Origin of the sequence: Arcanobacterium wilhelmae (assembly GCF_029632765.1) — a bacterium.
In the GTDB taxonomy this organism is placed as follows: Bacteria; Actinomycetota; Actinomycetes; order Actinomycetales; family Actinomycetaceae; genus Arcanobacterium; species Arcanobacterium wilhelmae.
Window position 1 is genome coordinate 1,150,160 of record NZ_CP121247.1, and the last position, 113,758, is coordinate 1,263,917.

Genomic DNA, 113,758 nt, shown 5'->3' on the forward strand with positions numbered 1-113,758 from the left:
AGACGCGATGGCCACCGGCTCGCTGATCCGGCGTCTGACCTTCGAAGATTCCACCATCGCACTCTTCCAGGGCACCGTTGCGAAGAACGCACCTGTGGACGGCCGTGCCGTTCACGAGATCGAGTTGCCACTCGGTAGCCGCATCTCCTCGATCGTCCGCTCGGGAATCACCGTGGCACCCGAGCCCGATATTGCGGTGCTCTCAGGGGACATCATCCTCGTTGAGATCGACGAATCGACCAGCGGAGCAACAGCACAGGTCGCCGCCTTTATCGGGCAAAAATAGATCGCTTAGTTGGTGGACGCGGCTGGAGTCTCATCCGGTGTACCGGCGTCACTCACAGCCGGCAAATCGTGCACAAGCATCCATGAGAGCCACACAAGAACAGCAAACAACGGAAACCCCATCAGGAGCTTTGCCACGCCGAGCGCCGACGTCGCCCCCGCAAGATACAACGGAACCTGGACCGCCATCCGGATCCCGAAGAGAGCCGTAAACAACGCCGTCACCTGCGTATAGCGACGTCGGGTGACATCCGGGCGCGCCCACCAGCCTGTCAACTCTCCACGAAACGCGCCAATTAAAAAACCAGCGAGCGGGCGACGAACGAGTAGGGAGACAGCGAACGCAAGGAAATACGCCGCGTTCGTCAGCAAACCCCACAGGAAGAAGTTCGACGCTTCTCCTGTATGCCACGTCAGCGCAGCAGAAATCGCTGCCGCACAAAAACCGCCCACCGCTGGTGCGATAGGGATCCGCGTCAGCGCACGCACAGCGATGAAAAGTACAGCCAATGCGAGCGACAACCACAACGCAATATTGACGCCCCACACAAGGTAGGCGATCAGGAAAACCAACGTGGGGAGCGAGGATTCGACAATGCCTCTGACACCGCCGACGGCCTCGAGCGCATCGAAATCGTCACCGAACATCGCACTCACTGCGCCACGGGTTTCGCTCATGATTCCTCCGCCAGGATCGTATACGTCGGGTTAAACAAGGTGGGTGCGCCAGCTACTGTCACAAGATTGCCACGGACGTTGAGTTCTTGACCAATATCGATCGCGCTCAAATGACGCCTCGACATGAAAACCATCCGGAGCACCGCCGTGCCCACCTGGAGCGAGACCACCACATTCGGCGCGTCCGATGCGCCCGGATAAGTCACAGAAATGACGCTCCCGCGCACGTTAATGCGCCGCTTTGCCATAGGCTAGCTTTCGACTGGCTGGAGGCTGGCCTGAATCTGCTCCGGAATCTGCAAAGCGAGAAGCTCACGGGGCGGATGCGGCTCTGAGCCACGGCGAACAGCCACGCGATCGAGGATCTGAAGAATGTGTGCGGCCGCCGCATCGTCAGCACCGGCACGACCGTACAGTGTTGCTCGGAGAAGCCAACGGTGGCCGTCGATTCCAAGGAAGCGGTGAGGCGCCGTGCCGCCCTCGACCGGCATCTGTGCACGCAGTTCCTTGCCATAGGTGCCATCAACTTCCACCGACGATCCACCCTGGGCGGCGATCGACGTGCGCATATCGAGACGAACCTCGTCCCAAATGCCGCGCGACTTCGGAGCAGCGAACGCCTGCAACTGCAGCGCCGACCCGTCAAGAACATAGACGACTCCGACTACGGTGGTTCGATCTTCGTTGAGGGTGAGCTGAAGCTGGGCGCCAGGGACCGCAGGAATCAGGAGCGAACCGGCGTCGAGGAGTTCGCCAGGTTCGGAGATTTCAGCCGCGTCGTACGGGCCGTGGGCGGCCTTCTTCGGCTTTTCCTCAGCCGCCGGTGCGGGCGCGCTCGTTTCCTTCTTCTTGCGTGAAAACCAACTCATCTGCTGTGCCTTTCGTTCTTTCCTTGCCCTACAGTACCGCAACGGCCCGCCAACTGGCGGGCCGGAGCGATGTCAGGCTGCACACTCGAGGCAGACCGGAAGGCCGTTTTCCTCGTAGGCAAGCTGCGAGCGGTGGTGAACAAGGAAGCACTGGCTACACGTGAATTCGTCGTCCTGAGCAGGAATCACGGCAACCGAAAGCTCGACGTTCGACAGATCCGCTCCGGGGAGCTCAAAGCCCTCCGCCGCTTCGTTCTCGTCTTCGTCCACGGTGCCCGACTGCTGGTCGGAGTGCGCTTTCAAAGCCTCCAGAGAATCTTCCTTGATCTCCTCATCTTGCTTGCGTGGCGCATCGTAATCTGTGGCCATCGTGACCTCCTTCAATTTCCTTGTCGCGGTACTGCTGAGCGTGCCTCAGCCTGTCCCGGAGGCGCCATGCGGCGCCTGTTTGTTCCCGCTGTTTTTACCAGATTTTTACGCGTTTGTGAAGTCCAATTATGCGGTGAGCTATTTTCTGCATTCGACCTGGGTGAACACACCGCCGCAAAAATGGGTATTTACCGCCGTTTCGTGGCACTCTTGATACTGGAGATTTGGGAGGAATACATGATCGATCTTGAGCTGTTGGGTTTGGTTCCAGACGGCGACGCACTGAGTTTAAACGACGCCGACGGCAACCGCTACCGCCTACCGATTACGTCCGAGTTGCGTGCGGCGCTCCGAAAGGACGTGCGCGCAAGCGCCGAAGAACCACCCCGCCCGATCACTCCGAAGGAAATCCAGGCGCATTTCCGCGCAGGATTGTCGGTCGCTGAGGTTTCTGAGCTAACGGCGATCCCGCCGGCCGATCTGGACGGCCTGGCGCGTCCGATCCTCGCTGAACGCCAGTACACTGCACTCCAAGCCCGACGCTGGATGTTAAGCAAGGAAGCCGGCTCGATGAGCCTGGAGGAGCTCGTCGGCTCGCGCCTTGCCGCCCGAGGCGTTGATGCTCATTCGATCGAGTGGGATTCGTACCGCAAGAACAATGAGCGCATGCTTGTTGCTGAGTTTGTCATCGGCGAGAAGCAGCACCTCGCCCAGTGGCGGATCGATATGCAGGCTCACACTGTGACCGCCACGAACGACGAAGCCGCCTGGCTCACGGAAACGCAGATCCCTACCCCAGTTTCTCCGTGGCGTCCGCTCAATACGCCCGACATGAGCGAGAACACCGCATCCCTCGAGGCGCGTCGTGCTCGCCATGCGCTTGAGGCGGCCGAAAGCCCGGCCAGCCCGGACAGTGCCCTCTCCCCCGAAACTCCCCATGCTGGGGCGTCGATCGATGAAATGCTTGAATCGCTTGATTCGCAGCGTGGTGTTGCACAGCCGATGCCCGAGTTTGATGGCGCCCATCGGGCAGATTCCGACGTCGACGGCGCTACCGACGCCACGATTATCGAGTTCCCCGGGAATACTGCACATGCCGAACAGGAGTCAGCCGCAAGCGCCGATGACGAACCCGCCGAGGAAGCAAATTCTGCCGAGGAACCGAGCGAAACCCAGGCTGAAATCCCGAATATCCCGCCGTCACCGGAGCCGTCTCACAAGGAGTCGAAGAAACGCAAGGGGCGCCCGTCGATGCCGTCGTGGGACGAGATCGTGTTCGGCTATTCGAAAGACAGCTAGACAGCTAGAGAGCTAGAGATCGAGCGTTTGAGGCGACAGCTCCGAGGCATGCGCCGTCGCGGCAGTCATGCCACGCATGTGGTGATAACGGCATAGCACCTCGTATGCGACGGTGGCGCCGCCGGTATCGCCGACCACCACCTGCTCGCCCTCGGTCACCATCACGCCGTTCACGGTACGGGCGTTGTGCGTGGCTCGCTTCCCGCACCAGCACAACGCCTCCACCTGAAGGCGTTCGATACGGTCTGCGAGTTCCATCATGCGCTGGGAGCCTTCGAACAGCCTCGCGCGGAAGTCCGTGGTGATGCCGAATCCGTACACGTTGATCCCGATCTCGTCGACGATACGCGCGAGCTGATCGACCTGCGGGCGGCTGTAAAACTGCACTTCGTCGCAGATCAGCCAGTCGACGCGGCCTTTCTGACGGGCGGCCGCAACCTCTTTCCAAAAGTCGGTGGTGGGTTCAACCTCGACGGCATCCTCGATCAGTCCGATACGCGAGGAAAGCTTGCCGCGTCCTGCACGATCGTTCATCGTGAAGATGATCCCCGCAAGGTCGCGTTGGCGGAAGTTGTAGGCGGTCTGCAAGGCGAGAGTGGATTTTCCACAGTCCATCGTGCCCGAGAAAAAGACCAGCTCAGCCATCATGCCACCTCCATGATTAGGGGAACATACATTTCGTCGTCGGTGAGAGAGCCATGAACACCGATCAGGTCGATCGCCGACGATGGTTGCGTGGTGGAATCTACCACGACGCAGGTGCCTTTCATGAACACCAACACGTCTGGCAGGCGCTCGACGACGTGTGGAAGTACAGGCCCCATGATTCCCGACGCCGCCACCTGAGCTTTCGTGTAAACGGTTGCTTTGTCGCCAAGGAACTCTCGCCAGCGCTGGGCGACGTCGTCAGGGACCTTCGTGTGAAGGTGAAGGGCACGCGGTTCGCCTGCGATCACCTCGACGCCGGTGCGCAGCTCACGGTGGGCAGCGATGTCGATCCGCTCGGACACGTCGATCATTCCGTGATCGGCGGTGAGAACGACGAGGGTGTCTGTGGGGACGCTCGCGAGCAGTTGCCGGATCCCTGCGTCGACTGTTTCGAGGGCACCGATCCACGCGTGAGAATTCCAGCCGTCTCGATGGCCAGCCTTGTCCACGTGTTCCCAGTAGAGATAGACGACGTCGGCGCTGCCGCGCAGCGCACGGGCAGCGGCCTCGACACGCTGGTCGAGAGTCTTTGCTCCGATCGCCTGAGCTCCGCGCAGGAACGTGCGCGAGAAGCCCGAGCCAATGAACTTCTTCGCCTGGACAACACGCACCGCGCTGGCACGATCACCGAGGCGCTCAAAGAGCGTGGGCTGGGATTGCCAGAGTTCGGGTTTGGGAAGATGCTCCCCCTTCCACGACACGAGCGAAAACACCTCACCCGTTGCGGGATTGCGCATCGAGTATCCGAGCATCGCAGTTTCGCCTGGCTCTTTGCCCGTACCGATCGCTGCGAGAGCGGCGGCCGTCGTCGAGGGAGCCACGGTTGTGATTGCGCGATCCACGCCGATTGCGCGCAACGTGGGGGCATGCCCTCGCCTCGCTTGTAACTGGAGCGCACCCAGGCCGTCCACAACCACAAAGCACAACTTGCGCGCGGAGGGAAAACCTAACGCACCGGCGTCGGCGGCTCCCGAAACACCGTAACCGACGGCGTCGAGTGCGCCAGCCAGTGCGGCCGTCACCTCGCTCACCGGCCACCACCAAGAGCGGCCTCAACCTCACCCATGAACGCGAGAGTCGGCGCAAAATACTCTCCGTCGGAAAACCGTTCCGTGAAAATCTGGAAATCGTCGTTCGTGAGCATCCCGATAAACCCGTGATCGAGCGTGCACTGAGGATCCTCGCACATGCTCGGCAAAATCTCGGTGGACCAGGACCCTCCCCAGCGCAACCGCAAGACTGCGGAGTTAAGCTGGCCGAAATCATCGCCGTCCACTTCACGACGGCGAATCACGTGATGTTCACGCACCTGATCCAGGCTGATCACCTGAATATCGGAAACCAGCTCACCCTTCGCTGTGAAATCGTGGGAAATATCCGAAAACAGCACGACAAGCCGGGTGGCTGTCAAAACGAAGACGACGGCGCGTTCGTAGACAGCGTCGTCGTCGAAAGCCGTTTCGGGACGCGCAAAATAGGCACGTACTTCCTCGTTGCCCACTGCCAACGCGACATCATCGACGAGAGCGGCCCCGTGCGGGCCGGCTAGACGCATGGCACGAGCAACTTCGGAAAAATCAATCATGCTTCTATTCTTTCACCTCGGCCCGCCGTGTGCGAGGTTGAGCGAGGTATGCCACCCGTGGCGTTCCCCCTACTCTCACCCAAAAACCACGATAATAGTGGAATGGCTGAAATGACGGAACATATTGTCGATATCGACGTCTCGCAAGAGATGCGCACCTCGTTCTTAGAGTATTCGTACTCTGTGATCTACGCGCGCGCCCTGCCCGATGCGCGCGATGGCCTCAAGCCCGTCCAACGCCGCATCCTGTTCCAGATGAACCAGATGGGCTTGCGCCCGGATCGTGGGCACGTGAAGTCCTCGCGCGTCATCGGCGACGTTATGGGCCGCCTTCACCCGCACGGCGATTCAGCAATTTACGATGCCATGGTGCGCATGGCCCAACCGTTCACGATGCGCTTGCCGCTGGTGGACGGGCACGGAAATTTCGGTTCTCTCGACGACGGCCCCGCGGCCGCCCGCTACACCGAGGCCCGCATGGCCCCAGCGGCACTGGCAATGACGGCCTCGCTGGATGAAGACGTCGTGGATATGGTTCCGAATTACGACAACACCCTCCTTCAGCCTGAGGTGTTGCCGGCCGCGATCCCCAACCTTCTGGTCAACGGTTCCTCCGGTATCGCCGTTGGCATGGCCACCAACATGGCACCCCACAACCTCAATGAAGTGATCGCGGGCGCCCAGCATTTGCTCAATCATCCAGATGCGACGCTCGACGAGCTCATGAAGTTCATTCCCGGCCCGGATCTGCCTGAAGGTGGGCGAATCGTGGGATTGGATGGCATTCGCCAGGCATACGAAACGGGCCGCGGAATTTTCCGCACCCGTGCCACCGCACACATCGAGAACATTACCGCACGCAAGAAGGGCATCGTGTTCTCGGAGTTGCCTTACCTCGTGGGCCCAGAAAAAGTGATCGAGAAAATCAAGGACGGGGTGCAAAACAAGAAACTCACCGGTATCGCGGACGTGCAAAACCTCACCGATCGCCACCACGGCATGCGCCTCGTGGTGGAGGTGAAAGCGTCCACGTCGCCGGAAGAGGTGCTCGCGGCGCTCTACCAGCACACGCCGCTCGAAGAGTCCTTTGGTATCAACAATGTGGCGCTGGTGGACGGTGAGCCACGCACGCTCGGCCTTCGCGAGCTCCTGCAGGTCTTTATCGATCACCGTATTTCTGTGACGCGCCGCCGTTCACAGTTCCGCCTCAACAAGGCCCTCGAGCGCTTGCACCTTGTTGAAGGCCTGCTCATCGCAATCCTCGATATCGACGAGGTAATCCAGTTAATCCGTTCCTCGGAGGATTCTGCCACGGCGAAGACCCGCCTGATGGAGGTATTCGACCTTTCAGAGCCTCAAGCCGAGTACATCCTCGAGTTGCGCCTGCGCAGGCTCACGAAGTTCTCTCAGATCGAGCTCGAGGCGGAGCGCGATGAACTCAACAAGACGATCGAGGAGCTTCGCGAGATTCTCGGCTCGGAAGTTGCTCTCAAGGCGCTGATTACCCGTGAGATGAGCGAGGTTGCCCGCGAGTACGGCACGCCGCGTCGCACGATTCTGCTCGAGTCGGATGCCTCCTCCGCAGCGGGCGGGAAACCGAAAAAGCTCGCAGACGATCCGGCCTGGGTTCTGCTGTCGACGTCGGGGCGCGTGGCGCGTGTAGAAGGCGAGGAACCAATTTCGCGCATGGGGAACGCCACCCATGGCGCGCTCACCAGTGAGGTTCTGACCTCGAACCTGGCCGAAGTCGGCGTTGTTAGTTCCGGCGGCACAGTGGCGCGCCTGCGCGTTGGCGACATCCCTGCCCTGCCCCGCACCGAGAACGCCCCATCACTCGAGGCAGGCGCTCCGATCGACGAGATCGTCCTTCTGCCGCCGAGCGAAACGGTGGTCGGCTTGATTTCCCTCGACCCCGACGTCGTCGTCGCTGTCGCCACGGAGCAAGGAAAGGTCAAGCGCACGAACGCCGCCGACGCCGCTGCCGCCGGCTCACTCATCACCCTCCTCGACGACGATGTGGTAATTGGCGTTGCGCAGGCGCCAGACAACCACGATCTAGCTCTCGTCACGTCGGATGCGCAACTGCTGCGTTTCTCAGCGGCAGATGTGCGCCCGCAGGGCCATGCCGGGCGTGGTATCGCTGGAATGAGAGTATCCGATGGCGCTCGCGTGATTGCCCTCGGATCCTTACCTTCCAACGATCTCGCCGCTCACGTTGTGGCAACCATCTCGGGATCCTCCGATGCGCTCCCTGGAACTGTCGCAGGACACGTGAAAGTAACTCCACTCGATCGTTACCCGGCGAAGGGCAGGGCCACGGGCGGCGTGCGCACGCACCGATTCCTGCGCGGAGAAAACGTCTTGCAGCTTGCATGGATCGGCCCGATGCCAGCGCGCGCGGTCGATTCGCGTGGCAAGTCCGTCCCACTCCCCGAGGTCGATGAGCGGCGAGACGGTTCCGGTGAGCCCGCTGCGCGTGCAATCGTCGCGATCGGGTGAGAGGGTGGCGCGCATCATCGGTGCGCCGCCCGCAACAGCTCACACATGCACACGCCGACAGTGGCGGACCAGTGTGCTACTGCGCGGAGAACCGCCGATCCCACGCGCGCTGTGCCGCGACCGGCGAAAACCCCAGCTGAATGAACGAATCGTAAACCGGCGAGTCCGCATCTAGATCGAGGCTCATCGCACCAATCCCCTCAGATGCAAACCCCTCTTGAGCGGCGGCGAGGAGACGTGCACCCACGCGCCGCCTCTGCCACTCGGGTTCTACCACAAGCTCCTCAACCAGCGCCTCCGGCGCAGCCCATCCCTCGACTCGCGAAGCGAGCAGGTATCCCACCAGCCGGGGCCGATCGGAGAACTCGTCCACAGCCCCGAAACGCCACCTCAGCCCCGCGCTCTCCCACGCTCCGGCGTCGTTGAAAACTGCTCGGCGTAGACGCGCCACGTCCTCTTCCATCGCCGAATCCAGGTCGGCAATCCGGAGGTACGCTCCTGCAAGTTCTGGCGCTTCGCCCACTCCAACAAGCTTTCGCATCGAGACGATCGATTCCCTGGGATGAAAAGCAAAACTCCGCAGGAGGGATTCTAAATCTGTGTTTGCGCGATCCACATACATGCGCATCATCCACGCCGATAAGCCGCATTCGCTCGCGATCTCGCTACTTGCCTCAATCGAATGCCGAACCACGTGCTCACCGATGCCCCTGCGTCGAAAATCTGGATGCACAGCGCCGCTCATCGTCATCTGTGGCGATGACGGATCGTGGAACCTCACCATCGAAAACGCGACCAAGGTGGGCCCTGCAAAAAAACCTTGAATACGATGTGCAGCTCCAGGAGAAAAATACTCCTGCACCTCGACACCCGTGGTGCGAAGTTGCGAGCGTTCCGCCGCTTCGCATGCCGTGATCAGTTTCGTCAGCGCGGCGGAATCGGCCAACGTGAGGGCACGTTGCGCGATCATATCTCGATCGAATACCTAATCAAGGTGCCATCAGGGCTGAAACCATCAGCAAGGAGAGAATCAACAATCGGATCATCGTCTCCTGCCAGAATTCGAAGCTCCGTAAAGCGCGACGCAACCAGCCCGACGTGCGCAGCGAACATGTGCCGCGCCACGAGCTCCGGCGCCCCCTCGCGCACGCCGCGGGCACGAACAAGACCCGCTCCCCGTCGGCCTTCCTCCAACAGATCGTAGGCAACCACGCCTCGAGAATCCGCGATCACAATCGACGCATCCGCATTGATCATTCCGATCAGGAGCCGCCAATCCTCATCGCCGGCTGGCTTCAAGAACGACGAACGCGACGTTGTCGAATTATTCATCTCCTGGAGTTGCGCCAAATCTTTCGCTGCCAAGGGACGCGCCTGAAAACCTTCGGCGCGCAACGTATCAAGCGCTTCCCGGCCGACCTGCGCCAACTGCGAAACGTTCGCAAGATAAAACGTTCGCGCCTCCGCGGGGGTGAATCCGCCGGCAGCCAGCAGACGCCGCAACTCTGAGTTCTCGCCCTCTGCAAGCGAATCAATCTGGATCCCGGTCGCACCGGGAACTGTCATTGCAAGCTGGCGCGCGCGGCCATCCTGCCAGTCGAGAACTGCGCGCCCTACGCCTTTCTGACGCCAGTTTCGGGAAATAACGCCCTCCACCTGAGCCCGAACGATCGGGGTGTTCAAGTGATTGACGATCACCGACGCGAACGCCTGCATCACTCCTTCAGAATCGAAACCAGCGATCACATCAGAATATTCGGGCAGGACGTTCATCCGTGCAAGCCGTGCAAGCCGTGCAAGCATCATCGGTTCACACCGGATGTGGTTCACACCGGTCGTTGCTTGAGCTGCCAAAGCTAGCATGCGCTCAAGATCCGAAACCTGGGCACGGCGCCACGTCAACCCCAAATGTGGGGGCGGAAACTCCACTCCCCCCTCTACAGGGTCAGACCACTGTGCCACTGTTCCTCCTGTCCATTCGGTGTGACTGTCACGAAACATATTCTTCCAGGATTTTCTCAGGCGTCAATTTGATCGCGCGAAATCTGATCGGCACTCTCCACGATAAACTCCTTGCGAGGAGCCACTTCGGAGCCCATTAATAGCTCGAAAGTACTCTCCGCGTATCGCAGAGCCTCAATATCGGCCATCGAGATCCGGCGAAGCGTACGATGAGCTGGATCCATCGTCGTCTCGGCAAGCTGATCAGCATCCATCTCTCCGAGCCCCTTGTAGCGCTGGATCGGCTCCTTGTAGGTGCGGCCCGACTTCTTGAGCTTCGCGAGCTCGCGGGCAAGATCAGCATCCGAATACGTGTAAATATATTCGCCCTTGCGGCGCCCAGAACCGGCCACCTCGATCCTGTGAAGTGGCGGAACGGCAGCATAAACACGACCCGCCTCGACCAACGGGCGCATGTAGCGGAAGAAGAGCGTGAGTAGCAAGGTACGGATGTGCGCGCCGTCGACGTCGGCGTCTGTCATGAAAATGATCTTGCCGTAGCGAGCGGAGTCGATATCGAACGTTCGGCCGGATCCTGCGCCGACCACTTGGATGATCGACGAAACTTCAGCATTCTTCAAAATATCCGCAGGCGACGCCTTTTGGACATTGAGAATCTTGCCTCGGATTGGGAGCAGGGCCTGGAACTCAGAGTTTCGCGCGAGCTTCGCGGTTCCAAGAGCCGAATCTCCCTCCACGATGAACAGTTCGGAACGGGAGACATCCTCCGTGCGACAGTCCGCAAGCTTCGCCGGCAACGTTGACGATTCAAGAGCGTTCTTGCGCCGCGAGATCTCTTTTTGTGTTCGTGCAGCCACGCGCGCACGCATCTCGGCAACGATCTTCTCTGCTAGGCGCATCGTCTCGGTTTTCTGATCGCGCTTGTTCGACGAAAGGACTGTGCTGAGCTGCGTATCGACCACCTTCGACACGATCGAGCGGATCGGAGCGGTTCCCAGGATCTCCTTTGTTTGCCCTTCGAACTGCGGTTCCGGGAAGTGGACCGAAATGACGGCAGTGAGCCCGGCGAGGATATCCTCTTTCTCGATCTTTGGTTCGCGGGCTGAGAGTTTGAGCTGGCGCGATTTCGAATCGATCACCGAGCGGAGGGCCTTGACGATTCCCGCTTCGAAGCCCGCGAGGTGTGTTCCGCCCTTCGGGGTGGCGATGATGTTGACAAACGATTCCTCAGTTGTTTCGTAGCCGCTCCCCCAGCGAAGCGCGACATCGACCTGGCAGGTGCGCTCCACATCCTTCGGAGCGAGGTGGCCCGTTTTCGGATCGAGAGCCTGAACGGTTTCTGTGAACGTTCCTTCGCCGGTGAGATGCATCGTATCGGTGATCGCCGGATCGGAGGCGAGGAAATCAACGAAATCCACGACACCGCCGTCGTACTGGAACGTTTCCTCAACGGTGTCGGCCCCGTCCAGGCCACGCGCGTCTACCACGTGCATCGTGAGCCCAGGAACGAGGAACGCCTTCTCGCGCACGCGCTCGATCAGCTCCGGGTACGAAAAGTGTGCGGAGTCCGGGAAAATCTGAGGATCTGACCAGTAGCGGACCCGGGTGCCCGTGTCTTTCTTTGTGGCTTTCCCGACGACACGCAACTCAGAGGAATCCTCAAACGGAGTAAATGGTGAATCCGGGGAAGCACCTTTCGAATCGTCAAAGACGCCGGGCTCACCGCGACGGAACGACATTGTCCAAATCTTCCCGTCGCGTTTGACCCACACGTCCAGACGCGAGGAGAGCGCGTTGACAACCGAAGCGCCAACACCATGCAAGCCGCCCGACGACGCATACGAACCGCCACCGAATTTTCCACCTGCGTGAAGCTTCGTGTATACGACCTCGACTCCAGAGGCCCCCGTACCTGGCACTTCATCGACGGGGATACCACGGCCGTCGTCGCTGACGTCGATCGAACCGTCTGCAAGAAGGTGGACATTGATCTCGTGCGCATAGCCTTCAAGCGCTTCGTCGACGCCGTTGTCGATAATCTCCCAGGCACAGTGCATCAGGCCCCGCGAATCCGTGGAGCCGATGTACATTCCTGGACGCTTCCGAACCGCCTCGAGCCCCTCGAGAACGGAAAGATGACGCGCATTGTATTCGTTGTTTTGTGGCACCTGAGCAGTTTAGCGCGAAACAGTGTGCTAGCGGCGCATGCGCGCCGTAAAAGAACGTTGCGGCCGTACCCGAAAGTACAGCCGCAACGTTAAGCCCATTCGCTCGCGTTACCGTGCGATTCGCTCGCGCTCATCAACGATTGAGATCGCCAGCTCGTCGATCTTACTCTTGTGCTCCGCCGCGTGATGAGCGCAGAACAGCAATTCGCCAAACGGCATCGTCACTCTCACGTATGCCTGGGCGCCGCATGCGTCGCACCGATCAGCGGTGGTCAAAGTCGGTTTCAAAGTCTCTTCCATCGTATTCACACCAACATCAAAGCACGGACCGTGCAAAAAATTCCAAACCACCTCATTTCTTTCGCCGCTGGCGGAGAATGACAGCCCAGGAGAGACAGACTTCATCTCCAGATCACTGGCGCATTCTCTTTGAGTGAGCGGTGAAACACGCTAGCCTAAAAGCGTGAATTCTTTTGCAGTGGTGGATTGTGAGACAACTGGACTCGACCGCGAATCGGATCGCATCGTCGAAATTGGCGTGGTCCTGCTCTCCCCCACGTTCGGGGAGGAAATCCGCTTCGAGACCCTCGTCAATCCGCAGCGCCCCCTCGCAGCTTCAGAAATCCACGGATTGCGTGCCGCCGACGTCGCCCATGCTCCGACATTCGCCGCGATCGCCCCTCGCTTGATTGAGTTACTGAGCAGGCGCGTGATCGTTGCCCATAATTTTCCCTTTGATCAGGAGTTCATCAACCGCGCATTTTCCCGTGCTGGGTATGCCGAACATATCCCCAACGAGTGCGCAGTGGATACTCTTGACCAATCGCGCATCTATCTCCCTGACGGCTCACACTCACTGGTAGGGGTCGCACAACGCCTCGGTCTTCCCGAGCGCGCACACCACCATGCGCTCTCTGACGCGCTCACGGCAGCCGACATTCTCCGAGCGTTTGCGTTGATGGAGGCGCGCGGAGAACGCTACACCGAGCATGCGCACGGCCGCCACGGCGAGGTGACGCCCGCTCAGTGGGAGCGAGCCACGCCGTGGCGGCCGTAAAAGCAGAGCTTAATCGAGGTAGTCGCGGAGCACCTGCGAGCGCGACGGGTGACGAAGCTTCGACATCGTCTTCGACTCGATCTGACGGATTCGCTCACGCGTGACTCCGTAGACCTTGCCGATCTCGTCGAGGGTCTTCGGCTGGCCGTCCGTCAATCCGAAACGCATCGAGACAACGCCGGCCTCGCGCTCCGAAAGCGTATCGAGGACCTGATGGAGCTGTTCCTGAAGAAGAGTGAAGCCCACGGCGTCGGCAGGAACCACAGCCTCAGAATCTTCAATCAGATCGCCGAACTCGCTGTCACCATCTTCGCCGAGCGGGGTGTGAAGCGAAATCGGCTCGCGGCCGTACTTTTGAACCTCGACGACCTTCTCTTCAGTCATGTCGAGTTCCTTCGCCAGTTCCTCCGTGGTGGGTTCGCGGCCAAGATCCTGGAGCATCTGGCGCTGAACGCGTGCAAGCTTGTTGATCACTTCAACCATGTGCACCGGGATACGAATGGTTCGAGCTTGGTCCGCCATGGCGCGCGTAATTGCCTGGCGAATCCACCACGTGGCATAGGTGGAGAACTTGAAGCCCTTCGTGTAATCGAACTTTTCGACTGCACGCACGAGACCCAGATTGCCTTCCTGAATAAGATCGAGGAAGAGCATTCCACGCCCCGTGTAACGCTTCGCCAGCGACACCACGAGACGCAGATTCGCCTCGAGCAGGTGGTTCTTCGCAGCATGCCCGTCACGGGAGATAATCTCGAGTTCACGGCGATACTTGCGATCGTCGATCTCTGTGGTCTCAAGGATGTGCTGGGCGAGCATGCCCGCCTCGATGCGCTTGGCGAGCTCGACCTCCTCCTCTGCGTTGAGCAGAGCAACCTTTCCGATCTGCTTGAGGTAGTCCTTGACCGGATCCGCCGTCGCGCCGGCGACATGCACCCGCTGGGCGGGCTCGTCAGTGTCGTCGGAATCCTTGACGACGAAGGAGCCTTTGGTGGAAGGAGCCGGTTCGGATTCGTTTTCCTCCGAATCGTCGTCGGAATCCTCATCCTCGGAATCATCGTCGGCTGATTCTTCGTCGTTATCCTCGTCGGCTGATTCTTCGTCCAGATCGTCGAGATTCTCATCCTCGAGCTCAGTAGGCTCGTCGGGAGTGGATTCCTCGAAGTCGTCTTCCTCCTCATCCGATTCAGGAGTGACAACCTCAGTTTCCTTCGCCTTCGCACCCTTCTTGGTGGTCGATGCGCTCTTCTTCGCAGTGCCCGACTCGTCCTTCTTCAGCGCCGCTTTCTTCGTCGCTGGCTTCTTCTCCGAGGCCTCTGAGGCAACCTGGGGAGCAGATTTCTTCGTGGCCGGCTTCTTCGTGGCCGGCTCCTTCACCGCGTCATCACTCGCGGCCTTCTTTGCGGTGGCCTTCTTCGGCACAGATTTCTTCGTAGCCGACTTCTTCACCGCGTCATCGCTCGCGGCCTTCTTTGCGGTGGCCTTCTTGGGTGCAGTTGCGGTTTTCGACGTCGAAGCCGCCGCCTTCGCCGACGTGGTCTTCCGAGAAGAAGATTTCTTGGCGGGCGTCGATGCCTCCTCGGACGCCGAAGAGGAACGGTTTGTAGAGGAAGCGGAAGTTGCCACGCGTAGCCTTTCACGAGATGATCACTGCTGGCTGAGCATATATTGCCCGGCTCACCATTATAGCGTGTCGCGGCGTGTTTTTATTCCTCCCCCACCGTTGGACGTTCTCGGGAGGGCTCGTGCACCTGGACTTCATGCCCATGAGTGGCAATGGGAGTGTTCCTACTCACTCGCGAACGATGAGTACATCACATGGAACTTCGAGCAGTAACTGTTGGATCTGCTTGCCCAGGTGAAGACGCCCATGCTGTGGCTTGGTCGCGATCGCTACAACGATCACGTCTCGTGGCCCACCTGCCATGTGAAGCAGAATATCCACGATATCTGTTTCTTCCAGGCGCGCATCGAACTTATAGGGCACGTCCTGCGAATCGAGCACGCCGGAAAGCTGATCGATTTCCGCATCGATATCAGCCTGCGAAAACTCTCCAAGCGGGCGCCGCATCACCACAGTGATCGGTTCATTCATTGCGTGTGAGAGCACCACGCCTTTCGCGAGCGCAGGGCTGTTTGTGTTTCGTGGTTCAACTGGAACAATGATCGGCACGGCGGCTCCTCACTCTGAAAAATGCGTCCTCCCTAGTGAAGATACCGATTTCTTACACTAAATGAAACTTTTCACGCGATTTCATTTGCATCACACTCCCTGTGTTCGCATTGCTTCCCCTTCGGCCTCGTCCAACCGTTCTTCAGCGCTGATCACCCATGGCGGCGGCAATACTGCCGAGTATGCACGATGCAAAAGAGCGGCCAATGGATACTGAGGATCGGATTCCCACGCAAGATCGGAATAGAGCGCCCCGCGCCTTCCATCCCCACTCCACCACGCAAGGTAAGCAAGCATCGCATATGGCCGCGCATCGTCGTCGCCGCTGTATCGTGCAAGCATTGTCAGCAGATGGCTGAGTAACGTTATTCGCTCGAGAGGCGGTCGCTGCTCGCTGAGCTCGCGCAGGCGTTCCCGCGTCGCCTGACGCCCAAGGACACTCACGCGCTCCACGCTTGGATCCAACGCCCACAACAGGATCGCATCACGCTGATAAGGATTCGTGAGATAGGCGAGCAAACGTGCCCACACCCAGACAGTGTCGCGATGAATGCTCGGTAACAGACCGTAAGGGTTGGCAGGAGTGCTTTCGATGTGCGCAAGGGCGGCATCCCATTCTTCAGCGAAGTTCGTCCGTCCTTTTGCCACGTAGTTCCGGTAGCGAATAAGGATTTTCTCACGGCGCTCGCAGTCGAAACGCGCAAGATTCTCCGCCGCGAGCAACGGCACTTCCCAGAACCCACTGTAGAGAGTGTCGAAGCCTTCCTCTTTTTCGAGTTCATGGAAGGGGAAACTGAAATCGCTCCCGCGGGAGTTGTACCATGCATGAAGTTGCGTGACGTCGGCGTAATCAGTGTAGAGAAGCGCAACGTTCACATGGTCCAGGCTCTCCAAGCAACTCGTGGTTTCCAAAAGTGCCTTCTCGGTGTGGGACATCGTGTTCCTGTCAAACGGCTGATTGCCGTACCAAACCATCGCCACATGATCCGCCTTCATATCGTTCGCAAAAGCGCGAATCGCCTTGGTGAATTTTTCGCCGATCTCGCCGCGGGTCAGATCCCAGAGCAACACAGGACCGATCGCAGTATCGAGAAACACGCCCGGTTGACAGTTGAGCGCCACGATACCGATGGCTTGGCGTGGCCGATAGCCGAGCATGTGCGGGAGAAGAAGAATTGTTCGTTCAATCGATAGAATATCCATGCGCCTATTCCACGCGAATTGCGCACTGTCTCGCGCTGGTGCACCGCCCTCTGTGGAAACTGTTGGCACGAGCGAAAAATGTGGAAAACTTTCTCCTCGGCTACCCTTGCCTTATGAACCAAACTTTTGCGTCCGACGTCACGAACCGCATCAACGAGCTGCTGTCTTCCGTGCGTTTTTCGCACCATCTGAGCCGGGAATTCGTCGAACCGGTGCGCGAGCTCGCCCAGGGCGGCAAGCGCACCCGCGCTCTGTTTGTTGCCGCGGGGTGGGAGGCCGCCGGCGGCGAAGACCCGTTGCCGTTGCACGCCGGAACCGCAGTCGAGCTCTACCAGCTCTCCGCACTCGTTCACGACGATCTCATCGATCACGCCACCACACGCCGCGGAACGGATGCATCACACGTGGGATTTGCAAAAATTCATGCGCGCGAATCCATGAGAGGCATCGCGGATGAATTCGGCACCGCCGCAACCATCGTGCTGGGCGATTATCTTCTCAGCCTCGCAATGGAGGAAATGGCTGTGGCAGAGGCCGTTTCCGACGAAGCTCGAAGCGCCGGAATGCGCTTGTTCGCCACAATGACCGCCGAAACGGCGTTCGGCCAATACCTCGATATCCGCGCCGAAAACGTTCCCCTCTCGCCAGACGTCGAGGAGGCGACCGACTCCGCACTCGCAGTTCTCCTGCACAAGTCGGCGCGGTATTCCGTTGAGTCGCCGCTCCTCCTCGGAGCGACGCTGCGCGGCGCCGATCACGCCACGCTCACGGCACTATCGAAGGTTGGGCTTCCTCTTGGGGAGGCTTTCCAACTTCGCGACGACGATCTGGGGATTTTCGGCAAGCCGGAGCTCACGGGGAAGCCTGTCGGGAGCGACTGGAGCGAGGGGAAGCGGACTGTTCTCCTTGCGCTCACGCGCGCGGGACTCGATGTCAGCAACCTTGCCAACGCCGACGCACTGCTTGGATCCCCTCTGGACGCTCAGCAAGCCCGGCGCGTTCAGGAGCTGGTGGAAAAATCGGGAGCTCGAGAACTCCACGAACGCATGATCACCCGACGCGAGGACGCGGCGCTCGAGGCCGCAGAGCATATCGATACCCCGATCCTCCACTCGCTGATCTACCAGTTAATCGGACGCGATTCGTGAAAACTCCTACACCTGGAGAAGTGCGAGCCTGCGCACCGCATGGGTGTTTCCTGCGCCGAGCGCTTCGAGTGGAGTAGCGCCGAGCTCGTCAGCGTATTCAAGGAGCCAGTCCATCTTCTCCTGATTCGTGAAGGCGAGATCAGAAAGGACAGTCAGCGTTCCCTTGAGCGCCGGAATAGGCTCACACGTGTCTCCGCTGTGGCGAAGCTCTCCAATGTGAATCATCCAGGCGTTATTGTCGCCTCGGCGCACAGCCAGGAGCGCCCCTTCATCCAACATTGAGCGGACTTCGCGCTGTTTGACGCCAATCAGTTCGGCAACCTCTGGAACGGACAACCACGTTTCCTCAGAAAATTGTTCAGTCACAGGCGCAACATAGCGCACTTTTTTCAAAATCGCAGTAGCGACACGCCACAATTTCCACTACAGTCACATCCTGAACGTTATTTAACTTTTATCAATTGTTTCACATTTGTAACATTCGACGAGCCGAGTACGGCTCGACAGGAGGAACAATGGCACGCACGCTCGCCTCGGCACTCGCGCTCGCAACCACGGCCGCGGCCTTCACGCCCACCGCCGCTTCCGCGGTCACGGGAACGTCCGCGCTCACACTCGCACCGACGTCGCCGGCTACACTCCAAATCAACTACCAAGTCAAGAAGGGCGATTCCTTCTGGGCAATCGGCCACCGATTCGGCGTGCCGATGCGCGAGGTCGCGGCCGCTAATGGTCTGAAACTCACCGACGTCATCCACCCAGGCCAGCTTCTCGTCATCCCCGCGGCGCAACCGCGCACCGCCGCCGCAAAGCCAGCGCCAGCGCCTGCTGCGAAGGTTCCAGCGAAGAAGGCAAAGCCAGCCACTGCGCCAGCACCGCGTTCGGCGGCAAAGTCGGGCGTCTACACGGTCCGCGCAGGCGACACTCTCTCCGCCATCGCACGCTCGAACAACACCACCGTTTCCGCCCTCGCCTCGCTCAATAAGATCGCCAACCCGTCGCGGATCTACGTCGGCCAGCGCATCGTGCTGTCCGCGCCGACGGCGACCGCGCCAACAACGAAGGCGGCACCGGCCTCGAAGGCTACACCTGCAGCGAAGAAGACAGCAACGAAACAACTCGTGACCAACAACTTCCCGGGCTACACGTACGCCAGCGCCACCGTTGCGGCGGCGAACGCAAACAAGAACGCCCTCGTCGCCCGCTCCCACCCCTCGCGCGCACAGGTCCAGGCGATGGTCGCTGCCACAGCACGCGCCATGGGCGTCAACCCGCGTCTTGCGCTCGCCCACGCCTACAACGAATCCGGATTCGATGCTTCCGCAGTGTCCCCCGCAAACGCGATCGGAGTGATGCAGGTGATCCCCTCCTCCGGGAAATGGGCAGAGAGCCTAGTCGGTCGCAAGCTCAACCTGCTCGACGTACAGGACAACATCACCGCTGGCGTCGCAATCATCCGCTACCTCCAGACCCACGCAAGCTCACTGGAGCAAGGCATCGCAGGCTACTACCAAGGCCTGGGCGGGGTACGCAAGTACGGAATGTACCCCGATACCAAGGTCTACGTGGCAAAGATCAAAGCTTCAATGAAGAAGTTCTAAACCATGAGTGCGGCGCGGGAACTGCCCGCGCCGCACTCATGTGCGATTGCTCAAACCACGCCCACCCAAATATTCGGTAGGCTAGGCGTGTGAATTCTTCAGACCCACTCATCGGCTCGGCGATCGACGGCCGCTACTACCTCACAGCGCGTATCGCTCGCGGTGGCACGGCCACTGTGTACCGTGCACGTGATTCACGCCTAGATCGCGACGTTGCTCTGAAGATCATCCATCCCCACCTGGCCGAGGATCCCTCGTTTGTTGAACGATTCATCCGCGAGGCTCGCTCTGCCGCTTCACTCTCCTCGCCACATATCGTCTCCGTTTACGATCAAGGCATCGCGCGTGTGGGCGGAGCGGACCGCGCCTACCTCGTCATGGAACTCATGAGCGGGCCGAACCTGCGCACCGAACTCAACTCTCACGGCTCGCTTCCCATCGGCGCAGCCCTCGCCATCACGCGTCAAGTCCTGCGCGCACTGGCCGTTGCTCATGCGAAGAACGTGATCCACCGTGACGTCAAACCAGAAAATATCCTGCTTGAATCATCCATCGACACGTCGGCTGTGATGTCGGCGCCGAAGGTCAACGCGAAAGTCGCCGACTTCGGTCTCGCGCGAGCCGCATCGGATCCGCGCGGAACCTCCACCGGCACTCTCCTCGGCACCGTCGCCTACGTGCCGCCAGAACTCGTCACGCACGCAACAGCGTCCCCGACGTCGGATATCTATTCCACCGGCATCATGCTCTATGAACTGATCGCAGGCGCATTGCCGTTTGAAGGCGAAACCGCCATCCAGATTGCGTTCTCGCACGTCAACACACCCATGCCACGGCTGACGGAGCTCGCGCAGTGGATGCCGCCGGTATCGACTCCCTCATCGCTTTGTTTACCTCGAAAGATCCTGCCAAGCGCCCTGCAACCGCGTCGGCGGCGATCGACGCACTCGACGACGTCGCCGCCTCCGTCCCTGACGAACTACGGTTTCGGCGCATTCCGGTGTTCCCCAGCGCACAGCCCGTCGCCCCGGCAGCAACAGCGGTTCTCGAGCGCTCTGAGGCCCCCACAGCACCGTCGCACAACCCGCCGTCGCAGGCCACGATCGCACTCCCCCAAGTTTCGCGTGGGCCCGTCCAGCCCACGGCTCGCCTCGACGTCGGCACGGGCACTACCACTGAACTTCGCCAGGCGCGTCCAGCCACACGCAAGCGCCGGTGGCCCGCCGTCGTCGTCCTTCTCATCCTCCTCGCCGCCGCCGCAACCGGCGCCTGGTGGTATTTCACCAAGGGGCCCGGGCTTCGAATTGAAGTGCCTGCCGTCGCCGGGGAAACAACAGTCTCTGCAGAAAAGTCAATACTCCATGCACAGTTGCAGTCGAAAATAGAATCTGCGTACTCCGATACCGTCGCCAAAGATACTGTCATCGGCACCGATCCGGAGGCTGGAACAAAAATCCACCCCTCGCGTGTGGTCACCATCATTGTCTCGCGCGGTATCGAACAGGTGGAAGTCCCCGACGTCGTCGGGAAGAAATCCGAGGACGCACAAAACGCCCTTACCGAGGGCCGCCTCTCGCCCGAGATCGCGGAAGAGTATTCCGAGGACGTCCCCGCGGGCGAGGTCATTACTCAGAAGCCTGCTGCGGGGAACCACATCAACCACGACTCCACAGTCACCATCACCGTCTCGAAAGGCCGCCAACCCATCGAGATCCGCGACTACACTGGCTCCTCAGGCGAGGTCGCATCGGGTGAGCTCAGGGCCCTCGGATTTGCCGTGGACGTGAAGGGAACATTCTCAGACACCGTCCCCGAAGGTGAAGTGATCTCACAAAAGCCCGCCTCAGGCACCGGCTACAAGGGCGACACCATCACGCTTACCGTGTCTAAGGGGCCCGAACTTGTCGAAGTTCCCTCCGTCTTCGGCAAGCAGAAAGACAACGCGGTCAAGGAACTTGAAAAAGCCGGCTTCAAAATAAAGGTTGAAGTGGACGCCCTGTGGGGCGAAGTGTTCGGCACAGTTCGAGCTCAAAGCCCCGCCGCCGGCGAAAAAGTGAAGAAGGGAAGCACCATCACGATCAATGTCGTGTAATCCCGCGCTCATATGAAGCGCGCGCTCGCACCACCAGACGAGCGAGCCAGCTACCCCGAACTAGGCTCCGGTTCCGCCGTGGGGTGATATTTTCAGCAACGATCGCGCAGGATCTGCGCCACCTCGAAAGCCAGTTCAAGCGCCTGCTCGTGATTGAGTCGCGGATCGACGAGAGTCTCGTATCGTTGCGGCAGATGCTCTTCAAGGATTTCGTTCGAACCGCCCAGCACCTCGGTGACGTCGTCGCCAGTAAGCTCGATATGAATTCCGCCCGGCACAGTGCCTGCGGCGCGGTGCACGTCGAAAAAGCCTGCAATCTCCGCGAGCACGTCGGCCATCCGGCGGGTCTTGAAGCCATTCGCGTAGAACGTGTTCCCGTGCATCGGATCGCAAATCCACGTCACTGGCCGCCCATCGCTCCTCACAGCCTCCACGATCGCAGGCAACAGGTGACGGACGTTGCCAGCTCCCATCCGGGTGATGAACGTGAGCCGGCCGGGAACGCCGTCAGGATTGAGACGATCGATCAGGCGCAAACACTCACCGGGCGTAGCATTGGGGCCAATTTTCACTCCGATCGGATTTGCCACCTGAGACAGTAGCTCCACGTGCGCGCCTTCCGGATCGCGGGTGCGCTCGCCGATCCACAAGAAGTGGGCGGACGTATCGTAGAGCCGGTCCGACAGTGCATCGGGACGGATCAGCGCATCCTCGTAATCCAGCAGTAGCGCCTCATGGGAAGAGTAAAAATTCACGGTTGTGAGTGGATGTGCCTGCGCACCAGCAGCCGAAATAAATCGCAGAGCACGATCAATTTCCTCTGCCATCTCGTTGTACCGCTCGTAGGCCGCATTGCGGGCGAAACCGCGGTTCCATTCATGGACGAGGTTGACGTCGGCGAAGCCGCCATGTGAAAGCGCTCGAATAAGGTTGAGTGACGCTGCGGACCGCGAATACATCGTCAGTAACCGGCCCGGGTCTGGCATGCGTGCCTCGGCAGTAAACTCGTACCCGTTCACAGCATCGCCGAAGTACGACGGGAGCGCAACGCCGTGGCGAACTTCCGTGGCATGCGTGCGGGGCTTGGCATACTGACCGGCAATGCGGCCGATCTTCACGACAGGAACGGAGGCCGAATACGTGAGCACAATCGCCATCTGGAGGATTGTCCGCACCTTCGCGCGAATCGGCTCTTCTCCCGAGGTAGCGAAGGATTCTGCACAGTCACCGCCTTGGAGCACGAACGCTCGGCCTTCGCCTGCGGCGGCCAACTGGCTCATCAGAGCGTCCGCCTCTGGAGCAAAAATCAGTGGCGGGAGTTCACGAATCTGTTCGATCACAGCGCGCAGACGCGCCGGATCACGATACGCCGGCTGGTGAAGCGCGGGCTTCGCCTTCCAGGATGGGATTGATTCGTTCACACCGATATCTTAATCGGAGACGGCCAGCCACGTGCGCCAACGCGTTGTCCGTTTCCTCACGACGCCGGTGGGAAGCCTTGCGCACCGGCGTCGACAGCCCCGTCCAACCGTGTCGGGAAACTTGTGCCGACGTCGAGAACCTTGCAGGCCGAATGTGCGAGAAACACGGAGGGCGGCCACTTGCGCGACCGCCCTCCTTACGTCAGCAACTGATTACTTCGCCGACCACGCCTGGCCGATCTCGCCCATCAGCTCACCGAACCACTCCTGGTTCGTGTTGAACGGCTTGTGGCCTGCGATGCGCGGGAACGCGATCACCGAAAGCTCGTCGTTGTTCTCCTCATCCTGGCCAACAACGCCCGGCGTTCGAGCAAATGCGGCCTTCACAGCGAGCTCCGCAACCTCGCGGATCAGCTTCAGATCCGCCTCGTTCGAGGCTGCCGAACGCGAGAAGTACCCCGACTTCTGCACCATGACCTTCTCCGCGCCAATCTGCTGGGAGAACTTCTTGGCGAACCACTGGCCCGGGTTGATCGTGTCGAGCTTGACGTGGCCGAACGCGTCGCGCTCCGGCTCTTCTCCATCCTCAACCATCTCTTCGATGATTTCAGCAACGCCGGCCCCCTCCGAGAGGAAGATGTTCACGTTGCCCTGCTCGTCCATGATCTTACGAAGGCGCGAGGCCTCAACGTCGAGATCGAAACCGATCTCTGGCAGGTAGAGGGCGTGCACGTCCCACCGCTCAGCCGACAGGCCAGCCTCAGGCAGCCACTGCTGCTCCTTGACCCACTGGTGGTAGTTCGCGGTGGCCTGGGCTGCGAGGTAGCCACAGTTGCGGCCCATGATCTCGTGAATGATAAGCATGCGCGGGTTCGAGCGGTGCTCGCCAATAATGTTCTGAGCGAACTTGGAGGCCTCGTCCGCGGCGGTCCATGCACCGAGCGACTGCTTGATCGGCACGATGTCGTTATCGATCGTCTTCGGCAAGCCAACCACCGTCAAGTCGTAGTTGTTCTCCTTGAGGTAGGCGGCCAGATCGGCTGCAGCAGTGTTCGTATCGTCGCCACCGATGGTGTGGAGCACGTCCACGCCGTCCTTCTGGAGCTGCTTGGCGGCAACCTCGAGCGGAAGTTCGCCTTCCTTGACGAGGCCGCGATCGATGCAGTCTTGAACGTTGGTGAGCTTCACGCGCGAGTTGCCGATCGGCGAACCGCCGAAACGGGTCAGGACTTCAGCGTTCTTGCGAACCTCATCGCCGAACACCACGTACTGGCCCTTGAGCAGGCCGTAGTAACCGTACTGGTAGGCGATGATTTCGACTTCCGGGGCCTCGCGGGTGTAGATCTCGACGAGATCGCCGATGGCGGTCGAAAGGCAGGGGGCAAAGCCTCCGGCAGTGAGCAGGGCAACGCGACGAACAGACATCGGTTTCCTTCCATACTTGAGAACAGTAATGCGGCTCCATTCTATCCGGTGTTAGTGTGAAACCCATGAGCAAGGAATGGGATGCGGACGCCGAGTGGCGCAAGGCACAAGAGGAGATAGCCCGCGGTGGGAGTTCAGTCCCACGCGAACCGTCGGGCGAAGCTCGCGCTGTGGCAGGCAGTGGCCCGCGCGATTGGCGTCCACCCGAAATCGACGAGCCTGAAACTTTCGATCGAGACGTCTTAGAGCGCCCCAGCGAGCGCTTCTCGCCGACGTCGGTAGCGCTTTTCGTTGTCGCAGCAGTTGCGTTCGTCGTCGCTTTCCTCGGGCTGTTCGGCGTGATTGGCGGCGAAATTGCGGGCACAGCTGGCGCAGCGGGTTTCGTTGCACTGGTAGCCGCGATCTGGTTTTCGCTTCCCGCCCACCGCGATTTCGATGACGACGGTGCCCGAGTCTAGATGATCTGCGTTTCGTGTCATACCTCTGAACTAGCGTGGGCTGCATGAACAACGACTCACGCCCTGGCGGGCGCCTCGATCTTGCCTCGCGTGTGGCGCACCGTAAGGGCCAACGCCACTCAGATCAGCAGCTCACGTTCGACGGTCTCGGCCCCGAGCTCATCGACGTCACCTTCGTCGTGGTCGATTTGGAAACCATTGGCGCAAAGGCCGGCGCCAACTCGATCACCGAGATCGGTGCGGTGAAGGTGCGAGGCGGCGAGGTGATTAGCGATTTTTCCACGCTCGTGAACCCGCGCGCCGTAATCCCTCCGTTCATTACCGCGCTCACGGGCATCTCGCAGGCGATGGTCGCCACTGCGCCTGGCATCGAGGAGGCCCTCCCGGCGTTCTTCGCCTTCGTCGGTTCGCGCACGGATACCGTGCTCGTTGCGCACAACGCACGCTTCGACGTCGGGCAGCTGCGCGGTGCAGCGGAGGCGATCGGCTACCCGTTCCCGAAAATCGCCACTGCGGATACTCTCGCACTCGCACGCAAAGCGTTCACAAAAGACGAGGTTCGCAACTACAAGCTCTCCACGCTCGCAGCCTTCATCGGAGCCGAAACTTCACCCACGCATCGCGCTCTCGACGACGCACGGGCGACTGTCGATCTGCTCCACGCGATCCTAGCTCGACTCGGAGGTCTCGGGGTCACACATCTCGCCGATCTCGCAACTGCCGCCGATCCAGTCCCTGCGAAGCGTCGAGCCAAGGCCCACCTCGCCGATGGTCTTCCACGTTCCCCAGGCGTGTACAAATTTATCGGCCCGGGAGGCGACGTCTTGTACGTCGGCACCTCACGCAACGTCTACTCACGCGTTCGTAGCTATTTCACCGCGGCTGAGAAGCGCAAGCGGATCGCCGAGATGGTCGATATTGCAGTGGGTGTCGAAGCGATTGCGACAGCCACCGTGCTTGAAGCGAACGTGCTCGAGGTTCGGCTCATCGATGAACTCGACCCGCCATATAACCGGCGATCGAAACGTTCCCAGAGCAGGCCATGGGTGATGCTGACTGAAGAGCCTCATCCGCGGCTGAAAGTTGCCAGGAAGATTACGTTAGAACAAGCCGCCCTGGCCCTTGGCCCATTTGGCGGTGAGCGCGCGGCGCGGGCCACAATTGACGTTCTCAACGACGCCACCGGGTTACGCTCGTGCACATTGAAGATTCCTGCTGATGGCGGCCTCCTCCCCTGCCACCTTGCAGAACTGGGAAAGTGTACGGCGCCATGCATCGCCGGCGATCACCAAACGGAACAGCGTGAACAGGTATGCGAGGCGCTCAGCGGCGCGATCCAGCCGGTGACGGCTATGGCGCTCGAGCGGGTTGATGTGCTTGCTGGCTCTGGCCGTTTCGAGCAGGCGGCAGAATATCGCGATCGCATCTTCTCGCTTGTGCGCGGCGGGCGTTCACGCGAGCAGCTCGTGCCGGTGCTTGCGGCGCGTCGAATCTGCGCGGCCCACCGCGTGCGCGGCGGGTGGGAGATCATTGTTACCGACTACGGCCGCTTGCGTGGAAGCGTGTTTGCTCCCGATTCTGGATCGCCTCGCGCGGCTGCTCAGGCCCTCATGGAGAGAATCGAACCTCTTGAGGCTCCTCAGCACGCAACAGCTCACGCACCCCTCGACGAAACGCAACTCATCGCCCGGTGGCTGTGGCAGGAAGGGACCCGTCTGATCGAGGTTGATTCAGATACGCCGTTAGCCATGCGGCCCGACGGCGCAACATCGATCATCCTGCCTGAACGCGACGACGGGCCAGATTTGGGCTGAGACGCATAGAAAAATGTGTGGGGCACATCGATTGATGCGCCCCACACATGAGTTCACAGAATTCAGGCGTTGACCTTCGCCTCGACAATACTCCTGACCGCCTGCGCGAGATCGCGTGGGTTCGACGGATACTCGAGAATCACCTCTGGCTTTGCAACGCGAGCCAGCCAGCGATCCTGCGGGCGAGCAACGAGAATGATGTATGGCATGTGCTCATCGATCTCATCACGGACTGTTTTTCCCACACCAATGCCACCGAGCTTGCCGGCCTCAGCATCAAGGATCAGGAGATCGAACGATCCCTCTTCGACCTTGAGGATTGCGCCTTCGTGAGTGGCCGCTTCAGTCCATTCGATTGAGTGCTCGCCGACTTTCCGGCCGACAGAGCGAATGACATCCTCACGCGTGTGCAGATTGTCAGAGTAAACAAGGATGCGAACAGACGCCATCGAAAGAACCTCCATGAATGTAGACTTTGCCATTCTAACGCCTTTTTGCCACACGGTGTGGATAAAAACCGTTGCGAAATGTGGGGAGAGCGGGAAACTTCCGCTCTCCCCACACGCTCAGTGAACAGCGACAATATCAATGATGAAGGCCTGAGCCTTCGCATTCGGATTGTTTGGATCGACCATCACGAAAAAGACTCGTGAACCAGCCCGAATACCCTTGAGCGGATCGAGACCGTTGCCCGAGGCAAACGTCGTCGCCTGGGCGCCGCCCTGGTCGTAAGACGAAACCGAGGTCGCCTTCGGATCCCAGTTCACTGCCGCAGACTGATAGTAAAAGGTTTTACCGTCGTCGATCTTCGGACCCGAGCCCTCCGCGATCACGATCGCCTCAGACTTCTCTGGAACCGCTTGCCCATCCTTGACCTTCAGATCCGTCACTGGCTTGCCCAGATCGCCCTTGTACGTGACAGGAAGATCCTTAAGCTTGCCCGTGTCCTTCGCCTTCGGATCACCAGACGAATCCTTGCCGAAGCCATCCACCAGCTCGATGTAGAAGGCGATCGTATCGCCCTTCTTGATGCCAGCCTGATCGTTACCCTCGGCGTATCCAAGCTCAGAGGGAATCGACACAATCAGCTTCGAGCCAACCTTCTGGCCAGAAAGGCCCTGGGTCCAGCCCGGAATGACCCCCTGAAGAGAGAAGGCTGCGGGAGCGCCACGAGAGAACGACGAATCGAACGGCGTATCGTTGCCCCAGACCTGGCCGACATAGTGAGCTACAACAGTATCGGTAGGCTCGAGTACACGCCCCTTGCCTTCCTCCAGCACCAAAACCTTCAGACCAGATGGAGCGTCAGACTTCGGGAAAGCGAGCTTCGTTGTTTTGGCCGAACCGGTCACCGTTGGCATTGTTGCGGCGTCGGGGTTCGTGTCGGGCTTGACCGCGGGAGCGGCGCTCGATGCCGGTGCAGATGCGGATCCCTCCGACGAAGGTTTTGACGAGCCGCAGGCTGCCAGACTCAGCGACAGCGCTCCAGCGAGGACGAGAGCAGCGAATTTACGCAATGTATTCTCCTTTGGCACAGTGCAACCCCGCTATGCGGGGTTGCACTCGTTAAACTCAGTGGAACGATTCACCACAGGCGCAGGAGCCCACGGCGTTCGGGTTGTCGATCGTGAAGCCCTGACGCTCGATCGTGTCGGCGAAATCGATCGTCGCCCCATCGAGGTACGGCACGGACATCTTGTCCACAACAACTTCCACACCGCCGAAATCGCGAATCGCATCGCCATCGAGCGTGCGCTCGTCGAAGTAGAGCTGATACATCAGACCCGAGCAACCACCCGGCTGCACGGCAACGCGCAGACGAAGATCATCGCGGCCCTCCTGGGCGAGGAGCGACTTCACCTTCTGTGCGGCTCCCTCGGTGAGAGCGACGTTGTGAGTCGCTTCGATCGTTTCAGTCATGCCTTTCCTCCTACTGTCTAGGTCTTATGCTCAACTACCCTATGCCCCGCGGCGGGAACTTTCTAGTCCCAACCCCAGGTTCGTGCCACACGACTCACTTGCTCGTCGAGCAAGATGGGGATCATAGCGAGGGCGTCAATGGGGGTTTCTTCTTCAGCGTAAGCATCTTCACGAAGTTCGTATGCCCCGTTCAGCCCGAGCCGAGGCAGTTCCCCCTTGCGCAGGCCGGCGCGGTCGAAGATTACGACAACGGGCGCAGCTTCCTGTGAGGCAAGCTCGACACAGGTTTGGACCCCAGAGGGGACGTCCACTCCGATCGTATCGCCGACGTAAACAACCAGATCGTACGGCTCATCTCCGAGACCCTGCCCGCGGCGGGTGAGGAACGAACCGAGAGGCCGCACTTGCGCCCCGAGCAGGTCGAACATGAGTCCGAGCCCGCCGCCGACGCCGGAGTATGCGCTAGTTGTACTCGGTTGTGATCCAGCGAGGAGAGATTTGCGAGAAATCTGTGCCTGCGCCGCTTCGAGCGCGTGCGCGATCTCGCCGATTTCACGCTCTGCCTCGAGCGCGGCCCTCGAGCCGAGTTTGGGTTCCCAATGGCGCGCGACGCCGGAGAGCCCGGTGAGCGCCATCGCGGACGGGTACGTGAGGATCATACGCACGCCCGCAAGACGACGTCGGGCGGTGAGCAAGGCCAGCGACAGCTCGTTGGGATCCGTCGAGACTGGCTGGCCTGCGAGATGGGCAAGCATGCCCAGGCCGACGTCGGTGTGCCGCATGAGCGTGGGCACGTGCACGTGGATCTGGTGGGCGCCAGACATCACAAGATGATCAAGATCGGCGCCGAGAAAATCGCTGCTCCCGCGAGGGTCCGATTCCCCGCTCCACGTCAAAGAGTTGGCCAGATCGATCGTCCACTCGTTGCGCCCTGACCACCAGATCCGGCGCGGTTCGTCGCCCAACTGAAGGGACGAGAGTTCAGGGTTGATGTACTCCATGACCTCGTCGAGCCCGGTGCCAACATGCGCCACGACGTCGCCTTCCGCGATCGGCGCGATCTGAACGTCGTCGTGCGGACGCACGGAAAACCAGGCACGCTGAGCGCGCCCGGCGACGGCCACAGGGCCGATGCCGCCGAGCGCGCTCGCGACCAGCAAAATCCTCACTTGCCGAGCCTACTCAGCAACAGCGCCTCAGCGACGATGGCGTTACGCCAATCGCCTAAGTGAAGCGACTCGTTCGCCGAATGCGCACGCGTATCTGGATCTTCCACGCCAGTGACCAAAATATCCGCATTCGGGAACTCCGCCTTCAACGTGGAAATGAAGGGGATGGAGCCACCCAGGCCGATATCAACGCTCTCGTGTCCGAACGCCTCGGCGAGTACTTCGTGGGCGAGCTGCTGAACCGGGGTATCTTCCCCAGCAATGAAGCCAGGCCCAGCCTCGAGAACGCGTGCGGTCACGTGCGCTCCAAACGGCGCGTGCGAGACCAAGTGATCGACAAGCGCCTGGGCGGCTTCCGCTGGATCCTGGGCCGGCGGGACACGCAACGAAATGTGGGCGCGCGTACGCGGAGAAATCGTGTTCGACGAGATTTCCGTGGGGGTCACGTCCATTCCGATGACGGCGATCGCAGGCTTCGTCCAAATGCGACCAGCGAGCGAACCCGAACCGGCGAACTGGACACCGTCCAAAATGCCCGTATCTGCTCGAAGATCCACTTCCGGGTAATCGACGGTTGCAGTGTCTTCCTGCAACAAACCCTCGACCGCAACGTTGCCTTCCTCATCGTGAAGCGTGGCGATGAGGCGAGCCATCAACGTGACGGAATCCAAGATCGGTCCGCCGTACATGCCCGAGTGAAGGGCGTGATCGAGAACCTCAAGGTCCACTTCCACCTCAGTCACGCCGCGGAGGGACGTGGTGAGCGAGGGAATGCCGACTTTCCAGTTACCGGAATCGGCAACAACGATCACGTCCGCCGCGAGGCGATCCTTGTACGTGTGGAGGAATTCGTCGAATGTGGGCGAGCCGACCTCTTCCTCTCCTTCGATGAACACGCGGATTCCGACGCCGGGATCGGCGTTCTCGATCGCTGCAACATGGAGCATGACGCCCGCTTTGTCATCTGCGGCGCCACGGCCGTACAAGCGATCACCCTTGCGCACAGCAGTAAACGGATCGTCCTGATCCCACGCAGCATAATCGCCGGTGGGCTGAACGTCGTGGTGCCCGTAGAGCAAGATGGTGGGACGGCCAGGCTCAGCCTCGCGCGAGGCAAGAATCGCCGGACGGCCCTGCTTCCCGTTTGCTTCAAGCTCGATAATCTCGGTTTCAAGGCCCAGAGCCTCGAATTTCGCGGCAATCCATGTTGCGCTTTCACGCATGTGAGCCTGATCGAAGGAGAGTTGGGAAACGGATGGGATCGCCACATGCTCAGTTAATGCCTCGATGTAGTGTTCCATCTTGTCGTCAATACGTTTTGCGATTTCATTCATGCCCTTAAGCCTATCGCGCCTCACGCAATGTTGCGTAAAATGGTCAGGCACGTGATCGAGTTTGACAAAGGAAGACGAGTGTTCGGAAAGAAGCAAAACGAGCCGGCTGAAGAAGTACACACACCACAGGCAACGCTGCCGAAGGGATACACGCCGTCCAAGGGAGCACCCACTCCCCGTCGAAAGGATCAGGTTCGTCGTCGTCAGCGCCCGCTCGTCCAGGATCGGACCTCGCTCACGAAAGAGGAGCGCAAGGCGCGCCGCGCCGAAGATCGCGCACGCGCCGACGAGGCCTACCACCGCGAACAGGAAGCGATGCGCACCGGCGATGAGCGCCACATGCCCGCGCGTTTCCAAGGCGCCTGGCGCCGATTCGGTCGCGATTACATCGACGCATCTGGCCCGTGGGGTGCATTCTTCATTCCGCTGGCGTTCCTCTTGCTCCCCACAATTTTCTTTCAGGCGCAATTCCCGCGCGTGGGAACGCTTACCACAATCGGTATCTATCTCATCCTGATCGTCATGGGTATCCAGGGCGCCATCGTGGCGCGCCGTGCTCAGATTCTCGCTGGCCACCGCTACGGTTTCGAGCATGTCAAGCGAGGCTACTTCTCTCAGATGTTCGGCCGCACCTTCTATCTGCGCCGCTGGCGTATGCCGGCTGCCCAGGTTGCTCGCGGTGAGTTCCCCAAGGGCTCGTCGAAGGAAGATCTAGCAGCTGCGAAGGCCGCCTACAAGGAGTGGAAGAAGAACTAGTTCCCTCGAGCAGCAACACGGGCTGGATCCGACCATGCAAGCCAGCCGAGCGCAAAAATCGTGCCGATGGCCGGGAGGAAAAAATACTCCTTTCCGGCCATTTGCCATGGATTCACCGCTGAAAAGGCTGCGGGGGCTACGACGCCGATGAGGGAGCCGAGCACATTCAGGCTCCAGCTCACCCACGCGATGCGGCGCATTTTTCGCCCATTGTGAATCAACCCTGCGGTCCCCAGCACCCACGCGATAGCGGCAAGCAGGGTTGTCACGGCACCGCCGACGTCGCCGGCGACAAACTGCGCAGTCGCTGCGAGGACGGCTCGCCATGCGAAAATTGTGCTCGCGACCGCAAGAAGAATCATGAGTGCGATCGGCCACCCCCACGAGCGTGTGCGGGTGTCTGTGAGTTGCGGCGAACCTGGTGCTTTATTCATCGCACCATTTATACCATTGCGCGCGCCTGGCTTAGGATAGATGCGTGACTACTTTGACTGTTTCCAATATTTTGTCCGCGCCCACCGCACCCACAATCGTGGGTCTCGTGGGCGATCCGCTGACGGTGGCATCAAACCTTTCCGATGCCACCACGATCGAGGCTCTTGCCGCAGCATTCACGCTGGTGGGCGCTTCCACCTCTCTCGGTTCGACCACCACGCTCGTGCACAACGGCGCCGTGGTGATCGGCGTCGGCCTGGGTGACGACGCTGGCCACGAGGAACTCCGCCAGGCTGCGGGCGCGGGCGTCCGCGCTGCCGCAGGCCTGGGCGAAGCACACGTCGCCCTTGCCCATGAGGCCGCGATCGACCTCGAGGCGATTGTGGAGGGCTCACTCTTCGCCGCCTACGATTTCACCACCTATCACACACCGAAGAAGCCCGCGGTCGAAACGATCACTGTTCACTCCCCTATCACCGAGGACGTGGATGTGATTGTTGAGCATGCCACCGTGCTTCGCGATTCGATCGCACGCGTTCGCGATCTCGTCAACACCGCACCAAACCATCTCAACCCCGAAAACTTCTCCCTCCTTGCGAAGGACGAGGCTGAAAAGGTTGGCCTGTCCGTCAAGATTTACGAGGGCCAAGAACTCGTTGACGAGAAGCTCAACGGTCTGATCGCTGTTGGCAAGGGCGCCGAGCACGGCCCGCGCCTGGTGCGTGTGGAGTGGAACCCGGAAGGAGCAAAGGGCTACACCGCACTCGTCGGGAAGGGCATCACCTACGATTCGGGCGGCTATTCGCTCAAGCCCTCCACCTCGATGGTGACGATGAAGACCGATATGACCGGCTCGGCAACGATTCTTCAGACGGTCATCGCTGCCGCGCGCCTGGGTATTCAGCGCCGCGTCGTGGCGTGGATGTGCCTTGCGGAGAACATGGTGTCGGCTACCTCGTCGCGCCCAGATGATGTGATCACCTACCGCAACGGCACAACTGTGGAGATCAACAACACGGATGCTGAGGGCCGCGTTGTCATGGCTGATGGCCTCATCATGGCGACCGAAGAAAAGCCGGACGAAGTGATCGATATCGCCACGCTCACGGGCGCCCAGATCATCGCGCTCGGCAACCGCTACTGCGGCGTCATGGGCACCGAGTCTATTCGGGACGACGTCGTCGCCGCTGCCGACATGGTAGGCGAGCTCGCCTGGCCGATGCCGCTACCGAAGGAACTGCGAAAGAGCCTGGATTCGCCGGTTGCCGACATGCGCAACTCGGGATCGCGTCCGGGCGGCATGCTCGTTGCCGGCCTGTACTTGAAGGAATTCGTGGGCGATACCCCATGGGCTCATATCGATATCGCAGGCCCGTCCTTCAACCAGGATTCAGCCTGGGGCTACACGCCGAAGAACGCAACCGGCGTGATGGTGCGCACCCTCGTCGGATTCCTTGAGGAAAAGGCGAGCGAGTAAGCCTCGCGTTTCGCATACTAATAGAGCCGGGCCCGACGTCGTCGGGCCCGGCTCTTTTCAAAAAACGTTAATTACGTAACGAAATCAGCCCCTTAAGAAGCGCGCATCGTCGGCTCAGCCATGGAAGAATGGGACTAAAGTGCTGGAAGAGGTCCGGCATCCACTTTCTGACTTCGAGGGAGAGGTTTGTGACTACTCAGGAATACGACATCGTTATTCTCGGTGCAGGATCCGGCGGTTACGCCGCGGCACTTCGCGCCGGACAGCTCGGGCTCAAGGTCGCGCTGATCGAGGGAGACAAGGTTGGTGGCACCTGCCTTCACCGTGGTTGTATCCCCACGAAGGCCCTTCTGCACGTTGCGGAAGTTGCCGACGAAATGCGCGAAGGCTCCAACATCGGCGTGATGGGCAACTTTGATCACATCGATATGTCAGCCGTGAACTCCTACAAGAACGGCGTGATCGAGAAGATGTACAAGGGCCTCACGGGCCTCGTGGCTTCGCGCAACGTCGAGACCATCTCTGGCTGGGGTCGCCTCGTGGCCAAGGATACCGTGGAGGTCAACGGCCAGCAGATCAAGGGCAAGAACATCATCCTCGCCTCGGGCTCGTTCTCCAAGACCATCGGCCAGACGATCACGAACCGTGTGATCACCTCCGAGCAGGCCCTGAACATGGACGTTGTGCCGAAGTCCGTTGTCGTTCTCGGCGGCGGTGTCATCGGTGTTGAGTTCGCTTCTGTGTGGGCTTCGTACGGCGCTGAGGTCACCATCATCGAGGGTCTCGACCACCTGGTTCCGAACGAGGATGAGGCGATCTCGAAGAACCTTGAGCGCCAGTTCCGTAAGCGCAAGATCGCTTTCAAGACGAAGACCATGTTCGACCACGTCGAGGAGGACGCCAACGGCGTTCACGTCTTCACACAGGATGGCAAGCAGTTCGACGCCGAGTACCTCCTGATCGCCATCGGCCGCGGCCCAAACACCGCGAACATGGGCTACGAGGAGCAAGGCATCCCGATGGATCGAGGCTTCGTGCTCACGAACGAGCGTCTTCACACTGGCGTGGGCAACATCTACGCCGTCGGCGATATCGTGCCGGGCGTGCAGCTCGCTCATCGCGGTTTCCTTCAGGGCATGTTCGTTGCTGAGGAGATCGCGGGGCTCAATCCGAAGCCGCTCAACGAGAGCTATATTCCGCGCGTCACCTTCTGTAACCCCGAGATCGCCTCGGTTGGTCTCACAGAGAAGGCCGCGAAGGAGAAGTACGGCGAAGTTGAAACCGCCGAGTTCAACCTTACCGGCAACGGCAAGTCCCAGATGCTGGGCGCTGCCGGTTTCGTCAAGCTCGTTCGCGAAAAGGATGGCCCGATCGTCGGCTTCCACGCGATCGGCGCACGTATGTCCGAGCAGATCGGCGAAGGAGAGCTCCTGGTGGCCTGGGAGGCCTTCCCCGAGGATCTCGATGGCCTGATCCACGCTCATCCAAGCCAGAACGAAGCTGTCGGCGAGGCGATGCTCGCGCTGGCAGGCAAGCCGCTTCACAACCACTGAGGAGTAACACATGTCTGAACCCATTAAGATGCCAGCTCTCGGCGAGTCGGTTACCGACGGCACCGTGAATGCTTGGCTGAAGCAGGTCGGCGAAACCGTCGAAGAGGGCGAGCCCTTACTCGAGGTTTCCACCGACAAGGTCGATACCGAGGTCCCAGCCCCGGTTTCTGGCGTGCTCGAGTCGATTGAGGTCGGCGAAGACGAAACCGTCGACGTCGGCTCTGTCCTGGGCTACATCGGCGACGGCTCGGGCGCTGCTGCCGCTCCAGCTGCTGAGGCCGCCCCAACTCAGGCTGAGGATCCGGCTCCTGCAGGCGATCCGTCGCCAACCGAGCAGGTCCAGCAGGCCGCTGGCGGCACCGGCGTCGAGGTCAAGATGCCGGCTCTGGGCGAGTCGGTCACCGACGGCACCGTGAACTCGTGGCTGAAGGAAGTTGGCGACGAGGTTGAAGAAGGCGAGCCGCTCCTCGAAGTCTCCACTGACAAGGTCGATACCGAGGTCCCGGCCCCGGCGTCAGGTAAGCTCACGCAGATTTTGGTGACCGAGGATGCCACTGTTGAGGTTGGCACCGTCCTGGCGATCATCGGCGGCGAAGCTCCTTCTGCCGCTGGCGAGGCCGACGTCGCTCCGGTTCCGGCTGAAGCTCCGGCTCCCGCACCGGCTCCTGCCGCCCCAGCTGCTCCGGCCGCTCCTGCCGCCCCAGCTGCTCCGGCCGCTCCTGCCGCCCCAGCTGCTCCAGCCGCTCCGGCCGCTACCCCGGCCGGTAATGAGGACGCCTACGTCACCCCGATCGTTCGCAAGCTCGCAAAGGATCTCGGCGTGGATCTCGCATCGGTGAAGGGCACCGGCGTCGGCGGCCGCGTCCGCCGTCAGGATGTCGAGGAAGCAGCTAAGGCTGCGAAGGCGGCCGCTGCACCAGTGTCTGCCCCGACTCCTGCTGCAACCACAGTGCCGGCGTCGGCTGGCTCGGTCAAGGCTGAAATTGCGAAGAAGGCCGCCGAGGCTACGACTCTTCGCGGCACCCGTCAGAAGATGTCGGGCCTGCGCAAGACCATCGCCAAGCGCATGGTGGAATCGCTTGAGACTTCCGCTCAGCTCACCACCGTGATGGAAGTGGACGTCACCAAGATCGTCGCACTGCGAGCAAAGGCAAAGGAAGGCTTCAACGCACGCGAAGGCGTCAAGCTGACCTACCTGCCATTCTTCGTGCAGGCTGCCGCTGAGGCACTCAAGGCTCATCCGAAGATCAACGCTTCGGTGGAGGGCAACGAGATCGTCTACCACGACGTGGAGCACATCGGCCTCGCTGTCGATACCCCGAAGGGCCTGTTCGTTCCGGTGATCAAGAACGCCGGCGATCTCAACATCGCAGGCATTGCCAAGCAGATTGGCGATCTCGCTTCGCGTACGCGCGACGGCAAGATCGGCGCCGACGAGATGGCAGGTTCGACCTTCACCATCACGAACACCGGCTCCATCGGCGCCCTGTTCGATACCCCGATCATCAACCAGCCGAACGTGGCGATCATGGGTACCGGCGCGATCTTCAAGGCACCGGCTGTGATCAAGGATCAGGACGGCAACGACGTGATCGCAATCCGCTCCAAGTGCTACCTCGCTATCTCCTACGATCACCGTATCGTCGATGGCGCGGACGCCTCGCGCTTCCTGCGCGACGTGAAGCTCCGCCTCGAAGAGGCAGATTTCGCAGGCGAGCTCGGCCTGTGATCTCTCACAGCTGATACAGCGCATCCCCGGTGGGCTGGCAAGGAAACTTGCCAGCCCACCGGGCTATTGTGGCCGAGGCGTTTCCTTTCCACTCTCGCACGGAAACGTGCGATACATCTGCTTCGTCGCCGCATCGAACTGCCACAGAGCACAGGAATGAACCGCTTTCCCCTCGCCAGCCTCCGGCCCCGACACACCGCTCTGGATCGACTCCACCCGCCACAGCACTTCCTTGCCCACATGCACACGGTCGACGGCAGTCACCACTGTTGTAATGCCCTGCGCATTTACATTGTGATCGCGAATATAGCGTGCGAGCTTTTCGTCTGCTTCCCGCGCAGGAGAACCTGGCACACTCAACGCAAGCAATGCCTCGGCGTCGGCTTTTTTCAACGCATCATCGCGCATGCTCGCAATCTGCTGAGCCACAACTAACTCACTCGGCTCCCAACCCGTGAAAAAAGCAATCGTCCCGCCCACGGCGAGAGCCGCACCGAAGGCGAGAGTATTAGTCATCTTGTGTTCCATATGTCGATCTCATCATGTTTGCCAAAAATGACCGAAAAGTTATCCACAGGAAAGCTACAATAGGCGGGTTGAAAGGAGCAAAATGGCCGCTGGTTCTAAATTTGCGCAGTATCGCGACCTCCCCCGTCTCGCAGGAAGCGGACGTCTCATTGTGTCATTTCTTGGTAGGTTCCCCACTTCTATGGTGGTGATCGGAAATCTCACGTTGATCACCGTCACCACGGGCTCAGTTGCCACCGCATCGATCACCTCCGCGGCCCTCGCCATCGCCAACGGTATCGGCCAACCCGTCACCGGGCGCCTCTCAGACAAACTCGGGCAACGCTGGCCGCTCCTCATTGCCTCACTCCTCAACGCACTGTTTTGCGTGGTGCACGTCTACGCAGCAACCGCGGGCGCTCCGGTCTCGCTCCTTGTCGCACTCGCCGCACTCATCGGTGTGACCACAGCCCCCGTCGGAGCCCTCGCGCGCGTACGCTGGTATCACCTTGCCAAGCGCCCACCACAACTCGCTGCTGCACTCTCGTGGGAATCGATGATCGACGAGATGGGCTTCGTGCTCGGCCCCGCACTCGTGGGCATCCTTTCATCGATGATCTCCCCTTATCTACCGCTCATCATCTCCGCCACGCTCGCGGCAACATGCGGAGTGGGATTCGCACTGTCAAAGAACGCCGTCGGCCCACAAATCGATACCGCGACCGGTTCCTCCCCCTCAACAGCCGCAGTCGCGAAAGCTGTGCTGGTGTGTCTGATCGGGATGGCAGCCCTTGGCATGTTTTTCGGTTCCACCCAAACCTCCACCACTGCAGCGGCCAACGCAATGGGTAACGAATCGCTCGCTGGGCTCATCTACGCCGCACTTGGCTTCGGTTCCGCGATCACATCAATCGGCGCGGTTGCACTCCCCGACACCTTCTCACTGCGCGCACGCATCATGACGGGAGGAATTGGCCTCGCCGTTGGTGCTATCGGTTGCTCCTTCGCGCAGAATTTCTGGCAACTCGCCATTCTCATTTTCCTCACGGGCATGGCCATCGGCCCGGCCTCGGTCGCTCTCTTCACATTGGCTGGGGAGCTTTCCCCTCAGGGCGGCGATGCTCTCGCTGTCACTCTGCTCGGAGCGATTAATATTCTCGGTGTGGCAACCGCCAACGCAATCACTGGACAGCTGGTCGAAACGAACTGGATGTGGGGGTACTTCTTCACCGCGGGGTGCGGCCTACTTCTCACATTTGGGACACTTTTGAGTCCAAGCAAACAGGTTCGCTAAAGTTGGTCGAAGGAGCAGAAAGGGAACTCATGGCAAAAACGAACAAGCCGAAGAAGAAGCGTTGGTATTCCTACCTCGCCGACGCCTACCGCGTGTCAAAAAGGACATATCCGTGGACTGGCTGGGCTGTGTGGGGATCGCTCGTCGGCATCCTCACCCTCTTCATCATCCTTGCCGCCGTCACCGGCAGCTGGTTCTTCTACATTTTCACCGGCGTCGTACTGGCAGCCACCGTCGCCCTTCTCGTACTTCTTCAGCTGGTGAAAACTGCCTCCTACAAGCAAATTGATGGCATGCCTGGCGCGGCTTCCGCGGTCCTTGGCAACATTAAGCGTGGTTGGAACATCACGGAGGAGCCCGTGCGTTTCAACCCGCGTTCTCAAGATATGGTGTTCCGTGCGATTGGTCGCCCGGGCATCGTGCTCATCGGCGATGGTTCCCCATCGCAGGTGAACAAACTGATCGACGAGGAGCGTCGCGCCATCAAGCGTGTTGCGCCGTCCGCACCGATTCAGGTCATCAAAGTGGGTAACGGTGAGGATCAGGTGAAGCTTTCTCAACTCGAGAAAACCATGCGCCGCCTCCCAAAGAAGATCTCGAACCAGGAAGTTGCGGCAGTCGCCCAACGTCTTCGCGCGATCCCCACGAATGCTCTTCCCATCCCGAAGGGCATTGATCCTATGAATGCGCGCCCGAATCGCAAAGCGATGCGTGGCCGCTAAATCCCCCACTACAAGGAACGAGGAAAACCGTGTTTTCAAGCGTTGAAGAGGCCTCGGCATATATCGCCGATTCCGACATTGAGTTCGTCGATGTCCGTTTCTGTGATCTGCCAGGCGTGATGCAGCACTTCACTATTCCGGTGTCTGCTTTTGACGTTGATGCCCTCGCGGAGGGCCTGATGTTCGACGGTTCGTCGATTCGCGGATTCACGAAAATTCACGAATCAGATATGAAGCTGATTCCAGATCCCGCCACCGCCTACATCGATCCGTTCCGCAAGCGCAAGACTCTCGTCATGAACTTCGCAGTCGTCGATCCTTTCACGGGCGAGCCCTACGGCCGCGATCCGCGAAATGTTGCCAAGCGTGCTGAGGAGTATCTGAAATCCACTGGCATCGCCGACACCGTCTACATCGGTGCAGAGCCGGAGTTTTACCTCTTCGACGAGGTTCGTTTCTCGTCGGAGGTTAACCAGTCGTCGTATCACATCGATTCGACCGAGGCGTGGTGGAACACCAACCGCGAGGAAGAGGGCGGCAACCTCGGCTACAAGACCCGCGTCAAAGGTGGCTACTTCCCTGTCTCTCCGAACGATCAGATGAACGACCTGCGTGATGAAATGACAGCCAAGTGCATCGAGGTTGGTCTCGACATTGAGCGTGAGCACCACGAGGTTGGCACGGGCGGGCAGCAGGAGATCAACTACCGTTTCGGCACCTTGCTCCAGGCAGGCGACGACCTCATGAAGTTCAAGTACGTGATCAAGAACGTGGCTTTCGAGGCAGGAAAGACCGTCACTTTCATGCCGAAGCCACTGTTTGGCGATAACGGTTCGGGCATGCACACCCACCAGTCGCTGTGGAAGAATGGTGAGCCGCTCTTTGCCGATCCGAACGGCTACGGTGGCCTTTCGGATATGGCACGTTGGTACATCGGCGGCCTGCTCCATCATGCGAAGTCACTCCTTGCCTTCACGAACCCGTCGGTGAACTCGTTCCACCGCCTGGTTCCGGGCTTCGAGGCCCCAGTGAACCTTGTGTATTCGGCTCGTAACCGCTCTGCTTGCATCCGCATCCCTGTCACTGGTACGTCACCCAAGGCGAAGCGCCTGGAGTACCGCGTGCCGGATCCAAGCGCGAACCCGTACCTGTGCTTCGCCGCCCAGCTGATGGCTGGTTTGGACGGTATCAAGAACCGCATCGAGCCACCGGCTCCGATCGATAAGGATCTGTACGAGTTGCCTCCCGAGGAGCACGCTGAGATTGAGCAGCTGCCGGGTTCGCTCGAGGATGCGCTTCGTTACCTCGAAGAGGATCACGATTACCTGACTGAGGGCGATGTGTTCCCCGAAGATCTCATCGAAGCCTGGATCTCGTACAAGCGCGAGCACGAGATCGCTCCGTTGGCGCAGCGTCCACATCCGTACGAGTTCGCTCTGTACTACGATCTGTGACGAGTAGCGTGAAGTGAGGGATGGCAAGATTTTCTTGCCATCCCTCACTTTTTGTTTCCTGACGCCGGTGGTCGGCTCCCTGCGGGCGCGCAACTTTCACCCCGACGTCGACGCTCGATACCGCTCCCGACGGAGTTACTCTCCGATATATGGCTCCCCCGCCCACATGACAAGGCGGTAGCCGCTCTCGAGCGTGCCTTCCACGGTAATGATGTCGGTGTTCATCAGGCGGTGCTCGCGGAAGTAATCGATCGAGGGCGTGCCGGTTGTGACCATCACCCAAAACGGAATCACAGCGCCGTGTGCCACCAGCGCGGCAACCTCAGCACCGGTTTTCTCAATTGCGGCAATTTCGTGATCAAAGCGGGCCTTCACCTCGCGCCCTGTGGTGCCACCAGCGAGTCGAACGTCCATGTCACCGCTGACCCACTGTCCGACGACCTCCAGGTACTTGAACCCGGTTTCAGGGATCGAGGTGCCGTCCCACGCACCGGCGTCGATCTCAGCCAGGCCCGGACGCTCCACCGGCTCGATTCCAAGAGCAGCAGCGAGCGGGGCGATGGTCTGATGGGTGCGTGGCAGGTTGGACATCGATAGCGACGTGATCGGCTCTCCCGCAAGGCGCGCGGGGATACCTGCCGCTTGCTTGCGGCCAAGCTCGGTCAGATTCGCACCCGGATAGCGCGTGTCCATGATCAGTGCTTCATTGGCTTCGGTCTGTCCGTGGCGGATCAGGTGAAGTCGCATTAGTCCTCCTCAAATAGGATCTTCTCGACGACGCCACGCGCGATCCTGGCGCGGCGCAAGTATGTTTCTTCCATCTCATGACGTTCCTCGAGCGGCACTCCCATAAGCGCCGCGATGACGCCAAGTTCATCGACATCCGTGGGTAGGATATCAACCTTCGCTCCGTGGGTTCGCCCGCTGGCGAGGACGTTCGCGCCGCGCAGTGCGTCGGCCATGTTCCAGGCGCGACGCAACGCTTCGGCGTCGTCAGAGCTGAGCACGCCGCAAGCGGCGGCTGCGTCGATCGCCTCCTGCGTTCCAGTGACTCGCAACTGCGGGTATTCGTGTGCCCACCTGAGCTGGAGAAACTGGACAGCGTACTCGATGTCGAACAGGCCGCCCGGCCCGAGCTTGAGGTGCCTCCCGCGCGTGCCGCGTGGCGTGCGGTCCCGCTCAATCCGAGCCTTCATCAGCCGGATCTCCTGGACCTCGGTGGCATTCAGTTTCTTCGGGTAGCGAAGCGGATCGATCATCGCGAGGAACTCCTCAACGATCGCGTGATTACCGCCCGCGTATCGGGCTTTGAGCAGGGCCTGCCGCTCCCACGTATCGACCCATTTTGCGTAGTAATCCCGATAGCCGTCCAGGCTACGCACGAGCGCGCCGGATTTTCCTTCGGGGCGCAGATCCGCATCGATGGGCAGTGGCGGCTCAGTATCGATCGAGTTCAGCGACGCAATAAAGGCATGAGCAACGGCGTCAGCTGCCACCCGTGCGTCCTCGCCGCCACGAAACACGAACATGACGTCGGCGTCGGAGGCGTAGTTCAAATCGGAGCTACCGTACCGGCCCATCGCAATGATCCCGAATTCGACGTCGTCAGCTACTACCCTCGCGCCGCGCAACGCGGCACGCACCGCGACTTCTGCCGCGTTCGTCACGGCCCGGCGGATCTCGCGTCGGTCGATGAGCCCGAGGATGTCGGCGATTGCTGTTCGTAGCAGTTCCCGACGGCGGAGGAACCGGCCGGCGTGTGCCATGGCCTCGGGCCCTCGCCGGTCGAGAATCGCATCGAGCTCGGCCCCGAGCGCCTCGCGAGTTTTGGGCACAAGCAAGGAATCGTCGTCAAGCCAGGCGACGGATTCGGCGAAATCGCGCATCCCGTCGCGGACGAACTGCGAAGTGGACAGCAGGTGGGCCATGCGCTCGGCTGCGAGGGCCGAATCGCGCAGCAGCCGCATGAACCACGAGGTCGCGCCCAGCCCTTCGGACACAGTTCGGTAGGAGGCGAGCCCACGATCGGGCATGGGGCCGCGCGAAAACCATTCGAGCATGGCGGGAAGGATGTGTCGCTGGATCGCGGCCGTGCGGGAGAGCCCCGCAGTGAGCGCGGCGACGTTCGCCATAGCGGCTTGGGGGTTCTTGAACCCAATCGCTAAAAGACGCGCTGCGGCGGCCTCGGGTTCGAGAGCCACTTCGTCGGGAGCGAGCGCCGCCGTGACTCCCAGGAGTGGCCGGTAGTAGATCTCCTGTTGGAGGGCGCGAACTTCGGCTCGGGTCGCGTTGAAGCGTTCGTCCACATCGCCTGCGGCTCGCATCCCCATGGAGCGGGCGATCGCTCGGAGCGTCGCTTCATCGGTGGGGAGCTGGTGGGTGCGGCGCAGGCGCCGCGCCTGCGATCGGTGCTCGAGGTTTCGCAGGAACCGGTAGGCGGAATCGAGTTTGGCGGCGTGGGTGCGCGAGATGTAGCTACCGTCGCGCAGCGCGGCGATCCCGTCGAGCGTTGGGCGTACACGCAACGCGTGGTCGCCGCGCCCGTGGACCATTTGCAACAGTTGCACGGTGAACTCGACGTCGCGCAGGCTGCCCTCCCCCAGCTTGATTTCGCGGGCGCGTAGTTTGGCTGGGAGGTGTGCTTCGACTCTCTGCCGCATGGCGCGTGAGGATTCGACAAAGTTGGTGCGCGAGGCGGCGTCCCACACCAGTGGCGCGACGGCGTCGGTATACGCGCGCCCGACCTCGAGGTTCCCCGCGATTGGGCGCGCCTTCAGGAGCGCCTGGAACTCCCAGTTCTCTGCCCACTTTTTGTAGTAGGCGAGCGAGGAGGCGATTGTACGGACGACGGGCCCGTCTTTTCCTTCGGGGCGCAGTGCGAGGTCAATCTCCCACAGGGCGGGCCAGGTTCCTGGGGCGCTGATCAGAGTGGAGATTTTCCCGATCGCCTCGGTTGCTACGGCAACGTCGGAGGCGGTCGCGTCGTCGGGAAGGACGTAAGTGAGGTCGACGTCGGAGATGTAGTTGATCTCCTCTCCGCCGGTTTTCCCCATGGCGATGACGGCAAGTGACGCGGGGGCGCCGCTCGCGTGCCAGGCGGCCTCGAGTGCCCCGCCGACGACGCAGGTCAGCGCACGTGCCACCTGCGCGAACACGTCTTCCCCTGCGAGCAGGTCGGCTGCGAGCACAGCAAGCAGGCGCCGGTAATAGTGTTCGCGAATCTCGCTGGCAGGATCAGCGCCTTTCAAGGCCGCGAGCGCTGCGGCTCTTTCCCCATCGCGGGTGACGGTCTCGAGGTCAGCCGGTTCGTTGAGTGCGGAGGCGAGTTGCGGGTGAGCGACGAGCAGATCGAGGGCGCCTTGGGAGAAGCCGGCCACTGCGAGTAGGGCGTCTGATCCGGATACGAGCTGCACTCCGACGTCGGCGAGGCGAACGGCGGCAAGCAAGCCAAGGTCTGGATCAGCGACGTCGGCAAGGCGTGCAACGAGCGATGCGCGCGCCTCGTCGGACAGGTCGAGTGTTCCCAGGAGACTTTCGGCGCGCGCAGGGTCGAAGAAGCCGGCGGCGCGGAGCTCGCTTTTGAGGCTGGGTGCGCGCATCAGCGTCCGCCCATGAAGTGGCGGCGCTCAAATGGCGTGATTTGGCCGCGGTAGAGCTCCCATTCGTGGAGCTTGTTGCGGATGAAGTAGTCGAAGGCGTCTTCCCCGAGGGTGTCGGCCACGAGTGTGGAGTTCTCCATCTCGCGGAGCGCCTCATGGAGGGAGGTGGGGAGCGATTGGATTCCGAGGGCCTTGCGCTCAAGGCGGTCGAGATCAACGGCGTCGATGCCGAGCGGATCGGCGAGATCCAAGCCGCGCTCAATGCCGTCGAGACCGGCCCGCAAGATCACCGCGAACGCGAGGTATGGGTTGGCAGCGGAATCGAGTGCGCGGTATTCGATGCGGGCGCTGTTTGCCTTGCCAGGTTTGAATGCTGGCACTCGTATGAGCGCGCTTTGCACTCCCTTGCCCCAGGTAATGTATGCGGGTGCCTCGTCGCGCCCGAACAGGCGTTTGTAGGAGTTGACGTGTTGGTTGGTCACGGCCGAGATTTCGCGGGCGTGCGCGAGCACGCCCGCGATGAACTGGCGTGCGGTGATGGAGATTTGGTACTCGGCAGCCGGATCGTAGAATGCATTGCGGTTACCTTCGAACAGTGAAAAGTGCGTGTGCATGCCGTTTCCGGGCAGGCCCTCGAGAGGCTTGGGCATGAAGGAGGCGATCACGCCTTGGGAAAGTGCGATCTCTTCGAGAAGCATGCGCAAGGTCATGATCGAATCGGCCATTGTGAGCGCGTCAGAGACTCGCAGGTCGATTTCGTTTTGGCCGGGGCCGGATTCGTGGTGGGAGAAGCCGACGGCGATGCCCATTTCTTCGAGGGAGCGAACCGCGAGCGCGCGGAAATCGTGGGCAGTGGAACGGGAGACATGGTCGAAGTAGGAGCCAGAGTCGATGGGCGTGGGGATCTCGTACTCGTCCGTGACAGGGTTGAAGAGATAGAACTCGAATTCGGGGTGGGCGTAGAACGTGAATCCCATCGATGAGGCGTGTTCCATGGCGCGGCGCAGTACGCCTCGAGGGTCGCTCCTGGCGCCGGCGCCGTCGGGAGTGGAGATATCGCAGAAGAGGCGGGCAACTTTCCCTCCAGCCGAGGGCGATGGCAGGATTTGGAACGTAGCCGGATCGGGGTGCATCACCATATCGGATTCGTGAACGCGGGTGAGGCCTTCCACGGCAGAGCCATCAAACCCGATGCCTTCCTCGAAGGCACTTTCGAGTTCCGCGGGCGCAACCGCCACGGATTTGAGGGTTCCCGAGACGTCGGTGAACCACAAGCGCACGAAGCGCACATTTTCTTCCGCAACCTGCCTCAGCACATTCTCCACTTGAGTATCCATGGCGCTATTGTCTCATCTTCACTTATGGGGAAGCGAACAAAACGCGTAGACTGGGCATGGAGATGACCTCAGCAGACAAAGGAGTGACATGGCAAAGGTTCGTGCCCATCACCTTCGCGCAATGAAGGAAAATGGGGAAAAGATTACGATGCTGACCGCTTACGACGCGATTACAGCACACATCTTTGACGAAGCTGGAATCGACATGCTGTTGGTGGGTGATTCGTACGGCACCACGATGCTTGGGCACAAGTCCACGGTTCCGGTCACCATGGAGCAGATGGAGCTTGCCGTCAGTGCGGTGGCACGCGGTGTGGAGCGTGCATTCATTGTAGGCGACATGCCGTTCGGCTCGTATGAGGCGTCGAATGAGGATGCCGTGCGCAACGCCGTGCGTCTGATTAAGGCCGGGGCGAATGCCGTCAAGCTCGAGGGCGGGGAGCGTATGGCCGATCGCATCACGGCGATTACCAAGGCGGGCATCCTCGTGGTTGGGCATATCGGTTACACCCCGCAGTCGGAGAATGCGCTCGGCGGGCCACGCGTCCAGGGCCGTGGCGACGCAGCTCTAGCGATCCTCAACGATGCGCAGGCAGTGGAAGACGCCGGCGCGATCGCCGTGGTTCTCGAAATGGTTCCCTACGATATCGCCCACGAGGTCACGGAAAAGCTCAACATCCCCACGATCGGCATCGGCGCGGGCAAGCTCACCGACGGCCAGGTGCTCGTGTGGTCGGATATGGCTGGCATGCAGGAATGGACCCCGAAGTTCGTCAAGGTGTTTGGTGAGGTTGGCGCTGCGCTACGCGAGGCAACCGTGGCCTACAAGGACGCGGTGAAGAACCTCGAGTTCCCCGATCGCGCCCACGCATTCGACCACTGATTCACCACTCCGCCTCGCGAGCCTCTTCCTCGTCTTGCGCCGCCGTGCGCGCCGCAGCCGTTTCGAGAGCCGCGCGGGCGGCGTCAGCGCTCGGGTACGGGCCCATCGTTTCGGTCGAGTGCCATGGGGAAATCTCTCCTTGCGCCACCTCGTGAGTCGTAATGTTAAACCAGTACATCGTTCGCTCCTTCGCGTTCGTTGTTTCTCCTATCTTATAAGGCAGTGATATGAATCCACATCGCGCACCTCTGGGCACCTTGACCCCCGGCGTCGTTTCCCCGATGCTCACGGTTCCGGCCGAGATTGAACGCCCGGAGTACATGTTCCACGACGGCCCTGAGGTAGTCACTACCTCCGACGTGAAGGACGAGGAGACGATCGAGAAGATCCGCATTTCCTCACAGATCGCGGCCGACGCCCTGTACGAGGCAGGCGCCGCTATCCGGCCGGGAATCACCACCGACGAGCTCGACAAGATCGCGCACGAGTACATGTGTGATCACGGCGCATATCCTTCCACTCTCGGATACATGGGTTTCCCGAAGTCGCTGTGCACCTCAATCAACGAGGTGATCTGCCACGGCATTCCGGATTCTACGGTTCTCGAAGAAGGCGACATCATCAACCTTGATGTCACGGCCTACAAGAACGGCGTTCATGGTGATACGAACGCCATGTTCTATGTGGGAGAGGTCGATCCGCAGTCGGCTCTCCTGTGTGAGCGCACCTACGAGGCGATGATGCGCGGCATCAAAGCCGTCAAGCCGGGCCGCCAAATCAACGTGGTGGGCCGCGTGATCGAAAAGTATGCGAAGCGTTTCGACTACGGCGTAGTGGAGGATTTCACCGGCCACGGCGTGGGCGAGGCGTTCCATTCAGGCCTGATTGTGCCCCACTACGATTCCCCAGTCTACACCACCACCATTGAGGAAGGTATGGTGTTCACTATCGAGCCCATGCTCACGCTCGGCGAGATCGACTGGGAGCAGTGGGACGACGGCTGGACGGTTGTCACGAAGGATCGTGGCCGCACCGCCCAGTGGGAGCATACGCTTGTGGTCCGCGCCGACGGCGCCGAGATCCTCACCCTGCCCACTAAGGGCCAGGTATCCCCCGCAATGCCCACCACCAACTAGGAGAAGTCTCATGAAGAAGTACGCCATCGGCGTCGACGTCGGCGGTTCCGGTATTAAAGCCGCACCGGTCGATCTGAAAACCGGCGAGTTCGCCGCCGAACGTTACCGCATTCCAACCCCGGAAAACGCCTCCCCCGTGGAGATCGCGGGGATCATCAAAGAGCTCGTGGAACACTTCGAGCCGAAGAAGAACACGCCGGTGGGCGTGTCGTTCCCGGCGCCGATCCTGGGCGGCGTAGTGCCGTTCATCGCGAACCTTTCCCAGGAATGGGCGGGCATGAACGCGCAAGAACTGCTCGTGACGGAGCTGGGGCGCCCCGTCACAGTGATCAACGACGCCGACGCCGCCGGCTACGGCGAGGTTCGGTACGGTGCCGCGAAGGGCGCGAAAGGCACGGTTCTGGTGCTCACCCTCGGCACGGGCATCGGCTCGGCGCTCGTCAGCCACGGTCACTTGGTGCCCAACACCGAAATGGGGCATATCCTCCTTCCGAACGGCATGGAGGCCGAACATTACGCGTCGTCCGGCGTTCGCGAGAAGGAGGAGCTCGAGTACGAGGAGTGGGCGCAGCGCCTACAGGTCGTGTTCGACACCTACGAGCAGATCTTCTCCCCTGATGTGTTCATCGTGGGCGGCGGCGTGTCCAAGAAGCACAAGAAGTTTGTGCCCCTGATCGAGACTCGCGCGCCGATCATTCCGGCTGAGTTGCGTAACGCTGCAGGTATCGTGGGCGCGGCGTCACTCGCATGGGAAGCGGCGAACGAGGCGTAAGTCGCTACCGGCGCACCGGAGTCGGTAGCAAACACTCGGAGAAACAAAAATCGAGGGGCCACATGGCCCCTCGATTTTTACGTGAGCATGCCGATACGCCGGGTTCTGTACCAGCCGAAGCTGGCGGCGACCATCCATCTAGGACGCATGTTGCCACGCGCCTCAAGCAGCCCACCCGTGTGCTCAGCGGGACGCCTCAACGCACACTATTTGGCCTTGCTCCCGGTGGGGTTTACACTGCCGCGCATGTCACCACGCACGCGGTGAGCTCTTACCTCACCATTTCACCCTTACCTTGCGGCGGTTTCATTTCTGTTGCACTTTCCTGCGGGTCACCCCGAGTGGCCGTTAGCCACCACCGTTCCCTGCGGAGCCCGGACGTTCCTCGGGGGCTTGCACCCACGCGGCCGCCTGGCATGCTCGGGGATAGTTTAGCACTGTGCGACGCCGGTGCGGCGCGCCGACGCCGGTGCAGCCTGTTGCGCACCTCGCTAGACTTTTCGGTATGCAGATTTTTCTTCCGCCTTCCGAGGGCAAGACGGCTCCCGCATCCGGTGCTCCGCTCGATTTCGATTCGTTGGCCTTCCCCGAGCTCACGCCGCTTCGCCGCGAGCTCACAGCCGAGCTTGTGGAAGTTTCCGCCCGTGATGACGCACTGTCGGTGCTGAAGGTTGGGACGTCGGTGGCGCCTGAGGTGAGGCGCCAACGCGATCTGCTCTCTCTTCCCACATCCCACTCCCTTGAGGTGTATTCGGGGGTGTTGTTTTCTGCACTCGACGTTGCGAACTTCACTGATGCCGACTGGGCGCGTGCAAACGAACGCATCGTCACATTCTCTGGGCTATTCGGAATGCTCCGCCCGAGCGACCGTATCCCTGCATACCGTCTCAAGATGGGCGTGAAACTCCCTGGCGGCAACAACACGACCCGCTGGCGCAACACTCTCCGCGACGTCGGCTCCTTCGACGGCGAGCTGATCGTCGACGCCCGCTCGGGCGGCTACCAAGTATTTTCCCCCGCTCGAGCGACGATGGTGGAGGTGCGCGCTGAGCGCGTGAAAGGCGGCAAACGCGCCGTCATTTCCCACGACGCGAAGCGCTACCGCGGAGTGCTCGCCGCGGCTCTCGTGCGCGAACCGAACGCGCCGACGTCGGCGGCGGAGCTCGCCGAGTTCGCTCGCGTTCTTGTCGACGCTGGGCACGTCACGAGCGTCGAGTTACACGAGGGTAAAACGGCGCAACTGACCCTCGTCGACGAGGCCTAACCGGCCGGAAGCGTCTGGCACCGGCGTCGAAACAATCAGGCGTAGTTGGCGAGGACGACGATGGCGTCGTAGTCGTCCGAAATGTGCACGTTTTCCGGATCGCCACCCTTGATGGAGGCGGCTTCGATTGGCGAGATCTCGATCCCGCCCGAGGTGGTGCCGTTGGGGTACATGGCGATCACGCCAAACCCGCCGCGCGAACGGGAACGTTCGTAGAGTGCGACCAGCTCGCCATCGAGCGGCGCCACAAGCGCGGCTCGTTTCGTGAGCAAGTCCTCAACATCGCGGGTAATCACCTCGACGTCGGCTTCGAGCTGTGAGCGTTGCTCCACCATCTGCGTATTGAGCACCTCGAGCCGTGCACGAGCGCCCGCGAGCGCAGCTTCGGCCGCATCGACGGCCTCGAGCGCCGCAAAATCACGCTCCTCCGCCGCAGCAAGGCGCACGCGGGCGTCGTCAATCTCTTTCTGTAAGGCGAGGAGCTGGCGCGAATCCATGCCGGCGCCGCTGGTGAGTTTTGCCTCTTTATCATGGATGACCGCACTGACTTTGGCGGTGGCTGCCCCGGCCTCCTCGACTTCGGTGTTCGCGGCGGCGAGCGTCGCTTCGTGCTGGGCGATCTCGCGACCAGTGGACGCGATCTGGTTCACAGTGGCCGCAAGCTCGGTTCGCAACGGATGCGCCGAATCCTCGCGGCGAAGCTTGTTGATCTGGGAATCGAGCGCAGCCACGTCAAGGAGCGCGAGCTGGTCGGTGCGGGGAGCTTTCATCGGGGTTGCCTTTCATATTCGCAGTGTCCAAGGATCGGTGACGAGAGTGGAGACATAGGTATCAACTCCAAGCGCGGCGACATGCTCACGCATCTTGGGAAGCAGTGGCCATTCGGAGGCGAAGTGGGTGAGCCCAATGAGCGCGCAACCACCTGCCCATAAATGGTCGGTAGCCGGATGATGGCGAAGATCGGCGGTGATGTACACGTCTGCTCCCGCGTGGTTGGCATGGCTGAGGTACGAATCCCCAGAGCCCGGCGAGAGCGCCACCGTTTTCACAATCCGCTCCGGATCGCCGCCCACTGTGATGCCGGCAGGCGTTTGCGGGATCAGTGCCTTCAGCCGCTCAGCCAACTCACGCACACTCATCGTCAGGGGCAGTTCTCCCACGCGCCCAATTCCAAGCTCAGGGTGGTCTGGGTTTGGATCGAGCGGGCGCACATTCTCTAGCCCCAGCAGATCGGCCATGGCCTGGGCAGTTCCGGTGGAGGCGGCGTCGGCGTTCGTGTGAGCCGCAAGCAACCCAACGCGGGCCTGGATCAGCGACGTGACCCACGAGCCTTTCCCACCAGTCGCCGCCACGAAGGACGTACCACGCAGGTACAGCGGATGGTGGGTGATCAGCATGTGTGCACCGCGCTCGATTGCTTCGGTAACGGTGGCCTCGCACGGATCCACCGCGAAGCCTACCTTCGTCACCTCCCAGGCGGGATCGCCCACGACGAGCCCAACGCGATCCCAATCCTCGGCAAGGGCAGGCGGGTAGGCAGTTTCGATAGCATTCACGACGTCGGAAATGTGTGTCATGTCTTTAAGGTTACCAAGGCGCGTAAACTAGCGACGATGGATACCGAATCTCGAACACTTCCCGCGACGATTGTGGGCGCCGGTGGCGCGCTGGGGGCGCTGGCCCGCTACGGGATCACCCAGGCACTCCCCGGCGGCTACATCGATCTGATGGCAGTGAACGTTTCCGGAGCTTTCCTCCTTGGGCTGCTCACCTACACGCTCGCAGGAAAGGTTGCCGATCCTTCAAAGCGCAGGCGATGGCAGCTCTTCGCCGGCACCGGCGTGCTCGGCGGATTCACCACATATTCTGCGCTCGCGCTCGATACTGTTCACCTCACTCATTCCCCTGCGCTCGCGTTCGCGTACGCTGCGGGAACCGTGGTGTTGGGGGTGCTTGCCGCGTGGCTCGGCTCGCTGGCGGGCGAGCGGATCGGGGGTACCTCGTGATTCCCCTGCTCCTGGCGCTCGCCGCCGCCGTCGGCGCAGCTTCCCGCTTCGTCATCGACGATGCGCTTTCCTCCCCCGATTCGCACCTGCCGCGTGGCACGTGGACCGTAAACGTTGTCGGTTCGCTCGCGCTCGGCCTGTTCGCTGGCGCTGCCGACGTCGGTGCGCTTTCTGCGTCAGGGCTGACGATCCTCGGCACAGGGTTTTGCGGCGGATTCACCACGTTCTCCACCGCCTCACTCGACTCGGTGAAGTTGGCGCGCCGCGACCTGGGGTGGATCGCCGCCGTCAACAGCGCTGGTATGATCGTTGTCTGTGTTGCCGCGGCTGCGCTTGGCTTCGCCATCGCGAGCCGCGTTTGTTGAGCCTGAGCGCTCCAAACACTGGCACAAAACGTAAGGAGTAAGTGTGGAGTTACAACGAAGCCTGTCGAATCGTCACGTCCAGCTGATTGCCATCGGCGGCGCGATCGGAACCGGCCTGTTCATGGGCTCAGGTAAAACCATCTCAACCGCCGGTCCGTCCGTATTACTGGTTTACGCGATCATCGGGTTCGTGTTGTTCTTCATCATGCGAGCCATGGGCGAACTCTTGCTCTCCCGGGGCGGCTACCATACTTTTTCCGATTTCATCGCCGATATTCTCGGACCCACCGCTGGCTTCGTGGTGGGCTGGACGTACTGGCTATGCTGGATTGTCACTGCTACCGCAGAGGTGATCGCCGTTGCCGGCTACACGCAGTTTTGGTGGCCGAACCTGCCGCTGTGGATCCCTGCACTCATCATGGTGGGGATGATCTTTCTCCTGAACTCCCTCACTGTGAAGGCCTTTGGCGAAACCGAGTTTTGGTTCTCACTGGTGAAGATTGTGGCGATCATTGCGCTGATCATCTTGGGCTTCGCACTCGCGTTTTCTCACTTCACCTCCCCCAGCGGTATCCAGGCCGGGCTGTCGAACCTGTGGCTCGATTCGAAGGGGAACGTCGATATTTTCCCGCACGGAGCGAGCGGCTTCTTCGGCGGCTTCCAGCTCGCGATCTTCTCGTTTATCGGCATTGAGCTGGTAGGCACGACGGCGGGCGAGGCGAAAGACCCTGAGGTCACCTTACCCAAGGCGATCAACTCGATCCCGGTGCGCATCTTGTTGTTCTATGTTCTCGCGCTCGGCGCGATCATGATGGTCACGCCGTGGAATGAGGTCGATCCCCAGCTCTCCCCCTTTGTCAATCTCTTCTCGCTGGTGGGTATTACCACGGCGGCGTCCGTGGTGAACTTCGTTGTGATCACTTCCGCCGCTTCGTCCTGTAACTCGGGCGTCTATTCAACTTCGCGCATGGCGTACTCTCTGGCGCGTAACGGCCAAGCTCCCGCAGGGCTCGCAGATCTTTCCGGTCGCTATATCCCGGAAAAATCACTGATGATCTCGTGCGCAATTCTTTTGACTTCGATCCCGCTGATGGCCACCGGCGGCACGATTATGGACGTGTTCACCATGGTCACGTCCGTCTCTTCTCTGCTGTTCATCTTCGTGTGGGTGATGATCGTGTGGTCCTACCTGGTCTACCGTGTTCGGCGCCCGGCCGAGCATGCCTCGTCGTCGTTTACCCTGCCAGGCGGGCGTGTGAGCGCCTGGAGCGTGCTCATCTTCGTCGCATTCCTCCTCGTTATCCTCGCGCAAGACAAACTCACGCTGTGGGCATTGATCTTCTCCCTCGTCTGGATCGGCGCAATCTGGGGCGTTGCAACGCTCGTCATGCGCTCCGGCGTCGGCGCGGCGGTGCTTGCCAAGCATCATGAGAAAGTGGCCGCTGAAAAGGAAACCGCGGCTGCATATCGTGCAACTCTCGCCCACAATAAGTAATCGGTGGGCACAGACCGCAACAGGCCAAAAAGGTTGGGTTGGCAAATGCCAACCCAACCTTTTTCGTGGACCCTACCGGGCTCGAACCGATGACCTACGCGGTGTAAACGCGTTGCTCTACCAACTGAGCTAAGAGTCCGTGAACGAGTTTACGGGACTCACACAATTCGCGGTAGCCGGGGCAGAAAAAGTGACCTATCTGGCTCACTCCTCCACTGGCGTCGGCAGTCAAAACGACACCTCGGCGCGTTCTGCACTCAAGCGAGCTCACTTCCCGCGAGCAGAAATCCGATAGAGCATCCATTCAGATTCAAGGCCAAGCGGAGAGGTGACATTCATGCCCGCGCTGCGCGCCGCCTCATCAACGTCAGTAGCATTCACGTGCCCACTGACGCCACGAGCCGGAATCGCCAACCAGATGATCGAGGCACCCTCGAGGGAAGCGGCGCAATCGACGAGATAGTCGGTCAGATCGTCCGTATCGCCATCCTCACTGCGCCACCATGCCAAAACCGAATCCGCAACGCCCGTGTAATCCTCATCCTCCATCTGCGAGCCAATGGCATCCTCAATGGAATCACGAAGATCGAAATCGACATCCTCGTCGTAACCAAACTCCTGAACAATCACACCCGACGCAAAACCCAAATCGAGTGCAGTGGTTGCTGACACGCTCGTCATCCTTCCAGTACTAAACGGACACCTCATTTTAAATACTCCGAAAGGATTCGTGCGAGGTGAACCGAAAAATCCCCCTCGAACGCGCTGGTGCGACAGTGTAAGCCGCGCCCCGGCGCAGGGCCTGAAGTCCCGCATTAAGTGACCCTTATCCCACAACGATTTACGCAATTAGGTGGGGCTTAAGGCCTGGAAACGGTACATTAGATACCAGTGCACCGGGGCACGCGTCCGGGTGCGACGGCAAGAAAACACAAGGGAGATAAACGTGAGTGAATCATTGGACAGGCCAACCATTGATGGCCTCCTCAACCAGGTTCCCGATTCCGATCGCGAGGAGACCCGCGAATGGCTGGAGTCTCTGGATGGGCTGATCGACGCCAACGGCGGTGAGCGAGCAAGCTTCATTCTCAACGAACTGAAGGCACGCGCGGCTTCGCGCGGAGTTTCCACCACCGAGAGCTTTTCCACCCCGTACGTCAACACCATCCCCGTTGAGGACGAGCCAGAGTACCCCGGCAACGAAGAACTCGAGCGCCAGTTCCGCACGTGGACCCGGTGGAACGCGGCTGTCATGGTGACCCGCCAGCAGCGCGATCCAATCCACGTCGGAGGCCACATTTCGTCCTTCGCGGCTCAAGCCACCCTTTACGACGTCGGACTGAACCATTTCTTCCGCGGTAAGGACGCCGAGGATGGCGGCGATCAGATTTTCTGGCAGGGCCATTCCTCGCCAGGTAACTACTCGCGCGCATTCGTTGAGGGCCGCCTGTCTGAGGCTGATCTCGATTCGTTCCGTCAGCAGGCCTCGCGCTTCTCGGGCGGCCGTGGCATGCCGTCATACCCTCACCCGCGCCAGATGGACGACTTCTGGGAGTTCCCCACCGTCTCGCTCGGCCTGGGCCCGATTTCGGCGATCTACCAGGCGTGGTTCAACCGCTACATGCTTGAGCGCGGCATCAAGGACACCTCGAAGCAGCACGTGTGGGCGTTCATGGGCGATGGTGAGATGGACGAGCCCGAATCTCGAGGCCTGATCCACTTCGCTTCGTACCAGAAGCTCAACAACTTGACCTTCGTCATTTCCGCAAACCTTCAGCGCCTCGACGGCCCGGTGCGCGGCAATGGCAAGATTGTCCAGGAACTGGAGGCCGAATTCCGCGGCGCCGGTTGGAACGTCATCAAGGTTCTGTGGGGCCGTGAGTGGGATGAGCTGTTCGCCAAGGATAAGGACGGCGCCCTCACCTCCCTCATGGACAACACCCTCGACGGCGATTTCCAGACGTATTCAGCAAACGACGGCGGCTACTTCCGTGAGAACTTCTTCGGACGCGATCCGCGCACGAAGGCTCTCGTTTCTGGCCTGAGCGACGATCAGATCTTCGGTCTGCGCCGCGGCGGCCACGATTCTAAGAAGATCTACGCCGCATACAAGCGTGCGATGGAATCCACTGATAAGCCCACTGTGATCATCGCTCAGACAGTCAAGGGCTACGAGCTCGGCTCGAACTTCACAGCTCGTAACGGCACGCACCAGATGAAGAAGCTCAACGCGATGGATCTGCATGGCCTTCGCGAGACCCTCGGCCTGACAGACATCCCGGAGTCGGCTCTCGAGGATCCGTTCAACGCTCCGTACTACACCCCCGATCACAATTCGGAGGCATGGAAGTACGTCATGGATCGCCGCGCAGCTCTGGGTGGTCCGCTCCCGAAGCGCGCCGCTCTGGTCGGTGGCGTCGAGCTTCCCGATGCAAAGCACTATGACGTGTTGAAGAAGGGCTCCGGCAAGCAGGAAGTCGCCACCACGATGGCGTTCGTCCGCCTGCTCAAGGAGCTGATGCGAGACAAGAAGTTCGGCCACCGTTTCGTGCCGATCATTCCTGACGAGGCACGTACCTTCGGTATGGAGGCAATGTTCCCTACCGCGAAGATCTTTAACACCCTTGGCCAGGAGTACACGGCCGTGGATCACGACATGTTGCTCTCCTACAAGGAGTCCACTAAGGGTCAGATCATGCACACGGGCATCACAGAGGCTGGCTCGGTTGCCGCCTTCCAGGCCGCGGGCACGTCGTACTCCACACATCAGTACCCGATGGTTCCGGTGTACATCTTCTACTCGATGTTCGGTTTCCAGCGCACAGGCGATCAGTTCTGGGCCGCCGGCGATCAGCTCACTCGCGGATTCATTCTCGGTGCAACCGCCGGCCGTACCACCCTCACGGGTGAGGGCTTGCAGCACATGGACGGCAACTCGCAGGTGCTTGCCTCGACGAACAAGGCGATGGTCTCCTACGATCCTGCATACGCTTACGAAATCCGCCACATTGTCAAGGACGGCATCGAGCGCATGTACGGCGACGGCAGCGATGGCCGCGATCAGAACGTCATGTACTACCTGACGGTGTACAACGAGCCGATCCACCAGCCGGCTGAGCCGGAGGATGTGGACGTTGAGGGCATCCTGCGCGGCATCCACAAGATCGATTCGGCCGAGGGCAATGGCCCGCGCGTGAACCTCCTTGCCTCGGGCGTTGGCGTTCCGTGGGCGCGCGAAGCTCGCGAGTGGCTGAAGAACGACTGGGGCGTGGACGCGAACGTCTTCTCCGTGACGTCGTGGTACGAGCTGCGCCGTGATGGCCTTGAGGCCGACGAGCACAACTTCCTTCACCCGGAGGAAGAGCCGCGCGAGGCGTACGTGCATGCGAAGCTCAAGGGCGAAACCGGTCCGTTCATCGCGACGTCCGATTTCGACAAGCAGACGCAGGATTCGATCCGCCCGTGGATGCCTGGCGATTACTACGTGCTGGGCGCCGATGGCTTCGGTATTTCGGATATGCGCCGCGCAGCTCGCCGCCACTTCTTCATCGATTCCGCCTCGATGGTAGTCCGTGCACTCCAGGCGCTGGCCGATCGCGGCGAGATCGATCGCAGCAAGGTCGGCGAAGCAATCGCGAAGTACGATCTGTTCAACCCGCAGGCAGGTACCTCTGGCAAGGAGTGATCGTCTGACTCGTTGAATGTGTGGTCGGGGCTGGATTTTCCGGTCCCGACCACACATTTTTCGTTGCACGGCACTTGGTGGAGGTTCAATGAGATTGTTCGCTTTCGTCAAAATTTTGATTACATCTAGTGCCGAAAGTGTCGCGCCGGGAGTAGTCTTTACCGGAATAACTTTCGTGAATTGAGGAAACGTGACTCTAGTGAGGATTACGCGGCGCTTTTTGGACGGCCGCATGCACCTCGTAGCGGCGATCGCGGCGCTGCAGCTCGTACAGATCCTGTTCAGCTTGTGGCTACCGTCGATCAACGCCACGATTATTGACGACGGCGTACTCACCGGCAATACGTCGCTGATTTGGGCTCAGGGCTCCCTCATGCTTGTGATTTCGCTGTTGCAAATCACGGCAATGGCAGGTGCGATCTATTTGGGCTCGAAAACTGCAATGTCATTCGGGCGAGAACTTCGCCGAGGCGTCTTCTCCCACGTTCAGTCGTTCTCCGCCACAGACGCCCACCGTTACGGTGCTCCGTCGCTGATCACGCGCGCCACGAATGACATTCAGCAGATCCAGATGGTCATCCTTTTGACTTTTACGATCATGGTGATGGCCCCGATCATGGGCGTCGGCGGCGTGGTCATGGCTGTGCGGCAAGATGCGAAACTGGCATGGGTACTCGCAATCGCAGTGCCAGTCCTCTTCGCGATTATCGGCACAGTGATGTACAACCTTATTCCCACCTACAAGGTACTTCAGGAGCGTATCGACGCGATCAACACACGCCTGCGCGAGCAGCTCACCGGTGTGCGTGTGATCCGCGCGTTCGTGCGCCAGCGTTCCGAGCGCACCAAATTCGAACAGGCCAACAGCGAACTGCGCTCCACCTGGCTGAAAATCGGCTTGCTCTGGGCTGTGCTGATCCCAGCGTCGCAGCTTGTGGTGGGCTTGAGCTCGATCGCCGTGGTCTGGTTCGGAGGTCACCGGATCGCGGACGGGCAGATGCAGATCGGCTCGCTGACCGCCTACATTTCGTATCTGATGATGATCCTCATGTCGGTGATGATGAGCGGCATGATGGCGATGCTCCTCCCGCGCGGCGAGGTTTCTGCAAAGCGCGTCAGTGAGATCCTGGAAACCACGCCGTCGATCGCGGCACCCACCACCCCCACCCGCCTGCCGACCGAACCGCTCACGTTCGAGTTCGACCATGTGTCACTCCAGTATCCGGGCGCATCGGCGCCCGTCTTCCACGATGTCTCGCTCGCCGTCTCCCCCGGCAAAACGCTCGGGATCATCGGCTCAACAGGCTCGGGAAAAACGTCGCTGCTGCGGCTCTTCCCTCGCCTGATCGACGTCACGGCCGGCGAGGTCCGCGCAGGCGGGATTCCCGTCCGTGAGCTGGACCCAGCTGAGCTCCGTAGCCGTATCGCAGTCATTCCACAGAAGGCATTCCTCTTCACGGGAACTGTTGCGTCAAACGTTGCGGGCCATGTCCGCGCCGGCGGGGCTTACGACGCCGAACGCGTCACGACTGCGTTGAAAGCGGCGGATGCGTGGGAGTTCGTCTCCAAGCTCGACGACGGGCTCGACGCGAAGGTTGAATCGGGTGGCAAGAACTTTTCCGGTGGCCAGCGCCAACGCCTGACGATTGCGCGAGCGATCTACAAGGCACTCCCGGGTGCTGATGGGCGGCCTGGCGCTGATCTGATTGTGTTCGATGATTCGTTCTCGGCACTCGACTATGCCACCGATGCCCGCTTGCGCGCAGGACTTCCCCGCTACCTCGGCAACGTGGCAGTGGTGATCGTGGCGGCTCGCGTCTCCACCATCCGCCACGCGGACGAGATTATCGTTCTCGACGACGGCGGCGTGGTTGGCCGCGGAACGCACGAGGAGCTCAATGCCACGTGCGGCGTGTACCAGGAGATCGTTGATTCGCAGATGAGCACTGAGGAGGCAGCATGAGAGGCGGACGTGGAGCGGCGGCTCCGGATGCGAAGGCTCGCGACGCCGTCGGCGCCCTCAAGCGCCTCGCTCGCATGCTCGGAAACGAAAAACTGCGTATCATCGCGCTCTCGATTCTCGTTCTTCTTTCGGTGATCGGCCAAGTGGCCGCCCCAGTGATACTTGGGCGCGGCACGGATATCGTGGTGGACGGGATGAAAGCCGGGAGCGTGGATTTCGGCGCGCTGGGCTACACGCTCTCGCTGGTGGCAGCGCTGTACGCTTTCTCAGCCATGACGAACTTCGTGGGAGGCGCGCTGATTCGCGTGACGATCCAGAACATGGGCAAGCGTCTGCGTGCAGCGGCTCAAGAGAAGATCGATCGGCTTTCGCTGAAGTGGATCGACGGCCAACAGCGCGGCGATCTGCTCTCGCGAGTCACGAACGACATCGACAACATCACCCAGACGTTGATGCAGACGTTCAACAACCTGCTCTCCTCGATCTTCACGTTGATCGGGATTCTGGCGATCATGTTTTCGCTCTCGTGGTCGCTCTCACTGGCAGCCCTCGCTGTGTATCCGCTCGGCATGGTCGCCACGATCGTCATCATTAAGCGGGCGAAGCCTCAGTTCACCAAGCAGTGGCACACCATGGGCGATGTGTCGGCAATCGTCGAGGAATCTTTCACGGGCGCAGACGTCGTCACCTCTTTCAACCTGCAGGAGCAGTTCGAGGAGGTGTTTGCCGAGTCGAACGAGAAGCTGTTCCAGGCGAGCTTCCGCGGCCAAGCGCTCTCCCAGCTTACGCAGCCAGTAATGGGCTTCGTCTCCAACCTGTCGTTCGTCGTCGTCGCCGTGTATGGAGGTTTCCAGGTGCTCACGGGCCAGGTGACCATCGGCGGAATCCAGGCGCTCATCCAGTACACGCGCCAGTTGAACCAGCCGGTGGCGCAGGTGGCGTCGATGGCGAACCTGTTGCAGTCGGGCGCGGCATCCGGGGAGCGCATCTTCGACTTCCTCGATACGCCCGAGATGGAGGCCGACGCCGACACGACGTACGCCGACGTCGTCTCGGAGGAATCACGCAAGGGCGAGATCGCCTTCCGCGACGTCCACTTCGGCTACGAGCCAGGAAAGCCCGTGATTCGCGGGCTGAACCTCGAGGTTCACCCTGGCCAGCAGGTGGCGATCGTCGGGCCGACGGGCGCCGGGAAGACAACCATGGTGAACCTCCTGATGCGCTTCTACGAGATCGAATCGGGCGAGATCACGATCGACGGCGTCTCCACGCGCGAGTTTTCGAAAGATTCGCTGCGCGAACGGATCGGTATGGTTTTGCAAGATACGTGGCTGTTCGAGGGAACGATTGAGGAAAACATTGCCTACGGGCGCGAGGGCGCTACCCACGCCGACGTCGTCGCCGCGGCTCGCGCAACCGGCGTCGACCGCCTCGTCGCGCAGCTCCCGGACGGCTACGACACCCGCATCGACGACGAGGGGAACAATATTTCCGCCGGCGAGAAGCAGCTGATTACGATCGCCCGCGCCTATATTTCCGATCCGTCGGTACTGATCCTGGACGAGGCGACCTCAAGCGTCGATACGCGCACCGAGATGCTCGTCCAGAAGGCGATGAACGAGCTACGCGTGGGGCGGACATCGTTCGTGATCGCGCATCGCCTCTCGACGATCCGCGATGCGGATATGATCATCGTGATGGTCGACGGCGACGTGGTGGAAATGGGCGACCACGAGGCTCTGTTGGAGGCCAGGGGTGCCTACTACGATCTCTACCAGTCCCAGTTCTCCGGGCCCGCAGACAGCGAATAATCGCAACACGTGGCAGGAGCTGGGGCGCGATGCCCCAGCTCCTGCCACGTGAATATGCAAATGAATGCGACACCTACCGACGCGAGGTGGCCCCGTCGTCGGGAAACCTATGCTTCGACGAACATCGACAGATCGCCTGCGCCCTCGCGCGCGATCATCGCCTCGCCAGAGGATAGGTCGATCACCGACGTCGGCAGCGGTTCGTCAATCTCGCCGTCGATCACGAGATCCACGGCGTCACCCAGCTCGTCTTGTACGCGCCATCCTTCGGTGAGGAGTTCGTCCTCGCCAGGCAGGATCAGCGTTGAGGAAATGAGCGCCTCGCCCATCGCCGCAAGGATCGTCTGCGTGACCTTGTGGTCAGGGATACGGGCACCAATCGTGGATTTCTTCGCGTTCAGCGAGACCTTCGGTACTTCCTTTGTTCCCTTGAAAATGAACGTGTACGGGCCGGGCGTAAGCGACTTGACCAGACGGAAGAAACGGTTATCCACGATCACGAGGTTGCCGAGTTGGGCAAAATCGTGGCAGAGCAACGTGAAGTGGTGCTCCTCCCCCACGCCGCGGATCCGGCGAATACGCTCCAGGCCATCTTTGTTCCCCATTGTGGTGACCAGCGCGTAGCCGGAATCGGTGGGCATTGCCACCACGCCACCATCTCTCAGGCGATCAACCACCTTATCGACCAGGCGTTGCTGAGGATCTGTGGGGTGAATTTCTACTAGGCGCGACATTGCTCTCCTTCCATCGGATAACCCCCACACTACCCGCGTAAGGTTCTCGCGTACAATAAAAGCCATGGATGAAGCAACCACGCGGGTACGCCTCGCATTCGAACAGGTCGCCCCCGAGATCCGCGCACACGAGCTCACGCCCGAGGCTCGTTTGGTTGAGGACCTCGGGCTCGACCGGCTCGCAAAGTGGCAGGTTGCTGTGGCGATCGAGCGTATCGCACGGGTTGAGATTGACGACGCCAAGATCGACAGCGCAACTCGAGTTGCAGATTTCATTTCCCTTGCCGTTTCGGATGCGCCGTTGCCCGCGCAGGACGGCGCAGAGCCGGTTTCTGACACACAGGGTTCTGAAAAAATCGATAATGACGGTTTCGCCGACAATGCCGCGAAAATAGGGCGTCGCAAAGATAATGACAGCACGTCCGTGAAAAATTTTACAGACAACGACGCACCCAAAGACTTGGCCGAAGAACTGGCCAATTTAGCCGAATTTTTCAAGAAATAGCAGGGAAAACACTGCGATGGGTAGTACTACCCATGCAAAACGCTTTCCTAATGTTGACGGCACAGATATGCTTATTGTGTCGCAAACGAAAAGCGAAAGAGACACCAATCGGTTTGTGCGTCCGAGGCTTCTACACCTCACCGTGGGAGGCAGTGTCTCGATGCAGATGGTAGGTCTTGTGTGCGTGGACCTAGGATCTGTGTCTCGCAGTTGTGCGAGAGGGCGGCGGCCGATTGTGCGTTGAGGCCGCCGCCCAACCAATTCACCGCTGGCCGGTTTCACCACACCTGCCAGTTCTCACCACCGAGGTGGCGCTCACCAGTCGCTTCGATGAAAAGGGCCAGCCGATCACCACCGGCTGGCCCTTCAGCTTTCCGCGCGGAGGTCTGCGCGAGAATGCCGACCGTTAGCCCACTCGGTGCAACCAGCGCACCGGCGCGCCAGCGCCGGCGTAGCGGAATACCTCAAGCTCGTCGTCCCATGCCTGGCCGAGCGCGAGATCAAGGAGACGGCGCAGTTCATCGGGATCGCCGGCAGAGTTTTCAATGGCTGCGCGGATGCGGTTCTCTGGCACCACAACGTTGCCGAGCTGGTCGGTTTGCGCATAGAAGATACCGAGCCCAGGAGTGTGCGACCAGCGGCCGCCGTCGGAAATTTGCGTAGGTTCCTCGGTAATCTCGAAGCGAAGGTGCTCCCAGCCGCCGAGTGCAGATGCGAGCATGGCACCGGTGCCCACCTCGCCAGCCCACGAGACTTCACCACGGTTCATCTGAGGGAGCGCCGGTTGCTTCGTCCACTCAAAGTGGACAGGATATCCAAGCACGCTTGTCACCGCCCATTCAACGTGTGGTTGAACAGCCGGTGTAACTGAATGAATGAAGATGACACCACGGGTGGTGTGTTTGTTATTCACTGTGACCTCCTCTAAGTGAAATTCCCCTTAACACTTGAAGGCGTCACTTATCTAAGAATGCCACAATTCATATGCGAAGTCACGTAAGCGCCTCGCGGAGCATCTCCTCGAGGGTCGGCGCCTCGAAAGCGAAATTCTCAGCGTCCAGCACCCCGGGCGTCACACGCGCGCTCGCGAGAACAGCCTCCCGACCGGCGTCGCCCAGTACTCCAAGGATCGCAAAGCGAGGCACCCGAAGAATAGCAGGGCGGCGCACAACTCGAGCAAGCATCGCGTTGAAGTCTTTATTACGCACCGCCGTCGGCCCTACAAGGTTCACGGGACCAACGATGCTTTCGCGTTGCATTGCGAAAAGGACAGCGCGCACGTGATCACGGATTCCGATCACAGGCATCCAAGACGAACCGTCGCCCAATGTTGCACCGCCGCCATACCGATAGATGCGTGACAGCGGGCCGAGCATGCCTCCGTCGCTCCCCATGACAAGACCCGTACGCAGATTGACCACTCGTGTGAGATCTGAGGCCTTACGCGCCTCCTGCTCCCACTCTTCGCACAAACGGGCGAGAAATCCCACTCCCCGGGCGGAGCTCTCGTCGAGGAATTGATCTGCGTTATCCGGGCCATAGTAGCCAGTTGCTGATCCACAGAGAAACGCCTTCGGGCGGTCAGAATCCGGGAGCTTCTCGATTGCTCGGACGAGCGTGCGCGCAGTGGTAATGCGAGATCGCACAAGTTCCTCGCGGTACCGGTTCGTCCAGGGCCAGCCAAGCACGCTGGCTCCCGACAGGCAGACGACGCCGTCCGCACCTGCGAGCACCGCTGGATCACACTGGCCACGCGCCGGATCCCACGGAGCCGTCCCGGGTTGCGAAACGCCATCTCCACGGACGAGCCGGACGACGCTGTGGCCGAGCCTGTGGGAGTGTGCGGTCAGGTGCCGCCCAATAAAGCCTGACGCACCCGCGATGACGATTTTCATGAGAACTTACGGATCTCTTGGAGCGCTTTCTTGCGGTTTTTACGGTCCAAACGGTCGATGTAAAGGTGACCATCGAGGTGATCCACCTCGTGTTGGATCAGGCGACCCCAAATTTCTTCACCCTCGATCACAACCTTGTTGCCATCGAGGTCCATCCCTTCTGCCTTCGCATACCAGGCGCGCTCGCAGGGGAACCAGAGTTCAGGAACCGACAGACAGCCTTCATCGCCATCCTGGTACTCCTCGGTGGACAGATCCACGATCTCGGGGTTGAGGATATAACCACGCTTGCCATCGATGTTCCAGGAGAATGCTCGGTAGGACACACCGATCTGGTTTGCCGCCAGACCTGCACGGCCGGGCTCGTTGACGGTTTCCATCAGATCGTCCACCAATGCACGGATGCCGGGCGTAATTTCCGTGATCGGTTCGCACACGGTGCGCAGAACGGGATCACCAATAATTCGAATATCGCGATAAGCCATGCGTTTAGTTTAACGCGGCGTAGGACGTGAACCAAAGGATGCCTACAGGACATGTCGTGTTGTTTTTCTTCGGGTTTTTCGTTGGTGTGTCGGGGTTTCGGGGCTGAAAAGTCGTTGTGACTCGAGTTTTTGGTTGGACATTTCGTGTTGTTTCTACCGGGGTTTGGCCTGATATCGCGCGGGAAAGTCGAGTTTAGACTGGGTTGAATTGGGGGATGGGTAACCCTTCATGCAGAATCTGCGGGACAGCCAACCGCCGAAGCGTGTAAAAAACTTTCGCAAACAAAATTTGGGCCAATTCTTTTAATAGGAGTGGTGCTGGCGCCGGCTTGTTAGAAAAATTGCCTATTATTTTATTTAATAAACGACTAGGATATTCGTAAATCGAATAATTTAACTGTTTTTCGAACACACGAACGGCTACCCATGGAAAACTACCCCGAGCTTCGAAAGCTCAGCTACAGGCGTCCGCCAGAGGACGACGCCGAGTACCAGCGGCGCTTCAACAGCCCCGGCTGCGTCAAGTTAGATTTTCACGTGGGCAAATACCCACTCTTCTATGTGATTACACCAGACCTCATTCGCCTCGAAGACCACATCACCCAGGCAGCGTATCGAATCCAGGCGCTCACTCACGACCTCCCCAACGGAGCCACAGCCCATTTCATCCGCTCGCTTATTGCAGATGAAACCGTAGCAACAAACAGTATCGAGGCAATCCACTCCACCAGAAAGGAAGCGCTCGAGGCTCTGGACGCCGCGCCAAGCCCTTCGGTTCGGCTGTCCCCTCTTGTACACCTTCTGACAGCTCTTTCGGATGCAGCTGAAAACGTGCCCTTTAACGAGCCTGCCGACGTGCGCAAAATTTATGACGATGTTACCGCTGGAGAAGTCGCCGAAAGCGACAGCCCCGACGGAAAGCTGTTTCGCGCTCAACCAGTACATGTGATGTCGTCAGCTCAAAAGGCGCTGCACACGGGGTTTCAGCCAGAAGAGAGGATTCACCGAGGAATTTCGGCGATCATTCGCGAGTGGAAACAGCCTTCGAGTTCTCGCCTGATGAGCGCCATCATTGGCCACTTGATGTTTGAAATCGTGCATCCGTTTTACGACGGCAATGGCCGCACTGGGCGCTTTCTTTTAGCACGGCAGATTGCTGAGCTGGGATGGCCGATTACAGCGCTTGGGGTGTCAAGCCAAATCGATCGCCAAAAAGCTCAGTATTACGAGCAATTCCTTGCCGCGGAGCATCCCTTGAATCGGGGAGAGGCCACGCATTTTCTTGCATTCTTTTTGGAGCTTATTCATGCTGCGCAAAATGTGGTGCTTGATCAGTTGAACGAACGCCGTCACTCCCTTGACGTCGTTTCGGAGAAGCTTCGCAGTATGGATCTGGATGAGCCTCTAGAAAATACCTTATGGATTTTGGCACAGGTCTACGCATTTGGGGCCGATGATGCGATCAGCCGGAACGAGCTTGGAAAATATCTCCAGAAATCGACTCCTACGACGGTTGCATATCTTAACGCGCTAGATGACGCCGGATGGATTGAGTATGTGAAACGCCGGCCGGTGATGCTCCGACTATCCACCCAAGGCGCGGAAAATCTGGGAATTCTCAGGGCGTACTAGCGCTTCGCGGCGCTGTCAAGAAGCCAACCAAGAAGGTTCTGGCGCACGCCACTGCTTACAATTCGCAAGCTCGCGGTAAGGATCTTGAAAGTGTAGGGCTCAAGCAATTCTCGAGTAGCCCGTATCGCCACCGGCAGGTGACTTTACCGCGGGTATAGGGAGCGAATTGATTTTACTCAAGACCATTTCTTTGAAATGGAGTTTTTCCATATCAGTTCCTAGGATTCGTCTACTGTTCGATGGTGCGGTAGATACCGCCTAGGCCACTTCGGTAGCTTGATCAGAAGATTGTCGGTGTGAATTCCTGACTCATTACAGACACTTCGAACAGGAGTGGACTGGAACGACGGCTTAAAGGCCCCAAAGGATGCCCCGAAAATAGCAAAAGAAAAGCCTCGGCGATGCCGAGGCTTTTCTTTCTGCTCCCGCGACTGGATTCGAACCAGTGACCGTCCGATTAACAGTCGGATGCTCTACCACTGAGCTACGCGGGATCGCAACGAGTTATATTTTAGCCACCCGAGCCGCCGCATGCAAAACGAAAAATGCCGACTTTTTGGCTTAAATCCGGCACCTGTGCGGCACGCCACATTACGAGTTTTTCTTCAGCGGTAGCCCAACAGCTTCCCGGAGTTCGACCTCGAGCTGGGCAAGGGAGGCACGGTCGGCCTCGGTGTGTGCCGGCACTGAAAGGATTTCGGTAAAGAGTTCTTCGTTGCGCCGACGGCGCACTTGCCCGCGCGCCACTCGACCGCTGGGAAGATCCCACACGAGCTGGTGCACGATGGATCGTTCAATTCGCTCATGGACCATTGTCACGACGCTCGGATCAGAACCATCGGCAAGGACCAGCACGATCGGTTCGCCGCGGCCACGCCGGGTGAGAGCGAGCGAAAGCTCGGAGGTTTCTTCGTCCCAGCGCCCGTATTCAAACTCGGCCCAGTCGTATTCTTCGCGCGCGCCGTCAGCACTCACAATTGCCAGACTCTCAGGCCATGTAGCGAGCCAGCGGCCATCGGCAAGTTCAGCGGCAGAGGTGGGCCGCTTGCCTGCCTCATTTCGCAGATAGTGTGGATATTGCGAACGACCGAACATTAGCTTTCCTCCCAGTACTGCGAATAGACGATGGGCGACGAGCTCGGCTCAGATTTGCGTTCCTGGGCGGCTTTCCCAGCAAAGTAGCCCAGGACCAGCACGATCACGCCGAATACGGCTGCGATAGCGAAAATGATGCGCTGCTGCTTTTTGAATTTCGCGGCGTCTTCTTCCGAGAGGTTCGCTTTGGCCGCACGGTAGCGTTCGCGCAAGTTTTTCGGCTCAGTGGGCTGTTCGCTCATGTGTGTCTCCTTTGTTGAACGTTCCCACACTACCCTGTGTGCGACGCGCTGGTCAGCACCGCGCTTCCAGTTCGGTTTGGCTTGAGCCTTAATCGCCTGGGCGCGTGAGCACCGCTTCAGCCTCCACGACACGTAGCTGGTTCCCCTGCGTGTGCGTCGTCGCCTGAAGGGTTCGCCACTCCCCTGCCACCCCGACGTCGATGCGCCAGTCCACTTCGAGAGCCGGGCGGTACGTTCCGGGCTGAGAGTATGCCCAGTGGGCGGTTCCGTGGGGCCACGGACCCCCTGGAGTCGTGGTTGTGTATTCACGACCGTCGCCGAGTTTCCAACGGAACGACACCGGTTCGCCACGCATTTCCACTCCGACGCCGGCTACCGTAACGTGCTTCGTAAAGGCTTTGGTGGTGGCGGCGAAGTAAACATCCTTGTTGACGTAGGCGCTTCCAGCTGGCTGCCAGGTGACTTCGCCCGGGACCACGTATTCGACGATCCTCTCCGAGATACGCTTGACGACCGCCTCGGCGCTTGGCACGGCCGGCTTCGGAGGTTTCGATGGCCCTGAGGAGGGATCACAGATTTGCTTCGCCTGCTCGATCGCTACGCCCTTGATCACCAACGACCATAGGCACGTTCCGGCATCGTTACGAATCTTTTTCTCCGGGTTCGGCGCGAGTGGATTCTGGATCCACAGTGCGTCGTGCACCAGCTTCTCGAAATGAATCTCCTCCGGCGTCTTCGCCCGCGGAAGCTGAGGCATGCGTTGGTTCGGCGGCGAAGAAGTGTCATGCCGAGATGATTCCTCATCACCATATAGTTCGAAAGCCACAGCATCATCGCCGATGATATCGACGTCCCAATTTATATTTTCCATGTGAAAGCCGGCGAAAGCCATAACAATTGAAGTAATCATTTCAAACTCGATCCAAACGCTTCCGGCTTAGCGATTTCCCAACTGATAAGTCGTAAATTCTCGCCGGCTTCGAGTACCCCAAGCGCGAGAGCATGAGTGGCTGGCTTTGTCGTATCACCTGACGTGGCACGATATTCTGTGTATTCCGATCGGTCCACCAGATAGTCCAACCGGTACACGTTTTCACGCTGATAGGCCCGAAAAGTTTTCTGCTTTTTCACCGTGAAATCAACCTGCGACCACTGGCCTGCTTCCCCGTTCTCAACTTCCTTGCGCGTATTGTTACAGAATGTGCACTCTGGAGCACTGAGCGCATTCCACAGGCTCAGATCGCGCGTGGCCATTGTGTAGCTGTAGACCTTCAGCGCGTAACGCCCGAACGCGTCCAGATCTTTCTCACGATCGCCGCTCGGCGTGAACGACGGCTTGGGCACATGCGGCCGCGGCGGCAACGTGTAGGCCGACGTCGGCGACGGCTCCTCAGCCGAAGCTACCGAAGCCGCGGCTTTCACGCTCGCGGAGGCACCGGCGTCGGGAGAGCCGGCGCGTGCGCAAGCTGCCAACACGAATAGCACAATCAAAAGTACGGTGAGTTGTCGTTTCATATCCTCAGGCTAACAAAAATCGCAAAATCCGCTGCGAAGTTTTCCACAGGCCAGAAAATACGATTTGCCCACCACCATCGGCATCGAAAACTAGCCCACACCAACACAGCCAGTGCCAAAAACCGAACTTGCACACGCGCGTAGAATGGGTTCCATGGCGAAAAAGACACACGGCGGCACTCCCGCGATCGACGTTCTGGTGAAATCGAAAACCCCACACAAGGTCTACGAATACGAACATTCACGCGAGATGAGCGACGGCTACGCGCTCGACACCGCAAATATCCTCGGCGTCGATGCGAAAACCGTGTTCAAAACGCTCCTCACCCTCGTTGACGGAAAACCGGTCGTCGCCGTCGTTCCCGCCGACCACCGGCTCAACCTCAAGAATCTCGCGAAAGCCGCCGGCGGCAAGCGTGCTCAGATGATGGAGCCGGCGGCCGCTGAACGTCTCACCGGGTACGTCACCGGCGGGATTTCCCCGCTCGGGCAACATAAGCGCCTGCCCACTGTGATCGACGCCGGTGCGCAGGAACTCCCAGCGATGCTGGTCTCGGGCGGGAAGAGGTCGATCTCGGTCTCGCTCGCCCCAGCAGACCTCGCAGCGCTCACACGCGCCACGTTCGCCGCGATCATCGACCACGCCTAGCTCACCAGCGCCAACTCGACGCCCGCGCGACGGCGAAGGCTCGCGCTCCCTGACGCGCCGTGAAGCGCGCGCAACTCGACCTCGGATATCTCGCGTTCAGCGCGGGTATCACGGCCGGTCGGAGTTATTCCCCGACGGCTGGCCGCCCTGCTGGTTTCGCTCCGCCTCCTGGCGCGCACGCTCGGCCTCTTGGCGGGCGCGTTCGACTTCCTGGCGGGCACGCTCGGCGTCGAGGCGGGCTTGCTGCTCCGCTTCGGCCTGCTGGCGGCGCTGCTCTTCCTCGAGCCGGCGGCGCTCGTCCTCGGCGCGTTGTTGCTCGGCCTGGGCGCGCTCGACGTCGTCCACAGTCTTCTCGAGATCGCCCAACTGCTGGTTCAGCTGGTCGATCGAGGTGCGAATCGTAGCGGCGCGGTCGGTGAGCGCCTTTGCATCGTCGCGGGTTTTCGCAGAAGTCGACGTATCGAGTTTTCCGCTCTCCTCGTATGTTTTCTTCAGGGCATCGTAGGCGGTGCGGATCGTCTCGATCGTGAGGTATTCGGGTGTGGCTTCCACACGGTTCAGTTGGACTTGGGCGCGCCCGCGCATCACCGGCAGGCCGGTTTTCATCGACGTCATTTCACGTTGCGCCTTGGAGACAATGCGCGCAGTTTCGAGATCTCTGATTCGATCGTCGATTTTGGCGATCTGTTCGTCGATCACGTTCACCTGGCGTTCGACCTCTGCGTTGTGGTTGGTGAGCCTGGAGAGCTGCTCGGTGGTATTGCAGGTGGGTTCGACAAGGCGCGTACGCAGGATCGCGTTTTTTGCGTTCGTGAGGTCCGCGATAATCGGGAGCGCCGAGGCGCCCAGATCCTGCTCGCTTGCTTTCTTCAGTGCGGCGTCCGCGTTGGCAACGGCTTGGGTAACGGTGTCTTTTCCCGTTTCGGCGGCGGAAAGCTGCGCGGAGCATTCGCGGGCGAACTTGCCGGCGTCGGAATAGTAATAGGCGGCACCCGTCCCGCCGACGACGGTGACGAGGAGCAGCGTTGCAGCGATTGTTTTCGCTCGCGACCTGCGTGGCTCTTGTGCTGGCTGCGTCACTTCGGCCCCTTTCTCGTGGATTGTTTCCCAGTCTAGTGTGCATATTCGACCCGGGGGCGAACGAGTGGGCATAAATCACAGGGAGGCTTTCGCTGCGATTCCTCCCCGAATACCTCGCTTCGGTAGTCAAAGAGCGAAACCCCGGAACCTCAATCGTTGAGATTCCGGGGTTTTGTGTGCCCCCACCAGGACTTGAACCCGGGACCAAAGAATTATGAGTTCCCTGCTCTAACCATCTGAGCTATGGGGGCGCGGGTGCGATTTTACCCGATTTGCACATTTTTCCCCATTCGGGGCGCGACGCCGGAGCACGGTTCACGGTCGCACCTACCCGTTTGGCGTGCAGGGCGACGTCGGTGCCGGCAGGCGCTCGCCGACGTCGGCGCGATGTGCGCACCGACGTCGGCGACTAGCTCTCCTCCACAAAAATACGGCGCTGTGCCTCGAGTTCCATCAGCCGGTTGAACAGCGCCTCCTGTTCGGGCGAGTTCGGCTCAGTGCGTTGCATTTGGGAGCGCACGTCTGCGATCTGGCGGGTAATGCCTGCACGAATCAGGCTCATCATGATTCCGCGCACGTACGGCCACGGGTTCGAAACGTCCGCCTGGGCGAGCGGTTCCACGGCGAGTTGGACGATCGCGCGGCGGACGATGTCGTCTGATTCTTCTGCAACTTTCTCCACAAACCAGCCAGCGGCGCGGTTTTCCGCATCCGAGGCACTCGCTCCCGCCTCCACGAGAGAATCCGCATATTTCTTCGCCTCGATCGGGCCGCCTGCCGCCCGGATCGCATCGAAAATCGCGCGATGAACCGGTACCTGGAACGACGCGGCAGGTAACTGGCCGGCATTAGCCGCTACCGCCATGACCGGCAGCTGCACGATCACCTCGAGTGCTTCACGTTCGACCCGCTCGATCGGATCGCGAATCGTTCGGCGATCCGCGAGCACGGGCGCATTGGGGCGCTCCTCCGCCTCAGCAGGAAGCTGCGGGATCTGCGTGTGGTGGCGAGCAGCGTCGTGAACTGCTCCACGAACCACGTGTTCCTCCATGCCGAGCCAGCCGGCGAGCTGACGCACGTATTCGCCGCGCAGTACCCGATCACGGATCGAGTTGAGAATCGGGGCGGCGGCGCGTAGGCCCGCAGCCCGCCCCTCCGCGGTACCGAGCGGAAACTCGCGGAGCACCGAGCGGATCACGAACGCGAACAGCGGCTCACGCTCTTTGACGAGCTGGCGCACTGCTTCATCGCCATACTTCAGGCGCAGATCGCACGGATCGAGCCCTCCCGGAGAAACTGCCACGAATGTTTGCGCCGCGAAGTTCTGATCCTCGCGGAACGCGCGCATCGCGGCCTTCTGGCCTGCACTATCGCCGTCAAAGGTGAAGATCACCTCTCCCCCGTACGCGCGGCCGCTGGAGAGGATCACACCCGCCGCCGGATTCGCGCTATCGCCCATCAGGCGCCGCACGATCTTCACGTGCTCGTTACCGAAGGCCGTGCCACACGTGGCGACCGCGTTCGGCACGCCGGCGAGGTGGGCGGCCATCACATCCGTGTAGCCTTCGACCACCACGATCTGGCGCTCTTTCGAGATCGACTTTTTCGCCAGATCCAGCCCATAGAGCACCTGCGACTTCTTATAAATCATGGTTTCGGGTGTGTTCAGATACTTGGGCCCGCCGTCATCGTCGGAAAGCTTGCGCGCGCCGAAGCCGATCGGATCGCCCGTAACGGAACGAATCGGCCACATCACGCGCCCGCGGAAGCGGTCGTACATGCCGCGTGTACCTTGCGTCGCCAGGCCGGAGGCCGCGATCTCCTTCTCCGTGAAACCGCGCTTGCGCAGCTGGGTGAGCAGGGCGTCCCACGAGTTGGGCGAATAGCCCACGCGGAAATGCGCGATCGCTTCGGCGTCGAAGTTGCGGCCGGCGAGCATGTCGCGCGCCGGCGCCGCCTCCGGGGTGGAGAGCTGGGAGACGTAAAACTCTTCAGCAACGCGGTGGGCATCGATCAGGCGGGCACGCGTGACCTCGCTCGGTCCACGTTTCTCGCCACGGCTCTCGTCGTATTCGAGCTCCACGCCAACTTTGCGCGCGAGAAACTCCACGGCCTCCACGAACGAAACGTGCTCGATCTTCTCCACGAACGCGATCGCATCACCGCTCTCGCCACAGCCGAAACAGTGGAAAAACCCCATTTGCGGGCGCACGTTGAACGACGGCGTTTTCTCATCGTGGAACGGGCACAGCCCCTTCATCGAGCCCACACCGGCAGGTTTAAGCGCCACGTATTCGCCAATGAGTTCCTCAATATGAACCCTGCTCCGTACCTCTTCGAGCGACTGCGCCTTAATCAACCCTGCCATGGCCACCATTCTAGCGGGCAGGCGTTGCCGACGCCGGTGCCGAGGTCAGACAGCGCCCGCGTGCGGGTGCAGCGTCAGTTTCGCAAGAATCCCACGAGGGAGGCGTGGTAGGCGCGCGCCGACTGGTCGGTGAGCGAGGCTACCTGGTCGATCACCACGCGCAACCGCTCGGCATCGTCTTCCGCACGCTGGTAGGCGTCAAAGAACGGGCGCTCGAGGCGCGCCGGATCCTCGCTGAAGGCGTCCACCAGATCGAAGAGCATGGTGCGCTGTTCGAAGAAGATCGGCTCGTGCTCGCGCGGGGCCATCACATAGTGAACAGCGATCCCCTTGAGGAAGTAGATTTCAGCAAGAGTTTCGCGCGGAACCACCACGTTGCCCGCGTAACGGATGAGCGGCATGTAGCCAATCTCGGCGCGCGTGGCATCCGTGACCGCGGAAACGAACCGCCCAATCAGATCCGATGTGAGGTCCTTGAGCTGGGCGAGATCGCGCAACGTGTCGTTGAAGGCGCTCGGCCAGCTCTTAAGGGCGAAGAGGCGCTGCGCTGCCGCCGTGAGTTCGCCTGCGGAGATTTTCGTTCCGTACCAGGCGAGCGTCGATTCGACGACGGCGTCCAGCTCCGCTGCGCCCTTCGCCACGAAATCCTGGGGAACCATCGCACGCCGCACGATCGTATCTTCGAGATCGTGCACTGAATACGCAATGTCGTCCGAGAGGTCCATCATTTGTGCCTCGGCGCTCTTGACATTCCCGTGGCCGCCGTGTGCCCACTCGAATACCGGCACATCATCGGCGTAGGCGCCAAACTTCGGGCTTGCCTGCCCTGCCGGGCCTTCGTGTCGCTTCCACGGGTATTTCACGGTGGCGTCCAACACGGCTCTGGTGAGGTTCAATCCTGCTGGCGCTCCGGCGTCGTCGAAGCGCTTCGGCTCGAGACGGGTCAAGATGCGCAGGGTTTGCGCGTTGCCTTCGAAGCCGCCGATTTCGGAGGCGACGACGTCGAGGACTTGCTCGCCGTTGTGCCCGAAGGGTGGGTGGCCGAGGTCGTGCGCGAGGCAGGCGGTTTCAACCACATCTGGGTCGGCGCCGAAGTTTTTCGCGAACGAGCGCCCCACCTGCGCCACTTCGAGGGAGTGCGTGAGGCGGGTACGGATGAAATCGTCGGCCTCCGGGCCCAGAACCTGGGTCTTTGCACCTAGGCGGCGCAGTGCTGAGGAGTGGATCAGACGCGCGCGATCGCGTTCAAAATCGCTCCGCCACGGGCTTTTCGCCGCCTCGGGCACGAATCGGGCTAAATCTTCGGAAGAGTAGTTCACGGCTCTACTTTAGCGGCTTGCCGTGCCACAATAGGAAAGGATGAGGAAAGGCCGGCTATGTCAGCAAGTTACACAGTGATTCACACACGCCCCCGTAACGCTCTCGATCTTCAGCGCAACGTGTGGTTCCGGGCGTCGCATCGTCAGTTGCACGAGAACCCGGAGGCGTTTATTGAGCGCGGCGCACGTCTAGGAATCAACACGTTGTCGGTGCCGATTGTGGATCTGGATTTGGATCTGGTGAAGCTTGCACGTATGGCTTACAAGCGCGACATTTTGCTGGTGGGCCGGGTGGACGCGGATTTCCATTCGGATGAGGAGATCCTTGACGCCCTGGAGTATTGGAAGGCTGTTTCTTCGATCGGTATCGGTTTGGATGCTGGCTATACGACGGAGCCGTCGGCGATGTTTTCGCGGCTTGCGGGCATGGCAACACAGGTAGGAATCGACGACGGTTTCCTTTCCGTCGGCTTGATTACCAACGACGGCGGTCCGTTCACTCCCCCTGTGCCGAAGGGTTTCATTCCCGTGGCGCGTCTGCCGTACATGAAGGATCCGCTCACGCCGGAGAATATTACGGATTTGTTGCATGAATCGTTCGGGTTTTTTAATGGTTCGGGGATGGTGCCGTCATGGATGATCACGAATTCGTCGATTAATGCGGCCGCGGGCCGGCTTTCCGACGCCGGTGTGGCGCTGATTTTCTTGGCGTTGCCGGGTATTGCAAACTTTGAGCAGGGCGTGATCTCGCGTAGCCCCTCCACCCGCCACACGTTGCGTTTGCGTCAGAGCGCGAACCTTCCGCAGGGCAATCTTGCGGTGGATGATTCACGCGCCGGGCAGGGCATTGTTTCGTTGTTCAACAAAAACATTGAGGTGATGATCAACTTCGGCTGGGACAATGTGGAGATCCACCGCCAGCGCGTGGTGATGTCCTCGCGCATCGAGTTGCCGTCTGCCGACGACGAGCAGCACCTCATCCTCCCGCCGGGAGATGTTGTGTGGCTGACGGTGTGAGAGGTGAGCTAAGCTTTCTCGCCTCAGTGCCTCCCCACGGTGAGAACCTCACGGTTCCCTCAAATGCGGGAGGCCAATTTCTTTGCGCTCCGCGAATCGGTGCAACAATCCCCTCCCCCCCCCCCCGCAAAGATTCCCAATATTGTTTCAGTGTTTGCTCGGTGTTTTCCCAGTATCGATAATTGGGGGTGGTAGCGCTTCTCATGCGCTCGATACACTGAAAGGATCCACATGTCCCGCTCTTATTTCACTTCACTTTCGTCTGCTCTTGCGGTGGTGGCACTTGCCACTGGCACGCTCGCAGCGTGTTCCACTGACACGTCAACGACCGGTTCATCAACGCCAGCTGAGAGCACGTCTGCCCCGGCGCCGGTGGTCACCAGTGAAGCTCCGCCTGCTTCGGCCGAGCCCACCACAAAGGCTTCTGCGTCCGTGGCTGCGGCTGAGTCTAGTTCTGCTCCGGCTCCGTCTACGTCCAATTCTGCCCCAGCTTCAGTAGGTACGACGACGGCGAACGGCTCGGCTGGCGCGCAAACTGCTCATGATTTGATGGCTTCTCGTTCGCATTCGGGCCAGGCGTTCTCGCAGGCGATGGCCACTCCGGCTGTGACACAGGGACAGCGCGGTCGTCATCATGCGGCACCGGCATACCAGGCGGCTCCTGCCCGCCACGTCACGCCCCCGCCCAAGGCAAAGACTGTGGCACCCGCCGCCCACAAGGCCAAGCCTGCCAAGCCCGCTGTAAAGCCAACGAAGCCCGCCAACCCGAAGGTGAAAGACACCGTAAACAAGGTGACGAAGCCGATTGTGAACAAGGTTTTGACCCTTTCCGAGGCGAGCGCGAACCTGGATAAGGCGAAGGCCGCCTACGATAAGGCTCTCGCAACCCTCGCCTCCGACCGCGACATGGCCACGAACGCTGTAGCGAACCTGACCGCCGCCAAGGAACGCCTGACTCAGGCACAAAAGGACCTTGACGCCCAGGCGAAGGCTCTCGGTAACGACCTTGACGCACTGCGCGCAACCGTGGCCGAGCAGACGAAGGTTGCCCAGTCTGAGAAGGCGAAGGCCGCCAAGCAGGGCGCGATTGCTGAGGCTGCGAAGCAGCGCACGGACGCCCTCAACGCTGAACTCCATAAGGTGCTCCACCCGCAGGTGGGTGACGCTTATGCGAAACTTTCGACCAAGCAGAAGTTGGCTGTGATTGCTGACCTGGTGGGTTACATGGTGAACGATCAGCGTGTCCAGGCTGGCCTGAACCCGCTCCCGATGAACGCTTACCACAACTCGAAGGCAACCGCGTGGTCACAGCACCTTGCTGACACCGGCGACTTTAACCACGACTTCAATATGATGAACACCGACGCGTGGGGTGGGGAGAATATCGCAGTTATTTACGCACCAAGCCTCGACGATCCATACAAGATTGCTAATCAACTCTTTGCGGCATGGAAGAAGTCTAACGGCCACTATGCCAACCTCCTGAGCAACGACTACATCGCGCAGTCGGCTGGCCTGAGCACGGTGAATGGAAACATTCTCGGCACCTGGCGAGGCTACAGCGAGTTGTCCACCGTGGATAAGGAACCGGGCCTCTACGCCCCGTCGGATGCGGCCGACCGACTCCCAGGCGACCGTTCCAAGTTGAACAACACCTACACGGGTGTTGATAAGGACGGGAACGTTACTAACGATGGGAAACGCCTCGCACCGACCGATACAGTCAAGGCTCGAACGGAAGGCGTCCGCTACGAGTCCAAGGTCCCTGCGGGTGTGGACCTTCCGGCGCCAGAAATCGACCAGGCCAAGGCCAGCAAGTTGCGCACCGACGTTGAAAACGCCAACGCCGAATGGATGAACGCCAAGGCCGAGCAGACCACAGCGGAAAAGGCCCAGGCCGAAGCAGAAGCAGCCGCGACCAAGGCCAAGGCCGAGATTGAGACAAAGACTAACTCTCTCGATAAGTCGAAGGTTGAGGCTGCGAAGAAGTCCGTGGACGAGGCCCAGGCGAAGGTGGACGCGGCCAAGAATACCGTGAAGAACGACGAGGCAAAGGCCGAGAAGGCGAAGGCTGACGTTGATGTGGCGCAGAAGGAAGTGGACCGCGCTATCGAGCGTGAGGCCGCGAAGAAGGCAGAAGCTCCCAAAACTCCCGCCCAGCCCTAAGCACCCTCAACACACCAAGCACACGCTACACACATAACAAAAAGTGCGGGGTTTCGTGGAAATATCCACGAAACCCCGCACTCACACGCGCCTAGTGCCAAGAACACACATAACGTTATAGAGTCTTCCGAATAATGCAGCGTGGCGGTCGTCCCGCTCGCGATGCTCGGCTGACCCGCCTACCCAGCCACGGCTCACAGAGTACGATCAGCCGCCGGAGATTCCAATCACCGGCTCTGCCCCTCCCGCTCAGCAACGTCGCATGGCAGACGGTGCGACGATCGCTTGAATGTTTGAAATCCGACTGGTAGAACCCGCGAAAAACGACTGATAGATTTCATGTAAAACGACTGATAGAATCTTTGAAAAACGACTAATAGGAATTTTCGATACGATTTTTCCGCGTGATTTCAGTGTTTTTCAAGAGGAGTTCTCATGCTCAATGAACAAGCCAGCGATTACCTTCTTCGCTACGTCGATTTCGCACTCGATGAGCTCCTCCCCGAGCTACACGGCATCGCGATCGATGGCCCCAAAGGCGTCGGAAAAACACTCACAGCCTCCCGGCGAGCAGAAAAAATCTTGCGCCTCGATTCGCCAGACGCACGCAACGTCGTCGCGTCACAAACTCGAACGGAACTCACCTCAGGCGCCGTCGTACTCGTGGACGAGTGGCAACACTATCCCCCTGTATGGGATGCCGCTCGCCGGCTCATCGACGAAAAGTCCGCCACTCGATTCCTCTTCACCGGAAGCGCTAGCCCCACAGCAGGCGTCAATACCCACTCCGGCGCAGGACGCATCATCTCCCTGCGGATGCGTCCGCTCTCGCTCTCGGAACGTACCGGTACCACGCCAACGATCCTCGTACGCGACATGTTCGCGAACCAAAAAGGTTCAACCCCGATCCGCGGCGAATCTGGATACTCGTTCGCTGACTACGCCCGCGAAATCTGCGCCACCGGATTTCCAGAGATTACGGGCCTCTCACCACGTATTCGCCGCATGAGCATCGAAGGCTATATCACTCGGATTGTTGATCGTGATCTGCCTGAGGCCGGGCTACTCATCCGGCGTCCTGCAGCACTGCGTGCCTGGCTTGCCGCGTATGCTGCCGCGACATCCACAACAGCCTCATACACGAAGATCCTCACCGCTGCACTCCCCGCAGAAGGCGAGCAGCCTTCGAAAAGCACAGCTCTGAACTACCGCGATTTGCTGGCAAAGATGTGGATCCTTGACCCTCTGCCTGCGTGGATGCCAACCCATGCGCCGTTCACGCGTTTGAGTAAGGCGCCGAAACATCACCTCGCGGATCCGGGAATCGCAGCCTACCTGATGGGAGTCAGCGAAGATATCTTGACCAGTACAGATGCCGGAACACAGGAGATTTTCGGGCAGCTCTTTGAATCGCTCCTCTTGCTCACGTTGCGCGGCGCCGCGCCTCTCGCTGAGGCTCACGAGTACCACTTCCGCACGCCTAACGGCGAGCATGAGGTAGACGTGATCCTCGAGCGTTTCGACGGCAAATGCATCGCATTCGAAGCAAAAAGCTCAGCGGAAGTCACCGCAAACGACGTCAAACACCTGAACTGGCTCGAGGAGAAACTTGGCGACCGCCTTCTCGATAAGGTGCTGGTCTACACCGGCCCCTCCGCTTACCGGCGGCCCGACGGCGTCGCGGTCGTCCCGCTCGCGATGCTCGGGTGACCTGCCCGCCCAGCCGCGGATGGCGGAGCACGATCAGCCGCCGGAGATTCCGATCTCTGCCTCGTGGATCTTCGCTTTCTGCGCCTCTGACAGGAAATGCGAATCCAGCCATTGATCGGGCAGGTGCGCCTTCTTCGCGTGGCCTGTGCGCCCGCGCTTACCCTTCGCATCCTCCGGATACGGCTGGCTCAAATCCAGCGAATGGAGAATCTCCCCCAGCTGCTCGTACGATTCCACGAGCGCCAGGCGCTGGCGAATATCGCCGCCCGCCGAATAGCCCTTCAAATACCAGCCAATATGCTTACGCATTTCGCGCATCGCCCGCATCTCACCACCGAAATGATCGATCGAGAGCTGGGCATGGCGCATGATCACATCCACCACCTGGCCGAGCGTTGGCGCGTAGCGCGCATCCGAACCATTCAGCGCCGCCACCAGATCAAAGAACAGCCACGGCCGCCCCTGGCAACCGCGCCCCACCACAACGCCGTCGGCGCCGGTCGCTTCGATCATCTCCAGTGCATCATCGGCCTCGAACACGTCGCCATTGCCGAACACCGGCAGATCCGTCATCCCCTTGAGCTCCGCGATGCGCTCCCAATGCGCCTGCCCCGAATAATGTTCAACAGTGGTGCGAGCATGCAACGTGAGCGCATCGAGCCCCACCTTTTTCGAAATCTCCGCAACCTCGTGGAAAGTCTCATGCTGCGCGTCGATCCCGATACGGAACTTCGCCGTCACAGGAATGCGATGCCCACGTTCCTTCGCGCCCGCCGTCGCTCCCTCGCGGGTGGCGCGAATAATCGCCTCGTACAGATCGAACTTCCACGGCAACGCGCTGCCGCCGCCCTTGCGCGTGACCTTCGGCACCGGACAACCAAAATTCAGATCAATATGATCCGCCCAATCCTCAGCCACAAGGATCCGCGCCGCCTCATACATCGCCTTTGGCTCGACGCCATACAACTGAATCGAGCGCACCGGATCACCCGGATCGGGCTGGATCATCATCATGGTTTCGCCGTTGCGCTCCACCAGCGCCCGCGACGTAATCATCTCGCACACGTACAAGCCCGTAGGCGCCTCGGTGCCGGTGGTGCGCTCGCCCGGTTTCACGTCCAGACCTGCGGCTCGCGCGCCGGCCTCGCCGAACTCGCGGCACAGCTGACGAAACGGCGGGTTCGTGACCCCGGCCATCGGCGCGAGCATCACGTTCGTTCCGACAGTGACGTCCTGTAGCTGAATCATTGGTTCCTTTCCTGGGCTGTGGGAGCCACCGGCGCGAGGGCCGCCGCGAGCGCTGTGGTGAGCGGGATCGCGAGAATCAAGCCGATCGAGGCCACAAGCGTGCGAATAATTTCCTCAGCGATCTGCGCGATCGTGAGAAGATCGCCCACCGAGCGGTCGATCAGCGCCGCCGCCATCAGCAACGGAAGCGCAGTTCCCACATAGGCAAACGCGAGCGTGTAGACGGTGGAGGCGATGTGATCGCGGCCGACCGTCATTGCTGCTTTGATCACTTGCGCGCGCGAGGCGGCAGGGTTGGCGTTGTGGAGCTCCCACACCGTAGAAACTTGTGTGATCGTCACATCGTTGAGCGCGCCCAGGCCAGCCAGAATCATTCCGCACAGCAAGATCTGGTTCATTTTCAGGCCTGGCACCTGCGTGAGCAAGGCGATCGCTTCCTCGGTAGCAGTGCCCGACATCGCCGCCCAACGAATCATCCCAGCCGCGATCAGCCCAGTGACAACCAGCCCAACAAAGGTGCCGATCACGGCGGTGGTGGTGCGGATCGAGATGCCGTGGGCAAGATAGATCGAGGCGAACATCATCGCCCCCGCCCCCACCAGCACGATCAGGAGCGGTGAGGAACCCGCGATCAGCGCGGGAAGCATAAACAGCGCGACGACGGCGAGCGAGACTGCAAGCCCGACGACGGCGGCCAAACCCTTGCGGCCAGCCACCAGTAACACAATCGCCAAATACACAGCCACGAGTGCCAGGAGCGGAACGGTACGAACCGTGTCCAAATAAATATAAGGAGTGCCACCGCCGTCCAAGCCCGAGGGCTGGAACAGCACCTTGATATGGCTCCCCTGATGAATGCCGTTGAGGGCAATATCGAAGGGCACCTGCACGGGTACTTCGGCGCCGTCGATGCGGGCCTTGACCTCAACCTGACCGAGATCGTCAGGCTTGTGCGCAATCGAGGTGACTTCAGCGATCTTTTGCGAGGTGGCCTTCGACGTGAGCGGCACCGAGCCAATCTTCGAATCCCCCGTGGGCCACAGCGCGATCAAACCGGCGAGAACCGCCACAGCAAGCGGAATGACGATCGCGGCCAAAATCACACGCACGCGGCGCCGGTCCGCGCCTGACAGCGCGGGCCGAACTGAACCGTGCGTATGCCCGTGCCCGGCGGGGAGCAACTCCCCGCCGGGCACGCCACTCTTCTTGGCCATCAAGCTCCGATGAGCTTTCCGGCGAGGTAGGCCTCGACCTCGTCGATCGGCAGGCGCACCTGCTCCATCGTGTCGCGATCGCGGATGGTCACGGCGTTATCCTCGAGGGAATCGAAATCAACCGTGATACAGAACGGCGTACCGATCTCGTCCTGGCGGCGGTAACGGCGGCCAACCGCACCGGCGTCGTCGAAATCGATGTTCCAGTTCTTGCGCAGCTGAGCCGCGAGCTCCTTCGCCAGCGGCGAAAGCTTCTCCGAACGCGACAGCGGCAGAACCGCAGCCTTCACCGGCGCAAGGCGCGGATCAAGCTTGAGCACAACGCGCTTGTCGACGCCACCCTTGGTATTCGGAGCCTCGTCCTCAGTGTAGGCGTCCGTCAGGAACGCCATCAGGGAGCGCGTCAGGCCAGCGGACGGCTCGATCACGTACGGCGTGTAACGCTCGCCCGTTGCCTGATCGAAGTACTCGAGCTTCTTGCCCGACGCTTCCGAATGGGCCGACAGATCGAAATCGGTACGGTTCGCGATGCCCTCGAGCTCGCCCCAATCGCTGCCCTGGAAACCGAAACGGTACTCAATATCCACCGTGCGCTTCGAGTAGTGCGAGAGCTTCTCCTTGGGGTGCTCGTACAGGCGCAGGTTCTCTTCCTTGATACCGAGATCCTTGTACCAAGCCAGGCGGGCATCAATCCAGCTCTGGTGCCACTCTTCATCTTCGCCCGGCTTGACGAAGTACTCGAGCTCCATCTGCTCAAACTCGCGAGTACGGAAAATGAAGTTGCCCGGCGTGATCTCGTTACGGAACGACTTACCCACCTGGCCGATGCCGAATGGCGGCTTCTTACGCGAGGCGGTGAGGACGTTCGCGAAGTTCACGAAAATACCCTGCGCGGTTTCCGGACGCAGGTAGTGCAGGCCGGCCTCGTCGTCAACCGGGCCAAGGTACGTCTTGAGCAGGCCCGAGAACGGCTTTGATTCCGTCCACTGGCCGCGAGTGCCACAGTTGGGGCACGGCACGTCCGCCATATCGACGTCGGCTTCCTCGACCCCGTGCTTGGCGGCGTAGTTTTCTTTCAGCTCGTCCTCACGCAGGCGCTTGTGGCACGACTGGCACTCGATCAGCGGATCGGAGAAAGTTGCAACGTGGCCCGAGGCCACCCAAACCTCGCGCGGAAGAATAATCGACGAATCGAGGCCGACCACATCCTCGCGGGCAGTCACGTTCGCACGCCACCACTGACGCTTGATGTTCTCCTTCAATTCCACACCCAGCGGGCCGTAATCCCACGCCGAGCGGGTGCCACCGTAGATTTCGCCCGCAGGGAAAACAAAGCCGCGACGCTTTGCCAGCGAGATGACGTTATCGAGACGCGATGGAGCCGGTTTGGCCATGCGTTGTGCTCCTTTCTTTTCTGCATCTGGATGATGCAGTGGCGGACCTTTGCCGCATCGCCGGTTGACCGACGTACCTTTCCATTGTAGGAGCCACGCCCAGGTTTCCCCACCCTGGGCGGGCGTGTTGTGCTCAACACCTAAGCATTCCCTTAGTTGACAAGGTCGAGAACAGTTCCAAGAATTGTTCTCATGAAGTTGAATAAATCTCTCGCCGTGATTGCGGCAACCGCTCTGTCTCTCGCAGCGTGCTCCTCAAATGGCACGTCCGCGAACTCTTCGAATTCCGCCGTTGCTGGCGAGGTCTCTGTGACCACTTCGATGTACCCGATCGAGTTCCTTGTGAACGAAGTTTCCGGTGGCAAGGTGAAGGTCAACGAACTCACCGCTCCGGGCGCGTCCGCACACGACGCCGAAGTCTCCCCCGCCGATGTTTCTTCCATTGAGAAGACCAAGGCGATGCTCTACATTAAGGGCTTCTCCTCCGCGATCGACGAAGCCGCCTCCAACGTTTCGATCAAACCGGTTGTCAACATTGGCGATTCCGTCAATCTGCTGACCCCGGCGCAGCTCGGCCCGAACGCCGAGTCCGAGGATCACGATCACGAAGGCCACGACCACGCAGCTGAGGGGCACGATCACGAGGCCGAGGCTTCCGGGTCTGCCGACGCCGATCACGATCACGACCACGCGGCAGAAGCTTCCGGCTCAGCCGACGCCGATCACGATCACGACGGCCACGATCACGGCGCGTTCGATCCTCACTTCTTCACTGACCCGTCGCGCATGGCGCTCGCCGTCGCGCCGGTAGTGAAGACTCTCTCGGAGATCGATCCGGCCAACGCCGATACTTACAAGGCCAACGGCGAGAAGCTCAAGGGCAAGCTCGATGCGCTCGCCAAGGAGTACAAGGACGCACTGAACGCTCAGAAGTGCGAATCGACCACCTTCGTCGTCACCCACCAGGCGTTCGGCTACCTCGCCGACGAGAACAAGCTCACCCAGGTGGGTATCGCGGGCATCGATCCGGATACCGAGCCGTCGCCGGCACGCATCAAGGAAGTCACCGACACCATGAAGAAGGCTGGCTCCACCGTCATCTTCGCGACCTCCGACGGCGAGAGGAAGGGCGCCGAGGCTGTGGCGAAGGAAGCAGGCGCAACTGTTGAGCTTCTCGACCCAGCCGTGTCGCAGATGGATCCAGTAAAGGATTACATCGCCGTGATGGAGAACAACCTCAAGCTCCTCAAGAGCGCGATGAAGTGCAAGTGATCTGCAAGGATCAATAGAATCAGGGCGTGAGCTGAGCTCACGCCCTGATTTTTCAAGGAGACGAAGAATAGATGCACGTGATTGAAGCTTCGAGACTCAACGTGAGGCTCGGCGCAACACGAATCCTGAACGACGTATCGTTCACGGTAACTCAAGGCGAAACGCTGGCCGTGCTCGGCGCGAACGGCTCGGGCAAGACCACACTGATCAAAACGTTGGTAGGGATCCATCCGATCGAATCCGGAACAGTAACAGTGTTCGGCACACCGATCACGAACCGGTCTCACGTTGCGTGGGGACGCATCGGCTACGCTCCACAACGCGTGACGACGACGTCGGGGGTGCCCTCAACTGCGCTGGAAACCGTGATGAGTGGGATGACATACGGTCGCCACCTTCTCCCCCGCCGCGGCGCGAAAGCCGCGGCGCTCGCCGCTCTCGAACAGGTGGGTCTCGCCCACCGCGCACACGAATCCGTACAGACCTTCTCCGGCGGCCAGCAGCAGCGCGTCCTCATTGCACGCGCACTCGTGAAGAACCCGGATCTGATCGTGCTCGACGAGCCATTCGCCGGCGTCGATTCCGATTCGCGCGACAAGATCATCGCCACCCTCGCCACTGCTCGCGAGCGCGGCGCCACGACGGTTCTCATTCTCCACGAGCTTTACGGCCTCGAGACGCTCATTGATTCGACGCTCGTTCTCGAGGCTGGGCGGGTCGCTTCGCTCACTACTGGCCCCGATTGCGACCACCTCGACGAGCACGCACCCCAGGCTCCACACTTCCGCACGCCCCATATGGGAGGAACCGTCCGATGATTTACGACATGCTTTCTTCGCCGCTCATGCAGCGCGCATTCATTGTGGCGATCCTCGTCGGGCTCACGGCGCCAGTGATCGGAACCTATCTGGTGCAGCGTCGGCTCACGTTGCTCGGTGACGGAATCGGGCACATCGCGCTGACCGGCGTCGCGCTCGGCTGGCTCGCAGCCTCCGCAGCGAACGCCGCTTCGGTGGAGGCGTGGGCGATCCCCGGCGCGATCGTCGCCTCTGTGCTCGGCGCGCTCGGCATCGAGTGGATGCGCTCCTCGGGCCATACGGCAGGCGACGTCGCCCTCGCCATCTTGTTTTACGGGGGAATCGCTGGCGGCGTGCTCCTGATCGGAATCGCTGGCGGCACCACCGCAAACCTCAACGCCTACCTCTTCGGCTCGATTTCGACCGTGCGTGAGGCGGACGTGTACTGGACGATCGCACTGACGCTCTTTATCCTCGCCGTCGGGCTGGGGCTACGCGGGCCGCTGTTTGTTTTGTGTCTCGACGAAGAACATGCGCGCGCTTCTGGCTTGAACGTGCCGTTCCTGTCTGCTCTGGTTTCGGTAACGGCAGCGCTGACAGTTTCTGTTTCGATGCGTGTGGTGGGCGCGCTCATGGTGTCGGCGCTCATGATTGTGCCGGTAGCAATCGCCCAGCTCACCACCCGCTCGTTCCGCGCCACCATGCACATTGCAATGGGAATTGGCGTGGTGGTCTCCCTTGCGGGCCTGACCACAACATATGTCAAGCCGTGGAGCCCGGGCGCAACGATCGTCATCTACGCGATTATTCTCTACGCGATCGTTGCGGCGCTTCGCCCCCTTGCATCGCGGATTTTCACGCGTAATATTGCAAGCAATACCCCTGCAGAATGAAAGAGAGACTATGATTCAGCGAATGACTCGCCAGCGCACGGCGATCACTGACCTGATGAAGGGCACGAACGCGTTCAAATCGGCACAGGAAATCCACGATTTGCTGGCGAACGAGGGTTCGTCGATCGGCCTGGCCACCGTGTACCGCAACCTGCAGACCATGGCCGAATCTGGCCTGGTGGATGTGATCCGCCCAGGCGATTCCGAGACCGCATACTACCGCTACTGCGCGGACGATCACCACCATCATCACCTGGTGTGCCGCCGCTGTGGCACTACGGTGGAGTTGACCACGGATATTCTCGAATCCTGGGCAGATAAGGTCGCTGCTGAGCACGGCTTCACCCAGACGAGCCACTCCCTCGAGGTGTGGGGGCTGTGCGCCACGTGCACGGCTGAGCTCGCGCAGGCGTAGGAGAGTTTTTCCAACCGGGCTCCGGCGTCGGGATTGACGACGTCGGAGCCCGGTTGTGTGCGACCACACCCGGCTCGACGTCGACGACAATCCTTAACCAGTTTGTCGCCAAGATGACGAAAACACGCCGTTTTCTCGATATACGAAAGCCGCTCATTACGTAAACAGTGGGCTTTTCGTCCTAAAGCCATTAACATCGAAACCATGTTCGATTGGCTCAAAAACTTCCTCGCAGATGGCCCTATCGTGTGGGTGTTCCTTTTCCTCTTCGCCGGCGCATCAATGCGCGCTCACACCACCTACGCGATCGGCCGGCTCGCGCGCAGGCTCGTCATCGAATCGGACACCAAACCCGCCGGCTGGCGCGGCGCAATCTGGGCGGCTGCTCACTCGCCCTCCGTTGCGAAAGGCATGGATTTCCTTCGCCGACGCGGGTGGCCGGCCATCCCACTCGGCTTCCTCACCGTCGGGTTCCAATCCGCGATCATGTTTGCCGCGGGAGTTGTGGGCACCGCGTGGGGATTCTTTGCGCTCGCCGCTTTGCCCGGTGCACTCATGTGGGCCACGATCTACTCCACGATCGGATGGGCAGCCTGGCAAGCAGTGGTGCTTGCAATCGCCGCGAACCCAATCGCAATCGTCCTTGCTGGCATCGCCGTCGCCCTTCTCGGTTACGCCATCTACCGCAAGCGGGCAATCACCGACAAGATCCTCGGCGACGACGCCCACTACTCCCCCAGCGAGCTGGCACGCGAGGTCGCAACCGAACAAAAAGAACTCGCCCCGGAGAAGTAGCTGGCCCGCAGAACCGTAGGAGGAAACGTCGCTTCAGGGCGTAAGGGGGAGGCTCCGCGCCGCAGGCGTGGAGGGGTGCTCCCACCATAGCCCAGAAGCGGCGTGTCCGGATGCGGTTCGCTCCGATACTAGATTGGCTTCTGGAAGGCGTCCGCGGGAGAATAGCGCTATGGATACTTTTGCAGTGAAGCTCCCGATCGAGCTCGGACAATTCATTAAACTTGCTGGCCTCACCGAAACCGGCGGTCAGGCCGCTGAAGCCATCTCCGAGGGCGCATTCTCCGTGAACGGCGAGGTGGAAACCCGTCGCCGTCACAAGCTCGCCGAAGGCGACGTCGTCTCCGCCACCACGATGGACGGCCAGCTCGTGCAGATCAAGGTCGCCGCACGCTGATAACGAATCAAGTGCTTGAACCGAAACGGCGGGTTTCCACGAAAACACTTCGTGAAAACCCGCCGTTTCGTCCGGCGATACCGCTTGTTGATTAATAGCCTCGCATGATTGAGCCGCGGCCGAGGAGCACCTGGAGATCGGCATACAGGGACGGATCCGGGTTCACATCGAATTTCGAATCGAGCTGGAGAACCGTGGTGCGGTCCATCCGGCGCACATGGATACGCACCGGTGCATTTCCCGGGTAGCGCGAGAGCACATTACCTAGATGCTCAACGAGCTGCGAGGTGAGCATCGTCTCTGCGATCTTCAGCTCGATCGGCGCATTCGCATCCAGATCGCCTGGCGCCGGCAAGCGCATTTCACGGGCGTTGAGCTGGAGCGCGCCGTCGCGAACCGATGTTCGTGCCGTCAGCTGGACCACCTGATCCGGGCGAAGCATCGAGGAAACCTGCTGGTAGGTCGCCGGGAAGAAGTTCACTTCGATCGAACCCGTCAGGTCCTCGACAGTGGCCGTTGCCCACGTCTTTCCGTTCTTCTTCGAGATACGGGTCTGGACAGCGGTGATCAGGCCAGCGATCGTCACCTGCTCGTTGTCGCCAATGCCTTCATCCGGATCCAAGCCCACCACTGTGTGGTCGGCAGCGCGATTCAGGTACGGCTCCATCCCCGAGAGCGGATGATCCGAGACGTACAGGCCCAGCATATCCTTTTCGAAGTTGAGTTTTTCCTTCTTCGGCCACTCGGGGAGATTCGGGATCTCCACCGTAAAGCCACCGCCGATCTCGGCAGCCGCAGAACCACCCAGATCCGCGAACAGATCAAACTGGCCAGCCGCCTCGTTCTTCTTCACGCTCGAAACGGCGTCCACTGCCTCATCCACAATCGTGAGCAACGGGCGGCGCGCCACACCAAGCGAATCGAATGCCCCTGCCTTCACTAGGCACTCCAAGGCCCGCTTATTACACGCGCTCTGAGGGATCTTGTCCAGGAAATCCTGGAACGAGGAGTAGGCGCCTTTCTCCTTTCGGGCGTTCACGATCCCCTCCACCACCTGGGTTCCCACACTTCGCACCGAACCGAGGCCCACACGGATCTCCTCGCCAACAGCCGAATAATCGCCAAGCGACTCGTTCACATCCGGAACATTCACTTTAATCCCCATGCGGCGGCACTCGGCAAGATAGGTGGCTACCTTCGTCTTGTTCGACGCGTTCGACGTGAGCAGCGCCGCCATGAACTCCACCGGGAAGTGCGCCTTCAGATAGGCCGTCTGGTACGACACCAGGCCGTAAGCTTCCGAGTGCGACTTGTTGAACGCGTACGAGGAGAACGGCACGAGGATCTCCCACAGAGTGTCGATACACTCTTTGGAATAGCCGTTATCGAGCATGCCCTGGGAGAAGCCCGCGAACTGCTGTTGAAGCACCTCAGCCTTCTTCTTACCCATCGCCTTACGCAAAACGTCCGCCTGGCCAAGCGAAAAGCCCGCCACCTTCTGCGCAATACGCATCACCTGCTCCTGGAACACGATCAGGCCATGAGTGGGGCCAAGAATCTCTTCCAAGGGCTCAGCGAGCTCAGGATGGATGGGGGTCTTCTCCTGCAGGCCGTTCTTGCGCAGAGCGTAGTTCGTGTGCGAGTTCGCACCCATCGGGCCCGGGCGGTACAACGCGGACACGGCGGAAATGTCGTCGAAGGTGTCGATCTTCATCTGCTTGAGGAGCGTTCGCATGCCGCCGCCATCGAGCTGGAAAATACCGAGAGTTTCCGCCCTCGCCAGCATCTCGAAGGTCGTTTTATCATCGAGGGGGATCGCGTCGATATCCGGCGCTTCCTTGCCATTATTGCGGATGTTCTCGAGCGTCTTGTTGATCACCGTGAGGTTCGACAGGCCCAAGAAATCCATCTTCACCAAGCCCAGCTCCTCACACTGCGGGTATTCAAACTGGGTAAGCACAGCGTCATCAGCGGCGCGCTTCATCATCGGGATCACGTCTGAAAGAGTCTTCGACGACATAATCACAGCACACGCATGCACGCCCGTCTGGCGCACAAGACCTTCAAGCCCCTTCGCGAGCTCAAACACCTTCTGAGCATCCGGATCGTTATCCACCGTCTCACGGAACTCCACAGCCTCCGCATAACGCGGATGCTTCGGATCGTAGATGGAATTCACCGGAATGTCCTTGCCCATCACACCCGGCGGCATCGCCTTGGTGAGGCGATCACCCATCTCGTACGGATGGCCGAGCACGCGCGAAGAATCCTTCAGTGATTGCTTGGCCTTAATCGTGCCGAACGTGACCACCTGGGAGACCTTGTCCTTGCCGTACTTCTCCTCCACATACTTGATCACCTCTTCACGGCGCTGATCGTCGAAATCGACGTCGATATCGGGCATCGAAATACGCTCCGGGTTCAAGAACCTCTCAAACAGCAGATCGTGTTTGATCGGATCAAGCTGAGTAATCCCCAAAACATAGGCCACCATCGATCCTGCGCCAGAACCACGGCCCGGCCCCACACGAATACCGTGCTCACGCGCCCAGCGAATGTAATCCGACACCACGAGGAAGTACCCCGGGTAACGCATCTGCAAAATCACTTGGGATTCATAATCGACACGGGCACGAACGTCGTCGGGAATCACATCGCCGTAGCGCCAGTGGAGGCCCTTCTCCACTTCCTTCACGAACCACGTGAATTCGTCCTCACCTTCTGGAACGGGGAAGGCAGGCATGTAGTTGGCACCGTCGTCGGTGGTTTGGAACGAGACATTACAGCGCTCTGCGATCCACAACGTATTCTCGATCGCTCCCGGAATCTCACCGAAAAGCTGCTGCATCTCCGCCGTCGAACGCAGGTAATATCCCGAGCCGTCGAACTTGAAACGATCCGGATCCATGAGCGTGGAACCAGAGTTGATACACAGCATCGCATCCTGGATTCGCGCATCTTCCTTCTTCACATAGTGTGAATCATTCGTCGCAATAATCGGCGCACCAATGGACTTGGCGAGTTCGAGCAGGTCTTTTTGCACGCGATGCTCAATCTCGATCCCGTGATCCATGATCTCCACAAAGAAATTATCCTTGCCGAAAATATCCTGGAACTCACCAGCCGCCTTGTAGGCCTCTTCCTTCTGGCCCAGGCGAAGCCTCGTCTGAATTTCCCCCGACGGGCACCCTGCCGTGCCGATAATCCCCTCGTGATAGCGCTGGAGCAGATCACGATCCATGCGCGGCCACTTACCCATCAAGCCCTCGGTAGCCGCAAGCGAATTGAGCCGGAACAGGTTGTGCAGGCCCGTGTTGTTTTCGGCCAGCAACGTCATGTGCGTATAGGCGCCACGCGCCGACACATCATCGGCCCTCTGTGCCTCAGTTCCCCACTGCACGCGCGTCTTGTCAAAACGCGACGTACCCGGAGTCATGTATGCTTCCACGCCGATAATCGGCTTGATCCCCTCCGCCGTGGCCGTCTTGTAAAAATCGTAGGCGCCATACATATAGCCGTGGTCGGTGATCGCCACCGCACTCTGCCCCTGCGCCTTCACCTCCGCAATGAGCTTCTTGATTTTCGCCGCGCCGTCGAGGAGTGAGTAATCAGTGTGAACGTGAAGATGAGCAAAATCGGCCATGCGCCTAGTGTACTTTTCCTCGCCCGCGAAGGCTACGAGCTACGCCACAGCGCCGACGTCGGTGAGCGAGTTTCGCCCGGAAACTTGCGGTTTACTCGCCCACGACGAGGCGCATATCCTGGTGCGCGATCCCCGCGTCCAGATACGTCCGTCCGTCCACTACCTCATAGCCGAGCGAGGAGTAAAAGCCCATCGCCTGTTCCTGCGCGGAGAGCACAATCTCGGCCCGCCCACAGGCTCGCTGCGCCGCGGCACGCGCGAGGTACTCCATGAGCGCCCGCCCGACGCCGGTGCCACGAGCATCCTTGCGGACCGCGACGCGCCCAATGTGATAGTGCCCAGGTGCGTCCTCGAGAAGCCGCGCCGTGCCGACGTCGGTGCCCTCCGCCGTCGCGAGCACGTGCAGCGTGCTCGGCGCCAAATCCGCATCGTCGATCTCTTCCTCAATCGGAACCTGCTGCTCGCCAACGAACACATCCAAGCGAATATCCCACGCGCGCTTCAGCTCTTCGGGCGTGGAAACCTCAATGATTTCCATGGTGGCCTCCCTTCGGGTAAAAGAATCGGCCCCGAAGGGCCGATCCCAGTGTGCCATTGTCAGGCCGTGATGGTCTGATCCATCTCAAAATGCTTAATGCCCACATACTCGTAGCCGCCCTCAGCCCGGGTGTAGCCGAGAGTCTCATAGAACGGCACCGCGTGCTCCTGCGCTGCGAGAACGAGATGAACCTGGCCGTCCACCGCGTAATCCTCGAGGGCGATCCGTGCGACGCCCTTCATGAGCTCCTTGCCCACACCATCGCCACGAGCGTGCGAATTCACTGCGACGCGCGTGATACGCACGCGGCCCGGCTCTTCGAAAATAATACGGGCCGTGGCAAGATCCTCACCCTCATCCGAAACAGCAATCACGTGAGTGGTGCGGGGATCGTGATCGAACTCGTCCACTTCCTCCTCGACCGGCCAGTTTTGCTCCTCCACGAACACATCGTGGCGAATCATCCAGGTGCGGCGCAGGCCAACCATGTCGTCTTTTACGCGTTCAATCTTCATAACATCCCCTCTCTCATCATGTCTAACGCCTTTTGTAGGTCTGCCGGGTACTGCGACGTGAACTCCACGTACTTACCGGTGACCGGATGCGCAAAGCCCAACCGTACCGCATGGAGCCACTGGCGTGTCAGCCTCAGACGTTCACCCAGAGCCATATCTGCGCCGTACATTTCGTCGCCCACACACGGGTGCTTGATCGCGCTCATGTGCACACGGATCTGGTGGGTGCGGCCCGTTTCCAAGTGAACTTCGCACAAAGTGGCCCCTGCCATCGCCTCGAGCGTGTCGTAATGGGTGACCGCTCGCTTGCCATCTTCACGGATCCCCATTTTCCATTGGTGACGAAAATCGCGCCCGATTGGCGCCTCGATCGTGCCCGAGAGTGGGTCCGGATGGCCTTGTACGAGCGCGTGATAGATCTTGGTGACCGTGCGCTCCTTGAAGGCTCGCTTGAGTACCGTGTAGGCACGTTCGGACTTGGCGACGACCATCGCGCCAGTTGTTCCGACGTCGAGGCGGTGCACGATCCCCTTACGCTCGGGCGGGCCCGAGGTGGTGAGAGTAATCCCTGCGCCCAGCAGCGCGCCCAGAACGTTGGGACCTTCGAAGTTTAAAGAGGCGTGCGCAGCAACTCCCGCAGGCTTATCGACGACGACGATATCCGCATCTTCGTATAGGAGGTGGAGGTTGTCGATCGGTGTGGGTTGGGGCTCAGGCGACGGCGGCGGCGGAAGCTGTGCGCTGATGACCGCGCCCGCACTGACGCGTTCGGATTTGCCAACCCCGCGCCCGTCAAGAGAGACCTGGCCGCCCGCAACCAGTGCAGCAGCTTTCGAACGCGACAGGCCCGTGAGCGAAGCCAACACCGAATCAATACGATCGCCGTCGAACCCCGGAGGAACAAGATACGTGCTCACTTGGCCGCCCCTTTCCGGGCGTCCTCCCGCCCAACAACCACAATCAGAATCACCACGGCCACCACCAACACGATGTCCGCAACGTTCCCAATAAACAGGTTTCCGTACTTGATGAAATCCACCACGTGGCCCACGCCAAATCCGGGCTCGCGGAAAAGGCGGTCAATGAGGTTACCGACGGCGCCCGCCCAGATCGCCGCGACCGTGCACTTGAGTGGAAGACGATCCGCTTTCCACACTGCGTATGGCAACAACACCGTAGCGAGCGTGGCGAGGATCGTGAAAACCCACGTGTGTCCGTTGAGGAAGGAGAACGCGGCGCCAGAGTTGAAGATGAGCTTCAGGCCGAGCCACTCGCCCAGAATTGGGACAGTGCGGCCGTCAGCGAGAGCCGCCAGCGCCCACTGTTTGGTGAGAAGATCGGCAAGGACCAGCACGATGCCCAGAGCCATCGCCACAGAAAAGTTACGGATTTTCACTCCCCTAGAGTACTACAAAGGGAGGCGGCCTCTGGCCGCCTCCCTTTGAGAAGAAAAGTAAATCGCTTACTTCTGCTCGGACTTCGAATCCACGTTTGCAAGCAGCGACTCGAGGTAGCTCTTCAGACGCGTACGGTAATCGCGCTCGAACTCGCGAAGCTCGGCGATCTTGCGCTCGAGAACCGAACGCTCCTCCTCGAGCTTGGTGAGGGTGCGGTTGTGCACTTCCTCAGCCTCGGTGATGATGCGGGTCTTCTCAGCCTCTGCCTCCGACACAATGCGCTCAGACTCCGCCTTGCCGTTCGCCACGTACTCATCATGCAGGCGCTGAGCGAGGGAGAGCATGCCAGCGGCGCTCTGAGCCTCGTTGCCACCCGGGGTGGAAGCGAGAGCGGCGGTGGAGGTGGCATCGGTAGCAGGAGCCGCCTCAGCCTGGGCGCCGTTGTTTTCCAGCTCAGTCACGCGAGCCTGAGCGGCCTGAAGTTCAGCCTTCAGCTTCTCGTTCTCCTCGCGGTATTTCGTGATCGAGTAGGCGACCTCATCGAGGAAGAAATCCACCTCGTCCTGGTCATAGCCCTCTTCGACGCGCTGGGGCTCCTTGAAGCGCATGTTCACAACGTCAGTCTCAGTAAGAAGCTGTGCCATTGGTGTTCACCTCGTAGGTCTCATTAGTTACGTGCGTACGTGGACTAGACTACCCGAGAGCACTTCGTGCGCGCAGTCTTTCCCCGTTCATTACGCCTTAGGTTTATCACATTTCGGTAACGGTGCGAAAGTCAGAACACCCAAATAACGATGCGCGCAAGGATCTGGAGGCCGAAAAACAGCGCCAAGAACCCCATATCCAGCGCGATCGCCCCGAAGCGCAAGGGAGGAATGAAACGTCCAAGGAAGCGCAACGGAGGATCCGTCAAGGAGTAGACCGCGTTCGCCATCACCATGAGCACGCCGGTGGGAGTCCAATCCCGCGCGAGCATGCCCACCAGATCAAGAACCACCCGTGCGATCAAGATCCACAGGTAAATCTGGATCAGCCAAAAGAGCAGGTATCCGACCGTCGCCATTACGAGAAATCGTGAGTGGTGTCGTCGCCGCGCGAATCGAGTTTCACCTCGTGCGGGGTGAGGAGGAAAACGTCCTCAGAGATGCGCGAGAACTGGCCCGACAGGCCGAAGCACAGACCAAGCGCAAAATCCACAATTCGCGCGCGCTCTGCATCCGCAGCGTCCGAGAGGTTGAGGATCACCGGAAGGCCGCTGCGGAACTCAACTGCGAAATCCTTCACATCGCGGTACGAGGACACCCAGACGGTGACGATGCGCGCGATGTCGTTCGTTGCAACGGGGTGAAGCTCGGCGACCTCAGAATCGTCGAAGTACTCCTCCTCGTCGTAAAACTCCTCGTCATCGTACATATCCTCAGCTGGAGCGGCCTTTGCGCCCAGTCGATCCAAGAAACCCATGGTGTCCTCCCTAACGTTTACTATCGCTAACCTATTGCAGGGCGGGCGGAACTTTGGGGAACTTGGGCGGGCGTGTTGCCAACTGAAACAATTCCGGCAAATCGACCAGCCTGGTGCCCGAGCGCGCTCGACCTGCGATGGGAGAAGTACCGATCCGATTCGAGGGTGCACTCCCCAACGGCGAGCACCGGAACGCCAAGCTGGTCGATGAGCGCGCGTGCGATATCGAGTGACGGCATACCCCAGCTGGTCGTCGAGCGCGCGAGTGGGTGGCGCGCACCGACGTCGGCAGCCATTGCTTCGGGAACCTCGTAGCAACGCCCGCAAATGTGTGCGCCGAGTACGGCTCGCAGGGCCAACGCCGGGGTTCCGCGTTCGATCATGGCACGGGCAACCTTCGGTGCGATCTCCGCATCCATGCCGGCGCGCCCCACGTGCACCGCGGCAGCACGTGCACCGGTCGCGTCCAGAAGAAGCAGCGGCACACAGTCAGCTACCATCACCGCGGCAGCCTGGCCGCATTCGACGATCACGGCATCGCAATCCCCAGCGAAGAGCACCCCGCCTTCCTCGCGGGCGTCGCGGGCCCACGTGTAACAATCGGAGTGGATCTGATTCATCCACACGATCGGGGCACTCACCTCAGCTTGGACGCGCCGACGGTTTTCCTCCACCGCCTGCGGCGAATCGCCAACGTGCGGGCCAAGATTCAGCGAGCCGTACTCGCCCACCGACACGCCACCATCGCGCGCCGTGAACCCGTACTGAATTGCGCCAGCCGGCCCAACGAGAGTCTCATACTCAATCACTGCCATACCACGCATTGTATCTACGCACGCCCCGGTATTGCCGCGGGGTTGGCCTCGCAGTGGTCGGCAGTGTTTGCCTCTCCGTCACGGCTCGCCACTCGAGAAAAAATGCCGCGGGCCTGGGAAAACCCAGGCCCGCGGCGGACAAGAAATCGCACGAGTTCTTTTTACTCGTCGAACAGGAACGGCGGGATGTCCAAATCCGGGCGCTTGTGCTCCGGCTCGGCGGGCGCGGCGGCTGGCGCCGGAGCAGAGGCCGCCTGCTCTGCGGCGGGACGAGTGATCACAGGCTCAGCCGCAACCGGTGCAACAGGGGCAGGAGCGGCCGGAGCAGGCTCCTCAACACGGACCGAACCCGGAGTGCGCTTCGCCTTGTCCTCGGTGGGCAGGAGGTAATCGTCCTCTTCGTCGAAGCCGGCGGCGATCACAGTGACGTTCACTTCGTCGCCGAGAGTCTCGTCCAGGATCAGGCCAACGATGATGTTCGCCGACGGGTCCACAGCTTCCTTCACCAGCTGAGCTGCGGCTGCCTGCTCCTTGATGCCGAACTCCTTCGACGCGGTGAACGCGAGGAGAACACCGTGGGCGCCGTCGATCTTTGCCTCAAGGAGCGGGGAGGAAATCGCGTTTTCCGTGGCGCGCAGGGCGCGATCTGGGCCGGATGCCGAGCCGATGCCCATCAGGGCCGTGCCAGCGTCCTTCATGATGGCCTTCACGTCCGCAAAGTCCAAGTTGATCTCGCCTGACTGGGTGATGAGATCCGAGATGCCCTTCACGCCCGAGCGCAGTACCTCATCCGCGAGGCGGTACGCCTCGATCACGGAAATATCTTCGTCCGAGATCTCCAGGAGGCGATCGTTCGGGATCACGATGAGCGTATCAACTGCGGCACGAAGTTCCTTAATGCCCTCCGTGGCATTGCGGGAACGCTGAAGGCCCTCGTAAGAGAAGGGGCGGGTGACAACGCCGACGGTCAGTGCACCGAGCTCGCGCGCGGCCTGTGCCACTACCGGAGCGGCGCCAGTACCGGTTCCGCCGCCCTCGCCGGCGGTCACGAAGACCATATCGGCGCCCTCGAGCGACTTCTCGATCAGGTCCTTGTTCTCTTCCGCGCTGCGGCGGCCAACCGACGGATCTGCGCCAGCGCCAAGGCCGTGCGAAACATCGCGGCCGATATCGAGCTTGGTTTCCGCCTCCGACTTCACTAGCGACTGGTTGTCGGTATTCACGGCGATGAATTCGACGCCGGCGAGGCCGTCCTGAATCATGCGATCCACGGCGTTCACACCACCGCCGCCGACTCCGACCACCTTGATCGTTGCGTTGTTATCCAGAGGGTACATTGCGCTTCCTTTCGAAACTTCAAGTAGAACTTGAAGGATTTCTTGTCCAATCTCGCGCAAAAGGTAAAGGTCAAAGCCCTCTCTCGCAACGACCTTCCGGGCGTGTTGCGAAATTCGGTTGAGTTATTTCGTCACGGGCGACGACGGTGAAGAGACATCAATGAGCGACGCACCCGTTCCCGCAAGCGACATGACGATCTTGCCCTTGAGCTTCGGCTCAGTATCGTCACCCCAGTACACGCGTGTCTTTCCTTGAAGAGTGAGGGAAATCAGGCCGGCTTCGCTCACGTCGATCTGTTGGACCTGCGCAAGAAGTTTCGTCGGCACAGAAGCGAGCGTCGCGATCCCTATCTTCGTGTTGTTGGTCGCCTTGGAGCCCTCACCGGCGGCGACAAGCTTGGGAAGCGCGCCCTTTGCCTTCGCATCCAGCTCCATCACTCGCCCATTTTCCGACACGGCGTCACATTGTGCACCTGTCCCGAGGCAGGCAACTGGACGCGCTGGGGTCGCCGAGATAGCCAGCGTCCGCGGGAGATGACGGTCGATATTCACGCTCGCCGCCTCGGGAAGAGCCTCAAGTACAGTTTTTTCGGCGTTGGAGACGTCCAGTGTCAGTAGCAACGTTCCGTCTAGCTGCTTCTTGACACTAGCGCGGAGCTTGTCAATCTTGAGAGGCCCTGCGTTTCCTGAAATAGAGACGTCCGATGCTGAGTACTGGTAGCGGAACAGCGACGAGCCGAACACTACCCACACGAGTGCGACGACGACGGCCGCGGCACCCGCCCAAATCGCGAGCTTGCGTGCCCGCGAACGGTGACGCTCACGGCGTCGCTCCGCTCGCCGAAGAGAAAGTTCATCGCCGCGAGGATGACGCAGACGGTCAAACATCTGGCGCACCCTCCCGACGACGGACACCCCTGTCGCGCCCTCGTCGACAACCAGCTCGCCGGCTTCAGCGACGCCGTGCAGGCTGGCGTGTGCGGACGGCTCTGCAATCGCGGAGTTGTGTGCGGATGAGACAACGCGCGCACGCTGGTGCGCACGAACGACGCTGTGGCCGACTACGCGTTCGGACGCCTCTCTTTCGGGTACTACCCCACGCTCGACGTCAGGCCCCGACGCCGGACGCTCACGAGGCTCCGAAGGTTGTTGGGAAGCGAGCGAGCGCGGCTTCTTCGGCCGGCTCGGGGGTCTCATTGCGCCTCCAGATCCGAAATAATCACGTCGGCCATCTTCGTCACTGAACCGGCGCCCATCGTGATCACCAGATCACCAGGGAGAGCCTCGGCCGCAATCGTATGCGCAGCCTCGGTCATCTCCGGAATAAACCGAGCCGACGGCAGATGCGCCACGATCACGTCCGCTTCGTCGCCGTCGGAGGGCACCTCGCGCGCCGCATACACCGAGGTGACCACCACGGTGTCGGCATGGGAAAGCGCCTCGGCGAACCGAGAAGCAAAGTTGCGCGTACGCGAATACAGGTGCGGCTGGAACAGCACAAGGACGCGGCCGTCAGTGACGGTGCGAGCCGTCGCCAACGTTGCCTCCACCTCGGTGGGATGGTGAGCGTAATCATCGATTACTCGAATGCCGCCCACCTCGCCGCGAAGCTCGAAACGGCGGCCGGTGCCACGGAACGCACCCAGAGCGCGGGCCATCGCAGCGCCCTCTACGCCAAGTTCTACGCCTGCCGACCACACAGCTGCAGCGTTGAGCAGGTTGTGTGCTCCGGCCACATGGAGCGAGACAGGGAAACTCTCGCCTGCGAACTCGAACACGCCGCTCGCGAGGCCACCTGGCGTATCGACGTCGGAAACCTTCACGTGACGCTCGAGGCCCTCGCCACGCCCATACGTAACCACGCGGATCCCCTCGGAAGCGGCAACACGCGCAAGGCGCATCGAGCCGTCGTTGTCCGCGCACGCGACCAACAACCCGCCCGGCACGATCCGGCGCGCAAACTCCGCGAACGCTTCCTCGAACGCTTCGCGGGTGCCATAGTGATCAAGGTGATCAGGCTCCACGTTCGTCACGATCGCAACGCGCGGAGAGTAGTTCAAAAACGAGCCGTCGGATTCGTCCGCCTCAGCAACCAGCATCGACCCCGTTCCAAGATAGCCACCCGGTTCGCCGCCCGCTAGCGTGGAGCCGACCGCGCGCGACGGATCGAGCCCCAGCTCGCCCAGGGCGCTCGCCAGCATGCCCGACGTCGTCGTTTTCCCATGCGCGCCTGCAACCGCGATGAAATCGCGATCGCCTGCCGCAAGCGCGAGGGCCTGACTACGGTGCAACACACGCTGGCCGCGCGAGCGCGCTACCGCAAGCTCCGGATTCGAATCCTTGATCGCGCTCGAAACCACGAGCACCGCTTCCGGATACACATTCGCGCCGTCGTGGCCGATGAAAACACGGGCCCCCGCTGCCTGGAGCGTGCGCGTGTTCGCCGATTCGCTGCGATCCGAACCGGAAACCTCAGCACCCTGCGCGAGCAACAACTCAGCGACTACGCTCATCCCGGCGCCGCCGATACCAATCAAGTGAAACTTCACTTCGCCACTCCCTTCGCGATCTGGGCCAGCTCAACTGCTGCATCCATCGGCGAAACCCCCGCAAGCTGATCGCGCATCTCGCTCAATCTCTCGGGCGTCAATTCGCCCAGAAGCTCAGAGAAAATACCCGCCGAAAAATCGGCGTCGCGAACCAGCACCGAGCCACCGGAAGCGACGACGTCGGCGGCGTTCTTCTCCTGCTCGCCGTTACCGATCGGGAGCGGAACGAAAATTGCGGGGATCCCCAGCGCAGAAAGTTCGGCCACCATGCCAGCGCCCGAGCGTGTCAGAGCGAGATCAGCCACCGCGTAGGCGTCTTCCATCGTCGTCAGGTACTCGAGCACCACGTAATCGGAATCATCGCCGACAGCTGCGCGGACGGCATCGGCCTTGCCCTTGCCCGTAATATGCAGAACCTGAACGCCGCGATCACGAATCGCCCCCAACGAAGCCACTGCCACCTCATTCAGGTGAGCAGCCCCCAGCGAACCACCGGTGATGAGGAGAATTTCTCGCGAAGGATCAAGCCCGAACTTCGAAGCAGCCTCGGTTCGACGCTGGCCACGGTCCGAATCGGTCAGATCCTGGATCGCCTCTCGAAGAGGCAAGCCGATCGTCATCGTCTCGCCTGCACGCGCCGCCAGCGGGGTGGAATCGAACGTGAGGGCGACGACGTCGGCGAAGCGAGCGCCCAGCTTGTTCGCCAAGCCCGGGCTCGCGTTACCCTCGTGGACCACGACTGGAACGCCCAGAGCCTTGGCCGCGAGGTACATCGGGGTGGATGCGTAACCACCGAAGCCAATAACCACGTTCGCACCGCGCTCGCGCAGAATGCGCTTGGCAGAATCCACCGCTCGCTTGAACGCCAGAGGGAATTTTAAAGCTGCCAGATTTGGCCGGCGTGGGAACGGCGCACGCTCAATCAGTTCGAGATCGACGCCGGATGCGGGAACCAACTCTTCCTCGAGGCCACCGGGAGTGCCGACCGCGCACACCTGCGCACCCGGATCCTCCTGGGCGATCGCGGCTGCCGTGGCCAACAACGGATTCACATGACCGGCGGTTCCACCACCGGCAAGAACGTACGATGTCATCGATTCCTCCTCAGCACAGACGTGGCCGACGCTGCCAGGCGCGGGTTCACACGCAGCGACTCGCGTACCCCCGGTACCTGCATCACCGTACCAGCCACCACACCGAGCATAATCAGGCCAGCGAGCATCGACGAGCCGCCCATCGAGACGAACGGCAACGGCACGCCGAACACTGGCAACAGGCCAGTGACCACGAACATGTTTGCCACGCCCTGGCCGATCAGCCACAACGCGGCGCCAGCGGCGACGAACTGTGCATAGCGATCTGGATGATGCAGGCAGATGCGTACCAGCGCCCAGCCGAGAGCCACGAATAATGCGATCACCGTGAGCGCACCAAGGAAACCGAGCTCCTCACCAATCACGGCGAAAATGAAATCCGTATGCGCCTCTGCTAGATCTCGCCATTTTTCCTTCCCAGCGCCAATACCTACCCCGGGAACGCCACCCGAGCCGAAGGCAAACAGCGCGTAATCGGCTTGGGTGGGCGCATGAGTATCGGGCAAGTTCCAAAAGTTCGACAAGAAATCGCCGATACGGTTCACGCGCGAGGGCCGAATCGCGATCAGCATTCCCACGGCCAGTGCACCCAGCACGCCAGGGATCACAAACAGGCGCAAGGGGATACCGGCAATCAAGGCGAGCCCCACCGCGATCAGGATGAAGATCAAACCGGTGCCGACGTCGCCGCCCAGCAAAACCAGGCCGATCGCCACGACGAAACCCACGATCGGCTGGATCAGCTGGCGCCAATCGGCCATCTGTTTCACCGAACGCTGTGAGAGCTCATAGGCCAGCCAGATGATCAGTGCGACCTTCAAAAACTCCGACGGCTGAATCGAGATCGGCCCCAGGCGTAGCCAGTTCGTGTTACCACCGACCGTACGCGAGCCCAGCACGAACACTGAGCCTTGGAGAATCAGTGCGAAAGCGAAAATCCCTTTGGCAGCAAATTTGACGAGCTGCGCCGGAATCCACTTCATCAACGCGAGAGCAACGATCATGCCGAAAACGGCCATTCCCGCCTGCTTGATCGCCACTGAGAACAACTGGGCCGTCGGATCGGCATCGATCAGGCGAATCGAGGAAGGCGCGGTTGCCGAAAACACCATGAACACGCCGAGTGCCACCAGCACAATTGTCGAAACAACCATGACGATCAGGGACTTGGTCATAATGTCGCGTACCCGACGATCGGCCGCATTCAGTGGAACACTCATGCTTGTTCCCTCACTGCCTGTGCAAACTTCTCACCGCGATCCGCGTACGAGGCGAACTGGTCCATCGACGCCGACGCCGGGGCGAGCAACACCGTGTTTCCCTCCGTTGCGTTGGCACGAGCCCACGCAACGGCAGCGGCCATCGGCTGGGCGGAATCTGGAGCAACGTAGTGGACGGGAACATCCAGGCCAGCGAGCGCCTCCAGCCACGGCTGCTGGTCGGTTCCGATAACGACGACGGCGGCAAGGCGGGAGGCGACGTCCCCAACGAGCTGTCCGAAGTGAGCGCCCTTGGCTTGGCCGCCGACGATCCACACCACGGACTTCTCGCCCTGTGCGAGGACCGAGGCGCGTGCCGCGTGCGCGTTCGTGGCCTTCGAATCGTCCACGTAGCGCACGCCGTCGAGCGTGGCAACCAACTCAATACGGTGACGGCCAGGATGGTAAGCGCGTATCCCATCCCGGATCGCAACCGGCTCCACTCCGATCGACAGCGCCAAACTGGCCGCCACCATCGCGTCCTTCATGATGTGGAGCGGAAGGTCCAGGCCCGCTGGGGCAAGGTGCTCGATATCTGCCACTGAAAAAAGCTCAGCCGCGTGAGTGTACCGCTTCGGAGTAAAGGCACGATCCACCACGACGTCGTCAACCAGGCCGATCTGCCCCACCGACGGAACCCCCAGCGTAAGACCAATCGCGCGAGCACCCTCGACGACGTCGGCGTCATCGACCATCTCCTGAACCTCGGTATCCCCCACCGGATAGAGGCACGCAACTTGCGCGCGGTTGTACACGTTCGCCTTCGCCTCGTGGTACTCACGGCGCGAGTTATGCCACTCGAGATGGTCATCATCGATATTCAGGCACACCGCGGCCGCAGGCGACATCGAAGCTGTAGCAGCGAGCTGAAATGACGACAACTCAAACGCGAACGCACCCGGAGCGCTTGCCGACTCGTCCGACACCGCCGTCACAGCAGGGTTGCCTACGTTGCCGACCGCTACCCCGCGCAAACCGGCAGCTTGCAAGATTGACTCCAGCATCGTCGTCGTGGTTGTCTTACCGTTCGTGCCCGTAATCGCAAGCCACGGGGCAAACGAACCGTCGGCGCGCTGCGCACGCAGATGCCACGCCAACTCGATCTCCGACCACACGGACATGCCAGCGGCTCGCAGCGCCGCCCACTCAGGGCCGCTCTGACGAAACGCGGGGGCAATCACAACGACGTCGGGGCGCCACCGGAGCAACTGAGCAACGAGCACCTCGCCATCATGATGTGCACCGCCGTCGGCTGCAAACTCCTCAACTGCCTCCGGGCGCGAATCCCACACCGACAGCACCGCGCCGGTTTTCGAACTCAATACTTCGAACGCTGCCCGACCGGACTTGCCCATGCCGAGAATCGCAACACGCTTACCCTCAAAATCGTGGGCGCCAGGAATCACTGCTTTGCCAACCATTCCATGTAGAACAAACCGAGGCCCGCGGCCACGAACAAAATCTGGATGATCCAAAAACGCACCACGATTGTCACTTCTTTCCAGCCTTTGAGCTCGAAGTGGTGGTGCAACGGCGCCATTCGGAACACGCGCCGGCCCGTTGCCTTGAACATGCCCACCTGGATCACGTCCGAGAACACGATCACCACGAACAGGCCGCCAAGAAGAACGGCGAGGATCTCGGTCTGCGTGAAAATCGAAACACCAGCGAATGCTGCCCCAAGCGCGAGCGAACCGGTATCGCCCATGAAAATCTGGGCAGGCGACGTGTTGTGCCACAAGAAACCCACGAGTGCCCCCACCAGGGCCGCGGTAAAGATCGCGATATCGCGAGGATCTCGCACCGAATAACACCCCGGCGCCGCGCCGATGACCGAATGGCACGCCTGGTACGACTGCCAAATCGCCACCACCGTGTATGCCGTGAACGCGAGGATCGAAGCGCCGGTTGCCAACCCGTCCAAGCCATCCGTGAGGTTCACGCCATTCGACCACGCAGTGATCAAGAAATTGCCCCAGATGATGAACAGCACCAAGCCCACAGCCACGCCGGCAAAAGCCAAATTCACAGGAGTGGCACGGACGATCGAGATCGACGTGGAACCTGGGGTACGGCCCAGCTGATCGGGGAACTGAAGAGCCAACGCCGTGAAAACGATTCCGACGATACCCTGGCCAGCGATTTTCTTCATCGGGGTCAGCCCCAGCGAACGCTCACGCGAAACTTTCGTAAAATCGTCCGCGAACCCCACTAAGCCCATGCCGACCGTGAGGAAAACCAACAGATAACCGGTGGCGCGCGGGGCACGGCCCGTCACAAGGTTCGCGACGAAATAGCCGAGAACCGCCGCCACAATGAAGACCACGCCGCCCATCGTTGGTGTACCGCGCTTAACTTGGTGCGAGGTGGGACCATCCTCACGAATGAACTGCCCGTACTGGCGCTTATGCAGGTAGCGAATGAATACCGGAGTGCCGAACAAGGTGAACGTCAGGGAAAACGCCACCGCGATCAGAATCGTTAGCATGTCTCAGTTCCCCTTGTACTTATCGGCGATAGTCCACACACGGGATCCATTCGAACCCTTGAGTAAGACTACGTCACCCGGAGCGGCAATCGTGGAAAGTACACTCCCCGCGCTTTGCGCATCGGCACGGCTCGCTTCCAGGCCTCGCTCGCGCGCCGCCTCGACAAGCGGTGCAGTTTCATCCCCAACCCCGACAACGACGTCGATTCCCCGATCCGCAACATACTCGCCGATTGCTCGGTGTTCGGCCTCAGATGCCTCGCCCAGCTCGAGCATCGAACCGAGCACGGCGAGGGTGCGCTTCCCGGCGCCGATGTGGGCGAGGGCGTCGATACCGGCGCGCATCGAATCGGGGTTCGCGTTGTAGGAATCGTCGATGATCGTCATGCCCTGGGCCTGGAACACGTCCATGCGGTGGGCGCTGACGGGACCTGCCGTGTTGAGAACTTCAACGATGTGTTCAAACGGGATCTCGAGTTGGAGGGATGCCGCGGTGGCGGCGAGTGCGTTCGCCACGTGGTGAGCGCCGACCAGGCGCAACGAAACGCGTTCCTCATCCCCACCCGCGTGGAGCGTGAAGGAAGCGCGCGAATCTGGGCCGACCTCAATATCAGTGGCGACGACGTCGGCGTCCCCTTCCCGCGAGAATGTCACGACGGGTGTGTGGGCCAGTTGCGCCATCGCCAACACTCGCGGATCGTCCGCGTTCAGTACTACGACGCCGTTCGGCGCGGTTCCGACCACCAGTTCGCTCTTCGCCTTTGCAACATTCTCGATGCCGCCGAATTCTCCCAGGTGTGCGCGAGCAACGATCAACACGACCGCCACATCCGGCATGGCGATCGACGTGAGGTACTCAATGTTCCCAATATGGTCCGCACCCATCTCGAGCACGAGGGTGGCGGTGTTCTCATCCGCGCGTAGCACGGTCAGTGGCATCCCCAGCTCATTGTTGAACGAGCCCGGCGGGGCGATGATCTCACCGCGCTCGGCGAGCATCGCAGCCAGCAGATCCTTCGTGGTGGTCTTGCCCACCGAACCCGTCACCGCGACAACGCGGAAATCGCCCCGGCCGCGTTGGCGAACGAGCTTGAGATTTTCGCTCGCCAAATCGCCAAGCGCACGAACGACGTCGGGCACCTCCACCACGCGCGCGCGATCCGCTCCCGACGCAACGGCAGCCTCGGCGTCGGAAGTGAGAACGCCAGCTGCGCCAGCTTCGAGCGCCGCGCCGGCGAAAGCATTGCCATCCGCGCGCTCACCCTTGATCGCGATGAAGAGATCACCACCGCGCACCTTGCGGTTATCCGTCGCGACGCCGGTGACAACGACTTGCGAATCCACGCTCGCGCCGACTGCACGAGCCACCTCGCCGAGAGTCATCTGGATCATCGCTCGTTCTTCTCCTTCACTGCTTCGCGCGCAACTTCGCGGTCATCAATCTCAACAAAATACTCACCATAATTCTGGGCCGTCTCATGTCCGCGGCCGGCAAGAAGAATCGTATCCTCCTGCGCCGCTTCATTGACCGCCCAGCGGATCGCCTCTCGGCGATCGCCGATTTCGCGCCACTGTGCCCCCGGAACAATCCCTGCAATCAAATCGGCACGAATCGCGGCCGGGTCTTCATGGTGCGGGTCGTCGTCGGTGATCACTGTGATATCTGCGCGCTGTGACACCACACGTGCCATCGCCGGTCGCTTACCCGTATCGCGCTCGCCAGCAGATCCCGTCACCACGATCAAGCGGCCCTGAAGGCTCCCGAGGGCATCCATCGCTTTAACCAGCGCATCCTCATTGTGCGCAAAATCAACCACTACACGCGGACGGGCCGACACGACTTCCATACGCCCCGGCACCACAGGCGAGACGCCGCCAGCCAGCGCGCGCTCAAGCTCCGCAAGCGGCACACCACTTTCGGCCGCCATCGCGATCGCCAAAGCCGCGTTCGCGACGTTAAACATTGCGGGCAGTGCCACCGACGTCGAAATTGTCTCCCCCGACGGCGAAGTCAGCGTAAAGGAATGCCCGTGCTCAGCGGCCACAACGTCGCTCACGCGCCAACCGGCCGTGCCAGGGCTTCCTCCGAGCGAAAGTGAAACCACTCCGCTACGCTCAGCGCTTACCTCCGAAAAAAGGCGCTTGCCGTACTCGTCGTCAACCAAAATCACGCAACGCTGCGAGTTCTCGGACTCGAACAGTGTTTTCTTCGCCGCGTAGTACTCCTCGAACGTTTCATGGAAGTCCAAATGATCCTGGGTGAGATTCGTAAATCCCGCCACCGAATAGCGAATCGGGCGGGTTCGGCCCTGCGCGAGCGCATGCGAAGAGACCTCCATCACCACATCCGTTCCGCCACGCTCCACAAGGACCTCGAGCATCGCCTGGAGCTCGTCCGGCTGGGGCGTGGTCATCCGCGCCGGCACCGCCTGGCTCGCAAGCCGCAACTCAACAGTGCCGATCAAGCCCGTCACTGCGCCAAGCCCGCGCAAGATCGAGTCAATCATGAAGGTGGTGGTGGTCTTGCCGTTCGTGCCCGTTACTGCGAAGGAACGCACATGCTTCGCTGGTTCCCCGTATGCGAGCGCGGCTACCGTACCCGCCGCGGCCGCGACGTCGGGAACCACAACCGCAGGAACGCCGAGCTCGCCGGCGATACGCGCCCCCTCGGCGTCGGTGAGCACCGCAGCAGCGCCGGCTTCCACAGCCGCACCGGCAAAGCGTGCCGCGTGCACGCGCGCCCCCGGCATCGCGATGAAAAGATCCCCCGGGCGCACGGCACGGTTGTCCATCACTGCGCCTGTCACGTTCACGGTCGGCGCGCTCGCGCCGACCGCCTGCGCGAGCATGCTCAACGACACCGGGCGCGTCTGTTCACTTCTCAACATCACTAATCTGCCTTCGTCCACTTGAACTTGGTGAGAGGAACCGTCGAGGGCGGAACCTGGCGCTGACGCATCGCGAAACTCGCGATCTTCGAGAAAACTGGGGCCGCGACGTCGCTGCCATAGCCCGGAGCCGGCTGGTTCGACACGGCAACAGCGACAGCGATCTGCGGCTGCTCCGAAGGAATCAGGCCAACAAAGGTGCCCACGCGGCGCGTGAGCTTCCCACTCGCATCCGGCACCTGGGCTGTACCCGTCTTGCCAGCAACATTGTAGCCTTCGACACGAGCGAGCGGAGCCGTCGATCCCTTCTGTGTCACCGCCTCCATCATCTTGATCATCGTTGCCGCAGAATCCTTCGAAATCACCTGCTGTGACTTTCCGATCGGCTTCGGGGTGAACTTCCCGTCGCGATCATATGTACCGTCAACGATATGCAATGGCACCTTCACGCCGCCGTTACCGATGATCGACACCATCTGGGCGAGCTGCATCGGCGTAGCTGCCCAGCCCTGTCCGAACATGGTGGTGTAGTGTTCACGCTTCCCCCACGTAGTGTATTCGCGAAGAATGCCTTTCGACTCGCCCGGGAGCTCAATACCCGTTGGCGAACCGAGGCCAAACTTACGCATGTAGTCGTAGCGGACCTTGTCGTCGAGCGTGTCGCCGATCTGCACCAGGCCCGAGTTGTACGACACTGCGAGGATTCCTGCCACTGTCATCATCTGGGTGGGGTGCGGGTCATTGTCGTGGATGACCTCGCCGTTGGGCATGCGCCGATCCGAGGAGACCTGGAACCACGACGTCGGGCTGACGGTTTTCTGATCGATCGCCGAGGCAAACGTCATCACCTTGCCGGTCGATCCTGGCTCGACGACGGCGGAGACGGCGCGCGAGTTCAGGTTGTCTGGATCCGCGGCGGCCAGGTTACCTGGATCAGGTTCGTGAGAATCAGCGAGTGCAATCACGCGCCCGGTTCCGATTTCGACAGCGACGGCGGCTCCCCATTTCGCTCCGAAACGATCCACGGAATCCTGGATCGCCTCCTGCGCGACCTTTTGCAAATCGCGGTCGATCGTGAGTTTGACATCGCCGCCGTCCACCGCAGGGACCGATGTGTTCGTTCCTTGCGGAAAAACGGTGCCAGCGGGGCCGACCTCGATGGTGAGCGAGCCGGACTTTCCTGCGAGCGTCGAATCCATTGTCTGTTCGATTCCGGCTCGGCCGGCAACATCGTGGGAATCGGCCGTCTGGCCGACATAGCCAAGCACAGTGCCGGCCACGTCACCATTGGGATATGAGCGTTGCATGAACCGCTCGGGGTAGATACCACGGATGCCAAGCGCGTTGATTTCGCGCCACTTTTCAGGAGAAATGTCCTTGGCGACAAGGCCCCACTGGGTCTTCTTCTCGCCGCCAATAAGGATGCCACCAAGCTCGGCGCGGTCCATCTTGAGGATCGGCGCGAGTTCCTTCGCTGCAGCCGCGGCGCCTGTACCGACAATCTCACCGGCGTCGTCGTACTTGACGTAGGTGGCGATCTCAGGTTGGTTCACGCGTACGTTATACCGTTCAATCGACGTGGCGAGCACGGCACCATTCGCATCCAAAATATCGCCACGCTTCGCTTCCTGCGTGTACGAACGCGTTCGGAATTCACGCGCGGTATCGGCGAGATCACTGGCGACCACCACCTGCAAATAAAACAAGCGTGACACAAGAATCAGCAATAGTGCCAGCACGAATGCAACGATTCGGCGGAAGCGAGAATAGGTGGTACGCTCCTCCGGAGTATCGAATGACTCACTGCCGGCGATCCGGCGGCCGAGGCCGTGCATGATGACCCGCAGTTTCTCCATCGCTCCCCTACTTCTTCTTGACGAACTCAGCGATCTTTCCCGTGTTCGGATCCAGGAACTTCGTGGCTGTTGCCGGAGCCATCCCCTGCTTCTTTGCCGCCTGCTCTAGCTGTGCGGGTGCAGAAACCGAGATGACTTCCTTCTCCAGGGTTGCGGCCTTCGCGGAGACTTCGCTGATTTGAACGTTAATGTTCTTCAAATCGTACGCGCCCTGAACCATGAGTGTGTTGAGGTGGAATGCGAGTCCCATCGCACCGAGGAAGATCGCCGCGCACAGCGCCACCGTACCGAAGAAGCCGCGCGCCGGCGCCGGCGTCGGGACAACCGACAACCCGGGCGCAGAAATAACAGGCGATGCCTGGCGAACGGGGCGTGCGTTTGCGACGGCGGTCATTTGTTCTCTCCTGAATTCAGTGCGATGTGCTGTGGCGTGGGCGCGGTCCTTTCAACCGCTCGAAGCCGCACAGAGGCGCTGCGCGGGTTGCGCGCAATCTCCGCTTTGTCGGCTTTCATTGCACCTCGAGTCAGCGACACGAGGAACGGCTTGTGATCCTCGAGCTCCACCGGAAGCCCTGGTGGAGTCGACGAGACGAGCCCGATCCGCATGGCATCTTTGACGATGCGATCCTCGAGGCTCTGGTAGGACTCGACCGCAAGGCGCCCGCCCACCCGAAGCGCCTCGATCGCGGCCGGCACGGCAGCTTCGAGGACACCAAGCTCGTTGTTCACTGCGACCCGTAGCGCCTGGAACGTGCGCTTGGCAGGGTTACCGCCGGTACGGCGGGCTGCTGCGGGGATCGACTCACGTACGATCTCTACGAGCTCGCCGGTGCGCGTGATCGGCTGAGTTTCGCGCTGGCGCACGATACGCGCCGCGATCTTCTTGGCAAACTTTTCCTCCCCGTAACGGTGGAGGATATGGGCGATCTCCCCCGCCGACGCCGATGCGAGGATATCGGCCGCAGTCCCGTGTGCCGAGGCATCCATTCGCATATCCAACGGCGCGTCGTGTGCGTAGGAGAACCCGCGCTCAGTTTCGTCAAGTTGGAGCGAGGAAACACCGAGGTCCATCAAGATCGCATCCGCGAGCCCGTCCTTGCCGAACTCGCACGCAACTTGCCCGACGGCGTCGTACGTGGCGCGGACCGGGATGAAACGATCACCAAAGTGTGCAAGGCGCTCGGAAGCAAGCTCAATCGCCTGAGGATCGCGATCGATACCTGCGACCCGAATATTCGGAAAACGCGAAAGGAAAGCCTCGGTGTGGCCGCCCATGCCAAGCGTGCAGTCAATCAGCAATGCGCCGTCGGTGAGCGCCGGTGCCAGCAGCTCCACGCAGGTCTCAAGTAGGACCGGCACGTGTAGCGCGTTGCCGTCCGCTGCAGCCATGTGCCGCTCCTTTCTGATTCATTGCTCGAGGTGATTGGTCCCCCACCGAGGCCCTGAAGTCGGGGAATAACCGCAGGACATCGGGAGGAGGCCGAGCACCTAGAACACTCCCGGGATGAGTTCGTCTTCGCGGTTGGCGAAGTCCGATTCGTTGTCGGCCAAGTAGGCGCTCCACGCCGCCGTATCCCAGATCTCCACGTGAGAGCCCGAGCCGATCACCGATAGCTCCCGATCGAGCCCTGCGTATGTGCGCAGTGCGGCCGGGATGGTGATGCGCCCCTGCTTATCTGGGATCTGATCATCCGCACCTGAGAGGAACATTCGCGTATATGAACGCGCTTCCTTCGAGGTGAGTGGAGCCTGCTGGAGCCTGGCAAGCACATCTTCGAATTCCGACATCGGATAGACGTACAGACAGTGCTCTTGGCCTCTCGTGATCACCAGGCCGGAAGCGAGTTGATCGCGAAACTTGGCAGGGAGGATCAGCCTGCCCTTGACATCGAGCCGCGGCTCAAAGGTCCCAAGGAACATGCTTCACCCCCTCTCCTCAACTTCCCTCCACTTTACCCCACTTCACCCCACATGCAAGAGATATTGAGGGTGTTTCTCTTCATTTTTTGGCGTAGTTTTGCCGAAAAATCTGGTGGAGGGAAAAACTCTCAGCCATCCACATTTTGGGCACAACGATGGCCCAGGAGCCAGCTCCTGGGCCATCGAGACGTAAAATTATCCAGTTGTGGAGGAAAGTGGAGGGAGCTAGCGGCCGCCCTCCTCACGGCGCCGGCGCCACTGCTCTGCCTGCGCCTCCATAAACGAGGTGGAACGCTGCTTCGGCTTGCGTGCACTCACACTCACCGGCACATTCCGAGCCCCCGTGGACAGATACCACAAGCCGGCGAACACGACAATCGCCCCCGCAACCCCCACCAAAGTGATCTCAGTGGACACGCCGAGCACGACCACACCGAGCCCGATTGCGGCAATAATAATGCCGAGCACCAGATGACGCGGCGAGATCACCATACGCGTGGGCACGCCACGCGTATCCGAGCGCAGCGCATCCGCAAACTTGGGATCCTCACCCTTGAGTTGAGCCTCGAGCTCCTCGAGCATTTCTCGCTCACGATCAGACAGTGCCATATTCCTCCTAGCGTCGCCCCTAACAGTACCCAAAAAATTAAAGCTGCGGCACCCCAGGAGCGTCTTTCTTCACCAGCGAACCACGCCCCGCAGCGCCGCTACCAAACTTCTTGAGCACCTCGTCCACCGCGCTCTCCGCGCGCCGAGAACGACCATCGTCGTCGATCCTCAACTGGAACCCCGCCCCGCCGTCGTCGAGATGCTCGGCTCGCACTCCGAGCAGGCGGAAACCGCCGCGCGAGGGAACCTCCGCCAGCAAGTGCGTGGCGGCGCGGTAGATCTCCGCGCCGAGGTCGGTAGGCGCACCAAACGTGACCGAGCGCGACACCGTGGTGAAGTCCTCGAAGCGCACCTTGATCCCCACCGTCCAGGCGCGCACGCTCGCGCTTCGCAAGCGACGCGCGATCTCGTGGGACTGTTCAAGCAGCACAGCATTCGCTGCCGAAGGATCTAGCAGATCGAAGAACGTCTGCTCCTTGCCCATCGACTTCTCCTCTCGGTGCGTCACCACGGCACGAGGGTCGATCCCCATCGCGAGCGCATAGAGCGAATGCCCCGCGGCGGATCCAACCATTCGCGCAAGCCGCGCCTCACCAAGAGCCGCAAGCTCGCCAACCGAGTGAATACCGTAATACTCAAGCTTGGCACGCATCTTCTCGCCCACTCCCCACAGCACACCCACCGGCAATGAATGGAGAAACTCCAGCGTGGCCGATTCGGGAACCAGGAGCACGCCGTCAGGCTTCGCATGGGCGGAGGCGATCTTCGCCACGTGTTTGGTGGCAGCAATCCCCACTGATGCCGGCACTCCCTCCTGCTCGCGGATGCGCGCACGGATCAGGTGAGCGATTTCCGTTGGGGAGCCCACAGCTTTCCGCGCGCCGCCGACGTCGAGAAATGCCTCGTCCACCGAAAGCTGCTCAACCTTCGGCGTGACGTCTGCCAAGATCGCCATAATCCGGCGCGAAACCGCCGAGTACTTGCCGTGGCTCGGAGGGATAATCGTCAATGCTGGGCACAGGCGCTTCGCACGTGCCACCGGCATCGCCGAATTCACTCCAAACCTGCGCGCCTCGTA

At 60.6% G+C, this 113,758-nt stretch carries 108 protein-coding genes, 3 tRNA genes and 1 other RNA gene (2 of these 112 cut by a window edge); 39 read left to right on the forward strand and 73 right to left on the reverse strand.

Going from position 1 to position 113,758, the window contains the following annotated elements; all coding sequences use genetic code 11:
- On the forward strand, positions 1 to 286 hold the 3' portion of the coding sequence (locus tag P8A24_RS05130) for a potassium channel family protein (protein WP_278057550.1). The gene continues 383 nt to the left of window position 1, outside the view; the window shows 286 of its 669 coding nt (coding positions 384-669); its start codon lies off the left edge, out of view; the stop codon is at positions 284 to 286.
- Positions 287 to 291: 5 nt separating this feature from the next.
- Here the strand turns inward: P8A24_RS05130 and P8A24_RS05135 are convergent, their stop codons facing one another.
- From P8A24_RS05135 to P8A24_RS05150, 4 genes are all read right to left on the reverse strand, one after another.
- Complete coding sequence (locus P8A24_RS05135) at positions 292 to 963, reverse strand: DUF3159 domain-containing protein (protein ID WP_278057551.1); 672 nt, start codon at positions 961 to 963, stop codon at positions 292 to 294.
- Entirely contained in the window at positions 960 to 1,211 is a 252-nt protein-coding gene (locus tag P8A24_RS05140) for a single stranded DNA-binding domain-containing protein (RefSeq protein WP_278057552.1), read from the reverse strand. The genes P8A24_RS05135 and P8A24_RS05140 overlap by 4 nt, the downstream gene beginning before the upstream one ends.
- Positions 1,212 to 1,214: 3 nt before the next feature.
- The gene (locus tag P8A24_RS05145; protein WP_278057553.1) at positions 1,215 to 1,832 is read right to left on the reverse strand and encodes a DUF3710 domain-containing protein; all 618 of its coding nucleotides are present in this window, start codon (positions 1,830 to 1,832) and stop codon (positions 1,215 to 1,217) included.
- A gap of 72 nt (positions 1,833 to 1,904) precedes the next feature.
- Positions 1,905 to 2,201 carry a DUF4193 domain-containing protein gene (locus tag P8A24_RS05150; RefSeq protein ID WP_278057554.1) on the reverse strand — a complete coding sequence of 99 codons (297 nt, stop codon included), beginning with the start codon at positions 2,199 to 2,201 and terminating at the stop codon, positions 1,905 to 1,907.
- Positions 2,202 to 2,381: 180 nt separating this feature from the next.
- Between P8A24_RS05150 and sepH the strand changes: the two genes are divergently transcribed.
- Positions 2,382 to 3,500 carry a septation protein SepH gene (gene sepH, locus P8A24_RS05155; protein WP_278057555.1) on the forward strand — a complete coding sequence of 373 codons (1,119 nt, stop codon included), beginning with the start codon at positions 2,382 to 2,384 and terminating at the stop codon, positions 3,498 to 3,500.
- 12 nt (positions 3,501 to 3,512) lie between these two features.
- On the opposite strand, the gene P8A24_RS05160 is transcribed toward sepH, so the two are convergent.
- From P8A24_RS05160 to P8A24_RS05170, 3 genes are read right to left on the reverse strand one after another with little or no spacing between them, the layout of a single operon-like run.
- Positions 3,513 to 4,148 carry a thymidine kinase gene (locus tag P8A24_RS05160; RefSeq protein WP_278057556.1) on the reverse strand — a complete coding sequence of 212 codons (636 nt, stop codon included), beginning with the start codon at positions 4,146 to 4,148 and terminating at the stop codon, positions 3,513 to 3,515.
- Positions 4,145 to 5,239 (reverse strand): alkaline phosphatase family protein, encoded by a 1,095-nt coding sequence (locus P8A24_RS05165; RefSeq protein WP_278057557.1) that lies wholly within the window; start codon positions 5,237 to 5,239, stop codon positions 4,145 to 4,147. The genes P8A24_RS05160 and P8A24_RS05165 overlap by 4 nt, the downstream gene beginning before the upstream one ends.
- Positions 5,236 to 5,793: a DUF5998 family protein gene (locus P8A24_RS05170; protein ID WP_278057558.1), complete on the reverse strand. Its 558-nt coding sequence runs from the start codon at positions 5,791 to 5,793 to the stop codon at positions 5,236 to 5,238. The genes P8A24_RS05165 and P8A24_RS05170 overlap by 4 nt, the downstream gene beginning before the upstream one ends.
- Before the next feature lie 102 nt (positions 5,794 to 5,895).
- Between P8A24_RS05170 and P8A24_RS05175 the strand changes: the two genes are divergently transcribed.
- Entirely contained in the window at positions 5,896 to 8,292 is a 2,397-nt protein-coding gene (locus P8A24_RS05175; RefSeq protein ID WP_278057559.1) for a DNA gyrase/topoisomerase IV subunit A, read from the forward strand.
- Positions 8,293 to 8,368: 76 nt separating this feature from the next.
- On the opposite strand, the gene P8A24_RS05180 is transcribed toward P8A24_RS05175, so the two are convergent.
- The 4 genes from P8A24_RS05180 to P8A24_RS05195 form a co-directional block, all read right to left on the reverse strand.
- Positions 8,369 to 9,262: a GNAT family N-acetyltransferase gene (locus P8A24_RS05180; protein WP_278057560.1), complete on the reverse strand. Its 894-nt coding sequence runs from the start codon at positions 9,260 to 9,262 to the stop codon at positions 8,369 to 8,371.
- Entirely contained in the window at positions 9,259 to 10,254 is a 996-nt protein-coding gene (locus tag P8A24_RS05185) for a hypothetical protein (RefSeq protein WP_278057561.1), read from the reverse strand. The genes P8A24_RS05180 and P8A24_RS05185 overlap by 4 nt, the downstream gene beginning before the upstream one ends.
- Before the next feature lie 56 nt (positions 10,255 to 10,310).
- Positions 10,311 to 12,422, reverse strand: a complete 2,112-nt coding sequence (locus P8A24_RS05190; protein WP_278057562.1) for a DNA gyrase/topoisomerase IV subunit B — start codon at positions 12,420 to 12,422, stop codon at positions 10,311 to 10,313.
- Between the two features lie 108 nt (positions 12,423 to 12,530).
- The gene (locus P8A24_RS05195; RefSeq protein ID WP_278057563.1) at positions 12,531 to 12,827 is read right to left on the reverse strand and encodes a DUF7455 domain-containing protein; all 297 of its coding nucleotides are present in this window, start codon (positions 12,825 to 12,827) and stop codon (positions 12,531 to 12,533) included.
- A 58-nt stretch (positions 12,828 to 12,885) separates the two neighbouring features.
- Here P8A24_RS05195 and P8A24_RS05200 point away from each other — a divergent pair, with 58 nt between their 5' ends.
- Entirely contained in the window at positions 12,886 to 13,479 is a 594-nt protein-coding gene (locus tag P8A24_RS05200) for a 3'-5' exonuclease (RefSeq protein WP_278057564.1), read from the forward strand.
- Between the two features lie 9 nt (positions 13,480 to 13,488).
- On the opposite strand, the gene P8A24_RS05205 is transcribed toward P8A24_RS05200, so the two are convergent.
- From P8A24_RS05205 to P8A24_RS05215, 3 genes are all read right to left on the reverse strand, one after another.
- Positions 13,489 to 15,102 (reverse strand): RNA polymerase sigma factor, encoded by a 1,614-nt coding sequence (locus tag P8A24_RS05205; RefSeq protein WP_278057565.1) that lies wholly within the window; start codon positions 15,100 to 15,102, stop codon positions 13,489 to 13,491.
- A 166-nt stretch (positions 15,103 to 15,268) separates the two neighbouring features.
- Positions 15,269 to 15,649, reverse strand: a complete 381-nt coding sequence (locus P8A24_RS05210) for an adenine nucleotide alpha hydrolase family protein (RefSeq protein WP_278057566.1) — start codon at positions 15,647 to 15,649, stop codon at positions 15,269 to 15,271.
- A 90-nt stretch (positions 15,650 to 15,739) separates the two neighbouring features.
- Entirely contained in the window at positions 15,740 to 16,852 is a 1,113-nt protein-coding gene (locus P8A24_RS05215) for a DUF4192 family protein (protein ID WP_278057567.1), read from the reverse strand.
- A 113-nt stretch (positions 16,853 to 16,965) separates the two neighbouring features.
- Here P8A24_RS05215 and P8A24_RS05220 point away from each other — a divergent pair, with 113 nt between their 5' ends.
- On the forward strand, positions 16,966 to 18,000 hold the full coding sequence (locus P8A24_RS05220) for a polyprenyl synthetase family protein (RefSeq protein WP_278057568.1): 1,035 nt from the start codon (positions 16,966 to 16,968) through the stop codon (positions 17,998 to 18,000).
- 6 nt (positions 18,001 to 18,006) lie between these two features.
- Here P8A24_RS05220 and P8A24_RS05225 read toward each other — a convergent pair whose 3' ends face one another.
- Positions 18,007 to 18,366 carry an Rv2175c family DNA-binding protein gene (locus P8A24_RS05225; protein ID WP_278057569.1) on the reverse strand — a complete coding sequence of 120 codons (360 nt, stop codon included), beginning with the start codon at positions 18,364 to 18,366 and terminating at the stop codon, positions 18,007 to 18,009.
- A 149-nt stretch (positions 18,367 to 18,515) separates the two neighbouring features.
- On the opposite strand from P8A24_RS05225, the gene P8A24_RS05230 reads away from it, so the two are divergent.
- The 3 genes from P8A24_RS05230 to P8A24_RS05240 all read left to right on the forward strand — a co-directional run bounded on the left by P8A24_RS05230 (position 18,516) and on the right by P8A24_RS05240 (position 21,693).
- Positions 18,516 to 19,601, forward strand: coding sequence for a LysM peptidoglycan-binding domain-containing protein (locus P8A24_RS05230; protein ID WP_278057570.1), 1,086 nt, complete (start codon positions 18,516 to 18,518; stop codon positions 19,599 to 19,601).
- A gap of 89 nt (positions 19,602 to 19,690) precedes the next feature.
- Positions 19,691 to 20,986 carry a protein kinase domain-containing protein gene (locus P8A24_RS05235; RefSeq protein ID WP_278057571.1) on the forward strand — a complete coding sequence of 432 codons (1,296 nt, stop codon included), beginning with the start codon at positions 19,691 to 19,693 and terminating at the stop codon, positions 20,984 to 20,986.
- Positions 20,911 to 21,693 carry a Stk1 family PASTA domain-containing Ser/Thr kinase gene (locus P8A24_RS05240; protein ID WP_278057572.1) on the forward strand — a complete coding sequence of 261 codons (783 nt, stop codon included), beginning with the start codon at positions 20,911 to 20,913 and terminating at the stop codon, positions 21,691 to 21,693. Before P8A24_RS05235 ends, P8A24_RS05240 begins: the two co-directional genes overlap by 76 nt.
- A 92-nt stretch (positions 21,694 to 21,785) precedes the next feature.
- Here P8A24_RS05240 and P8A24_RS05245 read toward each other — a convergent pair whose 3' ends face one another.
- The gene (locus tag P8A24_RS05245) at positions 21,786 to 23,114 is read right to left on the reverse strand and encodes a class II 3-deoxy-7-phosphoheptulonate synthase (RefSeq protein WP_278057573.1); all 1,329 of its coding nucleotides are present in this window, start codon (positions 23,112 to 23,114) and stop codon (positions 21,786 to 21,788) included.
- 213 nt (positions 23,115 to 23,327) lie between these two features.
- Positions 23,328 to 24,539 carry a pyrophosphate--fructose-6-phosphate 1-phosphotransferase gene (locus tag P8A24_RS05250; RefSeq protein WP_278057574.1) on the reverse strand — a complete coding sequence of 404 codons (1,212 nt, stop codon included), beginning with the start codon at positions 24,537 to 24,539 and terminating at the stop codon, positions 23,328 to 23,330.
- A 65-nt stretch (positions 24,540 to 24,604) separates the two neighbouring features.
- Between P8A24_RS05250 and P8A24_RS05255 the strand changes: the two genes are divergently transcribed.
- A complete protein-coding gene (locus tag P8A24_RS05255; RefSeq protein WP_278057575.1) occupies positions 24,605 to 24,997 on the forward strand; it encodes a hypothetical protein in 393 nt (130 codons plus the stop codon).
- Positions 24,998 to 25,041: 44 nt separating this feature from the next.
- Positions 25,042 to 26,811, forward strand: coding sequence for a DEDD exonuclease domain-containing protein (locus P8A24_RS05260; RefSeq protein WP_278057576.1), 1,770 nt, complete (start codon positions 25,042 to 25,044; stop codon positions 26,809 to 26,811).
- Positions 26,812 to 26,873: 62 nt separating this feature from the next.
- On the opposite strand, the gene P8A24_RS05265 is transcribed toward P8A24_RS05260, so the two are convergent.
- The 5 genes from P8A24_RS05265 to P8A24_RS05285 all read right to left on the reverse strand — a co-directional run bounded on the left by P8A24_RS05265 (position 26,874) and on the right by P8A24_RS05285 (position 31,234).
- Positions 26,874 to 27,293 carry a response regulator gene (locus P8A24_RS05265; RefSeq protein WP_278057577.1) on the reverse strand — a complete coding sequence of 140 codons (420 nt, stop codon included), beginning with the start codon at positions 27,291 to 27,293 and terminating at the stop codon, positions 26,874 to 26,876.
- 84 nt (positions 27,294 to 27,377) lie between these two features.
- Positions 27,378 to 28,328, reverse strand: a complete 951-nt coding sequence (locus P8A24_RS05270) for an FKBP-type peptidyl-prolyl cis-trans isomerase (RefSeq protein WP_278057578.1) — start codon at positions 28,326 to 28,328, stop codon at positions 27,378 to 27,380.
- Positions 28,329 to 28,383: 55 nt separating this feature from the next.
- The gene (locus P8A24_RS05275) at positions 28,384 to 28,731 is read right to left on the reverse strand and encodes a HesB/IscA family protein (protein WP_278057579.1); all 348 of its coding nucleotides are present in this window, start codon (positions 28,729 to 28,731) and stop codon (positions 28,384 to 28,386) included.
- Positions 28,732 to 28,793: 62 nt separating this feature from the next.
- The gene (locus P8A24_RS05280; protein ID WP_278057580.1) at positions 28,794 to 29,900 is read right to left on the reverse strand and encodes a hypothetical protein; all 1,107 of its coding nucleotides are present in this window, start codon (positions 29,898 to 29,900) and stop codon (positions 28,794 to 28,796) included.
- Positions 29,897 to 31,234, reverse strand: a complete 1,338-nt coding sequence (locus tag P8A24_RS05285; RefSeq protein WP_278057581.1) for a dipeptidase — start codon at positions 31,232 to 31,234, stop codon at positions 29,897 to 29,899. The genes P8A24_RS05280 and P8A24_RS05285 overlap by 4 nt, the downstream gene beginning before the upstream one ends.
- 78 nt (positions 31,235 to 31,312) lie before the next feature.
- On the opposite strand from P8A24_RS05285, the gene P8A24_RS05290 reads away from it, so the two are divergent.
- Positions 31,313 to 31,990 (forward strand): DUF3043 domain-containing protein, encoded by a 678-nt coding sequence (locus P8A24_RS05290; RefSeq protein ID WP_278057582.1) that lies wholly within the window; start codon positions 31,313 to 31,315, stop codon positions 31,988 to 31,990.
- Here P8A24_RS05290 and P8A24_RS05295 read toward each other — a convergent pair.
- Complete coding sequence (locus tag P8A24_RS05295; RefSeq protein WP_278057583.1) at positions 31,987 to 32,424, reverse strand: hypothetical protein; 438 nt, start codon at positions 32,422 to 32,424, stop codon at positions 31,987 to 31,989. The two genes, P8A24_RS05290 and P8A24_RS05295, sit on opposite strands and share 4 nt — an antisense overlap.
- A 44-nt stretch (positions 32,425 to 32,468) precedes the next feature.
- On the opposite strand from P8A24_RS05295, the gene P8A24_RS05300 reads away from it, so the two are divergent.
- From P8A24_RS05300 to sucB, 3 genes are all read left to right on the forward strand, one after another.
- Complete coding sequence (locus P8A24_RS05300; protein WP_278057584.1) at positions 32,469 to 33,902, forward strand: leucyl aminopeptidase; 1,434 nt, start codon at positions 32,469 to 32,471, stop codon at positions 33,900 to 33,902.
- Between the two features lie 188 nt (positions 33,903 to 34,090).
- A complete protein-coding gene (gene lpdA, locus P8A24_RS05305; protein ID WP_278057585.1) occupies positions 34,091 to 35,455 on the forward strand; it encodes a dihydrolipoyl dehydrogenase in 1,365 nt (454 codons plus the stop codon).
- Between the two features lie 10 nt (positions 35,456 to 35,465).
- Positions 35,466 to 37,184, forward strand: a complete 1,719-nt coding sequence (gene sucB, locus P8A24_RS05310; RefSeq protein WP_278057586.1) for a 2-oxoglutarate dehydrogenase, E2 component, dihydrolipoamide succinyltransferase — start codon at positions 35,466 to 35,468, stop codon at positions 37,182 to 37,184.
- A 63-nt stretch (positions 37,185 to 37,247) separates the two neighbouring features.
- On the opposite strand, the gene P8A24_RS05315 is transcribed toward sucB, so the two are convergent.
- A complete protein-coding gene (locus tag P8A24_RS05315) occupies positions 37,248 to 37,700 on the reverse strand; it encodes a hypothetical protein (protein ID WP_278057587.1) in 453 nt (150 codons plus the stop codon).
- 94 nt (positions 37,701 to 37,794) lie between these two features.
- On the opposite strand from P8A24_RS05315, the gene P8A24_RS05320 reads away from it, so the two are divergent.
- The 3 genes from P8A24_RS05320 to glnA are packed head-to-tail and all read left to right on the forward strand — an operon-like array spanning position 37,795 to position 41,161.
- Entirely contained in the window at positions 37,795 to 38,985 is a 1,191-nt protein-coding gene (locus P8A24_RS05320) for an MFS transporter (protein ID WP_341276045.1), read from the forward strand.
- Positions 38,986 to 39,014: 29 nt separating this feature from the next.
- Positions 39,015 to 39,707, forward strand: a complete 693-nt coding sequence (locus P8A24_RS05325; protein WP_278057589.1) for a DUF4191 domain-containing protein — start codon at positions 39,015 to 39,017, stop codon at positions 39,705 to 39,707.
- Positions 39,708 to 39,736: 29 nt separating this feature from the next.
- A complete protein-coding gene (gene glnA, locus P8A24_RS05330; RefSeq protein WP_278057590.1) occupies positions 39,737 to 41,161 on the forward strand; it encodes a type I glutamate--ammonia ligase in 1,425 nt (474 codons plus the stop codon).
- Positions 41,162 to 41,296: 135 nt separating this feature from the next.
- On the opposite strand, the gene P8A24_RS05335 is transcribed toward glnA, so the two are convergent.
- From P8A24_RS05335 to P8A24_RS05345, 3 genes are read right to left on the reverse strand one after another with little or no spacing between them, the layout of a single operon-like run.
- Positions 41,297 to 41,908, reverse strand: a complete 612-nt coding sequence (locus P8A24_RS05335) for a histidine phosphatase family protein (protein WP_278057591.1) — start codon at positions 41,906 to 41,908, stop codon at positions 41,297 to 41,299.
- Entirely contained in the window at positions 41,908 to 44,760 is a 2,853-nt protein-coding gene (locus P8A24_RS05340; protein WP_278057592.1) for a bifunctional [glutamine synthetase] adenylyltransferase/[glutamine synthetase]-adenylyl-L-tyrosine phosphorylase, read from the reverse strand. The genes P8A24_RS05335 and P8A24_RS05340 overlap by 1 nt, the downstream gene beginning before the upstream one ends.
- Entirely contained in the window at positions 44,760 to 46,097 is a 1,338-nt protein-coding gene (locus P8A24_RS05345; RefSeq protein ID WP_278057593.1) for a glutamine synthetase family protein, read from the reverse strand. Before P8A24_RS05345 ends, P8A24_RS05340 begins: the two co-directional genes overlap by 1 nt.
- A gap of 88 nt (positions 46,098 to 46,185) precedes the next feature.
- On the opposite strand from P8A24_RS05345, the gene panB reads away from it, so the two are divergent.
- The gene (gene panB / locus P8A24_RS05350; protein ID WP_278057594.1) at positions 46,186 to 46,980 is read left to right on the forward strand and encodes a 3-methyl-2-oxobutanoate hydroxymethyltransferase; all 795 of its coding nucleotides are present in this window, start codon (positions 46,186 to 46,188) and stop codon (positions 46,978 to 46,980) included.
- A 1-nt stretch (position 46,981) separates the two neighbouring features.
- On the opposite strand, the gene P8A24_RS05355 is transcribed toward panB, so the two are convergent.
- Complete coding sequence (locus tag P8A24_RS05355; protein ID WP_278057595.1) at positions 46,982 to 47,158, reverse strand: hypothetical protein; 177 nt, start codon at positions 47,156 to 47,158, stop codon at positions 46,982 to 46,984.
- 49 nt (positions 47,159 to 47,207) lie between these two features.
- Here P8A24_RS05355 and map point away from each other — a divergent pair, with 49 nt between their 5' ends.
- Together map and ppgK are read left to right on the forward strand one after the other, a co-directional pair.
- A complete protein-coding gene (gene map, locus P8A24_RS05360; RefSeq protein WP_278057596.1) occupies positions 47,208 to 48,116 on the forward strand; it encodes a type I methionyl aminopeptidase in 909 nt (302 codons plus the stop codon).
- A gap of 10 nt (positions 48,117 to 48,126) precedes the next feature.
- The gene (ppgK, locus tag P8A24_RS05365) at positions 48,127 to 48,888 is read left to right on the forward strand and encodes a polyphosphate--glucose phosphotransferase (protein WP_278057597.1); all 762 of its coding nucleotides are present in this window, start codon (positions 48,127 to 48,129) and stop codon (positions 48,886 to 48,888) included.
- Positions 48,889 to 48,966: 78 nt separating this feature from the next.
- Here the strand turns inward: ppgK and rnpB are convergent.
- Positions 48,967 to 49,311: RNase P RNA component class A (gene rnpB / locus P8A24_RS05370), an RNA gene on the reverse strand.
- An 82-nt stretch (positions 49,312 to 49,393) separates the two neighbouring features.
- On the opposite strand from rnpB, the gene P8A24_RS05375 reads away from it, so the two are divergent.
- On the forward strand, positions 49,394 to 50,152 hold the full coding sequence (locus P8A24_RS05375; protein ID WP_278057598.1) for a YaaA family protein: 759 nt from the start codon (positions 49,394 to 49,396) through the stop codon (positions 50,150 to 50,152).
- 35 nt (positions 50,153 to 50,187) lie between these two features.
- Here the strand turns inward: P8A24_RS05375 and P8A24_RS05380 are convergent, their stop codons facing one another.
- Complete coding sequence (locus P8A24_RS05380; RefSeq protein WP_278057599.1) at positions 50,188 to 50,922, reverse strand: zinc ribbon domain-containing protein; 735 nt, start codon at positions 50,920 to 50,922, stop codon at positions 50,188 to 50,190.
- Positions 50,923 to 50,934: 12 nt separating this feature from the next.
- Entirely contained in the window at positions 50,935 to 51,729 is a 795-nt protein-coding gene (locus P8A24_RS05385; RefSeq protein ID WP_278057600.1) for a Nif3-like dinuclear metal center hexameric protein, read from the reverse strand.
- 36 nt (positions 51,730 to 51,765) lie between these two features.
- Here P8A24_RS05385 and P8A24_RS05390 point away from each other — a divergent pair, with 36 nt between their 5' ends.
- Genes P8A24_RS05390 through P8A24_RS05400 form a run of 3 tightly spaced genes read left to right on the forward strand, consistent with a single transcriptional unit; the run spans position 51,766 to position 54,018 of the window.
- Positions 51,766 to 52,158 (forward strand): fluoride efflux transporter FluC, encoded by a 393-nt coding sequence (locus P8A24_RS05390; protein ID WP_278057601.1) that lies wholly within the window; start codon positions 51,766 to 51,768, stop codon positions 52,156 to 52,158.
- Positions 52,155 to 52,523, forward strand: a complete 369-nt coding sequence (locus tag P8A24_RS05395) for a fluoride efflux transporter FluC (protein ID WP_278057602.1) — start codon at positions 52,155 to 52,157, stop codon at positions 52,521 to 52,523. The genes P8A24_RS05390 and P8A24_RS05395 overlap by 4 nt, the downstream gene beginning before the upstream one ends.
- A 43-nt stretch (positions 52,524 to 52,566) precedes the next feature.
- The gene (locus P8A24_RS05400) at positions 52,567 to 54,018 is read left to right on the forward strand and encodes an amino acid permease (protein ID WP_278057603.1); all 1,452 of its coding nucleotides are present in this window, start codon (positions 52,567 to 52,569) and stop codon (positions 54,016 to 54,018) included.
- 66 nt (positions 54,019 to 54,084) lie between these two features.
- Here P8A24_RS05400 and P8A24_RS05405 read toward each other — a convergent pair.
- A tRNA-Val gene (locus P8A24_RS05405) sits at positions 54,085 to 54,157 on the reverse strand.
- A 128-nt stretch (positions 54,158 to 54,285) separates the two neighbouring features.
- The gene (locus P8A24_RS05410) at positions 54,286 to 54,690 is read right to left on the reverse strand and encodes a DUF3052 domain-containing protein (RefSeq protein ID WP_278057604.1); all 405 of its coding nucleotides are present in this window, start codon (positions 54,688 to 54,690) and stop codon (positions 54,286 to 54,288) included.
- 274 nt (positions 54,691 to 54,964) lie between these two features.
- Here P8A24_RS05410 and aceE point away from each other — a divergent pair, with 274 nt between their 5' ends.
- The 3 genes from aceE to P8A24_RS05425 all read left to right on the forward strand — a co-directional run bounded on the left by aceE (position 54,965) and on the right by P8A24_RS05425 (position 61,477).
- Positions 54,965 to 57,703 carry a pyruvate dehydrogenase (acetyl-transferring), homodimeric type gene (aceE, locus tag P8A24_RS05415; protein WP_278057605.1) on the forward strand — a complete coding sequence of 913 codons (2,739 nt, stop codon included), beginning with the start codon at positions 54,965 to 54,967 and terminating at the stop codon, positions 57,701 to 57,703.
- Positions 57,704 to 57,935: 232 nt separating this feature from the next.
- On the forward strand, positions 57,936 to 59,666 hold the full coding sequence (locus P8A24_RS05420; protein ID WP_278057606.1) for an ABC transporter ATP-binding protein: 1,731 nt from the start codon (positions 57,936 to 57,938) through the stop codon (positions 59,664 to 59,666).
- Entirely contained in the window at positions 59,663 to 61,477 is a 1,815-nt protein-coding gene (locus P8A24_RS05425; RefSeq protein WP_278057607.1) for an ABC transporter ATP-binding protein, read from the forward strand. The genes P8A24_RS05420 and P8A24_RS05425 overlap by 4 nt, the downstream gene beginning before the upstream one ends.
- A gap of 107 nt (positions 61,478 to 61,584) precedes the next feature.
- Here P8A24_RS05425 and P8A24_RS05430 read toward each other — a convergent pair whose 3' ends face one another.
- Positions 61,585 to 62,211, reverse strand: coding sequence for an L-threonylcarbamoyladenylate synthase (locus P8A24_RS05430; RefSeq protein ID WP_278057608.1), 627 nt, complete (start codon positions 62,209 to 62,211; stop codon positions 61,585 to 61,587).
- A gap of 64 nt (positions 62,212 to 62,275) precedes the next feature.
- Between P8A24_RS05430 and P8A24_RS05435 the strand changes: the two genes are divergently transcribed.
- On the forward strand, positions 62,276 to 62,716 hold the full coding sequence (locus P8A24_RS05435) for an acyl carrier protein (RefSeq protein ID WP_278057609.1): 441 nt from the start codon (positions 62,276 to 62,278) through the stop codon (positions 62,714 to 62,716).
- 406 nt (positions 62,717 to 63,122) lie between these two features.
- Here the strand turns inward: P8A24_RS05435 and P8A24_RS05440 are convergent, their stop codons facing one another.
- The 3 genes from P8A24_RS05440 to def all read right to left on the reverse strand — a co-directional run bounded on the left by P8A24_RS05440 (position 63,123) and on the right by def (position 65,096).
- A complete protein-coding gene (locus P8A24_RS05440; RefSeq protein ID WP_278057610.1) occupies positions 63,123 to 63,629 on the reverse strand; it encodes a DUF3145 domain-containing protein in 507 nt (168 codons plus the stop codon).
- Positions 63,630 to 63,708: 79 nt separating this feature from the next.
- The gene (locus tag P8A24_RS05445) at positions 63,709 to 64,611 is read right to left on the reverse strand and encodes a TIGR01777 family oxidoreductase (RefSeq protein ID WP_278057611.1); all 903 of its coding nucleotides are present in this window, start codon (positions 64,609 to 64,611) and stop codon (positions 63,709 to 63,711) included.
- A complete protein-coding gene (gene def / locus P8A24_RS05450; RefSeq protein ID WP_278057612.1) occupies positions 64,608 to 65,096 on the reverse strand; it encodes a peptide deformylase in 489 nt (162 codons plus the stop codon). Before def ends, P8A24_RS05445 begins: the two co-directional genes overlap by 4 nt.
- Before the next feature lie 426 nt (positions 65,097 to 65,522).
- On the opposite strand from def, the gene P8A24_RS05455 reads away from it, so the two are divergent.
- Positions 65,523 to 66,728, forward strand: coding sequence for a Fic family protein (locus P8A24_RS05455; protein ID WP_278057613.1), 1,206 nt, complete (start codon positions 65,523 to 65,525; stop codon positions 66,726 to 66,728).
- A 422-nt stretch (positions 66,729 to 67,150) separates the two neighbouring features.
- Here the strand turns inward: P8A24_RS05455 and P8A24_RS05460 are convergent.
- The 5 genes from P8A24_RS05460 to P8A24_RS05480 form a co-directional block, all read right to left on the reverse strand.
- A tRNA-Asn gene (locus tag P8A24_RS05460) sits at positions 67,151 to 67,222 on the reverse strand.
- Positions 67,223 to 67,319: 97 nt separating this feature from the next.
- The gene (locus P8A24_RS05465; protein ID WP_278057614.1) at positions 67,320 to 67,823 is read right to left on the reverse strand and encodes a hypothetical protein; all 504 of its coding nucleotides are present in this window, start codon (positions 67,821 to 67,823) and stop codon (positions 67,320 to 67,322) included.
- Positions 67,823 to 68,065, reverse strand: coding sequence for a hypothetical protein (locus P8A24_RS05470; RefSeq protein WP_278057615.1), 243 nt, complete (start codon positions 68,063 to 68,065; stop codon positions 67,823 to 67,825). Before P8A24_RS05470 ends, P8A24_RS05465 begins: the two co-directional genes overlap by 1 nt.
- Before the next feature lie 88 nt (positions 68,066 to 68,153).
- Entirely contained in the window at positions 68,154 to 68,936 is a 783-nt protein-coding gene (locus tag P8A24_RS05475) for a hypothetical protein (protein ID WP_278057616.1), read from the reverse strand.
- A 35-nt stretch (positions 68,937 to 68,971) separates the two neighbouring features.
- On the reverse strand, positions 68,972 to 69,580 hold the full coding sequence (locus P8A24_RS05480; protein ID WP_278057617.1) for a hypothetical protein: 609 nt from the start codon (positions 69,578 to 69,580) through the stop codon (positions 68,972 to 68,974).
- 154 nt (positions 69,581 to 69,734) lie between these two features.
- Between P8A24_RS05480 and ybaK the strand changes: the two genes are divergently transcribed.
- Positions 69,735 to 70,229: a Cys-tRNA(Pro) deacylase gene (gene ybaK, locus P8A24_RS05485; protein WP_278057618.1), complete on the forward strand. Its 495-nt coding sequence runs from the start codon at positions 69,735 to 69,737 to the stop codon at positions 70,227 to 70,229.
- Between the two features lie 108 nt (positions 70,230 to 70,337).
- Here the strand turns inward: ybaK and P8A24_RS05490 are convergent, their stop codons facing one another.
- The 4 genes from P8A24_RS05490 to P8A24_RS05505 all read right to left on the reverse strand — a co-directional run bounded on the left by P8A24_RS05490 (position 70,338) and on the right by P8A24_RS05505 (position 74,996).
- Positions 70,338 to 71,309 (reverse strand): hypothetical protein, encoded by a 972-nt coding sequence (locus tag P8A24_RS05490; RefSeq protein WP_278057619.1) that lies wholly within the window; start codon positions 71,307 to 71,309, stop codon positions 70,338 to 70,340.
- 177 nt (positions 71,310 to 71,486) lie between these two features.
- Positions 71,487 to 71,560, reverse strand: a tRNA-Ile gene (locus P8A24_RS05495).
- Positions 71,561 to 71,718: 158 nt separating this feature from the next.
- Positions 71,719 to 73,677, reverse strand: coding sequence for a DNA primase (dnaG, locus tag P8A24_RS05500; RefSeq protein ID WP_278057620.1), 1,959 nt, complete (start codon positions 73,675 to 73,677; stop codon positions 71,719 to 71,721).
- A 74-nt stretch (positions 73,678 to 73,751) separates the two neighbouring features.
- Positions 73,752 to 74,996, reverse strand: a complete 1,245-nt coding sequence (locus tag P8A24_RS05505; protein ID WP_278057621.1) for a deoxyguanosinetriphosphate triphosphohydrolase — start codon at positions 74,994 to 74,996, stop codon at positions 73,752 to 73,754.
- 57 nt (positions 74,997 to 75,053) lie between these two features.
- On the opposite strand from P8A24_RS05505, the gene P8A24_RS05510 reads away from it, so the two are divergent.
- From P8A24_RS05510 to P8A24_RS05520, 3 genes are all read left to right on the forward strand, one after another.
- Positions 75,054 to 76,013, forward strand: coding sequence for a hypothetical protein (locus P8A24_RS05510; protein ID WP_278057622.1), 960 nt, complete (start codon positions 75,054 to 75,056; stop codon positions 76,011 to 76,013).
- 231 nt (positions 76,014 to 76,244) lie between these two features.
- Positions 76,245 to 78,179: a CAP domain-containing protein gene (locus tag P8A24_RS05515; RefSeq protein ID WP_278057623.1), complete on the forward strand. Its 1,935-nt coding sequence runs from the start codon at positions 76,245 to 76,247 to the stop codon at positions 78,177 to 78,179.
- Positions 78,180 to 78,614: 435 nt separating this feature from the next.
- Positions 78,615 to 79,889 carry an ATP-binding protein gene (locus P8A24_RS05520; RefSeq protein WP_278057624.1) on the forward strand — a complete coding sequence of 425 codons (1,275 nt, stop codon included), beginning with the start codon at positions 78,615 to 78,617 and terminating at the stop codon, positions 79,887 to 79,889.
- 33 nt (positions 79,890 to 79,922) lie between these two features.
- Here P8A24_RS05520 and dusB read toward each other — a convergent pair whose 3' ends face one another.
- From dusB to P8A24_RS05535, 3 genes are read right to left on the reverse strand one after another with little or no spacing between them, the layout of a single operon-like run.
- Complete coding sequence (dusB, locus tag P8A24_RS05525; protein ID WP_278057625.1) at positions 79,923 to 81,137, reverse strand: tRNA dihydrouridine synthase DusB; 1,215 nt, start codon at positions 81,135 to 81,137, stop codon at positions 79,923 to 79,925.
- Positions 81,134 to 82,351: a YibE/F family protein gene (locus tag P8A24_RS05530; RefSeq protein ID WP_278057626.1), complete on the reverse strand. Its 1,218-nt coding sequence runs from the start codon at positions 82,349 to 82,351 to the stop codon at positions 81,134 to 81,136. The genes dusB and P8A24_RS05530 overlap by 4 nt, the downstream gene beginning before the upstream one ends.
- Complete coding sequence (locus P8A24_RS05535; RefSeq protein ID WP_278057627.1) at positions 82,351 to 83,745, reverse strand: glycine--tRNA ligase; 1,395 nt, start codon at positions 83,743 to 83,745, stop codon at positions 82,351 to 82,353. The genes P8A24_RS05530 and P8A24_RS05535 overlap by 1 nt, the downstream gene beginning before the upstream one ends.
- Before the next feature lie 192 nt (positions 83,746 to 83,937).
- Here P8A24_RS05535 and P8A24_RS05540 point away from each other — a divergent pair, with 192 nt between their 5' ends.
- The 6 genes from P8A24_RS05540 to P8A24_RS05565 all read left to right on the forward strand — a co-directional run bounded on the left by P8A24_RS05540 (position 83,938) and on the right by P8A24_RS05565 (position 88,311).
- Positions 83,938 to 85,017 carry a metal ABC transporter substrate-binding protein gene (locus P8A24_RS05540; protein ID WP_278057628.1) on the forward strand — a complete coding sequence of 360 codons (1,080 nt, stop codon included), beginning with the start codon at positions 83,938 to 83,940 and terminating at the stop codon, positions 85,015 to 85,017.
- 71 nt (positions 85,018 to 85,088) lie between these two features.
- Entirely contained in the window at positions 85,089 to 85,835 is a 747-nt protein-coding gene (locus P8A24_RS05545; RefSeq protein WP_278057629.1) for a metal ABC transporter ATP-binding protein, read from the forward strand.
- Positions 85,832 to 86,707, forward strand: a complete 876-nt coding sequence (locus P8A24_RS05550) for a metal ABC transporter permease (protein WP_278057630.1) — start codon at positions 85,832 to 85,834, stop codon at positions 86,705 to 86,707. The genes P8A24_RS05545 and P8A24_RS05550 overlap by 4 nt, the downstream gene beginning before the upstream one ends.
- Positions 86,708 to 86,717: 10 nt before the next feature.
- Positions 86,718 to 87,122: a Fur family transcriptional regulator gene (locus P8A24_RS05555; protein WP_278057631.1), complete on the forward strand. Its 405-nt coding sequence runs from the start codon at positions 86,718 to 86,720 to the stop codon at positions 87,120 to 87,122.
- A 204-nt stretch (positions 87,123 to 87,326) separates the two neighbouring features.
- The gene (locus tag P8A24_RS05560) at positions 87,327 to 87,917 is read left to right on the forward strand and encodes a DedA family protein (RefSeq protein WP_278057632.1); all 591 of its coding nucleotides are present in this window, start codon (positions 87,327 to 87,329) and stop codon (positions 87,915 to 87,917) included.
- Between the two features lie 169 nt (positions 87,918 to 88,086).
- Positions 88,087 to 88,311 (forward strand): RNA-binding S4 domain-containing protein, encoded by a 225-nt coding sequence (locus P8A24_RS05565; RefSeq protein ID WP_278057633.1) that lies wholly within the window; start codon positions 88,087 to 88,089, stop codon positions 88,309 to 88,311.
- Positions 88,312 to 88,402: 91 nt separating this feature from the next.
- On the opposite strand, the gene dnaE is transcribed toward P8A24_RS05565, so the two are convergent.
- From dnaE to dinB, 24 genes are all read right to left on the reverse strand, one after another.
- Positions 88,403 to 91,954, reverse strand: coding sequence for a DNA polymerase III subunit alpha (gene dnaE, locus P8A24_RS05570; RefSeq protein ID WP_278057634.1), 3,552 nt, complete (start codon positions 91,952 to 91,954; stop codon positions 88,403 to 88,405).
- Positions 91,955 to 92,045: 91 nt separating this feature from the next.
- A complete protein-coding gene (locus tag P8A24_RS05575) occupies positions 92,046 to 92,492 on the reverse strand; it encodes a GNAT family N-acetyltransferase (protein WP_278057635.1) in 447 nt (148 codons plus the stop codon).
- Between the two features lie 59 nt (positions 92,493 to 92,551).
- Entirely contained in the window at positions 92,552 to 93,007 is a 456-nt protein-coding gene (locus P8A24_RS05580) for a GNAT family N-acetyltransferase (RefSeq protein WP_278057636.1), read from the reverse strand.
- Positions 93,004 to 93,924, reverse strand: coding sequence for an RluA family pseudouridine synthase (locus P8A24_RS05585; protein WP_278057637.1), 921 nt, complete (start codon positions 93,922 to 93,924; stop codon positions 93,004 to 93,006). Before P8A24_RS05585 ends, P8A24_RS05580 begins: the two co-directional genes overlap by 4 nt.
- The gene (locus P8A24_RS05590) at positions 93,921 to 94,403 is read right to left on the reverse strand and encodes a signal peptidase II (protein WP_278057638.1); all 483 of its coding nucleotides are present in this window, start codon (positions 94,401 to 94,403) and stop codon (positions 93,921 to 93,923) included. The genes P8A24_RS05585 and P8A24_RS05590 overlap by 4 nt, the downstream gene beginning before the upstream one ends.
- A 66-nt stretch (positions 94,404 to 94,469) precedes the next feature.
- Positions 94,470 to 95,048, reverse strand: coding sequence for a DivIVA domain-containing protein (locus P8A24_RS05595; RefSeq protein WP_278057639.1), 579 nt, complete (start codon positions 95,046 to 95,048; stop codon positions 94,470 to 94,472).
- 131 nt (positions 95,049 to 95,179) lie between these two features.
- Entirely contained in the window at positions 95,180 to 95,467 is a 288-nt protein-coding gene (locus P8A24_RS05600; protein WP_278057640.1) for a YggT family protein, read from the reverse strand.
- Positions 95,467 to 95,865 (reverse strand): cell division protein SepF, encoded by a 399-nt coding sequence (locus tag P8A24_RS05605; protein WP_278057641.1) that lies wholly within the window; start codon positions 95,863 to 95,865, stop codon positions 95,467 to 95,469. Before P8A24_RS05605 ends, P8A24_RS05600 begins: the two co-directional genes overlap by 1 nt.
- A 26-nt stretch (positions 95,866 to 95,891) precedes the next feature.
- Positions 95,892 to 96,680 carry a purine nucleoside phosphorylase YfiH/LACC1 family protein gene (locus tag P8A24_RS05610; protein ID WP_278057642.1) on the reverse strand — a complete coding sequence of 263 codons (789 nt, stop codon included), beginning with the start codon at positions 96,678 to 96,680 and terminating at the stop codon, positions 95,892 to 95,894.
- A gap of 161 nt (positions 96,681 to 96,841) precedes the next feature.
- Positions 96,842 to 98,017 (reverse strand): cell division protein FtsZ, encoded by a 1,176-nt coding sequence (gene ftsZ / locus P8A24_RS05615; RefSeq protein ID WP_278057643.1) that lies wholly within the window; start codon positions 98,015 to 98,017, stop codon positions 96,842 to 96,844.
- Between the two features lie 123 nt (positions 98,018 to 98,140).
- On the reverse strand, positions 98,141 to 99,214 hold the full coding sequence (locus P8A24_RS05620; RefSeq protein ID WP_278057644.1) for a cell division protein FtsQ/DivIB: 1,074 nt from the start codon (positions 99,212 to 99,214) through the stop codon (positions 98,141 to 98,143).
- A complete protein-coding gene (gene murC, locus P8A24_RS05625; RefSeq protein ID WP_278057645.1) occupies positions 99,211 to 100,566 on the reverse strand; it encodes a UDP-N-acetylmuramate--L-alanine ligase in 1,356 nt (451 codons plus the stop codon). Before murC ends, P8A24_RS05620 begins: the two co-directional genes overlap by 4 nt.
- The gene (locus P8A24_RS05630) at positions 100,563 to 101,660 is read right to left on the reverse strand and encodes a UDP-N-acetylglucosamine--N-acetylmuramyl-(pentapeptide) pyrophosphoryl-undecaprenol N-acetylglucosamine transferase (RefSeq protein WP_278057646.1); all 1,098 of its coding nucleotides are present in this window, start codon (positions 101,658 to 101,660) and stop codon (positions 100,563 to 100,565) included. The genes murC and P8A24_RS05630 overlap by 4 nt, the downstream gene beginning before the upstream one ends.
- Positions 101,657 to 102,880 (reverse strand): FtsW/RodA/SpoVE family cell cycle protein, encoded by a 1,224-nt coding sequence (locus tag P8A24_RS05635; RefSeq protein ID WP_278057647.1) that lies wholly within the window; start codon positions 102,878 to 102,880, stop codon positions 101,657 to 101,659. The genes P8A24_RS05630 and P8A24_RS05635 overlap by 4 nt, the downstream gene beginning before the upstream one ends.
- Positions 102,877 to 104,340, reverse strand: a complete 1,464-nt coding sequence (gene murD, locus P8A24_RS05640) for a UDP-N-acetylmuramoyl-L-alanine--D-glutamate ligase (protein WP_278057648.1) — start codon at positions 104,338 to 104,340, stop codon at positions 102,877 to 102,879. Before murD ends, P8A24_RS05635 begins: the two co-directional genes overlap by 4 nt.
- Positions 104,322 to 105,407, reverse strand: a complete 1,086-nt coding sequence (gene mraY / locus P8A24_RS05645; protein ID WP_278057649.1) for a phospho-N-acetylmuramoyl-pentapeptide-transferase — start codon at positions 105,405 to 105,407, stop codon at positions 104,322 to 104,324. The genes murD and mraY overlap by 19 nt, the downstream gene beginning before the upstream one ends.
- 3 nt (positions 105,408 to 105,410) lie before the next feature.
- Complete coding sequence (locus P8A24_RS05650; RefSeq protein WP_278057650.1) at positions 105,411 to 106,799, reverse strand: UDP-N-acetylmuramoyl-tripeptide--D-alanyl-D-alanine ligase; 1,389 nt, start codon at positions 106,797 to 106,799, stop codon at positions 105,411 to 105,413.
- Complete coding sequence (locus P8A24_RS05655) at positions 106,796 to 108,295, reverse strand: UDP-N-acetylmuramoyl-L-alanyl-D-glutamate--2,6-diaminopimelate ligase (RefSeq protein WP_278057651.1); 1,500 nt, start codon at positions 108,293 to 108,295, stop codon at positions 106,796 to 106,798. The genes P8A24_RS05650 and P8A24_RS05655 overlap by 4 nt, the downstream gene beginning before the upstream one ends.
- 2 nt (positions 108,296 to 108,297) lie before the next feature.
- Complete coding sequence (locus P8A24_RS05660; protein WP_278057652.1) at positions 108,298 to 110,151, reverse strand: peptidoglycan D,D-transpeptidase FtsI family protein; 1,854 nt, start codon at positions 110,149 to 110,151, stop codon at positions 108,298 to 108,300.
- Between the two features lie 7 nt (positions 110,152 to 110,158).
- Complete coding sequence (gene ftsL, locus P8A24_RS05665) at positions 110,159 to 110,545, reverse strand: cell division protein FtsL (protein ID WP_278057653.1); 387 nt, start codon at positions 110,543 to 110,545, stop codon at positions 110,159 to 110,161.
- Positions 110,542 to 111,540 (reverse strand): 16S rRNA (cytosine(1402)-N(4))-methyltransferase RsmH, encoded by a 999-nt coding sequence (gene rsmH / locus P8A24_RS05670; RefSeq protein ID WP_278057654.1) that lies wholly within the window; start codon positions 111,538 to 111,540, stop codon positions 110,542 to 110,544. Before rsmH ends, ftsL begins: the two co-directional genes overlap by 4 nt.
- A 99-nt stretch (positions 111,541 to 111,639) precedes the next feature.
- Positions 111,640 to 112,071 carry a division/cell wall cluster transcriptional repressor MraZ gene (gene mraZ, locus P8A24_RS05675; protein ID WP_278057655.1) on the reverse strand — a complete coding sequence of 144 codons (432 nt, stop codon included), beginning with the start codon at positions 112,069 to 112,071 and terminating at the stop codon, positions 111,640 to 111,642.
- Positions 112,072 to 112,296: 225 nt separating this feature from the next.
- The gene (locus P8A24_RS05680; RefSeq protein WP_278057656.1) at positions 112,297 to 112,680 is read right to left on the reverse strand and encodes a DUF3040 domain-containing protein; all 384 of its coding nucleotides are present in this window, start codon (positions 112,678 to 112,680) and stop codon (positions 112,297 to 112,299) included.
- A gap of 37 nt (positions 112,681 to 112,717) precedes the next feature.
- Positions 112,718 to 113,758 carry the 3' portion of a DNA polymerase IV gene (dinB, locus tag P8A24_RS05685; protein WP_278057657.1) on the reverse strand. It continues 186 nt past the right edge of the window, so 1,041 of the gene's 1,227 nt are visible here — the last part of the coding sequence; its start codon lies beyond the right edge, outside the window; its stop codon occupies positions 112,718 to 112,720.

Coding starts and splice junctions, on each gene's coding strand:
- P8A24_RS05135 (WP_278057551.1), bottom strand. CDS start 963: ATGAGCGAAACCCGTGGCGCAGTGAGTGCGATGTTCGGTGACGATTTC.
- P8A24_RS05140 (WP_278057552.1), bottom strand. CDS start 1,211: ATGGCAAAGCGGCGCATTAACGTGCGCGGGAGCGTCATTTCTGTGACT.
- P8A24_RS05145 (WP_278057553.1), bottom strand. CDS start 1,832: ATGAGTTGGTTTTCACGCAAGAAGAAGGAAACGAGCGCGCCCGCACCG.
- P8A24_RS05150 (WP_278057554.1), bottom strand. CDS start 2,201: ATGGCCACAGATTACGATGCGCCACGCAAGCAAGATGAGGAGATCAAG.
- sepH (WP_278057555.1), top strand. CDS start 2,382: ATGGGTATTTACCGCCGTTTCGTGGCACTCTTGATACTGGAGATTTGG.
- P8A24_RS05160 (WP_278057556.1), bottom strand. CDS start 4,148: ATGATGGCTGAGCTGGTCTTTTTCTCGGGCACGATGGACTGTGGAAAA.
- P8A24_RS05170 (WP_278057558.1), bottom strand. CDS start 5,793: ATGATTGATTTTTCCGAAGTTGCTCGTGCCATGCGTCTAGCCGGCCCG.
- P8A24_RS05175 (WP_278057559.1), top strand. CDS start 5,896: ATGGCTGAAATGACGGAACATATTGTCGATATCGACGTCTCGCAAGAG.
- P8A24_RS05180 (WP_278057560.1), bottom strand. CDS start 9,262: ATGATCGCGCAACGTGCCCTCACGTTGGCCGATTCCGCCGCGCTGACG.
- P8A24_RS05195 (WP_278057563.1), bottom strand. CDS start 12,827: ATGAAGTCTGTCTCTCCTGGGCTGTCATTCTCCGCCAGCGGCGAAAGA.
- P8A24_RS05215 (WP_278057567.1), bottom strand. CDS start 16,852: ATGGATATTCTATCGATTGAACGAACAATTCTTCTTCTCCCGCACATG.
- P8A24_RS05220 (WP_278057568.1), top strand. CDS start 16,966: ATGAACCAAACTTTTGCGTCCGACGTCACGAACCGCATCAACGAGCTG.
- P8A24_RS05230 (WP_278057570.1), top strand. CDS start 18,516: ATGGCACGCACGCTCGCCTCGGCACTCGCGCTCGCAACCACGGCCGCG.
- P8A24_RS05250 (WP_278057574.1), bottom strand. CDS start 24,539: ATGTCTGTTCGTCGCGTTGCCCTGCTCACTGCCGGAGGCTTTGCCCCC.
- P8A24_RS05255 (WP_278057575.1), top strand. CDS start 24,605: ATGAGCAAGGAATGGGATGCGGACGCCGAGTGGCGCAAGGCACAAGAG.
- P8A24_RS05260 (WP_278057576.1), top strand. CDS start 25,042: ATGAACAACGACTCACGCCCTGGCGGGCGCCTCGATCTTGCCTCGCGT.
- P8A24_RS05265 (WP_278057577.1), bottom strand. CDS start 27,293: ATGGCAAAGTCTACATTCATGGAGGTTCTTTCGATGGCGTCTGTTCGC.
- P8A24_RS05275 (WP_278057579.1), bottom strand. CDS start 28,731: ATGACTGAAACGATCGAAGCGACTCACAACGTCGCTCTCACCGAGGGA.
- P8A24_RS05285 (WP_278057581.1), bottom strand. CDS start 31,234: ATGAATGAAATCGCAAAACGTATTGACGACAAGATGGAACACTACATC.
- P8A24_RS05295 (WP_278057583.1), bottom strand. CDS start 32,424: ATGAATAAAGCACCAGGTTCGCCGCAACTCACAGACACCCGCACACGC.
- sucB (WP_278057586.1), top strand. CDS start 35,466: ATGTCTGAACCCATTAAGATGCCAGCTCTCGGCGAGTCGGTTACCGAC.
- P8A24_RS05315 (WP_278057587.1), bottom strand. CDS start 37,700: ATGACTAATACTCTCGCCTTCGGTGCGGCTCTCGCCGTGGGCGGGACG.
- P8A24_RS05320 (WP_341276045.1), top strand. CDS start 37,795: ATGGCCGCTGGTTCTAAATTTGCGCAGTATCGCGACCTCCCCCGTCTC.
- P8A24_RS05325 (WP_278057589.1), top strand. CDS start 39,015: ATGGCAAAAACGAACAAGCCGAAGAAGAAGCGTTGGTATTCCTACCTC.
- P8A24_RS05335 (WP_278057591.1), bottom strand. CDS start 41,908: ATGCGACTTCACCTGATCCGCCACGGACAGACCGAAGCCAATGAAGCA.
- P8A24_RS05340 (WP_278057592.1), bottom strand. CDS start 44,760: ATGCGCGCACCCAGCCTCAAAAGCGAGCTCCGCGCCGCCGGCTTCTTC.
- P8A24_RS05345 (WP_278057593.1), bottom strand. CDS start 46,097: ATGGATACTCAAGTGGAGAATGTGCTGAGGCAGGTTGCGGAAGAAAAT.
- panB (WP_278057594.1), top strand. CDS start 46,186: ATGGCAAAGGTTCGTGCCCATCACCTTCGCGCAATGAAGGAAAATGGG.
- P8A24_RS05355 (WP_278057595.1), bottom strand. CDS start 47,158: ATGTACTGGTTTAACATTACGACTCACGAGGTGGCGCAAGGAGAGATT.
- map (WP_278057596.1), top strand. CDS start 47,208: ATGAATCCACATCGCGCACCTCTGGGCACCTTGACCCCCGGCGTCGTT.
- ppgK (WP_278057597.1), top strand. CDS start 48,127: ATGAAGAAGTACGCCATCGGCGTCGACGTCGGCGGTTCCGGTATTAAA.
- P8A24_RS05375 (WP_278057598.1), top strand. CDS start 49,394: ATGCAGATTTTTCTTCCGCCTTCCGAGGGCAAGACGGCTCCCGCATCC.
- P8A24_RS05380 (WP_278057599.1), bottom strand. CDS start 50,922: ATGAAAGCTCCCCGCACCGACCAGCTCGCGCTCCTTGACGTGGCTGCG.
- P8A24_RS05385 (WP_278057600.1), bottom strand. CDS start 51,729: ATGACACACATTTCCGACGTCGTGAATGCTATCGAAACTGCCTACCCG.
- P8A24_RS05390 (WP_278057601.1), top strand. CDS start 51,766: ATGGATACCGAATCTCGAACACTTCCCGCGACGATTGTGGGCGCCGGT.
- P8A24_RS05420 (WP_278057606.1), top strand. CDS start 57,936: ATGCACCTCGTAGCGGCGATCGCGGCGCTGCAGCTCGTACAGATCCTG.
- P8A24_RS05425 (WP_278057607.1), top strand. CDS start 59,663: ATGAGAGGCGGACGTGGAGCGGCGGCTCCGGATGCGAAGGCTCGCGAC.
- P8A24_RS05430 (WP_278057608.1), bottom strand. CDS start 62,211: ATGTCGCGCCTAGTAGAAATTCACCCCACAGATCCTCAGCAACGCCTG.
- P8A24_RS05435 (WP_278057609.1), top strand. CDS start 62,276: ATGGATGAAGCAACCACGCGGGTACGCCTCGCATTCGAACAGGTCGCC.
- P8A24_RS05445 (WP_278057611.1), bottom strand. CDS start 64,611: ATGAAAATCGTCATCGCGGGTGCGTCAGGCTTTATTGGGCGGCACCTG.
- def (WP_278057612.1), bottom strand. CDS start 65,096: ATGGCTTATCGCGATATTCGAATTATTGGTGATCCCGTTCTGCGCACC.
- P8A24_RS05455 (WP_278057613.1), top strand. CDS start 65,523: ATGGAAAACTACCCCGAGCTTCGAAAGCTCAGCTACAGGCGTCCGCCA.
- P8A24_RS05465 (WP_278057614.1), bottom strand. CDS start 67,823: ATGTTCGGTCGTTCGCAATATCCACACTATCTGCGAAATGAGGCAGGC.
- P8A24_RS05470 (WP_278057615.1), bottom strand. CDS start 68,065: ATGAGCGAACAGCCCACTGAGCCGAAAAACTTGCGCGAACGCTACCGT.
- P8A24_RS05475 (WP_278057616.1), bottom strand. CDS start 68,936: ATGGAAAATATAAATTGGGACGTCGATATCATCGGCGATGATGCTGTG.
- P8A24_RS05480 (WP_278057617.1), bottom strand. CDS start 69,580: ATGAAACGACAACTCACCGTACTTTTGATTGTGCTATTCGTGTTGGCA.
- ybaK (WP_278057618.1), top strand. CDS start 69,735: ATGGCGAAAAAGACACACGGCGGCACTCCCGCGATCGACGTTCTGGTG.
- dnaG (WP_278057620.1), bottom strand. CDS start 73,677: ATGGCAGGGTTGATTAAGGCGCAGTCGCTCGAAGAGGTACGGAGCAGG.
- P8A24_RS05510 (WP_278057622.1), top strand. CDS start 75,054: ATGTCAGCAAGTTACACAGTGATTCACACACGCCCCCGTAACGCTCTC.
- P8A24_RS05515 (WP_278057623.1), top strand. CDS start 76,245: ATGTCCCGCTCTTATTTCACTTCACTTTCGTCTGCTCTTGCGGTGGTG.
- P8A24_RS05520 (WP_278057624.1), top strand. CDS start 78,615: ATGCTCAATGAACAAGCCAGCGATTACCTTCTTCGCTACGTCGATTTC.
- dusB (WP_278057625.1), bottom strand. CDS start 81,137: ATGATTCAGCTACAGGACGTCACTGTCGGAACGAACGTGATGCTCGCG.
- P8A24_RS05530 (WP_278057626.1), bottom strand. CDS start 82,351: ATGGCCAAGAAGAGTGGCGTGCCCGGCGGGGAGTTGCTCCCCGCCGGG.
- P8A24_RS05535 (WP_278057627.1), bottom strand. CDS start 83,745: ATGGCCAAACCGGCTCCATCGCGTCTCGATAACGTCATCTCGCTGGCA.
- P8A24_RS05540 (WP_278057628.1), top strand. CDS start 83,938: ATGAAGTTGAATAAATCTCTCGCCGTGATTGCGGCAACCGCTCTGTCT.
- P8A24_RS05545 (WP_278057629.1), top strand. CDS start 85,089: ATGCACGTGATTGAAGCTTCGAGACTCAACGTGAGGCTCGGCGCAACA.
- P8A24_RS05550 (WP_278057630.1), top strand. CDS start 85,832: ATGATTTACGACATGCTTTCTTCGCCGCTCATGCAGCGCGCATTCATT.
- P8A24_RS05555 (WP_278057631.1), top strand. CDS start 86,718: ATGATTCAGCGAATGACTCGCCAGCGCACGGCGATCACTGACCTGATG.
- P8A24_RS05560 (WP_278057632.1), top strand. CDS start 87,327: ATGTTCGATTGGCTCAAAAACTTCCTCGCAGATGGCCCTATCGTGTGG.
- P8A24_RS05565 (WP_278057633.1), top strand. CDS start 88,087: ATGGATACTTTTGCAGTGAAGCTCCCGATCGAGCTCGGACAATTCATT.
- dnaE (WP_278057634.1), bottom strand. CDS start 91,954: ATGGCCGATTTTGCTCATCTTCACGTTCACACTGATTACTCACTCCTC.
- P8A24_RS05575 (WP_278057635.1), bottom strand. CDS start 92,492: ATGGAAATCATTGAGGTTTCCACGCCCGAAGAGCTGAAGCGCGCGTGG.
- P8A24_RS05580 (WP_278057636.1), bottom strand. CDS start 93,007: ATGAAGATTGAACGCGTAAAAGACGACATGGTTGGCCTGCGCCGCACC.
- P8A24_RS05595 (WP_278057639.1), bottom strand. CDS start 95,048: ATGGCACAGCTTCTTACTGAGACTGACGTTGTGAACATGCGCTTCAAG.
- P8A24_RS05600 (WP_278057640.1), bottom strand. CDS start 95,467: ATGGCGACGGTCGGATACCTGCTCTTTTGGCTGATCCAGATTTACCTG.
- P8A24_RS05605 (WP_278057641.1), bottom strand. CDS start 95,865: ATGGGTTTCTTGGATCGACTGGGCGCAAAGGCCGCTCCAGCTGAGGAT.
- P8A24_RS05610 (WP_278057642.1), bottom strand. CDS start 96,680: ATGGCAGTGATTGAGTATGAGACTCTCGTTGGGCCGGCTGGCGCAATT.
- ftsZ (WP_278057643.1), bottom strand. CDS start 98,017: ATGTACCCTCTGGATAACAACGCAACGATCAAGGTGGTCGGAGTCGGC.
- P8A24_RS05620 (WP_278057644.1), bottom strand. CDS start 99,214: ATGAGACCCCCGAGCCGGCCGAAGAAGCCGCGCTCGCTCGCTTCCCAA.
- P8A24_RS05630 (WP_278057646.1), bottom strand. CDS start 101,660: ATGACATCGTACGTTCTTGCCGGTGGTGGAACCGCCGGTCATGTGAAT.
- P8A24_RS05635 (WP_278057647.1), bottom strand. CDS start 102,880: ATGAGTGTTCCACTGAATGCGGCCGATCGTCGGGTACGCGACATTATG.
- murD (WP_278057648.1), bottom strand. CDS start 104,340: ATGGTTGGCAAAGCAGTGATTCCTGGCGCCCACGATTTTGAGGGTAAG.
- mraY (WP_278057649.1), bottom strand. CDS start 105,407: ATGCTAACGATTCTGATCGCGGTGGCGTTTTCCCTGACGTTCACCTTG.
- P8A24_RS05650 (WP_278057650.1), bottom strand. CDS start 106,799: ATGATCCAGATGACTCTCGGCGAGGTGGCTCGTGCAGTCGGCGCGAGC.
- P8A24_RS05655 (WP_278057651.1), bottom strand. CDS start 108,295: ATGTTGAGAAGTGAACAGACGCGCCCGGTGTCGTTGAGCATGCTCGCG.
- P8A24_RS05660 (WP_278057652.1), bottom strand. CDS start 110,151: ATGGAGAAACTGCGGGTCATCATGCACGGCCTCGGCCGCCGGATCGCC.
- ftsL (WP_278057653.1), bottom strand. CDS start 110,545: ATGACCGCCGTCGCAAACGCACGCCCCGTTCGCCAGGCATCGCCTGTT.
- rsmH (WP_278057654.1), bottom strand. CDS start 111,540: ATGGCTGCAGCGGACGGCAACGCGCTACACGTGCCGGTCCTACTTGAG.
- mraZ (WP_278057655.1), bottom strand. CDS start 112,071: ATGTTCCTTGGGACCTTTGAGCCGCGGCTCGATGTCAAGGGCAGGCTG.
- P8A24_RS05680 (WP_278057656.1), bottom strand. CDS start 112,680: ATGGCACTGTCTGATCGTGAGCGAGAAATGCTCGAGGAGCTCGAGGCT.